Genomic DNA, 115343 nt, shown 5'->3' on the forward strand with positions numbered 1-115343 from the left:
ATGACCCGCTCGGCCGCCACGCGACGGGCCCGGCTCCCCCGCACGCCGCTCGCCTCGACGATGAACCCGGTGCCGTCGCGCTGGACGCGCGTGACCTGGGCAAACTGAATCTCGGCGGTCTCGTATTGCTCGACCGACTCACGCCCCGCGGCCCGCAGCTCATTCGGCGGAATGTTGTCGCGCGATAGGAAGCCGTGCGCCTCGAGGGTCGCGGAGTGCCTCGGCCGGTTGCTGTCGAGCACGAGCACCCGACGCAGCTGGCGGGCGAGGATGAGCGCGGCCTGCAGCCCCGCGGGCCCGCCCCCGATGACCACTACCTCGTAGCGATCCTCGGGCGCGATTGGCTCTGCGGCCGAGGTCGGCCCCTGCTCAGCGGCCGACTCGGCCGAAGCATCCGCGGACAACTAGGCCCCCTCGTTCTCGATCCGATCGCGCAGGCGAGCGACGCGCGCGAGCGTGACGTCCTTGCCGAGCAGCTCCATCGATTCAAACAGCGGCGGCGAGATGCGCTGGCCCGAAAGCGCGACGCGGGCCGGGCCGAACGCGAGGCGCGGCTTGAGCCCGAGCTCGTCGATCAGCTTGGCGCGCAGCCCAGCCTCGATCGACTCGGTCGACCAGTCCTCAACGCCCTCGAGCGCCTCGTGGGTAGCCGTGAGGGTCTCCCCCGCGCCGGCCTTGAGCGTCTTCATCGCGTCCGGAGCGTACTCGAGGTCGTCGGTGTCGGTAAACAGGAAGCCGAGCAGGCCCGATGCCTCGCCGAGCAGCTGCATGCGCTCCTGCACGAGCGGTGCCGCCGCTCGGATCGTCGCCATCTCGTCGTCGGTAACCGGGTCGGCCACGAGCTCGGTCTTCTGGAGGTACGGCACGAGTCGCTTCGGGAACTCCTCGGCGTCGAGTCGGCGCATGTGCTCGCCGTTGATCGCTTCGGCCTTCTTGACGTCGAAGCGCGCGGGGTTGGGGTTCACATCCTCAACGTCGAAGGCCTCGACCATCTCGGCCATCGTGAACACGTCACGGTCGGCCGCGATCGACCAGCCGAGGAGCGCGAGGTAGTTCAGCAGGCCCTCGGGCAGGAAGCCGCGATCGCGGTGGTGGAAAAGATTCGACTCCGGGTCGCGCTTCGAAAGCTTCTTGTTGCCCTCGCCCATGACGTACGGGAGGTGCCCAAAGCGCGGCACGAACTCGGCGACGCCGACGGCGATGAGCGCGTGGTACAGCGCGATCTGGCGCGGCGTTGACGACAGGAGGTCCTCGCCGCGCAGCACGTGGGTAATACCCATCAGCGCGTCGTCGACCGGGTTCACGAGCGTGTAGAGCGGCTTGCCGTTCGGGCGCACGACCACGAAGTCCGGGAACGAGCCGGCCTTGAACGTGATCTCGCCGCGCACGAGATCGTCGAACGAGAGGTCCGCGTCGGGCACGCGTAGGCGCAGGCTCGGCTCGCGCCCCTCGGCGCGGTAGGCCGCGCGCTGTTCGTCGGTCAGGTCGCGCTCGAAGTTGTCGTAGCCCTGGCGCGGGTCGCGGCCGTTCGCGATGTTGCGCGCCTCGATCTCCTCGGGCGTCGCGAACGACTCGTAGAGGTAGCCCGCATCCTTGAGTTTCTGAATGACCTCTTCATAGACGTCCGAGCGCTGCGACTGACGGTACGGGCCGTGCTCGCCCCCGACGTCGATGCCCTCGTCCCAGTCGAGCCCGAGCCAGCGCATCGCGTCGAGAATCATCTCGTAGCTCTCTTCCGAGTCGCGCTCGGCGTCGGTGTCCTCGATGCGGAACACGAGCTTGCCGCCCGTGTGCTTCGCGTACGCCCAGTTAAAGAGTGCGGTGCGGATGAGCCCGACGTGCGGGGTGCCCGTCGGCGAAGGGCAGAAACGAACTCGAATATCGGAACCGGTGGCGCTCGTGACGGGCGCAGCATCTACAGAAGTCATGGTGCCCTCCATCCTACTGAGCCTGCGGGATGCGCGGGGTCACCCTGGATGCGCGGGGTCACCCGCACCCATTGCCGCGAGCCGCAATCACACCCGGTACACCAGCAAGGGCAAGCGCCAACGGCAATGAGGATGCGCGGGGCCACCTGGATGCTCTGCCGTTGGCTGCAATCACACCCGGCACACCGGCACGGGCAAGCGCCAACGGCAATGAGGATGCGCGGGGCCACCCGCAGCCATTGCCGTTAGCTGCAATCACACCCGGCACACCGGCAAGGGCAAGCGCCAACGGCAATGAGGATGCGCGGGGCCACCCGCAGCCATTGCCGTTAGCTGCAATCACACCCGGCACACCGGCAAGGGCAAGCGTTAGCGGCAATGAAGATGCGCGCCAGCGGCCAGGGCAAGCGCTATCGGCAGGGGTCTTCGCAAACGAGCTGCTCGCCACGCTATGTGCGTTCGAGCTCCGCGAGTTCGCGCGCGAGGTTCTCGCGGGCTTGCGGCTCCCACTCCCGGTGCCCCAGGTCCGTGTGAAACAGCGGGTCGTGCCGAAGCAGTGCAGACGCCGAGGCAATCCGCCGCTCGCGCCACTCCCTTTCCGTGAGCTGCGGAGGCTCGACCCGGATGCCGGCGATATTCGCGCGATACCCTTCCCAGTCGTAGCCGAGGCCGACGAGGTCGGCATCGGCGATACGTGCGCCGGATGCATCCCCCGGCTCGGGCGTGTGGTGGATCGTGACGAGGATGAGTCGGCACACCTCCTCGAGTTCGGATGCGGGTAGCAGCTCCCCGAGGACCTCGCGCGTGACCTCGACCGAGGCGAGCTCGTCGTCCGGACTCGTGTTCGTGTGCACTGCATCGTGGCACCAGAACGCAATTCGCTCGAGCCGCGTGCCGCCGAGCCGCTCAAGGGCCTCTAGCCCGGAGGTCAGGTGCGTCTCACCGTGATAGTTGCGATGGGGCTCGCGCCACCGCGTCAGCAGCGCCTCGATCGCGGCTTGCGGGAGTCCAGTGGCCTGCATCCCCGCGGCTACAGTGCTATCGGTGCCGGTGTTGTCACTACCCGTGTTGCCGGTTTCCAGGCTGTCGTCGACCGTGCCGTATTCTACCATGCGCGCACCGCCCAGTATGCGATCCCGGCGAAGACCGCGGCCCAGAGGAGGCTCGCGAACGTTCCGATGATGAAGAGCTCGCCGACGCGAGGGTTCACCTGCGAGCGGAGCTCCGGATACCGGCCGAGGCCTTTAATCGCAATGATGAACGCGAGCCCGGCGGGGAATCCCGCGACGAGGCAAGCGTATGTGCCAGCGCGCTCGAGCAGACCGATCCAGCGGCCACCGGGCAACGTCTTATTCGGATCGAGGACAAGCGTGCCATCCTTCGGCGCGGGCGGCTCGATCTTCCGCAAGAACCGTCGGATCACCGGGTTGGCGAGCAGCGCCGCAACCCCACATGCGACGATGATGAGCCCCTTCAACACGAACTCGAGCAATGGATCCATTGCTTCATTCTGTGCCCACCCAGCGACATTTCCCTGACCGCCGCGCGTCACCACAAAACCCGATTTGGTGAAGCCAGTTCTTTCATTATCGTGGAATGAAGCTATAATCTTCACATGGCTACTATGAAGCAATATTCTTCATGCGCGGCACTTCTTGTCGATCAGGTGGAGTCACGCCTGTCCGATCGCGCGGCGACACATCCGCGCATCCTCGCAGCCATCGCCGCGACGAACGAAGCAATCCCCCCACTCGACGCCCTCCGCGTCACAGTCGGCGACGAACTGCAGGGCATCTACGCGACCCTCGGTGACGCACTCGCCGCAAGCTACCGCATCCGCACCGAGCTGTTTGGCCACGCCGAGCTGCGCTTCGGCATCGGCATCGGCGACGTCGAGGTGATCGACCGCGAGCGCGGAATCCAGGATGGCAGCGCCTGGTGGCGGGCCCGCGAAGCGATCGAAGAGGTAGAGGCACTCGCGAGTGACTCAGGCGCAGCGGGCCTGCGCACAGGCATTCGCGACGAGCGCGAGGATGCAAACCCCCTGACGATCTCGACAGTCCGCCTCATCGACGCCAACATTTTTCGACTTCGTGCGGGCGCGCGTGAGGCGCTCGCATCACTCCTTGCTGGCCTCGACAACCAGACGGCAGCGAAGCGCGCGGGGATTACCCCATCCGCGAATTCGCAGCGGATCATCAACAACGACCTGCGCATCCTCGCCGAGGCGGTCCACGCCCTGGCGTGGCTGCCATAGGGATCAAGAGGCCCTACCCACTACCGTCTTGGAATTACTCGCGGCGTGAATGCCGAAGGGCCGTGACGAAACCCATTTCTCGGTCACGTCACGGCCCTGTCGTTGCGCTCAACCAGCGCCCGGGCGAGAATCCTACTCGGCCTGCTTGCGGCGGACCGCGAGCATCAGCGTGAGGCCGGCAAGCAGCAGCGTCGCGGCTGCAGCGACGATGCCGAAGGGCAGTGCCTCACCGGTCTGCGCGAGATCCGTCGACGAACCCTGTTCGGCCGGCTGCACCGGCGCCTGGGCGTCCGGCTTGGCTGGCTTCTCGTGGTCAGCTGGCGGTACTGGCGCGCTTGTCGACGGCGTCTCCGTCTCCGTCGGACCAGGCGTCTCCGTCTCCGTCGGCTCCGGGGTCTCAGTTTCCGTCGGCTCCGGGGTTTCCGTCTCCGTCGGCTCCGGGGTCTCAGTTTCCGTCGGCTCCGGCGTTTCCGTCTCCGTCGGCTCCGGAGTCTCGGTTTCCGTCGGCTCCGGAGTCTCGGTTTCCGTCGGCTCCGGAGTCTCGGTTTCCGTCGGCTCCGGTGCTACGTACTCACAACCGTTCGCCCAGATCGCCTGGCCTGCAGCGTCCCAATTCATGCCCGGGTAAAACGCAGCGTCCCCGTTCGCGTCCAGGTACCAGAACGACGGGATGATGTCACCCCAGTCTTCGACTACCCCGTCATAGACGGGACCGGTGTGCCCCGAGTGCCCGTCACCGATGTCGTTGATGATCGAGTTAACACTGTCGTTATTGCTCGTGTACGGGTTCTTGAACGCGTTTGTCGCGTGACAAATGTCTACCTTCTCAACGACATCCTCTATGTTCGGCACCTCAGTGGCATCCTCCGAACCCTCCGCCGCACCTGCGTCATCGGTGGTCGCCGAGTCATCCGCGCCTGCCGCGGATTCTTCCTCGCCCGCGCCTTCAGTGCCGGCCGAAACTTCGGCATCCCCTGCGTCACCAGCACCCTCGGCGTCACTGACATCACCGGCATCCGATGAGTCGCCCGAACTCACGATGTCGTCGGAGCTGCTGGCGTCATCCGCGACGGCCGCGTCCTCGGCGTCAGCGACTCCGTCGACAGATTCGTCCGAACTCGTTGCATCCTCTGCGCCGGTCCCGCCGTCGGCACCTGCAGTGCCCTCGGCATCAACAGTGGCATCGGCGCCGACTGCTTCCTCCGCACCTGTTGCGTCTTCTGCGCTCGCGGCACTCGGCAACGCGACAATGAACATCGCCACCAAGAGACCAAACAGTGCAACAACGATTTGTCCGGTTCGATTCGCAAATACGCGCTTAAGCTGCTGAACCATCGACCGCTACACCCCCTCCACTAACCCGCTGACGCGGGCAACCGATTTGTGTCCCCTAAAGGAATCACACTGTCGACCGAGGCGGAGCGCATTCGCAGAAATTCTTAAACAGATCGTGCGCTACAGGCAAACTTAAACAGGCACAACGACCCTACCTTGCCCATGCTTAAACATAAACGCAGTTGAGGCGATTCACCACGAGAGCCCCCGAGGTGCGCCCACGACTCACTAGAACCCTCTTCAAGGGTCGACAATCAACCGATCATCCCCGATCAGGCGTCATAACGCGCACCACCGAACCAGCGTGGAAACAAGACGAAAGCGGCGAGCCGGGAAATCCCAGCTCGCCGCTTTCGAATACTACGAACTACTCGGCAATCACCGGGTTGGTGAGGTTACCGATTCCCTCGATCGCGCAGGTGACCTCGTCACCATCCACGATCGGGCCAACACCAGCGGGCGTTCCCGTGAGCAGCACGTCACCGGGTAGGAGGGTGAAGACACTCGACGCAAACTCCACGAGCTGCTCGACCGTGCGCTCGAGCTGGTTGAGGTCGCCCACCTGGCGCACCTCACCGTTCACCTTTGCCCCAATGCCGCCGCTCGAGGGGTCGAACTCGGTCTCGATGTACGGGCCCAGCGGGCAGAACGAGTCGAAGCCCTTGGCTCGACCCCACTGGCCGTCCTTCTTCTGGAGGTCCCTCGCCGAAACGTCGTTGGCCACGGTGTACCCGAAGATGACCTGATCCGCGTCCTTAGCCGGTACGTTGCGGGCAACCGAGCCGATCACCACGGCAAGCTCAACCTCGTGCTCGACGTGGCTGGACTGCTTCGGCAACCGAATGGGATGCCCCGGGCCGACGATCGAGGTGTTGGGCTTCAGGAACATCATCGGCTCCTCGGGCACCTCGTTGCCCATCTCGCGCGCGTGCTCGAGATAGTTGCGACCGAACGCCACCACCTTTGATCGTGGGATGACCGGCGCGAGTAGGCGCGCATCCTCAAGCTTGATTCGCTCATCGAGCGTCTCGAATCCCGCGTATAGCGGGTCCCCGACGAGGCGAATAAGTTCGTTCTTTTCCTCGTCGAGAATGCCGTAGGCGAGCTGGTCCTGGTAGTCGAAACGTGCGATCTTCACGCGCCCGAGTGTATCGCGGCGACAATGAGACCAGCCGCACCCCGCGCGGGGCACGCGCGACTAGCCGTCACCATTAGCGCCAGCGCCATATATCTACAGAGCCGCCGCAGGCGCCTCGTATGCTTCAGGCCCACGCAGGTCGCTCGGGATCACCACGACCGGCACCGGCAGGGTACGCAGGATGCGGTGAGCTCGCGACCCGAGGAACACGCTCCGTCCACCTCCGAGCCGGCTCGAACCAAGGAGCGCGAACTCGTCCTCCAGCCAGTCGACCTGGGCGAGCGCATCCTCGAAGTCCTTCCCCTCGGCGATTTCGATCACCGCTCGACCCGAATCGAGCATCCCGACCGCCTGGGCCTCGAGATGACGGCCGCCGAACTCCCGCGCCTCGTCCGCGACCTCACGAATCTCACTCGGGCGGATGAGATCGACCTGCACGAGCGAGATCAGGCGAAGCGGAATGTCGCGGTCGATCGCGCGCTGCACCGTGCGCCCGATTACCGCCTCGGAACCGGGGCGCGTGCCGTAGATACCGGTAATGCGCGCCGCTCGGCCATCTGGTGCGCGGAATCCGCGGGGCGCGAGCGCGACCGGTACCGGCGAAGAGTGCAGCAGCGCGTTTGCCGTCGAACCCACCGAAAACTTGCGCATCAACCGCCCTGCGGCAGCTCCAATCACGATCTGGGCCGCATCGTGCTGCTCGGCCGCATCGATCAGCCCGCGCGCCTCACTTGAGGCATATCGGAATTCAACGCTCACTATTCTTTCTTTAGGCAATCGTTTGAGTGCAACATTTTTCCAACGATCGAGTTCCGCCTGGCTTTCTTCATTTCCAGCCCGCGTTTCTGGCAGCACCATTACAACGACAATTTCGGACTCGGTGCCATTAGCCAAAAAGCCCGCTAACTCCAGGGCGTCATTACCTCGAGCATTGGCAACGTAGCCAACAACGATGCTTCCGTCTGGCCGAAACCGAGTAGTCAATGGATATACCTCCGTGGAATGAATAGCGTGGAATTGGTCAAAGTCATAGTGTCTCCGCGACTAATATTAAAAGAATTCAATCTTCGTCCTCGGAACGTCAATAACTGAATTATATTCATTTACTGACGCCCGGTGAAGCATCGTTCGAGGAGCCAGTATGAACGAGTCCCGCCGCGCGGTGGGTCGACCGCGCACACGCCTGCTGAACAGAGAGGGAATCACGCAGGCCGCCCGCCAGATCTTGCTGTCCCGTGGTGACGAAGGTCTCACGATGACGAGCCTCGCGAAAGAACTCGGCGTCACGCCCTCGGCGCTTTATAACCACGCAAGCTCGAAACTCGAAATCCTCGCGTGGGTGCAGGAATCCGTATTCTCGGAAATTGATTATTCCGCCGTCGATTCGAAGCCGTGGGCTGAGGCCCTCGAGGATTGGGCACACAGCTATCTCGATGTCGCGGTCAAGCATCGGAAGTTGCTGCAGGCGCTCCCACCAATTCTCCCCGCCGATCGCCCAGGCACCTGGCCGATGTATGAGCGTATTGTCTCGGCCCTGGTTGAGGGTGGCTGGCCCATCGAATCCTGCGTTTCCGTCATCGAGGCACTTGAGGCATATATTTACGGCTGCTCGGTACGAGAGCCGTTTCATGCGGTGGATATCGACAACCCGGAGCTGAACGACACTGCCCCGACGTACCGCGCGGCGCTTGCGGCGCGCGAAGACGACGGTGTCGCGGCTGAAAAGGATGCGCTCTTCCGCATCGGTTTCTCGTCGATCTTAACGTGGAGTGCGGAGCAGCTCGGCGTCACATTGGACGCCGAAACTGCTCCGCACCTCGCCTAGCTCCTAGCCGCTACGCGTTCTTGCGAATCGCGTCGACGAGCACGTTCAGCCCGTCGGTGAGCAGCTCGTCGGTGATGACGAGCGGCGGTAGGAATCGGATCACGTTGCCGTAGGTGCCGCAGGTGAGGAACACAACGCCCTGGGCCTGCGCTTCAGCGACAACGGTCTTCACGAGCTCCGGGTTCGGCGTCTTGTCTGCGCCGGTCACGAGCTCGATCGCGAGCATGGCGCCGCGGCCGCGGACCTCGCCGACGACGTCGAGTTCGTCAACGAGCGGCTCGAGAACGCCGCGGATGGTCTTCTCGATGCGCAGCGCGGCTTCCTGGAGGCCATCCTCCTCGTACGAGGCGATCGTCGCGAGTGCGGCGGCGTTCGCGACCGGGTTACCTGCGTAGGTGCCGCCGATGCCGCCGGTGTGCGGCGCATCCATGATCTCGGCACGCCCAACGACCGCCGAGAGCGGCATGCCGCCCGCGATGCCCTTGGCGCTCGTCACGAGGTCGGGCTCGATGCCCTCCCACTCCGAGCAGAACCACTTGCCGGTGCGGCTCATGCCGGCCTGCACCTCGTCGGCGACGAAGACGATGCCGTTCTCGTTCGCGTATTCGACGAGCGCGGGCAGGAAGCCCTCGGCGGGAACGATGAAGCCACCCTCCCCGACGATCGGCTCGATGATGATTGCTGCGACGTTCTTCGCGCCGACCTGCTTGTCGATCACGTCGATCGTGCGGGCTGCGGCCTCAGGGCCCGAGAGCTCGTCGCGGAACGGGTAGCTAAGCGGCGCGCGGTACACCTCAGGTGCGAACGGGCCAAAGCCATCCTTGTACGGCATTGACTTCGACGTCATCGCCATCGTGAGGTTGGTGCGGCCGTGGAATGCGTGGTCAAACACGATGACGGCGTCGCGACCGGTGTACTTGCGCGCGATCTTGACCGCGTTCTCGACGGCCTCGGCGCCCGAGTTGAACAGCGCCGCCTTCTTCGGGAAGTCGCCCGGGGTGAGCTCGGTGAGCTTCTGGCAAAGGTCGACGTAGCTGCCGTACGGCGCGGTGTTGATCTGGAGGTGCGTGCTCGCGGCAGCAGCATCCTGAATCGCCTTGACGACCTTCGGGTTCGCGTTACCCACCGTGGTCACGCCAATGCCCGAGCCGAAGTCAATGAACTGGTTCCCGTCAACGTCGCGGAGGATCGCGCCATCCGCCTCGCCGATGTAGACCGGGAGCGAAGACCCGATCGAGGAGCTCACGTACTGCTGACGACGCTTGAGTAGCTCCTCCGACTTCGGACCGGGGATCTCGGTGACAATCTTCCGCTGCTGTTCGAGGCGAAACTCCATTGCACTGCCTTCCTTTGCTTGCAATTTTTCGTGTGGCAGCCCCATAGCTGCTCTGTCGAAAAGGTTACGGCGCACAACCATGCTGCCGGATGTGACCAGGCACGATTCTGCCTTCGATTGTTGTGCACTCGCATTACGTTTAGGCTGAATCGCATGCCCATTTCGATCGCCGAACTCCTGCGCGAGCCCGACCTCGGCCTCCGACTCCGCGTCGGCCACGGTCAGGCCCTCAACGAACGCATCGATTGGGCCGCCGCGACGGAGATGGCCGAGCCGAAGCCTTTCCTCACCGGCGGCGAGCTCGTCCTCACTACCGGGATGCGGTTGCGCTCGGTCCGCGCGTGTCGCAGCTTCGTGCGCTCAGTCGCCGAAGCCGGCTCGCGCGGCATCGGGTTTGGCTCCGGTTTCACCCACGATCACATCCCCGAGGCGCTCCTCGACGAGGCGCGCCGCGCGGAGCTCCCCATCATCGAAGTGCCGGTAGAAATTTCGTTCGCGCTCATCGCGAAGCGGGTCGCGGAGGCCAACGCGAAGGAACGCGTCGAGCAGGTCGAAGCGCAGCACCGCCGGCGCGAGCGCTTCGTCGAGCTCCTCATGGGCGACGGCGGCCTCGAGTCCATGCTCGCGGCGCTCGGTCGCGAGACGGGCGCCCACGTAGCCGTGTCCGTCAACGGCGAACTCATCTCGGGCGCCCTCGAGATCGACGACCCCGACATCACCTCGTGGGATGCGCTCCCAATCGCCCTGGGCCCCGCAGGCCAGGCAACCCTCCACGCATCCCGTCCCCGCACCGACGACGAGCTCATCAACACGAGCCGCACGCTGGTCGGCCTTCACCTCGCCCAGGCCGCGCGCCATCGCCGCGAGGAGCGGGTACAGGCCGGCCAAGTGCTCGACGACCTCATCAACGGGCGCCTCGAGCCCGAGGTGGTCGGCCCGCGCCTGCAATCGATCGGGCTCACGGGCAACAGCACATATCGGATGCTCGTCGTGAGCGGCGAAGGCCCCCGCCGGTCGGATCTCGCGGCAATGCCACTGCCTTCGTCCCTCCGAGGCTCGGTCGCGACCGTGCTCGATGACCGGCTCGCGGTACTCCTCGACATCCACGACGTCCCACCGCAGCGCGCGGCCGAGGCGCTCGTGGCCGCGACCCGCGCCGCGGGCATCCCCGCGAAGGTCGGCATCGGTGGCCCATACCCCGGCACGGCGGCGCTGCGCTGGAGCTGGTTCGAGGCGCTGGATGCGCTGGGTCGCCTCGAGCGCGACCAGGTGATTGGCGAGGCCCCGCGACTCTCGATCGCATCCCTCATCCTCGGCGCCTCGGATGCGCCGATCGCCGAGCTCGCGGAAGAGCTGGTCGGGCCGCTCGAGGCCAACGACCGTGAACACGGCACCCGCCTTGTCGAGACGCTGGATGCATTCCTCGCCAATTCGGGTGCCTCAAACGACGTCGCTACGGCACTTGGCACCCACCGCAATACCGTGCGCTACCGCATCGATCAGATCGCGAAGATCACGGGGCTCGACCCGCGGATCACGGCGGATGCGGTGCAGCTCTCGCTCGCACGCACCGCCCGCCGCCTCACCGAACGCTAGTCTGGCCGTTTCGATACGCCGTTTCGCGGCTACGGGGCGACCGCTAGACCGCTCCTCGAGTAGCGGCGCAGCCGCGTATCGAGAGGCCCGACGCTAGGCGAGCTGCTCGAGCCAGCCGTGGTCGTCGGCGAGGTCGCCGTTCTGGATGCCGGTGAGCTTGGCGCGCATCCGCATCGACAGCGATTCCTCGGTCACGCGCGGGTTCTCGATCTGGAAGTCAGTGTGCTTGAGCGTACCGATCGGCGAAATCACGGCCGCCGTGCCGACGGCGAAGGCCTCCGTGATTGCGCCCGACTCGGCGCCCTCGCGCCACTCGTCGATCGTGATCTTCCGACGCTCGACCGTGTGACCGGTTTCCTTGAAGAGCGTCAAGATCGAGTCGTTCGTGACGCTCTCAAGGATCGAGTCGGACTCGGGTGTCGCGACGGTACCGTCGCGGTAGACCAGCACGATGTTCATCCCGCCGAGCTCTTCGAGGTATTGCTCGGTCGATGAATCAAGGAAGAGCACCTGCTCGCAGCCGTGCTCGTACGCGGTCTGCTGCGGCAGCAGCGAGGCGGCGTAGTTGCCGCCGCACTTCGCTGCGCCAGTACCACCCCGGCCCGCGCGCGAGAGCTCGGTCTCCAGCCAGATGTTGACGGGGCGGGTCGGGTCCTTAAAGTAGGCGCCGGCGGGCGATGCGATCACGAAGTAGGTGACGGTCTCGGCTGCACGAACGCCGAGGAAGTCCTCGTTCGCGATCATGAACGGGCGCAGGTACAGCGACTTACCCTCGCCGTGTGCCGGCACCCAGGCCTCGTCCGCTTGCACGAGCTGTCGGAGCGACTCGACGAACACATCCACCGGAAGTTCGGGAAGCGCAAGGCGATGGGCCGATCGCTGCATCCGCTTCGCGTTCATTTCAGGACGGAAAGTGTGCACCGAGCCATCCGCGTGGCGATAGGCCTTGAGCCCCTCGAAGACTTCCTGCGCGTAGTGGAAGATTGCGTTGCCAGGGTTCATCTGCAGCGGGCCGTATGGCACGACGCGGGCGTTCTGCCAGCCGCCGTCGCGGGTCCAGTCGATCATGACCATGTGGTCCGTAAACCGCTCGCCAAAACCGGGGTTCTCAAGAACCTTCGCGCGGTCTTCGTCGGATGCGGGATTCGGGTTGTGCTCGATCGTGAATTCGAGCGAGGTGCCGTCGGTCATAGTTCGTCCTTATACGGAATCAAGTGGAGTACGTGGTTGAGTGGCGAGCTCCCGGCGCATCGGGAAGCTCGCCACTGAGAAAAATGTTGCCTCTACGCGAGACGCGCGAGAATGGCGTCGCCAATCTCGCTGGTGCTGCGAGGCGCGCCGCCGGCTTCGACGACGTCCGCTTCGCACGCGGCCTCGACTCGCTGTGCGGCCTCTTCGAAGCCGAAGTGGCGCAGCAAGAGGGCGATCGACAGGATGGCGGCGGTCGGGTTGGCTTTGCCAGTACCTGCAATGTCGGGGGCCGAGCCATGCACGGGTTCGAACATGCTCGGGAAGGTGCCATCGGGGTTGATGTTGCCCGATGCCGCGAGGCCAATGCCGCCGGTAACGGCACCTGCCAGGTCGGTGATGATGTCGCCAAACAGGTTATCAGTCACGATCACGTCGAAACGCGAGGGATCGGTGACGAAGAAAATCGTCGCGGCATCGATGTGGAGGTAGTCGACGCTCACCTCGGGGTACTCGCTGGCTACCTCGTTGACGATACGGTTCCACATCACGCCAGCATTCACGAGCACGTTCTTCTTGTGCACGAGCGTGAGCTTCTTGCGCTCACGGCGCTGTGCGAGATCGAAGGCATAACGCACGGTGCGCTCAACGCCGAAGGCGGTGTTGACCGAAAGCTCGTTCGCGATCTCGTGCACGGTGCCGGTGCGCACGCTGCCGCCGTTGCCGGTGTACAGGCCCTCGGTGCCCTCGCGGACGACGACGAAGTCAATCTCGCCGGGGTTTGCGAGCGGGCTCGTCGTGTTCGGCCAAAGGCGAACGGGACGCAGGTTGATGTAGTGATCGAACGCGAAACGGATCTTGAGCAGCAGGCCGCGCTCGATGATGCCTCCCGCGAGTCGCGGGTCCGCAGGGTCGCCACCGACGGCGCCGAGGAGCAGCGCGTCGTGCTGTGCGAGCCGCTCGAGCGACTCGTCGTCGAGGATCTCGTCGGTCTCCTGGTAGTGCTTCGCCCCAAACGGGTACTCGGTTTCGGTCAGCTCCACGCCCTCGGGGAGTGCCGCACGAAGTATTTTTCGAGCCTCGGCCACAACCTCGGGACCGATACCGTCTCCACCAATGACTCCGAGATCAATCTTGTCGCGCACGCTGCAGCATCCTTTCCACGGAATAAACCCTCAATAGCCTAGTCCTCCGCGGTCTCGCGCGCGACGCGCCGCCGCGTCGTTGCGCGCGGATTGCTCGCTATTGCCCCTCGACAAGCGTCGCAAGCCGGTCAATGGATGCGCGGAGGTTCTCTTCCTTCGTCGCACGCGCCCGCGGCAGTCGCTTTTCGTCGTGCAGATCCGTCCAGTCGTACGTGTGGGTGACGAGGGTGCCGTCGCCGTTCGGCTCGAGCTCCCAGCGCCACAGCTGACCGATCGGCGGGTTTCCGGGCTCCGCCGGCTTCCACGCGATGCTTCGGCCTTCCTCGAACTCGACGACGTGGTTCTCGCGCTGGATGCCCGGTTTCGTCATGTTCATCGTGAAGACATCGCCCACGGCAGTGACCCGCTGTCCCGGTTCGGCGCTCGCCAGATTGTCATTGCCGTCCCACTCGGGCTGTCGGGCCGGATCTGCGATCAACTCGAAGATCGTCTCGGGCGATGCATCCACAACCCGACTTGCGCTTACGATGCGGTTCTCTTGTTCTTCAGCCATGGGAGCAGTCAATTGCATCGGCCTGAAGAACAGCAGAGGAGACTACGCGGTGCCAATCATTGCCGATAGCGCTGGCCCGGGCCCGTACACAGGCAATGCAGTGCGCTACCGGCAAGGGTCGCGTACACCAGCGCCCCCCGCCATTGCCGATAGCGCTGACCCGGGCCCGTACACAGGCAATGCAAAGCGCTACCGGCAAGGGTCGCGTACACTAGCGCCCCCAGCCATTGCCGATAACACTGGACCGGGCCCGTACACAGGCAATGCAGAGCGCTACCAGCAGGGGTTGCGCACACCGGCCGCAACTAAACGTCGATGCCGTAGTGCTCGCGCAGTCGCTCGCGGCTCGCGGACGTGCCCTCGAGCTGCAGCGCGAGCAGCTCCGCGTAGATGCCACCGGATGCGGCGAGCTCGGCGGGTGAGCCGATCTCGTCGATCTTGCCGTCGCGCAGCGTGATGATGCGGTCGACGTTCTGGATGGTCGAGAGCCGGTGCGCGATGATGAGGCTCGTGCGCTCCCCCGCCATCAGCGCATCCAGGCCGGCCTGAACCGCACGCTCGCTCTTAGTGTCGAGCGCACTCGTCGCCTCGTCGAGAATCAACACCGGCGCATCCTTCAACATGGCGCGCGCAACGGCGATGCGCTGCTTTTGCCCGCCCGAGAGCTTCAGGCCGCGCTCGCCAATCACGGCGTCGAGGCCCTTCGGGAAGCCCGAAATGAACTCCCACGCGTTCGCACGCTTGGCCGCATCCATGATCTCCGACTCGCTCGCGCCGGGACGCCCGTATGAGATGTTCTCGCGAATCGTGCCGCTGAAGAGCGAAGGCTCCTGGAACACGACGCCGATCTGGTCGCGCAGCGAGGGCATCTTGAGGTGCGCGATGTCTTCGCCAAAGAGCTCGATGCGCCCCGATTGCACGCGATAGAAGCCGAGCAGCAGGCTCACGATCGTGCTCTTGCCACCGCCCGAGCCGCTCACGAACGCGATGCGCTCACCCTTTTGGACGTCAAACGTGATGCCGCGAAGCACTGGCGATTCCTCGTCGTACGCGAAGTGGACGTCGTCGAAACGCACCGGCACCGCGCTCGCCTGTCGCTCGCGGCGCTCGGCTACCGCATCCGGATCGCGCAGTTCGAGGCCCTCGCGCTCATCCTGCGGTAGCTCCATGACCTTGAAGTAGTCGCGCGAGCCCGCGACCGCGTGCTGAGCTGCATCAACCATCCACGACATCATCGAGACCGGGTTGCGAGCCATGCCCACGAGCTGGATCAGCAGCACCATCTCGCCCAGGGTGAACGTGCCCTGCGCGGTCTGGATGAACAGGATCAGGTAGATCCCGAAGAACGCGAGGTTGAGTGCGAAGCGGCGCAGCGCATCCATGCCGTGCCACAGGCGCGACTGCTTGCTCGTGAGCTGCACCGTCGCCGCGAACTCCCGCGCAAATAGCTGCCACTCGCGACGTTCCTGCGCGAACGAGCGCACCACGGGGATCTGGCCTACGACCTCGCTGAAGCGGCCGCGGGCCGTGTCGACGTGCACGTTCTTCTCGTGCTCGATCTTCTGCCACCGCTTCGAGGTGAGCGCGGTCAGCCACATGTATACCGGGAACAGCACGAACAGCAGCAGCGCGATCGGCCACGAATAGAACGCGGTGATCACCAGCACTGCGACGGTCGTGATGAGCATCGAGAACATGTTGTTCGCGAACGATTGCATGAAGCGCGTGACCTCGGTGATCGTTCGGTCGAGCCGCGAGATGATCGTGCCGGTCAGCTCATCGTCGAAGTACCGCTGGGGCAGCTGCAGCAGCTGTCGGTAGTAGCGGGTCGAGAGCATGCTGCGCATGTTCGCGCTCATCACGTCGCCGAAATAGCCGCCCGAGCTGTCCGTGATCGTCACGACGATTTCGACCGCAAGGAAGGCGACCGCGAGCCAAATGACCGTCGAGATCCCCGCCGAGAAGGTGTGCTCGCCGCCGACGATCGCGACGATCTCGTCGGTCGCGGCGCCCAGGATGAACGGGGTTACGAGGGCTCCGCCCGCCGAGACCAGGGTGAGCACCACGATCGCGACGTAATAGGGGGTGAGTTCCTTGGTATAGGCAATCAGTTTCGCGAGACTCTTCACCCCGCAACAATAGGCGACGCGCCACCCGATTCCGGATGGCGCGTCGCCTGAGGGGTGCTAGTTCGCGACTAGCGTGAGAGAGTCAGCTCCCGACTAGCGTGCGGCGGAGCCGTCGACGTAGTCGGTGTCCGCCTGCTGCCACGAGAACAGCTTGCGCAGCTCAACACCGGTCTTCTCGATCGGGTGAGCCTCGCCCTCGGCGCGGAGCTTCTTGAACTCCGGTGCGCCAGCGTCCTGGTCGTCGATGAAGCGCTTCGCGAAGGCACCCGACTGGATGTCAGCGAGAACGCCCTTCATGTTTTCCTTGACCGAGGGGTCGATCACGCGCGGACCCGAGACGTAGTCACCGTACTCGGCGGTGTCCGAAACGCTCCAGCGCTGCTTGGTGATGCCGCCCTCCCAGATGAGGTCAACGATGAGCTTAAGCTCGTGCAGGACCTCGAAGTAGGCGATCTCGGGCTGGTAGCCAGCCTCGGTGAGGGTCTCGAAACCGTACTGGATGAGGCGCGAGGTACCACCGCAGAGCACAGCCTGCTCGCCGAAGAGGTCGGTCTCGGTCTCTTCGGTGAAGGTGGTCTTGATGACACCAGCGCGGGTGCCACCGATTGCTTTCGCGTACGACTTCGCGGTGTCCCAGGCGGCACCCGAAGCGTCCTTCTCGACAGCGATGATGTCGGGGATACCACGGCCGGCGACGAACTCGCGGCGCACGGTGTGGCCCGGTGCCTTCGGTGCGACGAGGATGACGTCGACGCCCTCGGGTGCCTCGATGTAACCGAAGCGGATGTTGAAGCCGTGTGCAAACGCGAGGGTCTTGCCCTCGGTGAGGTGCGGCGCGATGTCGTTCGCGTAGATGCCACGCTGGTGCTGGTCCGGTGCGAGGATCATGATGAGGTCGGCCCACTCGGCGGCGTCGGCGTTGTTCTTGACCTCGAAGCCGTCTTCCTGTGCCTTCTCGATCGACTTCGAGCCGTCGCGAAGCGCGACAACGACCTCGACGCCCGAGTCGCGCAGGTTCTGCGCGTGCGCGTGACCTTGCGAGCCGTAGCCGACGATGGCTACCTTCTTGCCCTGGATGATCGAAAGGTCTGCGTCGTCCTCGTAATAGATTTCAGCCATGTTGGGTGTGTGCTCCTTGTTTTACACGTAGTGAGTACGTAGGTCTGTCACGTTTTGGGCGGATGCCCGGTATCGCTTGGCGGGCTCAGTTCCGCCCGCGCTCCAGCGGTTAGCGGAATACCCGCTCGGTGATGGATTTCGGGCCGCGTCCCACCGCGATGAGACCCGACTGCACCATTTCTCGGATGCCGTACGGCTCGAGCATACGAAGCAGCGCCCCGACTTTCCCTGAGTCACCGGTGACCTCGATGATCAGCGAGTCGTGTGCGACGTCGACGACGCGCGCACGGAACAGGTTTACCGCCTCGATTACCTCGGAGCGAGTCTGCTTATCCACGCGCACCTTAATGAGCACGTGCTCGCGCTCGACCGAAGACTCGGGCGTGAGCTCGACGATCTTGATGACGTTCACGAGCTTGTTCAGCTGCTTCGTGACCTGCTCGAGCGGGAAGTTCTCGACATCAACCACGACGGTCATGCGCGAGAGACCTTCGACCTCCGACTGCCCCACCGCGAGCGAGGTGATGTTGAAGCCACGGCGCGAGAACAGCCCCGCGACGCGGGCGAGCAGACCGGGCTTGTCTTCGACGAGAAGCGACAGGATGTGCTTTGACATGGTTCCTTACTCCCCCTCGAAAGCCGGGCTGTTGTCCCGTGCGTAGTTAATGAAGCTGTTCGAGACGCCCTGCGGCACCATCGGCCACACCATCGCATCCGCCGAAACGACGAAGTCGATGACGACCGGACGGTCATTGGTCTCGAGCGCCTTCTGAATCGCGGCGTCGATCTCCTCCTCGCGCTCGACGCGGATACCGAGGGCACCGTAGGCGTCCGCGAGCTTCACGAAGTCGGGCACGCGAATCGAGTCGTGGCCGGTGTTGAGGTCGGTGTTGGAGTAGCGGCCGTCATAGAACAGCGTCTGCCACTGTCGCACCATACCGAGCGACGAGTTGTTGATCACCGCGATCTTGATCGGGATGTTGTTGACCACGCACGTCGCGATTTCCTGATTCGTCATCTGGAAGCAGCCGTCGCCGTCGATCGCCCACACGGTACGGTCAGGGAACGCGACCTTCGCGCCCATCGCCGCGGGCACCGCGTATCCCATCGTGCCCGCACCACCCGAGTTGAGGAACGAGTTGGGCTTGTTGAGCTCGAGGAACTGCGCCGCCCACATCTGGTGCTGGCCGACACCAGTCGCGAAGATCGCGTCCTTGTCAGTCAGCGCGCTGATGCGCTCGATGATGTGCTGCGGTGCAAGCAGCCCGTCGGTGGTCGGCGTGAAGCCGCGCGGGAACTCCGCCTTCAGCCCGTCTAGGTACTCCCACCACGGCGCGAGGTCCTCGGCAGGCTCCGCCGAGCGCTCGGCAAGCGCGCGGTTTACGTCGTTCAGCACTTCCTTCGCGTCGCCCACGATGGGCACGTCGGCAGTGCGGATCTTCGAGATCTCGGCGGGGTCGATGTCAATGTGCACGACCTTCGCCTTCGGCGCGAAGAGCGGCGCCTTACCAGTCACGCGGTCATCGAAGCGAGCGCCGACCGTGAACAGCAGGTCGGCCTCCTGCAACGAGAGCACCGCGGGAACCGTGCCGTGCATGCCGGGCATGCCGAGCATCTGCGGGTGCGAGTCGGGGAACGCGCCGCGCGCCATGAGCGTGGTCACGACCGGCGCGCCGGAGAGCTCTGCAAGTTGCTTGAGTTCCTCGGAAGCCTCCGCGCGGACAATGCCGCCACCCGCGTAGATCACGGGTTTCTTCGCCGCACGAAGCATGTCGACGGCCGCAAGAATCTGCTTGCCGTGCGCCTTCGTGATCGGGCGGTAGCCGGGCAGGTCGAGCTGCACTGGCCACTCGAAATCAAACTCGTTCTGCTGCGCGTCCTTCGTGATGTCCACGAGCACGGGGCCCGGGCGACCGGTGGATGCGAGGTGGTAGGCGCTCGCGAGTGCCTGCGGGATGTCTTCGGCGCGACGCACGAGGAAGGAGTGCTTCGAAATCGGCATCGTGATGCCGACGATGTCCGCTTCCTGGAACGCATCGGTACCCATCAGCGTCGAGAACACCTGACCTGTGATCGCGAGCATCGGCACCGAGTCCATGTACGCATCCGCGATCGCGGTCACGAGGTTGGTAGCACCCGGGCCCGAGGTTGCGATGCAGACACCGACCTTGCCGCTGGCCGCAGCGTACCCCTCGGCTGCGTGCCCGGCACCCTGTTCGTGACGAACGAGGATGTGGTTCAGGTCCCTGGCATCGAGGATCGCGTCGTAGGCAGGCAGGATCGCGCCACCCGGAAGACCGAACACGTCGGTCACTCCGAGCAGCTCGAGGGTGCGGACCACGGCCGCGGCTCCCGTCATGCGCTCTGGCTTGGTGGATGCGGCCGCCGCCGAAGCAGCAGCCGCCTGAATAGCTTCACGTGACATTAAGTAGTAATTCCTCAAAGACGAAGTCGTATGAGGCTATGCGTCAATGAGGACGCCTAGCCCGTGATGGCTCCCTCAGACGCGGACTTGACGAGCTTCGCGTATTTTGCGAGCACGCCGCGCGTGTATCGAGGAGGAAGCGGTTCCCAGCCTTCACGGCGGGAAGCGAGCTCGGATTCGTCGACGAGTAGGTCGATCGTCCGTGCCGCAATATCGACCCGAATGAGATCTCCGTCGCGAACGAAGGCAATGGGACCTGCGTCCACTGCTTCTGGCGCGACGTGGCCGATGCACAGGCCGGTTGTGCCGCCTGAGAATCGACCATCAGTCAACAATAGTACATCCTTGCCGAGCCCCGCGCCCTTGATGGCACCGGTGATCGCGAGCATCTCGCGCATGCCGGGGCCGCCCTTCGGGCCCTCGTAGCGGATGACCACGACATCGCCGTGCTTGATCTCGCCGCGGGTCAGCGCATCCATTGCCTCGCGCTCGCGCTCGAAGACGCGAGCCGGGCCCTCGAAGGTGTCGAGGTCGAAGCCTGCCGACTTCACTACCGCACCTTCCGGAGCGAGCGAACCGTGGAGGATCGAGATGCCACCGGTTGCGTGGATGGGGTTGTCGAGCGTGTGGATGACCTCGCCGTCGAGCGGCTCCGGGTCAAGCTCAGCAAGGTTCTCGGCCACGGTCTTGCCGGTGCAAGTGAGCGCGTCGCCGTGCAGCATGCCGGCATCGAGCAACGCCTTCATGACAACGGGGATGCCGCCGTTGCGGTCGATGTCGTTCATGACGTACTTGCCGAACGGCTTCATGTCGGCGAGGTGCGGCACCTTGTCCGCGATGCGGTTGAAGTCCGCGAGCGTGAGGTCAACCTCGGCCTCGCGAGCGATCGCGAGGAGGTGGAGGACGGCGTTGGTCGAGCCGCCCATGCACATCACGACGGCGATCGCGTTCTCGAACGCCTTCTTCGTGAGGATGTGCTCGGTCGTGATGCCGAGACGGAGCATGTTGACAACGGCCTCACCCGACTTGTGGGCGAAGTAGTCGCGGCGGCGGTCGGCGGATGCGGGAGCAGCCGAGCCGGGAAGCGACATTCCGAGCGCCTCGGCGACCGATGCCATCGTGTTCGCGGTGTAGAAACCACCGCAGGCACCCTCGCCCGGGCAAATCGCCTCTTCAATGCGCTTGCGGTCCTCTTCCGACATGGTGCCGGCCTTGCACGCACCGACTGCTTCGAAGGCATCGATGATCGTGACGTTGTCGCGGACGGTGCCATCACTGAGCTTCACATAGCCCGGAGCGATCGAACCGGCGTAGAGGAACACGCTCGGCAGCTTGAGTCGTGCCGCGGCCATGAGCATACCGGGGAGCGACTTGTCGCAGCCGGCGAGGAGCACCGAGCCGTCGAGGCGCTCGGCTTCCATGACAACCTCGACCGAGTCGGCAATGACCTCGCGCGAGGCGAGCGAGAAGTGCATCCCCTCGTGGCCCATCGAGATGCCGTCGGAAACCGACACGGTACCGAACTGGAGGGGGTAACCGCCGCCCGCGTGGACGCCTTCCTTGCAGCCCTGGGCGAGGCGATCGAGGCTCAGGTTGCAGGGGGTAATTTCGTTCCACGAGCTGGCAATACCAACGATGGGCTTCGCCCAGTCGTCGTCGCCCATGCCGACGGCGCGGAGCATCCCTCGCGCGGCAGTTGCTTCGATTCCGTCGGTGACGACCCGGGACTTGGGCTTGATGTCGATTTCGTGCTCAGGCATGGATCCATCCTACGCGCGATTTTCTGGACCCAGGACGCCAGCGCGGCACCCCCATCTGGGGCGACGTCGCTATAGCGAAAGCGGGTTCGGTGCGTTGGGGTCGAGCTCGGAGTCCAGCTCCGGGCCACCGCCCCTGACGAGCCGCTCGCGCTTCGCGGCAGCCTCTTCCGCGCGCTGGGCTCGCGCCACCTCCACCTCGAGCTCGTCGGTGTGCAGCGGGACGTTCTCGTAGTGCTTGGAGCGGTAACCGCCACGGGCGAGCACGATACCGGCCGCGGGCGTCGTGATGAACTGGAACAGCAGGATCGGGAAGATGAATAGCACGACGGTCCAGTTCGTCTGCTGCAGAGCGAGCCCAATCAGAATGAACATCAGGCCCGCGGCCTGCGGCTTTGACTGTGCGTGGAGCCGGGCGATCATATCCGGGAATCGCAGCAGGCCGATGCCCGCGGAAAGGGACAGGATGGATCCGAGCACGAGGAAGATTGCGGTGGCGATGTCGAGCCAGTCTGCAACGGTCATCGGGACTCACCTTCCTTCGACGATTCGCCGTTCGCCTCGGGCGCCGGTTTGGTGTTCCCGGCCGGGACGGTGACGTCGAGCTCGGCTTCCGTGTCCGTTGAGTAGTTCTGACGGGGGCGGTCGCGCGACACGAAGCGCGCAACGGCAATGGTGCCCACCGAGGCGGTCATCGCAAGACCGAGCACGAGCGGCAGCGTCGTCGTGTGGCCGCGAATCGCCATGTCGGCACAGAACACGCAGATCAGGATCGTCGCGAAGGTGTCGGACCCGACCATGCGGTCGACGATCGATGGTCCGCGGACGATGCGGATCGTGGCCATGATTGCGGCGGCCGCGAAGCACGCGCCAACGAAGTAATACACGATAGTGAGCAGCAGGTCCATCAGAGTTCCGCCTCCCACTCGCGCTCGAGTTCCTTCCGCACGAGCTCGGCCCGCTCTTCATAATCGCGCTGCTTCTTCGACGACAGCAGCCGCTTGCGCCCGTGCTCGACGCGGTCCTTATTAATGCGCCAGATATCCTCGCGACCCCCCAAAGCGAGGGCGATCGCATCCTCGATCCGATAGGAGCTGCGACGTGCCTTCTCGACTTTCTCGTCGGTGTCGCCGTCGAGGATGTGGAGGTACAGGATTCCGCGGAGCCGGTCGACCTCGACGACCACCGAGCCGGGCACAAGCATGTTGATCTCGGCCGCGACGGTGATGAGCCAGTCGGAGTGGGTGTGGAGTCGCACCGCGATGATGGATGCGGTTGGCACCTTCTGCGGTCGAACCGCCAGCCAGGCCATTTGGAACGAGGCCGAGACGAGCCACCACACAAAACGGAAGAGCAGGATGATCGTGAACCACAGGTTGAAGCGACCCGTGAGTTCGACCGGCGGGAGGTAGAAGAAGCGCACGACCAGCAGCGAGAAGATAATTCCGGTGCTGACGCTGATGACGTCGAACTGACCCCAGAGCACGAGCCACAGCGCGATGAGGAAGAGCAGCAGTGGCAGCTGCGTGATGAGGCTCACCCCAGGGCGCGCAGTTTTTTCCGGCGTCATGGTTTGCTCCCCTCAATCTCATCTACGGTAGCGACATATTGTGTCGGGTCCATCAGGTTCTCGGATGCGGCATCCGCGATCTCGTAGATCGGCCCCGCAAACACCGTCATGAGCACGGTAATGAGCACCATGGTGGCGGTTGCCACATTCATGAGGGTCGAGTTGGTCTTCGTCTCGGTGATGACCTCGCCGTCGGGCACTTCCTCGAGCTGATCAGTCAGCTGCGACTGGAACTCCTCAACCTCGCTCTGGCTTCGCCAGAAGCCGAGGTTCCACACACGGATGAGCGCGTACAGGGTGAGGAGGCTCGTGAGCGCGCCGATCCCAATACCTGTCCACACGAGGTACTGCGGCAATTGCAGGTTGGTGCCTTCGGCGCCGGCAACGAACAGGGCGAGCTTGCCGATGAAGCCGGAGAACGGCGGGATGCCACCGAGGTTGAGCAGCGGGATGAAGAACAGTACGGCCACGAACGGCGCACGCTTGAGCATCCCGCCGAGGTGCGTGAGCGTCGAGGTGCCCGCGACGCGCTCGATCAGACCTGTCACGAGGAACAGCGCGGTCTGCACGAGGATGTGGTGCAGGATGTAGTAGACCGTGGCGGCCCAGCCCGCTTCAGTGCCGAGCGCGATGCCGAAGATCATGTAGCCGATGTGGCTTACGAGGGTGAAAGACAGCATCCTTCGAATACCGGCCTGCGCGACGGCACCGAGGATACCCACGACCATCGTGAACATCGCGACGATAATCAGCAGCGTCGAGATGTCGTTGGATGCGAACATCAGCGATTCGGTGCGCAGGATCGCGTAAACACCCACCTTGGTGAGCAAGCCCGCGAACACCGCGGTGACCGGCGCAGGCGCCGAGGGGTAGGAGTCCGGCAGCCAGAACGACAGCGGGAAGAGCGCCGCCTTGATACCGAACGCGACGAGCAGCATGAGGTGGATCGCGAGCTGCACGTTCTCGGCGACCTCGGGCATCCGCAGCGAAATCTCGGCCATGTTGACGGTGCCGACCGCGGCATAGACCATCGCGATTGAGACGAGGAAGAGGAGGGAAGAGACGAGGGAGACGACAACGTAGGTGATGCCCGCACGGATGCGCGAGGCCGTGCCGCCGAGCGTGATGAGCACGAAGCTCGCGACCAGCAGGATCTCGAAGCCGACGTAGAGGTTGAAGAGGTCGCCCGCGATGAACGCGTTGTACACGCCCGCGGCGAGCACGAGATAGGTCGGATAGAAGATCGAGACCGGCGTCTCTTCATCGCCGTCTGCCGCGCCCTGGCCGATCGAGAAGGCCATAACGGCGATCAGGACGATGCTCGTGACGAGGATGAGCAGGGCCGAGAGGCGGTCGACAACCAGCGAGATGCCGAAGGGAGCCGCCCATCCACCCACCTGCACGACGAGCGCGGTGCCGGTCTGGTGCACGACGGTCAGGAGCACGATCGAGATCGTGAGCGAGATCACCATCGTGACGCTTGCGAGTGCGATCTGCAGGCGCTGCTTGCGCGCCGCAGTCAGGGTGATGGCCGCGCCGAGGAGGGGGACGAGAACCATGAGTGGCACGAGCCAGTTCATTCAGTCTGCCCCTTCCGCTTGTCGAGTGCGTCGTCTTCGTCCTGGCTAAACGCAAATTCGTCGTCGAGCTCGTCTTCCGTAAGCGCCCCCTGGACGGCGGCCTCCGCGAGCTCACCGAATTCGGTGTCCGGTCCCTCGCCTTCCTCGAACACCTCGTCGTCGGCCTCCGGGTCAATATGCCGGAGCGAGACCGAGTCCTCGTCGTCGGCAACGGTGTCCACGCGGACGAGGCGCCACGACCGGTACAGCAGCGCCAACATGAACGCGAGAGTCGCGAAACTGATCACGATCGCGGTGAGGATGAACGCCTGCGGCAGCGGGTCGGAGTAGGTGTCCTTGATTACCCCGTCGTCGCCGACGACCGGCGCTTCCCCGAAATCGCCAGACGTGATGAAGATGAGGAGGTTTGTCGCGTTTCCGGCGAGCAGCACGCCGAGGATCATCCGCGTGAAGCTGCGCTCAAGCAGGAGGTAGATGCCGCACGCGTAAAGCACGATCATCGCGAGAAGGAGGACAATGTTGACTGTCATTTCGGCTCCTTCCCTTCTCGCTTCGGCAGCACCTGCATCTGTTTCGTGACCGGTTTCGCAGTCTCGATGTGGCCGCGGACCTCGGCCTCATCGAGGACTTCCTCGCTTACCCGCAGCCTGCCCGAGCGCTGCTCTTCTGCCTGGATGTCGAGCTCGCTACCGAGCGAGCGCAGGACGTCGACGGCGAGACCGATCACGATCAGGTACACACCGATGTCAAAGATCGTCGAGGTCACGAAGATGACGTGGCCAACCCACTCAACCTCCTGGTCCACCCAGAACGACGTGAGCGGCGCGTGCCCGAAGAACATTGGCACGAGGGCGCTGCCCGCGGCGAGGATCATACCGACGCCCAGCAGCGTACCGGCGTCGACCCGCACCGCCTCGTTGAGCTCGTGACGGCCACCGGCCATGTATCGAGCCGCGAGCGCGAGGGCCGCGACGACGCCGCCAGCAAAGCCTCCACCCGGGTCATTGTGTCCCGAGAACAGCAGGAACAGGGAGACGATGATCATCGCGTGGAAGAGCAGTCGGACGACGACTTCCACCACGATCGAGCGGTGCTCCGGCGCCAGCGAGTGCCCGGCGAGGAGCCAAACATTGTGATCGGAGCGCCCCTGCGCGCCCTTGCTGTCGCGTTCGCGCAGCTCGCGCGGGATCGCGCGATTACGGCGCTTCGCGGATGCGACGATCGATTCGCGGATCGTGGTGCGGTCGGGCCGACGGAAGAATCCGCCGCGAGGCGCGAGGGAAGTCGTCTGCTGGTGCTTCGAGCCACGAGCGTTGAGATACACGAGGCTCGCGACACCGGTCGCGGCCGCGATGAGCACCGACAGCTCCCCCATCGTGTCCCAGCCGCGGATGTCGACGAGCGTGACGTTGACGATGTTTGAGCCGTGACCGCCCTCGAGGGCGAGTTCCGCGAAGGAGGTTCCGTCCGGAGTAGCAACGCGGGCGCCCATCGAGATGAGCACGACCGCGGCGATCGCGAACGCGACGCCGAAGCCGATCGCCCAGCGGACCCAGGGGCGGATGTTGTTCTGGAGCTTCGCGTGCCGGGCGGGCAGGCGTCGCAGTACCAACACGAACACGATGAGCGAAAGCGTCTCGATCAGCGCCTGTGTCGTCGCGAGGTCAGGTGCACCCGAAATCGCGAAGATCGCTGCCTGGGCGTACCCGGTAATGCCGACGAGGATGACGCCCTGGAAGCGCTTTGCGGATCGCGTCGTCGCGAATGCCGCGATCACGATGACGATGAGAATCGCGATCTGCGGCCAGCTCCACGCGATGGTCAGGTCCGGGTCACCCATCCCGCGGAATGCGAAAGCGCCGATCACGACACCGATAAACACGACGAACGTCGTCGCCAGGTACATCGGCAGCGAACCGCGCTGGGTGGATGCGGTGATTCGCGCGGCGACCGCGTCGGTTACGCGCAGCGCGAGCCAGTAGCCGCGGGAGGACTCGATGATGTCGGGAACGCGGGCCTGCAGCTTCGCGATCGGTGCCCGGAAGTAGAACAGTGCGAGGCCGATGAGGATCGTGATGGCCGAGATGCCGAGTGCGGGCTCGAAGCCGTGCCAAATCGCGAGGTGGTAGGGATGCGCGGGGTCAATCGCCGGCATCGTGTCGGCGTAGGCGGCGAGGAGTTGGTCGATCCCCGAGGCGATGAACGGGAAAACAATGGTCGCGACGACGAGGAGCCCCGGCGCGATGAGCTCGTCGGCGTGCTCCTTCGTGTGCTCGACCTCTTCGACGCCGGGCTTCTTCGCGAACGCGCCGTGCACGAAGCGCGCCGTGTAGGCGAAGGTTAGAATCGAGCCCATCGCGGTACCGATGAGCGCAACCAGTCCCCACGCATCCCCGTGCTCGAATGCCGAGATGAACGCCGAGAACACGCCCTCCTTCGCGACGAAGCCCCACAGCGGCGGGATGCCTGCCATGGATGCGGCGGCAATGGTCGCGATCGTCGCGAGCACTGGCGCTTGGCGGCCCAGCCCCGAAAGCTTTCGGATGTCACGTGTTCCCGTTCGGTGGTCAATGATGCCCACGGAGAGGAACAGCGCCGCTTTGAAGAGCGCGTGGCCGATAACCATCGCCAGCGCCGCGAGCCCCGCATCCCGCCCGCCGAACCCTGCGATCGCGGTCATGAAGCCGAGCTGCGAAACCGTGCCGTAGGCGAGGATCAGCTTGAGGTCGAACTGCCGCAGGGATCGCCAGCCGCCGACGAGCATCGTCCAGACGCCGGCCACGATGAGGACTTCGCGGAAGCCGGGGACATCCCCGAACTCGGGCAAGAGGCGTAGGACTAGGTAAATACCGGCCTTCACCATCGACGCGGCGTGAAGGTAGGCCGACACTGGCGTCGGGGCAGCCATGGCACCGGGGAGCCAGAAGTGGAAGGGGACGAGCGCCGACTTCGTCATCGCCCCGAGGAGGATCAGCATCAGCGCGGTAATGAGCAGGCCGCTGGTGGGGATGCCGGCGCCGATTATCTCGGAGAAGTTCGCGGATCCCGAGATGGAATGCACGATCACGAGCCCCACGAGCATCGCGAGCCCGCCGAACGTGGTGACGAGCAGAGCCTGCATGGCCGCGGCGCGCGACGCACGGCGACCGGTGTAGTGGCCGATGAGCAGATACGAGAGGATGCTCGTACCTTCCCAGAACACGAACATCAGGTAGATGTTGTCGGCCGTCACGAGACCGAACATGACGCCCGCGAAGCCGAGCAGGATGCCCGCGAAGCGGCCGAGGCCTGGCTCATCACGATCGAAGTAGCTTGCACAGTAGATGAGCACGAGGGCGCCGATGGCCGTCACGATCATCGCGAGGACCCAACTGAGCGCATCTATGCGGAAGTTGAGGTCGAGCCCCAACATCGGGAGCCAAGGGATTTGTAGTTCCCACGCGCCACCGTGAAGCACTGTCGGCGCCAAAGTCGCGGTCCAGATGGCCGCCGCGGCAGACACGGCCGCGGCCACGTAGAACATTGCGTTGCCCGGTAGGCGCTTGAGCGCTGGCATCGCGCAACTCGCGACTCCGAAGAGTGCGAGTAGAGCCACCATGCGCCCACACCTTCCTTTACGTCCCGAAAAACTGCAACTCCAACATCCTAGTGGGTGACGCCACCCTCGGTGGGCCGTCACCCAAGCGCGTTAGTGTGTGAGTGATGATCCAGATCGGTATGAGCACATCGTGCACCTTCCCTAAGTCCCTCGACGCATCCTTCAAGATTGCAAAGCGGGCAGGTTTCGATGGCATGGAAGTGATGGTGTCCACGGAGGATGCGACGCGTTCCGCGGCCGCGCTTCGCGCGCTGATCAGGAAGCACGATCTGCCGGTGCTCGCGATTCACGCTCCGGTGCTGTTCTTTACGCAGTTCGTGTGGGGTACCAACCCCGCCGTGAAGCTCGAGCGCTCGGTCGAGCTCGCGTATGACTGCGGCGCCGACGTCGTCGTCGTGCACCCGCCATTCCGGTGGCAGGGCAGCTACGCAAAGAATTTCCTCGAGATCGTGCGACGCCTCGAGCACTCGTCCGGGATCAGCGTCGCCGTCGAGAACATGTTCCCGTGGAATATCGGTGGCGGCAACGGCCGGCAGGCGTACATCCCGGGCATCGATCCGACGGAGATGGACTGCGACTCGATTACTCTCGACTTCTCGCACGCCGCCCTGTCCGGTCACGACGCCCTCGAGATGGCGCGCGCCACAGGGAAGCGGCTGCGGCATATCCACCTCTGCGACGGACAGGCACCGGGTCAGAACGGCAAAAAGCTCTGGGATGAGCACCTCGCCCCTGGTCTCGGCGGCCAGCCCGTGGCCGAGACGCTGCAGTACCTCGATGACACTCAGTTCAAGGGTCACGTCGTCGCCGAGGTGAACACCCGCGGCGCGAAGAGCGAGACCGACCGGCTCCGCATGCTGACGCAGACCGTGGAGTTCGCCCGGCGCAACCTGCGGCAGTACTGAGCTTGCTTGGCTGAGCTGCGGGGTGGGTGTGGCGTGGTGCGATGAGTGCCCCCACGCGCCGAACCAGGGTCGACGCGCACCGAGCCAGGGCCCACCCGCACCCAACCAGGGCCCGCGCCCACCGAACCAGGTCAATTATGACTCGCCAGGGTGTTCCTTCACCCTGGCGGATCGGTATTTGTCAAGGTGAATGAGGCCGGTGGGTGTTAGGCAGCTAATTCGATCTCGTCGACAGATGGCGGGTTGATCCACGCCGCCGGTTCCCGCTCAAGAATCTTCGGACGGGCCTGTGCTCGGGTACCGAAGCGTTCCGGATGCGCTCGACGAGCAGCGTCCAGGGTCGCGTCACGGTCTCGATCAACCATGTCAGCAAGCCCGTAATGCACATCCGCAGGCGTATGCATCCCGATCCCGGAATGCCGGTGATGATGGTTATAGGCATGCACGAACTCGTCCAGGAACTGCCGCGCATGGACCAGTGACGAGAACCGGTCAGGGAACTCCGGCAGGTATTTCATCGTCTTGAAGAGCGCTTCCGAATACGGATTATCATTCGACACGTGCGGGCGGGAACGCGACCGCACCACCCCAAGATCGGCCAGCAGCGTCTGCACCGTTTTCGAAGTCATCGATGGGCCACCATCAGAATGCACGACCTGCGGGGTGCCGTGGATCCCGAACGCGTCCAGCATCATCTCTTTGGCGAGGACCCCGTCCTCGCAGGAATGCACGATCGCGCCCACGATATAGCGGGAGAAAATATCGATCATCACGTACGCGTCGTAATACGTGCCCTTCACCGGCCCCGGGAGCTTCGTAATATCCCACGAGAAAACTTCCCCAGGCGCGGTCGCGATCAACTCCGGCACCTTCCGTGGCGGATGCGTCGCAAGCCGGCGACGTTCCCGCACCAAGGAGTTCTCGCCCAGCACGCGATACATCGTGGACACCGACCCGACATACTCGCCCCGCTCCAGCAGGATCGCGTACACCTGTAACGGCGGCTTATCCACGAACTCCTCGCTATTCAACACCGCCAAGATCCGGGCTCGTTCCGCGAGCGAGAGCTTGTTCACCGGGACCGGGCGCGGGCCAGCAGGCGCCGGGTCAGGACGCCTCGCGCGGGCGATCGCCCGCGCCGCGGTCGCCCGCGACACACCAGTCAAGGTCGCAGCCTGCCGGGTCGGGACCCCGGCATCGGTGAGTTCGAGGTAGGTGTTCATGAGCGCTTCTTGTGCTTCGGGTCGGGGTCCGCGCTCTCGGAGAGTTGTTCCAAGAGCGCGTGTGCTTTTCCCATGATGTCTAACGCCGTTTCCGTGGTCGCAAGCTTCCGCTCGGCTTTGGCGAGTTCTCGCCGTAACCGCGCGATCTCGGCTTGCTCCCGCGAGGGTGCCCCGACCGTGTCGCCGGGCTGTTTGCCCTCGAGGAGGCCCGCGTCACGTTGACGTCGCCATTCCGACATCAATGACGAGTAGAGGCCATGCCGACGCAGGAACGCGCCGCCTTGCCCGGTTTCGCAAGCGGTCTCGTACTCGGACAGGTACTGGAGTTTCTGGGCAGGGGTGAACGACCGACGACGGGTCGGGCCAGTTGGATTCGAGGGAGCGGACACTCTTCCATTGTCCACATCGATCGTGGTGATTGGGGCATTGCTACTCATCAGGTTGGTGGATCCTTCAACACGCCCTACGAGGCGGATTTGCTATGAACCGGTGGACTCACTCAACCCTGGCACGTAGGGGATCACCATCACCCTGGCTCCATGAAACTGCGCCATGGCGTGTGAAACGCGGATGCCCACGGTTCACCGTATTCCTGCATTTGTTTCGGAAATAAAAAAAGAGGGGAACACCCAAAACGAGTGTCCCCCTCAAAAAGAAGTCCGGCAGTGACCTACTCTCCCACACAGTCCCCCATGCAGTACCATCGGCGCAAAGACGCTTAGCTTCCGGGTTCGGAATGTAACCGGGCGTTTCCATCTCGCTATAACCACCGAAACACTATCGAATTATCAACCACCACACCCCACCACGAACACCAACCCACACGGATTGACACTCGTAACAGAGCACAGCACTCGACTATATATCGAGAACCACAAAGCGGACGCAAACAACATTACATATCAAATCTTCGGTCTATTAGTGCCGGTCAGCTCCACACCTTACAGCGCTTCCACACCCGGCCTATCAACCCAGTCATCTACTGGGAACCTCACCCCAAAATAGGGAAGGAAGTCTCATCTCGAAGCCGGCTTCCCGCTTAGATGCTTTCAGCGGTTATCCATCCCGAACGTAGCAAATCAGCAATGCCCTTGGCAGAACAACTGACACACCAGAGGTTCGTCCTTCTCGGTCCTCTCGTACTAAAGAAAGATCTCCTCAAACTTCCCACGCGCGCAGCGGATAGAGACCGAACTGTCTCACGACGTTCTGAACCCAGCTCGCGTACCGCTTTAATGGGCGAACAGCCCAACCCTTGGGACCTACTCCAGCCCCAGGATGCGACGAGCCGACATCGAGGTGCCAAACCATGCCGTCGATATGGACTCTTGGGCAAGATCAGCCTGTTATCCCCGAGGTACCTTTTATCCGTTGAGCGACAGCGCTTCCACAAGCCACTGCCGGATCACTAGTCCCGACTTTCGTCCCTGCTCCACCTGTCAGTGTCACAGTCAAGCTCCCTTGTGCACTTACACTCACCACCTGATTACCAACCAGGCTGAGGGAACCTTTGGGCGCCTCCGTTACTCTTTAGGAGGCAACCGCCCCAGTTAAACTACCCACCAGGCACTGTCCCTGAACCGGATCACGGTCCGAAGTTAGATAACTAAAATAACCAGAGTGGTATTTCAACAACGACTCCACACCAACTAGCGTCAATGCTTCACAGTCTCCCACCTATCCTACACAAGCCATTTCAATCACCAATACCAAGCTATAGTAAAGGTCACGGGGTCTTTTCGTCCTGCTGCGCGTAACGAGCATCTTTACTCGTACTGCAATTTCGCCGAGTTCGCGGTGGAGACAGCTGGGAATTCGTTACGCCATTCGTGCAGGTCGGAACTTACCCGACAAGGAATTTCGCTACCTTAGGATGGTTATAGTTACCACCGCCGTTTACTGGGGCTTAAATTCTAGGCTTCGCCAAAGCTAACCCTTCCTCTTAACCTTCCAGCACCGGGCAGGCGTCAGTCCGTATACATCGTCTTGCGACTTCGCACGGACCTGTGTTTTTGATAAACAGTCGAGTCCCACTGGTCTCTGCGGCCACCACACCCTGTCCGGAGTAAATCCGTATAAGTGGATGGCCCCCCTTCTCCCGAAGTTACGGGGGCATTTTGCCGAGTTCCTTCACCACGATTCTCTCGATCTCCTTAGTATTCTCTACCTGACCACCTGTGTCGGTTATGGGTACGGGCAACACTGCAACCTCACGCCGATGCTTTTCTTGGCAGCATAGGATCACCGACTACGTCCCAAAAGAGACTTCCGCATCAGATCTCAGGCTATTCAGTGACGGATTTGCCTATCACTGGCCCTACATCCTTGCCCGGATACAACCATTCACCCGGCTCGGCTACCTTCCTGCGTCACACCTGTTAATACGCTACACTCACGGATTCGGTTCACAACCTCCACCCCCAAGCAACCCGAAGGCCACAAGAAGACTTCACTTGCTTAGCATCACCCGCTCGCATTGGGCGGTCACACCATCGGTACGGGAATATCAACCCGTTCACCATCGACTACGCCTGTCGGCCTCGCCTTAGGACCCGACTAACCCAGGGAAGATTAGCTTGACCCTGGAACCCTTAGTCATTCGGAGGACGGGTTTCTCACCCGTCTTTCGCTACTCATGCCTGCATTCTCACTCGCGTGCCGTCCACGATCAGTTCACACTACCGCTTCACCCAACACGCGACGCTCTCCTACCAATCCAACAAAGATTGAATTCCACAATTTCGGTGGTGTGCTTGAGCCCCGTTACATTGTCGGCGCGGAATCACTTGACCAGTGAGCTATTACGCACTCTTTCAAGGATGGCTGCTTCTAAGCCAACCTCCTGGTTGTCACTGCAACTCCACATCCTTTTCCACTTAGCACACGCTTAGGGACCTTAATTGGTGGTCTGGGTTGTTTCCCTCTCGACGATGAAGCTTATCCCCCACCGTCTCACTGCTACGCTCTCACTTACCGGCATTCGGAGTTTGGCTGACGTCAGTAACCTTGTCGGGCCCATCGGCCATCCAGTAGCTCTACCTCCAGCAAGAAACACGCAACGCTGCACCTAAATGCATTTCGGAGAGAACCAGCTATCACGAAGTTTGATTGGCCTTTCACCCCTAACCACAGCTCATCCCCCCAGTTTTCAACCTAGGTGGGTTCGGTCCTCCACAAGGCTTTACCCTCGCTTCAACCTGGCCATGGATAGATCACTTCGCTTCGGGTCTAGAACATGCGACTCAACGCCCTCTTCAGACTCGCTTTCGCTACGGCTACCCCACACGGGTTAACCTCGCCACACATCACTAACTCGCAGGCTCATTCTTCAAAAGGCACGCCGTCACCCCAAAAGGCTCCGACGGATTGTAAGCAAATGGTTTCAGGTACTATTTCACTCCCCTCCCGGGGTACTTTTCACCTTTCCCTCACGGTACTCGTCCGCTATCGGTCACCTGGAAGTATTTAGGCTTATCGGGTGGTCCCGACAGATTCACACAGAGTTTCACGGGCTCCGCGCTACTTGGGATACACACAAACGCACACACCATGTTTCAGCTACGGGACTCGCACCCCCTACGGTCAGGCATTCAAACCTGTTCACCTACACAATGCGCAAACGCCAGCCGCCAGATAGAACGACCAAGCATGTCCCACAACCCCGATCATGCAACCCCTACCTGGTATCACACACAACCGGTTTAGCCCCATCCGCGTTCGCTCGCCACTACTAACGGAATCACTATTGTTTTCTCTTCCTGTGGGTACTGAGATGTTTCACTTCCCCACGTTCCCCCTCACAGCCCTATATATTCAGACCGGAGTGACCACACACAATGCGGCCGGGTTCCCCCATTCGGAAATCCTCGAATCAACGCCCGTTTATCGACTCCCCGAGGCTTATCGCAGATTACTACGTCCTTCATCGGCTCCAGATGCCAAGGCATCCACCATTTGCCCTTAGAAATTTGATACATGAATAGAAATCGAAAAAGAATCAACAATCAAAGAATCATTGAACTTTTCAGAAACTACTTATGAAGACACCAACCAGCACCCCCTCGAAAGGGAACACCAGCGATGCTTCTAAGATGCTCGCGTCCACTATGTAGTTCTCAACATACAGTCGAACCCAACCCCACCAACTTGGTCACAACCAACCTGGCGGGAACTGGCCCGAAGAAAACCATCACACCAACCCGCCACCCACACTCAAGGGGCAACCAATTGCTGTGTCCGGTCCCCCAGGACCCAACAGCGTGCACACGTCTAACGTTCCACCCACACCCAGTGAAGACATTCGCTCCACCATGAGTGTTCAAAAATACTCCTTAGAAAGGAGGTGATCCAGCCGCACCTTCCGGTACGGCTACCTTGTTACGACTTAGTCCTAATCACCGATCCCACCTTCGACAGCTCCCCCCAAAAGGTTAGGCCACCGGCTTCGGGTGTTACCGACTTTCATGACTTGACGGGCGGTGTGTACAAGGCCCGGGAACGTATTCACCGCAGCGTTGCTGATCTGCGATTACTAGCGACTCCGACTTCATGGGGTCGAGTTGCAGACCCCAATCCGAACTGAGACCGGCTTTTTGGGATTCGCTCCACCTCACGGTATCGCAACCCACTGTACCGGCCATTGTAGCATGCGTGAAGCCCAAGACATAAGGGGCATGATGATTTGACGTCATCCCCACCTTCCTCCGTGTTGACCACGGCAGTATCCCATGAGTCCCCGGCATAACCCGCTGGCAACATAGGACGAGGGTTGCGCTCGTTGCCGGACTTAACCGAACATCTCACGACACGAGCTGACGACAACCATGCACCACCTGTATACCGACTGCAAGCAGGGCGACCATCTCTGGCCGTTACCGGTATATGTCAAGCCTTGGTAAGGTTCTTCGCGTTGCATCGAATTAATCCGCATGCTCCGCCGCTTGTGCGGGCCCCCGTCAATTCCTTTGAGTTTTAGCCTTGCGGCCGTACTCCCCAGGCGGGGCGCTTAATGCGTTAGCTACGACACAGAAACCGTGGAATGGTCCCCACATCTAGCGCCCAACGTTTACGGCATGGACTACCAGGGTATCTAATCCTGTTCGCTCCCCATGCTTTCGCTCCTCAGCGTCAGTAACGGCCCAGAGATCTGCCTTCGCCATCGGTGTTCCTCCTGATATCTGCGCATTCCACCGCTACACCAGGAATTCCAATCTCCCCTACCGCACTCAAGTCTGCCCGTACCCACTGCAGACCCGGAGTTGAGCCCCGGGCTTTCACAGCAGACGCGACAAACCGCCTACGAGCTCTTTACGCCCAATAATTCCGGACAACGCTTGCACCCTACGTATTACCGCGGCTGCTGGCACGTAGTTAGCCGGTGCTTTTTCTGCAGGTACCGTCACCCCAAAAGGCTTCTTCCCTACTAAAAGAGGTTTACAACCCGAAGGCCGTCATCCCTCACGCGGCGTTGCTGCATCAGGCTTGCGCCCATTGTGCAATATTCCCCACTGCTGCCTCCCGTAGGAGTCTGGGCCGTATCTCAGTCCCAGTGTGGCCGGTCACCCTCTCAGGCCGGCTACCCGTCGTCGCCTTGGTAGGCCATTACCCCACCAACAAGCTGATAGGCCGTGAGCCGATCCAGAACCAATAAATCTTTCCAACCACAGACCATGCGGCCATGGCACCTATCCAGTATTAGCGACGGTTTCCCGACGTTATTCCAGAGTCCTGGGCACGTTGCTCACGTGTTACTCACCCGTTCGCCACTAATCCACCAAAGTAAACTCCAGCTTCATCGTTCGACTTGCATGTGTTAAGCACGCCGCCAGCGTTCGTCCTGAGCCAGGATCAAACTCTCCGTAAATGAACAACACTCCCACCAACAAAACGCCGGCGAAAGCAAACATATTCACAAACCAACCCCCGCATCACCAAAGCAACACACAGGACTGAGTTCAATCAACTGACAAAACAAACCAACCAACCATCACAGTCGGACTGGCTTTTCTGTTATCCAAAATAAGGAACCACAAAAGGATCCAAAATGGCATTAGACAATAAAAGTGCACACTGTTGAGTTCTCAAGGATCGGATGCCTACCATGTACCCAACCAACCACACCCTCACTCGGATGTTCTCTCGTGGTGGGCCTCGCGGAGGCAACTTCACTAACCTACACCAGGCAATTCCAGCATGTCAACTCGCGCACTCCCGTGAGATCTAACCGATCTTTCAAAGCCACCAACCCAACAGGGCTATTCGTGACACGCACCGAACCGTTAGGCCCTGGTGTGTTGTTCCCGTTTCCGGCAACTCGATAAGCATATGACAACCCATCTGCCCCACGCAAACCCACACCCCCAAACAAGCCGTCTTCCGCACCACCACGCGGCACAGACCCTGCAACCCGGGCGTGTCAAATTGGCAGAAACCGGATCTCGACTTGACGTGGCGACGGCTGCCCCATCAAGTCGAGATCCGGTAAAGCTGGCATCAGTGCGTCCATGGGATCAGTTGGGCCGCAGCCAGAACAACCCCTTAGTCCTGCGCTTCGTGCGCGGACATAGGCATTGGATTAGGCGTTCTGTGCCTCCACCACCGTCGTGTCGACATCGGAATCGGAGTTCTTCCGTCGAGCCATGATCAACAGTGCGCCGACAAAGACGACAGAGAGAAGCGCCGAGATTGTGAATGTCCAGATCACGCCGAGGCCACCCGCACTGGTCGAGAAGACAAAGCCGCCAAGTGACGGGGCCACGATCGCACCGGCTCGGCCAATACCGTTTGACCATCCGAGTGCGGTTGCTCGAAGTTCGAGCGGATAGAAGTCGGCCACCGAAGCGTTGATGAGGTTGAGGCCTGAGTGCGCGCCCATACCGATTGCGGCAATGAGCACGAGCAGCACCAGCAACTGATCTGTACCGACAGCAAAGAGGACGAGCGCACCCGCCACGACGATTCCGGACACCATTGCGAGCTTCAGCGAACCAAAGCGGTCGGCGAGAACCGCGAACGCGAAGGATCCGATGACTGCTCCCCCGTTCAGCGTCAAGGAAAACTGGAGCGCGCTTTCAAGCGGGTAATTAAAGTCGGCCATGATGGTGGTGAGCCAAGTGTTCAGCCCGTACCAGGTCATCAGGTTCGCGAAGGCCGCCAGCGCAAAGAGGATAGTCGCGGCAATCAATACGCGCGAAAACATGGCGCCAAAGCCTGGCCGTTCCACAATCTTCCCCTGCATGATTTCGATTTGCCGGGTGGTGAATTCGGTGGACTCTTTTAGGAGTGTCGTCGCCAGCACCAAGATCAACGCGGAGAGCACGACACCGATCCAGAACATCGGACGCCATCCGTAAGACTCGATAATGACGAGTCCGAGTAATGATGCAGCGGTACCGCCGAGTGGCACCCCGGCCATGAGGATAGTGACCGCGAGGCTGGTTCGCCCTTCGGGAATCGACTCTTTTACCAGGGCGAGGCAAGAAGGCATCACGCCACCCATGCCGATTCCTGCCATCAGTCGGAATACTCCAAGGCTGACCGGATCAAAGGCTAGCGCGCATGCCGCCGTAAAAATCAAGAAGATGGTGATCGACACAAGAATGAGTTTCTTACGCCCGAATCGGTCGCTCAGCCTGCCACTCAGAAGCGCGCCGATAAGCATTCCTACGTAGACCATACTGCCAATATTTCCGGCGCCGGACTTATCGAGATTCCAGCCGGGTTCTTCGAGGAGGCTAGGGATAAGTGTGCCGTACACAATCAAGTCGTAGCCTTCTGCCACGATAATGAATGCACACACAAACACTGTTGCCCAAGAACTGCGGGCCATAGTTTTTGACATGAGACGTCGTTGTCCTTAAAGAGTCAAACTTCGAAGAGTGAATTTGGTTGGGGGCCGATTATCCGAAAAATCGGCCCCCAAATATTGGTCGCGACTAATCGAATCGCGCCTAAAGGGTGAATTTCAGATCACTGAAATTGGCTAGCGAACAATTTCACGGGCAACCGAGTTGGTGAGCCTGCCGACACCCTCAACTTCGATGGTCACCTCGTCACCATCCTGCAGGAATACCTGTGGGTCCCGCCGGTAACCGACGCCGCCGGGCGTACCAGTGAGGATCACATCGCCCGGCTGCAACTCAGTAAACTCCGCAACCGTCGAAATGAGCCGGGCAATACTGAAAATGAGGTACGACAGATTCGAGTCCTGCATAACCTCACCGTTGAGGACGGTGGTGATTCTTGCCTTCGACAGATCAACTTCGTGCGGACGCACAAGCGACGGCCCGAGCGGTGTGGTGTTGTCCCATGCCTTGCCCTGCAGCCACTGGTGCGTCTTGTACTGGTAATCGCGGACCGTGACGTCGTTGGCCACGGTGTAGCCCATGACGTGTTCCAGTGCACGCGACTCTGGAATGCGGCGACCTGACCTCCCGATAACTACTGCGAGCTCCGCTTCGTAGTCAAACTGAGTGGTCTCCGGTGGAAGCTGAATCGCCTCACCAGCTGCGATAAGCGAAGACGCGTATTTCGGGAACAAGACCGGGTAGGTCGGCTTTTCGCGCTTCGTCTCCGTGATGTGGGTGTCATAGTTCAGTCCCACGCAGAAGATCTTTCCGGGATTAGGCACGACGGGACGCAACTGAACCTCATCGAGCGCCACCGTCAGATGCGGCAGACGAGTCGCTTGGTCAAGCACGTTTTCAGGCGTAAACCGGCCGATCTCGGTAACTCCGTCGAGCGGGACAACGTTCGCGCCGTCAACCTCACCGACGTGGAGTTGGCCTTGGTGAATGTAGCTAATGTACGACATCGATTTCCTCGCTATTTCTTTTCTTCGCTCGTCTTACGCCAGTTAGGCAGCTGACCGCCCCAGAGATTCACGCTGTTGGGAATCGGCTCCCACCTGCGCGGCACGTATTCGACCGTCTCGTCGTAGAACTTCTCCATCTCGGCCGACAGCTCGATGTGGTTTCCGGCCGGGTCATCGAAGAAGACAAACAGGTTGTTACCCGGGCCGTGACGACCGGGACCCCAGGCCACGTCAACATCTAGCTCGGTGAGGCGGTCGCACCAAGCCTTGAAGTCTTCCCATTCCGCGAGGTCGTAAGAGTAGTGGTCGATGTCGCCGCCTCGGCCAACCTCAACGACGGCCAGCGTGTGGTGGTCCTTGTCACTGCGGAACCACGTAAACTTCCCGTCCGCGAGCTGGTCGGTGATGCGAAAGCCAATCGTGTTCACAAAGAAGTCAACGAACGGCTTCACATCGACGGTGCCAACCGTGGTGTGCTGGAACTTGATCGGGCGACGACCGGTGTCGGCCGCATTCTCGCCCTGGCGTTCCACGATGGAGTGGAAGTGGACCGGAGTTCCATCCGGGTCAACGACGACGATCCCCGCAGGCTTGCCAATTGCCGCATCCACATATTCGGGCGCCAGGTCTTCGACGGTGTGACCCGCGGCTTCAAGACGGCTACGGATTCCCTCGAGTCCGCCCTCGTCGCGAACCTCGAAGCCGTAATGGTTGAGGCCCTGCTCACCCTCGACGAGTTCGATGACGTGGTGGCCGGTTCCCCACCCGAGTCGGACGGCACCGTTATCGAGACGCTCGTGCACACTCAGTCCGAGTACCCGGTTGTAGAACGCAGTTGTCGCGTCAACGTCAGGCACCCGAAAGCCGATGTGGGACACAGCGGTCTTGCGAAGCGCGCCGGCATGCTCGGTCTCGACGAGCGTAAGTCGGTTCGGTTTATTCATAGTCGGTAGTTACCTTTCTTGTGGCTATTGCAGAAATGTTCAGTGGGCGTCGGAATCGGCAAAGACGGCAGCATCTCGAGTTGCGGTCCACCAGGTGCGCAGGTGGTCGAGCACGGATGCATGTTCACTTGCGCGCCAGACCGCAGCGACGACATGGTCAGGGCGGACGAGCACGAAGTGCCCAGCGAAGGGCGCAAATTCGGAAATGAGCTGGGTATCGACGTCAATCAAGGTCGAACCGTGCTCGCTGCGCGGGAAGATCTCCGCCAGGGGAACATCAAAGCTCGGAATCCCAGCGGCCGTCGATAGCTCGACGAGGTCGGCTGGCCATGCATCCTGCGCCATGTCGACCCGGAAGAGGGCCCACCCGTCCCCCAGGAACGTGTCGAGCAGCTCGATCGTCCGCGTCGAAGCATTGAAGGCGCGTGGCTGACCGAGTTGCCGGCCAATGCCATCGTGCTCGCCTTGCGCGACCAGCCCATCCGTAAACTTCGCACTGGGTCGATACTTCATGTACTCGAAAAAGTCGCGACCAGATTCGGTCTCGAGCGCCTTGCGCACGGCGCGGTCGCGGAACCGCGCAAGCCGCGGGGACGTTGTCATGACCACCCGGCCGAGCTTCTCAGACAGCTTGATGGTCTGCCAGGAGTGCTGGAACCGCTCCGCCTGGTATGTGTCCAGGATCTCCTTCGGTGACTCGCCTCGCAACACGGCAGCGATTTTCCAGCTCAGGTTCGCTGCGTCGCGGATGCCCGAGTTGAGACCCTGCCCCGCAAACGGTGGCATCATGTGCGCCGCATCGCCGATGAGGAAGCTGCTCCCCTTCGACCATTCAGTCGCGATCAGGCCGTGGAATTTGTAGATTACGGCCCGCTCAACCTGTTCGGGGCTGATATCCCGGTAAGGAGCGACAAGCTCACGAATGAGTTCGAACGAGGGTTCCTCCCCCGCGGCTCCCTCACCGTCATAGATGAGGAACTCATACCGGCAGCGGCCGTCAAGACCGGGGACGATGACGTGCGGGCGAATCGGGTCGCCGTGGTGCATTCCGTAGCGGTTCTGGTGCGGGTCGTCGAGCACGTCGATAACGAGCCAAGGCTCGGGATGCGATCGGCCCACCATGGAGATACCCAGCGCGGAACGAACGGTAGAGCGTCCACCGTCGGCGCCGATGAGGAACCGGGCCTCTACCTCAAACTCCTCGGATGCCACCCGATAGGTCGCGCGAACGCCATCTTCGCGGGAGTCGACGCTGGTGAGCTCGGCGCCGAACTGAATCGTCACGTTTGCCCGAGCTTGCAGCCCTTCCAGCAGAACTCGCTCGAGGTCGGGCTGTGCAAACGGATTCTTGAACGGGTACCCAAGACGGAACGGCACTTCCGCGCGAGCGTGAAACACGGGAGCACCATCGGCACCGTAATACCTTGTACCCGTACCAGGCACGATGATCGGCAGGATCTCGTCGACGAGGCCCGCGGCCGCATACGTGCGGAGCGACTCGTCGTCGACAGAAATCGCCTTCGGCGAGTTGCTCGTGCCCGCATTGCGTTCGATCACGAGAACAGACACATCCTGGGCGCTCAGAAGCGCCGCAACGGTCATGCCGATCGGCCCGGCACCGACGACGATGCAATCGAATGTTTGCTGTTCTTTGGACAATGTGCGATCTCCTTTGATGCGTGTCGAACGCTCGGCTTTGGCCCCGACGGATGAAAGCCTACGAACGTCCAATCCCGCATACAAGACACATTGTCTCGAATGATGAGACTGTTTGAACGAGGTGCTAATGTCACGGAATGAGTAGCAATTCGCGCCACAATCGAAATTCGACGAGCGACCGCACGCTGCAGATCCTCGGTCTGTTCAATGACCAGCGGATTCGTCTGACTCCGGCGCAGATCATGAGGGAACTCGACATCTCGCGATCCACCGCGTATCGCTACATCCAGTCCCTCGTCAACGAGCAGTTCCTCGAATCGGCTCCCGATGGGTCGCTACGGCTCGGGATGCGCGTGCTCGAGTTGGCTCGACTGGCTCGAGCGGGCTACGGATTATCGGAACTCGCCGTCCCCGTAATGCGTCAGCTGGCGGCCGCTCACAAACAGACGGTCCTACTGACCGTGTTGATGGGACGATCTGTGGTCTGCCTCGAGCGCGAGGAGTCGCCCGATCAGTTCGTCCGCCTCTCCTACGAACCGGGCGTCGAACTCCCGCTGAACGCTGGCGCATCCGCACTCGTGCTGCTGGCCTGGAAACCACGAGCGGAACTGCGTGCTCTACTCGGGAACTCGATGCGCAGATTTACCGAGAACACCATCACCGACATCGATGAGCTCCTCGAACGACTCGACACGATACGCGCGGCGGGTGAGGTTGTGACGCTGGCCGAAGTTGACCGCGACGCGCTCGGCATCGCCGTGCCGCTTATGGCTGGCGATGGCGAGGTCGTCGGCGGCCTCAGCATCGTGGCCCTGCAGTCTCGCTTTTCGGAAGAGCAACAGTCGCGCGCCCTCGAGGACTTACACGGTGCCGCCGACCGAATCTCGAGTCGATTGCGGCTGGCGAACCCACGATAAAAGGCGAGATCTCGCATTTGCGAGATCTCGCCTTTTATCGCTGCCTCCGGACCACCAGGCGCAAGGCGCCTGGGTCAGCGGGGCGAGCCCAAATTAGCCAAACACCAGCACGGGCTTGATGGCTTCGCCGGATCGCGTCGCTGCAACGGCAGCATCGATCTCGTCGAACCGATAATTGGACAACAACGCGTCGATCGGAAATCGACCGCGCCGGTAGAGATCGATGAGCTGCGGGATGAATGATTCCGGCTCACTTGCACCTTCGGTGATTCCCACCACAGATCGACCGGGCAGGAAGCGGTTCACGTCAATGTGGGCCAGGCTGCCCGCCTTCGGTGCGCCAATGAGTCCGCCTCTGCCACCGATTGCGAGAGACCCCAGCAGCCCGTCGATGACGCCGATGTTCCCGGTCGTATCTATGGCAATATTTGGCCCCACGCCGTCCGTCAGTGCCGAGACCGCATCCGCGTAGTCAACCTCTGAGGTATCAATCGTCGCCGTGGCGCCGAGTTTCACCGCCAGGTCAAGCCGACTCGGCACTCGATCGACAACAACGATCTGCTGCGCTGGCGACAGTGCCGCCGCCATCACCGCGGCGAGGCCCACGGCACCGGCCCCTGCGACCACCACCGTATCTCCGACCTCGGGCTTCAACACGTTGAGTATTGCCCCCGCTCCGGTCTGTATCCCGCATCCGAGCGGCGCGAATCGAATCAGGTCTTCGTCTGTCGTGTCCTTCGGGAGCCGAACGATGCTCCGCTCGCTGACGAGGGCTCGTTCCGCAAACGAGGACTGCCCGAAGAAGTGCCCCGAAACCGGTCGGCCATCCTGCGAGATTCCCGTGCTCCCGTCCGCCCGTCGCCCCGAGAGCAGATTCCACGGAAGGTGGTAAGTACAGAGCGCGACTCGCCCCTTACGACACTGCGCGCAACGCCCGCACGAGGTGAACGACAGGAGCACCCGATCGCCGATCTCAACGCGGTCGACCGCGTCGCCCACCTTTTCGACGATGCCAGCGCCTTCGTGTCCCAGAACAGCTGGAAAAGAATAGTCCAGATTGCCGCCCTGAACGTTGAGGTCTGTGTGGCAAACGCCAGTAGCGACGAGTCGAACGATGACTTCGTTACTCCGCGGTTCTTCGAGAGTCACTTCGCCGATGCGAAAATCGCCACCGACCTCATCCACAATTGCCGCCCGCGTGGTGATCATGCGTCTGCCTCCACCGTCTTCATTGCGGCCTCTTGCGGACGTGAGACGCCCACGAGTGCCACCATTGCGATCGCCGCGCAAGCGGCAGAGATGCCGTACAGAACGAATACTCCGTTCGCCCCGAACGCTGAATCCAAGACAAGCCCACCCGCTGTCGGCCCAAGAATCGCCCCGACATACGAGCTACCGTTCGACCAACCAAGAGCAGTCGCTCGCAGTTCGGCCGGGAAGAGGTTCGAAGTCGCTGCATTAATCAGGTTCATGGTCGAGTGGCCGCCGGCACCCATCAGCGCGACGCAGACCAATGAGAAGAAGAGGTCCTTCGGCCCGGTTGCGATGCCGATCAGGCCGATCACCGTAAGCGTCGCCATGACTGCGCCAACCTTGGGGATTCCCCAGATGTCAGCCCAGCGCATCGTAAGGAAAGAGCCGAGTACTGCGCCGCCCGTCAGTGTGAAGGAGAAGAGCAGTGCATTCGTGAGCGAGTAGTTGAGCTCGCCCATCACGCTCACGAGCCACGTGTTGAGGCCATACCAGGTGAACATGTTGGGGATTGCCGCAAGCGCCACCACGAGCGCGATCACCCAACCGCGGCCACGGAACAGCTGCGCCAACCCGGGGCGACTGCCGCGGGATTCTGCGGACGCGATCGCGCTGCGGTCCTCCATCCGGAATGACACAACGAACAGGAGAATCACCAAGGTGAGGGCCGCACCCAAGAAGAACATGGGTCGCCAGCCGAACGCCGGAATCATGGGGATACCCGCAAGTGCCGCAATGGTGCCCCCGATCGGGATTCCCGCCATCGTGATGGTGACGATTACCCCAGCGTTTCGCGCGGTGGCCTGCGAACGAGAAATTGCCAACGCCGTGGTGACGGCACCACCGATTCCCAGTCCGGAGAACAGACGCGCTGCCCCGAGACTCCAGGCATCGAACGAGAGGCCCGTGCAAATGGCGCCGATCAGGAAGACAATCATCACGACGATGAGCGTCCGCTGTCGGCCATATCGGTCGCCTAGGACGCCCGAGGTCGTTGCACCGATGAGCATGCCCACATAGACGGCACTGCCGGCAAGCCCAGCCGATTCGTTCGTTACGTTCATGCCTGGGTCCGCGATCAAGGCGGGAACGACGGAGCCGTACACGATGAGGTTGTATCCCTCGACTACCGTCACAGCAATGCAAATCGCCACGATAATCCACTGCGGCGTTTTGCGAGGGGTGGTTCCTGGCGCAGGCGTCGACACCTGCGTAAATGTGGTGTTCATAGGTTTCCTTCTTCTCTTTCGCAACAACGATGTTGCGAATCTCACTTCGAGTTATGGATGTAGTAGGTGCGCTGGGTGGTGAAGAACCGGACCGATTCCTCGCCGCCGAGACGGCCTGCGCCCGACAGCCCGAGTCCGCCGAACGGCACGTGCGGTTCATCGCCCACGGACGGCCCGTTGACGTGGACTGCCCCCGCACGAATTTGTCGGGCAAGCGACACGGCCGCGGCTTCGTCCTTCGATACGACGCTTGCGATAAGCCCGAATTGACCTTCGTTCGCGAGCGCGATGGCTTCTGCGTCGGTTTCGAATTCGGTTACATGCACGAGTGGCAGGAAAGTCTCCTGGAAGCGTACTTTCGCCGCGGTCGGCACATCTGTCAGGACGGTGGGCCGCACGTATCGCCCGTCCCGCAAACCACCGGCGGTCACCTGCGCGCCGTGCTCAACCGCATCCACCATATATCCATCGAATCGCTCTGCAGCAGCGTCGTCGATGACGGGCCCGAGGTCGGTGTCGACCTTCGCGGGGTCCCCAACCGTCATCTCATTCGCGAAATCACTCAGTTTGCGCACAAGCTCGTCTCGAAGCGAATGGTGAACGATGATGCGCTCGGTGCACATGCAGACCTGGCCACTATTCGCGAAGCAAGCCAGCGCAAGCTTCGGGATCCACTCATCGAGATCGGCGTCCTCACGAATCACCGTGGCATTCTTGCCACCCAGTTCGAACACGCCGGGGATCATGCGATTCGCCGCGCGCTCGGCGATCTTTTGACCAACAGGAGTTGAGCCAATGAATACGACGCGATTTACTGCCGAGTTGTCAAGCAGCGCAGAAATCACCGATCGACCATCGCCCGGACGCGTAGAGATGCACGACACGACGTCCGCAGGAACACCGGCTCGGTGAAGCGCATCGACGATGACGGCACCAGCCGTTTGCGGCGCGAGCTCGCTCGGCCGAAGCAGCACGGCATTGCCCAGCGCGAGTGCGATTGCGATGCTCCGGGCCGCGAGGACGAGCGGAGCGTTCCACGGCACGATGGCCAGGACAACGCCAGCCGGTTCACGTTCCGAGAGGATGTTCGTCGAGCCATCCTGCCCGGGGAGACGCTGGCCGGTGGGAGTGCTCGTGAGTCCGGCGGCTTCGCGCAGCGTCTCGGCGGCTTCGTGCACGTTCATCGCTGCCCAGTCACTGGTTGCACCGGTCTCGCGAGCGAAGGCACGCGCCACGTCTTCATGTTCCCGCTCGAGAATGTCGGCGGCATTGAGCAGCATGCGTCGACGTTCTGGAAAGGGCAGGTTCGCCCAATCTGTCTGCGCTTTCGCCGCACGCGCAGCGGTTGCGAGGGCGTCGTCAACAGAGAACGCGAGAAAACTCGCGGCTGGTAAACCGTCGACCGGCGAAAGAACCGTAAACGTTGACTCGCTTGATTCGGATTGCGAACGACCAGCCGCAAGAGCCGACGACGTTGAGTTATTTCTTTGGGACATTACACACACTTTCAGCCTCGCCAACCAACGGAGGATCACCGCGAATCGCTAGTGACTTCGAGGCACAAATCGCTGGAATGGTTTGCGGTCTCCGTTGACGCATCTGAGCGACGGCCCTAGCGTATCCAGCGCGAGTCTCAATATGGAGACCTTATGTCCCGCATATTGAGACTAATTTTCGGCACGAAATTGGGCCCACGACATGACTAATCGTCACGGCATGGGCCCCTCGAGTGTGGCGTCGACCTAAACCACCACCACCGCCCGGCGCCTGCGCACAATCGCAACGAGCGCCAACGCAAGCGCAAACAACCCGATCAGCGCGAGTCCCGCTGCGGCCCCGAACACTGTGCCGGCGGAGCCACCCGCGTAGATCGCTTGCAGGCCCATTACTACCTGACTGATCGGCATGAAGCCGCTCAGCGGCTGAACCCACGGCGCTGCGAACTCGAGCGGGAAGAATCCACGCACAAACATCAGCTGCAGCAGCAACAGCGCGACCGACCACACGGCTGCGGAACGACGCGAGGACACGGTCGCCAGCAACAGGTGCACCGCGCTGAAGCTCAGGGTCGCGAGCAGCGCGAACCCGAGCGTCCCCAAGAAGCCAGACCACGGCGCGCCGAGGAAGAGGTGCGGCACGAGGGAAAGCACAGCGGCGACGATGCCGACGGGCACTACGAGCCGACGCGAGGCCGACAGAAAAATCGTGGCGTTCGACGCGCTCGATGTCAGTGCATCCTCAGACACGATGCGTCGGCGCAGCGCCGTGATCAGCGCCGCGAGCCAGATGCCAACCGCAAGGCCGATCGCACCGAGGACTCCCCCGTACGTGGGGTCGTGCTGGTTCACCGTTTCAGAAACCACGGGCTCCGATACCACTTGAGCGAACGCCTCGGGGTCGCCGATCGCGCTCTTCGCCTGGTCGGCGCCGTCCTGCAGCGCCTTCGCCATCGTCCGCGCGCCATCCTCAAGCTCACCAATGCCGTCGCCGAGCGTTGCGCCACCTTCGTTGAGCTGTGTCTGGCCATCGACGATCTCGGCGAGCCCGTCCGCGAGCGCGCTCGCACCATCGCCGAGTTGGGACGCGCCATCGTCGAGCGACGAACCGCCCGTAACAAGGTCTTCGCCGCCGGAAACGAGCTGCTCGCCGCCGGTCGACAGGTCGTCGCTGGCCCCGGTGAGTTGCTCGCCACCCGAAATAATGTCGTCGGCCGCATCCGAGAGCTGGGATGCGCCGTCGTTCAGCTGAGAGACGCCATCGGTGTACTGGGTGATGCCGTCGGCAAGCTGGCCCAGGCCATCGCCAGCGGAGGAGATGCCGCCGAGCTGGTCGATCGCATCCGAGAGATCGCCTTCGACCGAACCTAGGTCGATACCCGAGGTGTCGATCGCGTCGACGACCTGATCTACCGCATCGCGGCAGGCCTGGGCGGATGCGGGGTCGACCGCCTCGAGGTCATCGCAGTACGTCGTGAGCTCGCTCGGGTCGACGCTCGAGATGCCGCCGAGGAGCGGGGCGAGCTGCTCGAGCTGGCTCACCGCATCCTCGATCTGGGGCGCGTATTCGTCGAACTGATCGGCGACGCCGCGGAGTTCATCCGCGGCATCCTGCAGCCCTTCCGTGCCGTCGCTCAGCTGCGAGACTCCGGATGCCAAGTCTTGCACTCCCCCGGCGAACTGGTCGACGCCGCCGACATACTCGCCAACGCCATCGGTGTACTGCGAGACTCCGTCAACGTAGCTGCCAACGCCATCCACGTAGGTCCCCACGCCGTCGGTGTAAGTGCCTAGACCGTCACGGAAGGTCCCAACGCCGTCCGAGAACTCAATCGCACCGTCGTGCGCCTGCCCGGTTCCGTCAGCGAGCTGTTCGCTGCCGTCGAGGAAGGTCGCGAAACCATCGTCAACCTGGCCGATGCCGTCCGCAAGTTCGGTCGCGCCATCGGCAGCCTGCTGCAGCCCATCCGCCGACTCATTGAGCCCATCCGCGAGCCCCACCGCAACCATGTTCGTCACCGTCTGGCCGAACTGCGCCGTCAACCCGTCGAAGACGTCCTGCGCGACCGCGCCGGTGACCCAATCCTTCGACTGACTCGTCGCGATCTCGACTCGCGCACTGCGCGGGTCACCACCCGAAAGCGACACGATGGATGCAGAAAAGTCACTTGGGAGCGTGAGGACGACATACGCGTCGCCCGACTTGAGCGCCGCATCCGCAGTCTCCTGGCTCGCGAGCTGCCAATCGAACTGGTCGACGTTCTCGGGATTGGTGAACCAGCTCACGAGCAGCCGCCCGGCCACCACCTGCGTCTCGGTGCCGTCATTATTCGCCTGCGTCGCCATCTCGTCGTTATTCACGATGAGCGCTGGGATCGCACCGGCGCGGTCATTTGCGCCGCCCAGCGCGGCGAAGTACACCGCAACGAGCACGAGCGGAACCGCGATGGCAACGAGAAGGTTTCGGATCCGGGAGCCCTTGAAGCTTGCGGCGTGTTGTCCGGGTCGAGTGCTGGCGCTCATGCGCGCTGGTCCTTTCCGAGCACGGGGTGTTCTGCTGCGCTTTCGAGCGCGGGATCCTCGACCGCGCCTACCAGCGCGGGTTCGCGGTGGATGCTGATGGTCACGATCGGGCGATGGAGGTCGGCGAGCCCAGATTCTTGCGGCTCGAGGTCGACCGAGTCATCCACGCCGACGGCGAGTGTGACGTCACGATTAACCAGGCGTGAAACGGCGCGCACGACCGTGGTCACGAGCCGCGCGCCGGGCTCGCCAACGGCAACCGAACCGAAGTCGAGCACGAGCAGCTTCGGAATCTCCACCACGGCGATTCCGGCCAGCGCGACGGACCTCGCGAGCGGGTCAAGCGCATCCAACCGTGTGGTGGCGCGCAGCCCGCCCTCGTGACCCGCTGCGCGAAGCGCCGCGTTGAGCTCGTCGAGAACGACGCGCACCTCGGCGTCGGAGATCTCGGCCCGCGCGGTCACTCGCCCATACGCGCCGTGCCGGCCAATCAACTGCCCGAGCGTGAGTGCCCGGGCGCGGTCGGTCATCCCGTCGAGATTGCACAGCGAGACCTGCGACACGAGCCCACCGCCATCGCCCGGCACCGTGTGCCCGAGGATCTGCGCGCGGCCGTCGAACGGATCGATGCGGCCCGCGAGCGTCGCCTCGAGCAATCGTCGGCCGGTCATCCCGCCCCGAATCGCCAGGATGCCGCCTTCGGGAACGTCGCAGGTCACCGACGTGTACTTGCCGTCGCCGACGCGGAGGTCTTCGAGCGCGATCGCCGCGTGGTGCTCCCGCGCCCACGCCGCCCGCTCGCGGTACTCCCGCAGCGCCTCGCCTTCGATATCGAGGTCGGGCAGGATGCGGTCAAGCCACTTTGGCAGCGTCCACGCCCGTTCCCCGAAGAGTGCCATGAGCGCGGGAACGAGCGTCATGCGCACGAGGAAGGCGTCGAACGCGATACCGGCAGCGAGGCCGAGGGCGATGACCTTAATGACCCCCGCACCCTCGGGCACGAACGCGATGAAGACGAAGAACATGATGAGCGCGGCGGCCGTCACGACGCGCGCCGCGTTCGCGAATCCCTCCTCGATCGCATCCCGCGCGCCTGCCCCGCGAACGTGCGCCTCGCGCATCCCCGAGACGAGAAATACCTCGTAATCCATCGCGAGCCCGAAGACGATCGCGAGCAGGATGATCGGCAGGAACGCGATGATCGGGCCGGGGACGATGCCCATCACCTCGCCGAGGATGCCGTCCTGGAAGATGAGGACGACGACGCCAAAGGCGGCAAACGCCGAGAGTAGGAAGCTCAGCGCCGCTTTGAGCGGCACGAGCACCGAGCGGAACACCATCATGAGCAGCACGAAGCTCAGCCCAACGACGACGCCCGCGAACGGGAGCAACGCGTTATTCAGCCGGTTCGTGATGTCGATCTGTACCGCGGTTGCGCCAGTGACCGAACTCACCGCGCCGTAGTCCGTCTCGATCTGCGGCCCGAGATCGCGCAGCGCATTCACGGTGTCGAGCGTCGCGGGGTCGTCGGGGCCGGTTGTCGGGATCACCTGGATGATCGCGGAGTCGACCGTCCGGTTCGGAATGGCCGAGCCCGCCGATTCAACACCCGGGGTGGATGCGACGAGATCGCTAATCGCTTCGAGGTCGCTCATGAGCGACTCATTATTGACTTGCGTGATGTCGAGCATCACGAGCATCGGACCGTTGGCGCCCTCGCCGAAATGTTCGGCGACGATGTCGTATGCGTCGCGTGCGGTCGAGCCGACCGCCTCGCCCTTCCCCGAGGGCAGTGAGGTCTGCATGTGGAGCGCGGGGATCGCGAGCGCTCCGAGCACGCCGATCACGAGGACCACGAAGACCCACGGCGCCTTCAATACGATGCGCACCCAACGCCGGCCCATCGTCGGCTTTTCGTTCTGTCCCGTCTCGCGCAGCCACGCGCGCGAGCCCTGTTTCGGACGCAGCCGCTCGCCCGCGAATCCGAAGAGGGCTGGCAGCAGCGTCAGCGAGGTACACAGGGCCATGAACACCCCGCCCGCGGCCGCGACGCCCATGACCGAAAGGAAGGGGATCCCGACGATGAGGAGGCCAAGGAGCGCCACCATCACCGTGGCCGCGGCGAACGTTACCGCGGACCCGGAGGTACCGACCGCGGTTGCCGCCGATTCCTCGACGTCCTCGCCCTTGGCTAGCTGGTTGCGGTGCCGCGACAGGATAAAGAGCGCATAGTCGATCCCGACCGCGATGCCGATCATGACCGCGAGCAGGGGGCTCGCGCTCGAGACCGTGATGAATCGCGTCACGAAGAGCAGGACGCCCATGGTCACACCCACGGCGATCAGCGCGGATGCGAGCGGCAGCCCGGCCGCAACGACCGAGCCGAACGTCACGATGAGCACGACCGCGGCGAAGACGACACCGAGGGCCTCGCTCGCGGTGAGGCCGTACTCGAGATCCTGATAGAGCTGGCCGCCATACTCGACGGTGAGCCCCTCGGCCTCGAGCCCGCTCGCGATGTCGACCACCGCCTCCTTGTCGTGGACGAGGTCGCTCATGGAGTTGGTGTCGAACTGCACGCGAATGACTGCGGCCTTGCCGTCATCGCTCAGCGCGCCGGTCGCGTACTGCGAGAACGGGTCGAGTGCCTCGACGACGTGACCGACGTCGCCGAGTTCCTTCGACACATCCGCGATGGCGTCACGACGATCCGCGATCGTGCCATCCTCGGCGAGGATGACCACCTCCGCGCTCGCGCCGGAGACCTCCGGGAACACCTCGCCGAGGCGATCCAGCGCATCCTGCGACTGCGTCCCGGGGATCTCGAAGTCCTCCTTCATCTCCCCGCCGAGCCCGAGCCCCAGCCCCAGTGCCGCGGCAAAGAGCGCGAGCCACGCGATGAGCACCGGCCAGCGATTTCGGAACGAAAACTTGCCAATGCGGTACAGCAAAAGCGCCAAAACTTGCCCCCACCTCAAACCCAGGATGCGCGTGCTGCGGGCCTCGGAACTTCGACTCACGGGCCGCGCTGCAATACGTACAAACGTATCCTGTCCGGCCCGGTTCCCGGGAACTTGGCACCAGAATTGTCTGGTGAGCGTGCAACTCGATTCCGAGCTGACGTGGCCCACGAATTCCGCTCATCCGAAGCGTGCTCGCGCCAGCAAATGCGGAAATCTCGGCGCGCTCAGGCCCACAGAAAATCGGAGCGGGTACGCTGTTGGCGTTGACAACGGCGAATAACAAAGGAGCCCCAATGCGTAAGTACCTCCTCAACGGCGCACTGCTCTCCGCAATTGCGGGAATCATCCCCACGCTTCGCAAGTCGCAGGAGTCACGCTCCACGCTCACGACGGTGCTGCAATGGGTAGTTTGGGGTGCCACCGTCGCACTCGCGATTGTTGCCGTTCGTGAAAACGCCGAGGCAATCCGCGAGGAAGAGCTCGAGGCCTAGCCGGGATACAGCGGGTCACGGCGGACTTTCATGAAAAGTCCGCCATTTTTCCGTGTGGCACCCAGGAAACGCGCCGTCGTATCCCTAAGCTTCGATGAAGCCACGAAAGGGGTCTACGGATGTTTGGCTGGATCCGCAAACTAACTCAGCGGACGGCGGTCGAGGAATTGATCGAGTCGTCGCCCGCTAGCGCGCACGAAAACTCGGACAGCGCCACCGCTCCGCAACTCGCGCCGTCGCGCGGCGCTGTTCCGGCGCGCGGCACTGTTCCGGCGACTGGCAGTGCTCCAACGAACAGCACCGAGGCGTTCGCTCGCCCTGCCGAGCAGCGACCCGCCGAGCCGGAAATGGTCGAGGTATACACGCCCGAACCAATGCCCGAGCCGCCGACGTCGGAGATTCCGGAGCCGCAGACGTTTGACGCGCTCGAAGCTCCTCGCAACCAGGATGCGACTCCCGCGCTCGCAACCGATGGCGCGGCTAACACGGCTCCGGCAGAGCAGTCCGCTTCTCACGCGGCCCCGGTTGTCGAGACTCCGAAGGCTGATGTCGCGGCGACTGCTGTCGAGCAGGGAGCAACCGAGCAGGGAGCAACCGAGCAGACCGACGCGCTCGCCGAGCCGGCCGCAGTAGCAGCAGCAGCCGCAGCAGCACAGCCAGCCGGCGACACGGCACAGGATGCGCCTTCCGCGGCACTCGAGCGCTCACCCCTCGACGAGGAATTCGACGGCCTCCTCGCTCCCCCCTCGCCGCGTCCGGCAATGCCGCTCAGCGCGCATCCCAACTTCGCCGGCCTCGGTCTCGCCGAGTGGGAGCCGATCGCTCCGCGGCTGCTCGAGCCGGAGGCCGCACTCACCCCCGAGGCCCAGGCCGAGCTGCACAAGCTCTTCGATGACCTCTTCGGTCCCTACGGCCGCTACCGCCTCGAGTGGCGCACCGAGCGCCGTGCGGGTGACGACGCGATGTTCGCCGAGATCATGACGGCCGACCTCGTCCGCCGCGTGCAGAACACGATTGCGGACGTCGCCGAGCTCGAGCGCCCCGAACCACCCAAGGCGATTCGCGCCGCGTTCTCCGACATGGAGGACGCCGACGAGGACCAGCCCGAGGTGGAGGACGGCGAAGCCTTTCGACGCGCGAGCTAACTCGCACTGAAGGCTCCGCGCGAGACGCGACCCCAGCATCCAGCCAATAAGAAACCCGGCCAGGAAGGCGGATTCTAGGAGTCGTCGCAACACCGAGGATGGTTTAGTCCGTGAGGACCAGCTTACTTAGACGCTGGGCTGGGGTTTCCCAGCCCAGCGTTTTGCGTGGACGCCCATTGAGTCGCTGCGCGACGAGTTGAAGGTCCTCGGGGCCATACACCGACAAATCGGTGCCCTTGGGGAAATACTGGCGCAAGAGTCCGTTGGTGTTTTCGTTCGACCCTCGCTGCCATGGCGAGGCAGGATCACAGAAATACACGGGCAGCCCGCTCTCTACCGTGAAGAGTTTGTGCTCGGCCATCTCCGCGCCTTGGTCCCAGGTCAGTGAACCACGGAGGTGGTCAGGCAGCGTCGCGATGAGTTCCGTGAGCACGTCGCGTACCTCTGGGGCGGTATGCCCGGCAGGCAGATGCCCCAGCATCACATAGCGGTTTTGCCGTTCCACGAGCGTCACAATCGCGGACTGGTTCTTCTCGCCCACGATCAGGTCGCCTTCCCAGTGGCCAGGAATAGCGCGGTCTTCGATCTCGGCGGGCCGCTCGGAGATCATCACCATCGGGTCTTTGAACCGTTCACGGCGCTGCTCTGGTGAACGCCGCGGTTTCCGGCGTATGCGCCCGGTCCGGAGGGCCTCAGCGACCTCTCGTTTCAAGCCACCTCTGGCTTGCACATAGAGCGCTTGGTAGATCGTCTCGGTACTCACCCGCATGCTCTCGTCGCCCGGATACTCGACCTTCAGCGTATGACTGATCTGCTCTGGGGACCACTGCACCTGCAGCTTCTGCGTGACGTAGTCGCGCAGCCTGCTCGGCCGAGCCAACTTCGGCGGTTTCGGACGAGGGCGTTGGTCCGCTGCCCGGCGGTGCGCCGCGAACGGCTGATACACACCGTCCTCGTTCTGATGGTGATCGATCTCACGTTTGATCGTTGAGGCTGGCCTGCCCAGTTCACGGCCAATCGCGCGAAGCGAATAATCGTCCCTGAGCAGATCAGCGATCTGTTCACGCTCCTCCAGGGTGAGGAACCGGGGATGAAGCGCCTTCTCTAGGAGACTGCTGATTTATCTTGGCGGTTTAAGGCGCGCCTCTGTCGTTCCTGGCGCCGGTGTTTAAGACTGGATTTATGCAGGGTCGTGATGATGGTCAGCGTCAGTTGTTGGATGTCGGTGCGTTCGCCGGTCACATGTTGCCGGTTGGGTCGGTGTTCGCGTTCCTGGCCGAGCACCGGCACGAGTTGTTCCCCGATGACGCGTTCGCGGACTTGTTTCCCTCGGGCCGTGGACGCCCGTCGACGCCGGCGGACGTGATCGCTTCGGTGATGGTGTTGCAGACGTTGCACTCGTTGTCGGACCGGGAGACAGCGGAAGCAGTGACGTTTGATTTGCGTTGGAAAGCGGCGTGTGGTTTCGGATTGACGGAAACGTCGTTCCATCCGACGGTGTTGACCTATTGGCGCCGCCGCCTGGCCGCGAGCACACGCCCGCACCGTATTTTCGAGGCGGTGGCTGAGGTCATTGCGCGGTCTGGGGCGCTCTCTGGTCGTAAGCGTCGGGCGTTGGACTCGACGATTCTGGATGATGCCGTTGCCCGCCAGGACACGGTGACGCAGTTGGTTGCGCAGATCCGGCGGGTCGGTCGGGAGATCCCGGGAGCCGATACGATCGTGGCCGGTCTGCCTGGCCATGACTATGCCCAGCCGGGGAAACCCGACATCGCTTGGGATGACAAAGCGGCCAGGGACGACCTTGTCTCCCGACTCGTAACCGACGCGCTGGCATTGCTCGCGGCGATCGACACGACCATGCTGACGGAGCCGCAGCAGGAGACGGTCGCGCTCCTCGCTCTCGTCGCAGGTCAAGACGTTGAACCGGCCGAGGGATCGGACGGCACGGACGGGCGCTGGCGGATCGCCCGGAAGGTCGCACCCGACAGGGTGATCTCGACCGTTGACCCCGACACTCGCCACGCACACAAGAGCCGGGAGAAGAAACAAGACGGCTTCAAAGCCCACATTGCGATCGAGCCCGACACCGGCCTGGTGACCGCGGCCGCGTTGACGAAAGCATCGGGGGCGCAGAACAGTGACGCGGTCCGCGGCGTCGAGCTCGTGGCCGCGGACACCAGCATTGGATCTGACATGGTGGAGGTCCTCGGCGATTCTGCTTATGGCAGTGGTGACCTCCTCGCGCAGGTCACCGCTGCTGGGCATGTTCCGATCATCAAGCCGATGCCGTTGAGCAGAGCCGTCCCGGGCGGGTTCACCATTGATGACTTCACCATCGACGAGGCCAACCGCGCCGTCATTTGCCCGGCGGGAATCACTCGATCGATCACCTCAAAACGCACGGTCACTTTCGGGGCGGCTTGCGCGGGTTGCCCGCTGAGAGCCCAGTGCACGACCGCCGCCCGCGGCCGCAAAATGGTGTTGCATCCACAGCAAGAAATTCAACGTGAACACCGGGCGCGCGCCCTGCATCCTGACTTTCAATCCGTCTATCGACAACACAGGCCCATGGTTGAACGCTCGATCGCGTGGATGACACGCGGGGCCCGCCGGGTTCCTTACCGGGGTGTTGTGAAGAACAACGCCTGGTGGCTGAACCGGGCGGCTGGTATCAACCTCAAACGGCTCCTCACTCTCGGCTTGAGTAGTCAGAACGGGGTCTGGGTTCTTGGATAACACCGCGAAGGGAGGGCTGCTGCCTCCCACCGGCCACGGCCGGGCACGGGTGGCCTGGGCGGACCATCGGGCCGGAACCGAGATCCGATTCCGGCAGTTCAGCAGTCGACAAGACGCCCCGTCGCAGAGCAAAAAATCGCCCTCAGCGACTCGCGGGGACTCCTGAACCCCCAATAATCAGCAGCGTCCTAGAGCGGCCAGGCCAGAGAACGTTGAGGCTGATGTCATGGTCTCTATCGTGGTCTGTCCCGTGACATAGTTCACACGTCGCCCATCTGCGTAGAACCGTGAGTCACTGGTGCGCCGAGTGCCGTGATCCCAGTCTCGACAGGTACGCACATGCACACCGACCTGCCGAGCGGCCGAGGCCTGGGAATGGCCGGCCTCTCTTAACGCGAAGTACTCTGCCTTGCGGTTGTGCGGGATCCGTCGGGATTTCAGGCCAGCTGTCCTGGCCCAGGAATGCGCGGTCTGAATGTTGATCCCGAGTTCGCGGGCGACCGCGGTCGCTGACCCGATCACCGCCATCCGGTCAAGGAACCTCGGTTTGAGGTTCGCGAGTTCTTGCTTCGTAAACGACATGGTGGTCGCAACTCCCTGGAGTCAGGGTGTTGCGACCACCAGTAGAACCCGCCGAACTTCCTGGCCGGGTTTCTTATTGCAAGCGGTTAGATCATCGAGAGCCGGATGGTCTCCCACATCCCCGCGAGCACGAGGCCGATGACCGCGAGGTACCAGATCACGATGATGACCCAGGCCCAGCCAGTCAGCGCCTGGCCAACCTTCGTGGCGCCCTTCCCGAAGCGACCGGTCGCGAGATTACCGATGGTCGTGATGGACATGAGCGGGATCGTCGCCGTCCAGATGATCATGCACCACAGGCACAGGGCCCGCAGCTGGAAGCCGCTGAACCACTGCAGGTAGGTGATGAGCACCGCGCCACCGAGCAGGCCGATGTTGAAGCACACCATGTACCAGTTCGGGAGCTTCGCGCCGGTGGCGAGGACGACACCGGTCGTCACCGCGATGGTGAAGCAGATGAGGCCCAGGATGATGTTCGGGAAGCCGAGCACGGCCCCCGCGCTCGACATCATGGCGGGCTGGCAGGTCACGAAGATGCTGATGTCGCACAGCAGCTGCGCATCCGGCTCGGTCAGGGCGTGGATGTACTCAAGCGTGAGCGCAAAGCTCGCGATGAGTCCGATCCCGCCGAGCACGATGAGCGCCCACCCGAGCCCCCGGCCCCGGAAGATTGCCGGGATCGAGGGCTGAGTAGCGGTAGTTTCGGACGCCGCCGACTCTGCGTCGGCGTCTCGCACCTCGTCGGGGTCACTCATCGACTACTCGGCCGGGGTTTCTGCGGGGGTCTGCGCGGGCGCGGTCGACTCGGCCGGAGCGTCGGTCGCCCCGGCGGATGCGGCGCCCACGACGGCGCGCAGCTCGTCACCCGTAGTTGGCAGGTTTTCCTGGTACTCGCCGTTGACGTAAAGCGACGGCGTGCCCTGCACGCCATCCTGACGCGCCTTGCTCGTGCTGTCGTTGAGCCACCACGCGTAGTCGCCCTTTTCGACCGCCTGCAGTGCCTCCTGCGAGGTCACGCCCATTGCCTCAAGCTGCACCGCGTAGTCGCCGTAGGACATCGTGGTCTGGGTCTCGGCGGGGATCTCGAAGATGCCGTCCATAACGGTGAAGAACAGTTCGGGCTGGTACTGGACGACCGCTGCGGTGGCTGCGCCGGCGACGGTACCGTACTCGCTGACGAACTTGATCATGTGGAAGTTCACCTTGGCGTCGCCGTCGGCGATGATGTTCTCGATGTCGACGCCGAGCGCCGCGTGGTACTGCTGGCAGTGCGGGCACGAGAAGTCGAAGTAGTAGTCGACGGTGGTCGGCGCATCCTCGTTACCAACGACAATGCCGTCCTCGGAAATGCTGATGGGCACCTCGACCTCGTCGCCGGCAGTGCTGGTAACCGCGACCGTTCCGGAGGCTTCGGGGGTGTTCTGGTTGCCGAACCACTTTGGCCCCATGACGACCAGCATCACGATGGCGGCGATCACGACGACCGCACCAGCGACGATGCCAACCTGCGTGAACATCCGGTTGCGGCGGTTGCGGGCCTCTTCCTTCTGCCGAAGCGCGTTGGCTTCCTCGCGCAGCTTTCGAATGTGTTCGCGGTCTTTACTCGCCATGGTGTTGGGAATCCATTCAGGTTCAGGACGGGATCACAGTTGGCCGAATTACTTCAGGCTACAACTGCCTCAGGGCAGGGTACACGCCACGCACGAACGCCACCCAGTCGCGGGGTGTGGTCCGTTTGCCCGCAACTGCACACTTAGTGCTTGAGCAGTCGGTTCAGCGCCGTGTTGTCGGTACGACCGTGGGGGTCGAGGTCGCTGCGGATGTGGCCGAAGTCACTATAACGAGGCATTACGTACGCTGCCTCGGCGCCGTTTAGGGTGTGCCAGCCGCCCCAGTTGGGGAGGCCGCCGAGGTCGATGAAGAGATTCTCGGTCTCACGCAGCGCGGCCTCGTTGGCCGCGTCGAAATGCCCCGGCAGTTGAAGGCACACCGCGACGACATCCTGGCCGTATGCTGGCGACAGCCAGACGCCGTCGGCCGCGACCAACGAGATGCGCACGTTTGCCGCGGCGAACGCCTTATTCGCAGTGACGAGTCGACCAACCTCCGCGACGACATCGCGGGCGCGGGCGGCCGGGAACTGGTATTCGACCTGCAGACCGTGGTCCGCATCCCCCGAAACCTCGGTGGTGAGGCGAAGCCCCTCGTCACCCGTGCGCTCAAACATGTTCGCGGCACGGTCGATCACGGGCGCGAGGAACGGCAGGAATTTTGCGAGCTTCTCACGGAATCGGGCGCGCTTGCGGGGCTTTGCTGCCGCCGCGGCGACCTTCGTCTCGAGCTCTGGCTTGCGGGTTGCGGCTTCGATCGCGGCCACCTCGTCCTCGAGCCAGCCGACCGTCAGCATGGCCTGATCGGTGTGTGGCCGCCAGTCGATGCGGTAGAAGTCGGTCTTAGCGCGGGCCTCGGGGATGTCGCTGATGAGTCGCTCGATATTGCGACGCTTGCGGCTGATGCGCAGCGCAGTATTGCGGCGGAACTCGACGGTCACTTCGGCGATGACGCCAATCGCGCCGAGGCTGAGTCGTGCGGCCGGGAAGTAGTGGGAGTTGAGTCGCTCGGTGATCTCGAGGAGCTTGCCCTCGCCCGTAACAACGGTGAGGCCGTAGACGAGCGCCGAGAAGCTGGCCTCGCGCGGCGCATAGCCGTGGGCCCCGGTCGAGACCGCACCTCCGAGGGTCGTCTGGCCATCGCCCGGCGCGCCAACCATCGTGGCGCCGTACTTGCGCAACTCGGCGTTTGCCTCGTTCACGGTGGTGCCCGCGAGAAAGGTCGCGGTGCCGTGCTTGTCGTCGACGCGGACCATTCCGCGAAGATCAGTGGTGTCGATCATGACGCCCGGCGCGGCAGCAATGCCGGTCAGCGCGTAGCCAGCGCCCGAGGCGTGAACCTGCTCACCGTTAATCGCGGCGTGACGAACCGCATCCACAACATCCTGGACGGACGTGACGCGAACGACGCGAGTGGGAAGACTGCTCGCCGAGCCCGCCTTGTTCTCCCAACGAATGCCCGTTCGCTCGCGAGCGACGCCGGTGCTCCGTGAATCCTTCGTTGCGAGTCCGCTCGTTGTGGTCACCAGCTCCGCCTTCCTAAACCAGGGCCTGTCGCTATTCTGACCGATTCCATCGGCTGCCGCACAATCAGGCCAAACACGCTGATCAAACTCTACTCTGTGGTGGCTCTACGAACACGACTACCCGGCCGCGTCACTAACGCGCAAGCCTCATTGACGCGCTCACCTCATTGACGCGCGGGGAGGGGCGTCGCGGTGGATGCGCGCACGATCAGATCGACCGGGCTGAGTTCCACGATCACGTCTTCGGGCTTCTCGAGCAGCACGCGGTGCAGCAGACGCACGAGAGATGCGCCGAATTCGCGCGGGTGCAGGTCGAGCGAGGTGATCCTCGGCTCGGTGTATTGCAGGATCGACGCGTCAGATGCGCTGGCGATGAGCAGGTCGCGCCCGGGTTCGCGGCCGGCGCCGAGCGCCGCGGTGAGAACGTCGATCACCGTGCCGTCAGTCATTGAGATGATCGCGTCGATCGAGCGGTCCTCGACGAGCTCAATCGCGAGCGCCTGCACTTCCTCGGCCGTGCCGGGGAAGCTCGTCTCGTACGCGCGCGGCTCGAGGCCCCGGTCGGCACACCACTCGAGATACGCGGCCCGGGCAGAACTCGCCCAGTCGGTCGAGCCGACGGGGGCGATGAGCGCCGGCACCTGCGAACCCTGGAGTTCAAGGTGGTCGAGCAGCTGCGGAAACGTCTCGCGGTGATTGCCATGCACGATGCCGCGCACGGCAGCGGAGTCCTGCAGTGGGCGTTCACCCGTTACGACCGGAATCCCCATCGTCTCCGCCGCGCGGATCATATCGTCGTCCTGCTGCGGATCGAGGACGAGTAGCCCGTCGAAGTCGAGCAGGGTGCTTGCCGGATACTGCTCCGAAATGATCGCGACGAGCAGGCCCTCGTCCCTGGCCACATCCACCGCGCCGAACGCGAGCGCCATGTAGTATTCGCGGATCGTCGAGCCCTTGGGGAGGCACAGTCCGATGATCCCGGTACGCTGCGTGCGGAGGTTGCGCGCGGCCCGGTTGGGTCGATAGCCGAGCTCGGCCGCCGCATCCTTGACGCGTTTCCGAGTGGCCTCGGAGACCCGACCTCGATCCGTCAGCGCAAACGAGGCCGCGGACCGCGAGACGCCAGCGCGGTCGGCGACATCCTGCAACGTCACGGCGGACCGACGCGCCACACCGCCATTGCCTGCATCCGCGTCGATCGTCATGCACCGAACCTATCACCGCGATAAGGGCGCGCGATATCGATTTAGCAGGCGTGCGGGTTAGCAGGTGTGCCCGGCCGCACGCGCGTCGGGATGCGTGAATGGGACGGGAGAACGAAAAAGCTCCGCTTTCTTGGCCTAACCAGAACAGCGGAGCTACTCGTGCGCCCCCCGGGACTCGAACCCGGAACCCATTGATTAAGAGTCAATTGCTCTACCATTGAGCTAGAGGCGCCTGTCGCTGTGACGACTGAGTGAGCTTAGCACGAACTTTTTGCGGGATGCAAATCGGAAACCAGAATCGTCGTTTTGGCTGCATTTCGTCCCACCGTTCGCCCACCCTCGATCGAGCAGAATGGTGGCGTTGGCTAACCCACCCATCCGCACGACGACAGGAGAACCGTTTGACTGACACCACCACCGAACCGAAGCGCCTCGAGGCTGGCGACACGGCACCGGCCTTCACCCTCACCGATCAGAGCGGCAACGAGGTATCGCTTTCCGATTACGCGGGGCAGAAGGTCGTGCTCTACACGTACCCGCAGGCGTTCACTCCGGGATGCACGACCGAGGCTTGCGATTTCCGCGACAGCGAGGCGCGCCTCACCGCTGCGGGCTACGTCGTGCTCGCGGTCTCGTCAGACCCCGTCGAGAAGCTCGCCCGATTCAAGGAGGAAGAACACCTCCCCTTCACACTGCTCAGCGATCCCGATCACGAGGTGCAGACGGCGTACGCGGCATACGGCGAGAAGCAGAACTACGGCCGCACCTACATCGGCTCGATCCGCTCGACGTTCCTCATCGATGAGGAAGGCAAGATCATCGAGGCGCTGTACAACGTGAAGGCCACCGGCCACGTCGACCGCGTCCTCAAGAAGCTCGCGGCTTAGCCCCCGCTCGACCTCGCCTGTGCCGCCGCGCTCGCTCGCAGCATTAGCGGCGGCGCAGGCGCTCGGTCACCGTCGGGTGGAACGTCAACAGCAAGATCGCGAGCGCGAGGAACGCGAGCGCCCAGCCGATGCCGGCGGCCATATCGCCCTGCAGAATCACCACGGCAGTCGCCGTCTGCAGCACCTGCCACACGATGATGGCACCCCGTGTCCAAGTCTGGCACTTCCCGACGCCCACGACGATGGCCGACAAGAACGCGACCCCGATGACGGCGAGCACGATGAGCGCGAGCGACATCGGCACCGATAACGCCGGTTGGGTTAAGAGCTCGAAAATGAGCAGAACGGTGACGGCGACCATCGCGAGGGCCTCGACCGCGAGCAGCGCGCGTAGCACCTTTATGGGCCACTGGGGCGCCGACTTCACGTGTTCGCTCACGGCGCCTCCGAATAATTTTCCTTGATCAGCATGCAACTGCGTGGCAAGATAATACTCCAGATCATGACAACAACCGCTGAGTTCCGCACTTCCCGAATTTCAGCGATGGTAATTGTCTCGCAGCTCCCCTTTCTGGAGCGTTATCATTCGTGCGCGTTCAGCGCGTAGACAAGGAGCCCCATTCCATGGACTGGCGTGACAGTGCAGCCTGCCTCGAGTACGACCCCGAGCTGTTCTTCCCGGTGGGGAACACCGGACCAGCCCTCGAGCAGATTGACTCCGCGAAGGCGGTTTGCGCACGTTGCCGAGTGACGGAGCAGTGCTTGCAGTACGCACTCGACACCAACCAGGATTCTGGCGTCTGGGGTGGCCTCTCGGAAGACGAGCGTCGCGCGCTCCGTCGCCGCGCAGCTCGCGCACGTCGCGCATCCTAACTGACGCCGAGCAAAAGGGAGGACGAGCAATGCTCGTCCTCCCTTTTTCGCGATTCGGCCCGCCTAGTCGACCGCGGTCGTGTCGATCGGTTGCGTGTTCGATGTCACGCCCCAGCGCTTCGGGATGCGAATCTCAACTGAGGTGCCCTCCCCCGGCTTCGAATTCCAGGTGATGGTGCCGGCAAGCTCCCCCTCAACCAGCGTGCGCACGATCTGCGTGCCGAGACCGGTGCCGTCGTGGCCGCCGACCATACCCCGACCGTTATCGCGAACGGCGACGTTCATGAACTCGTCGTCACGCTCCACCTCGACGACGACGTGCCCGTCGGTGACGTCATCGCTGAACCCGTGCTCCACGGCGTTCGTCACGAGCTCGGTGAGTGCGAGCGCCATCGGCGTCGCGTATTCGCTCGGCACGGCGCCGAACGAGCCGCGCAGCTCGGGGCGGATGCGACCGGTACCGGTGCCTCCCGCAACCTCGGTCGCGAGGCGCATCACGCGCAAGAAGACCTCGTCGAACTCGACCGACTGCGAGAAGCCGCCCGAGAGGGTGTCGTGCACGACCGCGATCGAGGAGACGCGGCGCATCGCTTGCAGCAACGAGTCGCGCGCCTCATCCGAACGCGCGCGACGAGCCTGGATGCGCAACAGCGCCGCGACGGTCTGCAGATTGTTCTTCACCCGGTGGTGGATCTCGCGAATCGTCGCGTCCTTAGTGATGAGCTCCTGCTGCTGGTGTCGCACCTCGGTGGTGTCCCGGCATAGCAGCAGCGCCCCCATCCTGGTGCCCTGACGGTGCAGCGGGATCGCGCGCATCGTGACGTTCACGCCACGCGCATCGATGTCGGTCATCCACGGCGCCCGGCCGGTGACCACGAGCGGCAGGGCTTCGTCGACCGTGACGTGTCGCTTGTCGTCGACGAGCGTCGACGCGACATCGGCGAAGACCTCGCCCTCGAGCTCGCCCCCGAACCCGAGCTTATTCATCGCCGAGAGCGCGTTGGCGCTCGCAAACGTGACCACACCATCCGGGTCGAGCCGGATGACGCCGTCGGATGCGCGAGGCGCGCCCTGGCGGTTGAAGTCCGGGGCATCGAGGTCGGGGAACTCCGCCGCTTCGATCATCGTGAAGAGGTCTTCGGAAATCTCGCGGAACGTGATTTCCTGACGCGTGAGGTGTCGAGGCCCGGAGAGGTTCGTGTGTCGGCTGAGAATCGCGATGGGCTTCTCCGACCGCACGGGCTTGCCATCTACGGTGCGCATCGAGTGCACCGGGGTAATCGTGAGCTGCGCTGGAATCTCGTCAAACCAGTCGGGTGCGGAGGACCGCACGGTCTCCCCCGTCTGATACGCCTGCTCGACCTCGGCCGCCCACTGCTCGCGGATCTCTTGGCCGATGAGGTCGCGATAGAACAGCGTAGGCGCGCCCGAGGGGCGAACCTGGCCGACCGCGACGAAGGTGTTTGCCTCGGTGCGGACCCAGAGGACAAGGTCTGCCGTCGCGAGGTCCGCAAGGAGCTGCCAGTCGCTGATGAGCCAGCTGAGCCATTCGCGGTCAGCTTGGTCCAGCGTGCTAAAGCGCTGAATAAGGTTGGTGATGCTCGACACCCGATAAGCCTACGAGACTCCGGCTGGCAGAATTGCCATCGCTCGCGGCCACGCGCTCGGCAAGCGCGCCGATCGCCCTCGCTAATTGCGAGCGTGGGGATGCGTCAACGACCGACAGCGCACCCGCAATCGCCCGGTCACAGGCCTTCGGGTCGTTCGGCAGGAGTGTGACCTGTTCAATACCGCCGAATCGCCGCAGGACCTGCCGGACTTGCCCCGCCGCATCCATTCCGGTGGCGCCGCCGCGCACCTTATTCACGACCGCCTCGATGTGACACTTCGCGCCCACGCACTCGAGCAGGTGGAGCCGCGCGCGCAAATACCGCTGTAGTCCGAGCGGCGTTCCCTCGGCGAGCGCAATAACCGAGTCCGACAGCTCGAGAGCGGTGTGGGTCGCGGCATTGCGGCGAGGGGCGCTCACGTCACTGACGATCTCCTCGTCGCGTTCCAGGTTGAAGCCCGCGTCGATCACGACGACGTCCGCGTGCAGCTTCGTCTGTTCGATGACCCCACGGATGCGCGGTCGGCTGAGCTCAGGCCAGCGATCGGGATTCACAATGCCTGCCAGCACTCGGAATTTTGCGGACGGCGTAGAAACCTCGGAGGAGACGCGATCGAGCTCGGCTTCATTCAGCGCATCGGCACCCGCGAGTCGGCACGCCGCCGCGAGCCCGGGCGCCTCATCGGCGATCCCGAGGAGCTGCGCGACGGCGCCACCATAGGGGTCGGCGTCGATCAGCACGACGCGCAACCCGCGGTTCGCGAGGGATGCGGCGAGACCGATCGCGAGCGTCGTGCGGCCAGGTGACCCGTGCGGGCCCCACACCGTCACGACGTGGCCTGGGCCGTTCCTACGCGCAGGCTGCGCGCGATTCGCGCGCTCTCGACGGCCTCGACTGCGCTGAGCTTTTTGCCGAGCGTCGCCCGAGGCCTCGGCCTCGGCAGGTTCGTTTCGGCCGGGTCCGCGTTCGCTCGAAACATCGTGGGCGGAATCGTGCTGCGTCGGTCCACCGGCCTCGCCACCCGCCGCGGGCTTCGTGCGGGGCTTCGCCGGGCGCTTCGCGCGCTCCGCCTGCTCACGGTGCTTCCGTTCGCGACGAGAGAGTGCCTGTTCGGGTTCGCCCCTCGCCTGCCCGGTGCTGCCTGCATCCTTGCCGGTACCTGCCGCAGCGTGCGGTTCGCTGCCCCGGCTACCGGGCGCCTGTGGCGCGTCGCCGCGTGCAATCGCCTGCTGACGCACGAGCACCTCGAGCTGCTCCCACTCGACCTGCGCATCCAGCCGATCAACGACGCCGAGGGCGAGAGTGTTGCGACGCTCAAGCTCGTCCGCCATGAGCACGATGATGCGCGAGCCCGCGGCGTCGCAGGCCGCGAGGCTCCGCGGGGTGAGCGTCTCCGGGCCGCCCTGCGCGATCACCACGTCTGGACGGTGGCGGCCGACTGCCTCGATCAGCGCGTCCGAGCCGGCGGGCCGATCGACGACCTCGTGTCCGGAGATAAGAATGCCCTCGAGGAGGCGCGCCTCGATGTCGAAATCAATGGCGAGGAGAATGCGCATCCCACTCACTCCCCGACGGGTCGGTAGAGGGGTACGACGTGCAGGCGCGACCCGTTCGTCAGCGCAGTGAGCACCTCGGCGAGATCGGTATCGGGGATGCGCAGCTCCACCTCAACTTGCCCGCTATTGACGAGCTGCTGGGACTCGAGCACGCGCACGACCTGCGCCTGCTGCACGAGAGCAACGGGCGTGTTGTACGTCCCCGGCCGCTCCCCCGGAGCCGCGGCCCAGAGCTCGACCGCGACGCCGGTACCGACGTCCTCCGGCAGCGCACCGCTGATCGTGACGACTACGGGCGCCGAGGTCTCGTCACCAGCCCCAATCGCGCTGAGCGGAAGGTATTCTCCCTGGCCGATTGGTCGGGTCGAAATCACCGCCGAGCCGTCAAAGCGATCGGGTGTGAGGTAGAGCTCGTGACTGTCGGAGATCGGCACGTTCACGATCGAGAGCGACTGCTCCGTGATCGCATCGCCCTGCGCAATCGGCGCCGCCGCGACATACACCGCGACGGTCTGCTTGGCCTGCGAGACCACCCAGATCACGCCCAGCACCGAGGCCACCACCAGGACGCAGCCGATGAGCAACCGCGGGTCGAGGCGGATGCGTTGACGAAGTGAGGCCATCATGACTCCGATGCGTAGGCGAACTGCAACGGATGCAATATTGCTCGATCCCTGGCCATCCGCCGGGAAGTTATCCACAGGGGTAACGCCGAGCGCCGCCGCATAGCATGATGTTTACATGCCCCCGCACTCGGATAGCCCTTTCGAGCGTTTCCTAACGCTCGCTGACGTGGCCGACATCCTTAATGTTGAGCTCGACGTCGCGCGTGAGCTCGTCGAATCTGGCGAGCTCGCGGCGATTCGCATCGGCCAAGTCGGCCAGTGGCGCGTCGAGCAGCGAGCGCTGGAAGATTACGTCCAGGACCAGTACGAGCGCCAGCGCCGCGAGGCCCGCTTCGCCGAATCGGAGTTCGACGACATCCCCGAACTCACCATTCCCCGCGAGGACTGGAGCTAGAGCGTCCAGTCGCTCGCCGGGTCCTAATTAGTCGGTCTGGATGCGGATGAGCGTCACGTCGCTCAGCGGGATGAGTCGGATGCTGCTGATCTGGCTCTGTCGCCGCGGCACGTCAACATCGTGCGTCGCGACGTCGATGTGATCGCGCCCGACTCGATCGATCGTGCCGTAACAGGTTCCGGTCACCGTCGTAATCTCGCAGTGCGCACGACGACGGGCGAGATCGCGAAGCGGGATGCTCAACCCGAGCCTGCCCGCGACGGAACCGGGGCGATCCGGGAGCGGCTCGAGCGAGCGCGAGATCTGATCGCGAGTCAGTAGCACCGCGGCGATCCCGGCGAGTGGCACGATGCACGCACCATAGCTGCGGACCACGCCGACGAGGTCGGCCCCGAACCAATCGGCGCCGAACTCGACGGGGCGAATCTCGACGCGCTCGCCGGTGTGAAGCTGCAGCCCGATTCTCTCGTCCGCCGCCAGGTACGCATCCAGCGCACCGAGTCGATCGCGCAGCGTGAGCCGGGTAACCCGCAACCGTTCCTCGTCGATGGCCGCTCGTCGACGCTCTTCCTCGAGGCCAGCATCGAACTGGCCCGCGAGGTCATCGAAGAGTTCGTCCCAGCGCATTCGGTCATTGTCGGGCATGCAATCGTTGCGCGGCGCGAGTTATCCACAATCGCCGAGATACCCCGACGCGTTCTCCACAGTTCAGGTGGAGTTTCCTTTCCGTCGCGCGATTCGCGGTTCAATGGTCACGAATTGGTATAGACCGGCCAACGTTGGCTCGGCCCGAAAGGCTCCCGTAGTGATGTCAAGAACCGCCCATTCCGACCGTTCCACCGCGACACCACGTTCCACCACCGCTCCAGCGCCTGCCGCCGCGCGCCTGCGCGTCGTCGAGAAGACGCACGATGTTCCGCGCAAAGAGGTGCTCGGCGAGGGCGTCCTGACCGGGAAACAAGTCACCGCCGACCTCCCGGATCCCGAGCCCCTCCTGCGAAACCTCGGGCGGAGCGTTTTCGAGGCGATGGCCGGGGTCCGCGACATTGAACAGATGGCGCGGTGGGTCGCTCCGGATGTGTACTCGGTTCTGCTGCAGCGCGTGCAGCACTCGGCACGCGCCCGCCGTATCCGCGGCAAGACCGTTCGTCGCCCATACATCGTGACCAAGACCTGCCTGTGGCAATCCCCTCGCGCAGGCGTCGTTGAGGCGACGGTGCTCGTTGACCTCGGGGCACGTGTCCGTGCTGTGGCGATCCGTCTCGAGGAGTTTCGCGGTCGCTGGCGCGCCGAGCGATTCAACGTGCTGTAGCTCGCATGTCGCCGCTAGAGAAGGTCCTACGCGTCAAGCAGCCATTCGGATGCGGCCTCGAGTCGCTTCGAACCGATCCCGTAGTGATCAAGAAACGCCCGCGCATCCAGCGAGGCCGCGAAATCGAGCAGTGACGCGCGACGGGACGCCACCATCTCGTCAACAATCTCCCGCGGCTGCCATGACTCGTACGGATGCGTCCGTCCCCGGTGCCGCTCGTTGACCGCGCGCACGGCGAGTTCATCCTGCCTGGCAAGCTCTTCGTCGCTGGCTCCGAGCGCGAGCAGGATGACCGACACGACGATCCCGGTGCGGTCGCGGCCCGCAGAGCAACACATGAGCGCGCCCGGGGAACCCGCGAACACCTCGCCCACCGCGCCCGCCACCCGATCACCAAACATGTCGAGGAAGTCGGCATAGCCGGAGGTGTGGTTCATGTACGGTCGGAATCGAGCTTGGAACCGCGGGCTGCGCGGGTCCTCGATCGGCGAGAACTCGTAGTCGATTCCCGCGACGCCTGCATCGGCGGGTGCGCCACCGGGCTCGGACGGGTCGCGCAGGTCGACGATGCGACGCACCCCGGATGCGGCGGCCTCGCGGAACCCCTCGGGCTCCCAAGCCTCCGGCTTACCCGAGCGAAACAGCACGCCCGGCCGGATCGCGCCTGCCGCGACCTCGATGCCGCCGAGATCGCGGGCGTTGAACGCGCCGGCCCAGTGCTTGTCGGCCCGTCGCTCCTCAACCGTGTGCTCTCCAACCGTGCGCGCGTCACCCACGCTCGTCTCTGACCACCGACGGCTGCTGGCGACCTCTTGAGAAGCCCCTCGCTCCACTACCGGCTCACTACTCCGCGTCGGTGTCGGGCTTCTCGGTGGCGTGCTTTGCGCCCGAAGGCTTCGCGGGCGGACGCTTGGTCGCGCCGCTCGCGCTCGTCTTCTGGCCGAACGCGCCCACCTGGGTCTTCTGCTGGGAGGCACGCGCCTGCTCGCGGGCGAGGTCGGCCGCGGAACGGCCCTGCGTCGCCCCGTGCTTGGCCGGGTTGCCCGACTTCGACTTGGCCTTCTTGGGAGCGGGTCGGCCAGCGGGCGCCTTGGCGCTTCGCGCCACCGAGCCCGCGGGGGCCTCGCCGGCTCCGGCGCGGGCCTCGCTCAGCGCGGATGCGGTGCCCTGCGACATCTCCTTGCGGATCGCCGCGCGCGTCGCGTTGGCATTCACCTGACCCGAGCCATCGGTCACCTGGACGTTGCCCTGGTCGTCCGCGGCCGAGTAGTTGAGTCGCTGCGGCTGCTGCGCGTCGAGGCCCTTCGCCTGGATGCGCACCTGACGCTGCTTCGAACCATCCTCGGCCTCGACTTCGGTCACCTGGACGTCGAGGTTCATGAGGAACCCGACCGATTCTTCGCGGATGCCACCGAGCATCTGCTGGTACATCTCGAAGCCCTCGCGCTGGTACTCCACGAGCGGGTTCCGCTGCGCCATCGCGCGCAGGCCGATGCCGTCCTTCAAGCTGTCCATCTCATAGAGGTGGTCGCGCCACTTGCGGTCGATGACCTGCAGCACCACGCGGCGCTCGAGCTCTCGCATCGCATCCTCGCCGAGGAGCTCCTCGCGCTTGTCGTATGCGAGCTTCGCGTCCGAGCGAACCTCGGCGACAACGTCTTCCGAGCTGACGCGGTCCTCGCCGTGTTCTTCGACGATCTCCTCGACCGTGACGGTGACGGGATAAAGCTGCTTCAGGTCGGTCTCAAGCGCCTCGACGTCCCATTCCGCGGGGTCTGCGCCGCCGGTGTGCTCGGTCACGATGTCGGAGATCGCGCCGTCGATGAAGCCCTGCACCTTGTCGGCGAGGTCGTCGCCCTCGAGGATCGCGCGGCGGTCCGCATAGATGGACTGGCGCTGCTCGTTCAGCACGTCGTCGTATTTCTTGACGTTCTTGCGAATCTCGGCGTTGCGCGACTCGACCTGCGTCTGCGCCTTACGGATCGCGCCCGAGACGATGCGCGATTCGAGCGCCATGTCGTCCGGGGTGTTGTCGTTGTCCATGATGGCGCGCGCGGCGCCCGTGTTGAACAGACGCATGAGGTCATCGGTCATCGACAGGTAGAAGCGGCTCTCGCCGGGGTCACCCTGACGCCCCGAACGACCACGCAGCTGATTGTCGATACGGCGCGATTCGTGGCGCTCGGTGCCAAGCACGTAGAGACCACCGAGCTCGGCAACCTCTTCGGCTTCTTCCTTCACCTCGGATTTCACGCGCTCGAGAATCTCGGGCCACTTCTTCTCGTACTCTTCCGCGTTCTCTTCGGGATCGAGTCCGAGCACCGTCATCTCGGCAACCGCGATGAACTCAGCGTTACCGCCGAGCATGATGTCGGTACCACGACCGGCCATGTTCGTCGCCACGGTGATGGCACCCTTGCGACCCGCCTGCGCGACAATCGCGGCCTCTCGCGCGTGGTTCTTCGCGTTCAGCACCTCATGCTTGACGCCGCGGCGCGCGAGCAGTTTCGAGAGGTATTCGCTCTTTTCGACCGACGTCGTGCCCACAAGTACGGGCTGGCCGGCGTCGAATCGCTCAACGATGTCCTCGACCACCTGGTCGAACTTGACCTTCTCGTTCTTGTAGACGAGGTCCGGCTGGTCGATGCGGGCGAGATCCTTGTTAGTCGGGATAGGAATGACACCGAGGCCATACGTCGACTGGAACTCAGCGGCCTCGGTCTCGGCCGTACCTGTCATGCCCGCGAGCTTGTCGTACATGAGGAAGTAGTTCTGCAGCGTGACGGTCGCGAGCGTCTGGTTCTCTGCCTTGATCTGCACGCCCTCCTTGGCCTCAATGGCCTGGTGCAATCCCTCACTGTAGCGACGCCCGGCGAGGATGCGGCCCGTGTGCTCGTCGACGATATTGACCTCGCCGTTCTGCACCACGTACTGCTTGTCGCGAGCGAAAAGCGACTTCGCCTTGATCGCGTTGTTGAGGAACGAGATCAGTGGCGTGTTGGCCTGCTCGTAGAGGTTGTCGATGCCGAGCGCATCCTCAACCCTGTCGATGCCTGGCTCAAGGATGCCGATCGTGCGCTTCTTCTCGTCGACTTCGTAGTCGCGATCTTCTTTCAGGCGCTTCGCGAGCTTCGCGAATTCGACGTACCAGCGATTCACGTCACCGGATGCGGGACCGGAGATGATGAGCGGGGTACGGGCCTCGTCGATCAGGATGGAGTCGACCTCATCGACAATGGCGAAGTAATGACCGCGCTGCACGCACGCATCCACCGAAGCCGCCATGTTGTCACGCAGGTAGTCGAAGCCAAACTCGTTGTTCGTGCCGTAGGTAATGTCGGCGGCGTACTGCTCGCGGCGCTGCGCCGGGGTGAGCCCCGACACGATGCAACCAGTCGTCATGCCGAGCGCGCGGAAGACGCGACCCATGAGGTCCGACTGATAAGACGCCAGGAAGTCGTTCACGGTAATGACGTGCACGCCCTTGCCCGGAATCGCGTTGAGGTAGGCCGCGAGCGTCGCGACGAGGGTCTTACCCTCACCGGTCTTCATCTCGGCGATGTTGCCGTCGTGCAGTGCGCCACCACCCATGAGCTGAACGTCGTAGTGACGCTGGCCGAGCGTTCGGCGCGCGGCCTCACGGACGGCGGCGAAGGCCTCGGGAAGAAGCCCGTCGAGGATTTCCTTGTCCGACTTCCCCGCTTCGGACTCGGCCTCGTACCGCTCGCGGAAATCCGTGGTCATTTCGCGCAGCTCGTCGTCGCTGAGCTCTTCGAAGCCGCCCTCGAGCTTCCCCACATCCTTCGCCATGCGCTCGAGTCGGCGCACTTGCCGCCCTTCGCCAAAACGAAGCATCTTCTCGAGGATTGAAGCCAAACCGATCTCCTGATAATTCTCTACACGGGGCCAGGCGAGTCTGCGCGAGCGATGCTGCGCGGCAGAGTGCTGCGAGGCGAGCCCCGGCCATCGTCACATCGTACTTCCCCAGAGTGAATGTGCGCAGACAGCGGTGTCGCCGACTAAGGCAGCCCGAGGGCGCGAGCCTGGGCGCGCAGAACCTGTTCAAGATAGGGCCTCCCTGACTCGACGCTGTTGCGATAGTGACCTGCAATCTCGAACGAGATCGTGCCGAGCAGCTCCGTCCAGGAACGGATAGTGAGAAAGATGTCCTCCACCGCCACCCGGGGCGCGGCCGCCGCAAACCCCATCTCGACCAACCACGCACGAATCCGGGCAAAGTCTTCCGCGAGCGCGGCGTCCGAGGTGTCCACGGCATAGGTACCTGCGGGGAGGGCAAAGCCCGCCTCGCGTGCGGCGACCACAATCCCGACGAGTGCGACGATCACCCGGCTGGCCGAGCCGATGGTCCGCTGCGGTGCGTCGTACCCGATTACCGGGGTGCCGTAGAGCAGCAGGAATTCGTGCGGCCGCGCGGTGCCCCAGCGACGCGCAGCCAACCCCGCGGCCACCCAGCCGGAGGTACCACGCGCCTCGCCGTTCGCTTCCCACACCTGCGCGATGCCCGCATCCACCGCCTCGCCGAGCGACTCGTATGCCTCGACAATGAGCTCGGTGAGGAGCTCATCGCGATTCTTGAAATACCGATACAGCGCGCCAACCGTCACGCCGACCTCGCGAGCGACCGCGCGCATCGACAACGCCGCCGGCCCGACGAGCGTCAGCTCGGTGCGCGCGGCCGCGAGAATGCGCTCGCGCATTGGCGTCTCCGACGCAACCATCACGACCTCCGTTCTCAAACCCGCGCCAACCTGCGTGTATGCCGACAAAGCCTTGACCACGTGAACACTGTTCACCATACTGGAAGTATCGAGTGAACAGTGTTCACTACCGCCTAGTCCCAGGAGGCCACCATGTCACACATCATCGTTCTCGGCGCCGGTCCCCTCGGCCGCGCCGCTACCGCAGCCCTGCTCGATCGCGGGGATGCGGTCACCGTCGCCACCCGCTCCGGCACCGTTCTTCCCGGCGCGGCAGCCATCCAGGCCGACGTCACCGACAGCGAATCGATGGCATCCCTCCCGAAGTTTGACGCGATCGTCGCCTGCGTGAATTTCCCGTACGGACAGTGGCAACAAAACTGGCCCCCGGCCATCGACAATCTCATTGCGCTGGCCGAGCGGTTGGATGCACCACTCGTCATCGCCGGCAACCTCTACAGCTACGGGCCAAGCGCCACCGCGTTCAAAGAGACGGACGATATGCGCGCCACCTATCGCAATGGCCAGATCCGCGCCGATGTGTGGCGGAAGGCCCTCGCCGCCCACCACGCGGGGCGCATCCGGGCCACCGAAATCCGCGGCAGCGATTACGTCGGCCCAAATACGGGCATGAGCGCGCACGGCGGCGATCGGCTGCTCGGCCCCGCAACGACAGGCAAGACGGCGTTCATCATCGGCGACCCCGATCAGCCGCACGCCTGGACGGCCACTCGCGACTTTGGCGCCATGCTGGCCCGCGCCACGACCCAAGAACAAATGTGGGGCCGGCCGTGGCACGTCCCCTCGGCACCGCCACTCACGATCCGGGAGCTTTCGACCCTTGCCGCCAAACTAGCGGGGAACGACGCGCCACCGCGCATCCTCTCGATGCCGCGCCCGCTGTTGCGGGTCCTTGCGCCTTTCAACTCGGCGATGTCGGCGATTCTCGACGCGTCGTACCAGTTCGACTACCCGTTCCGCGTCGACGACACGGATGCGCGGACCCTGCTCGGCATGACCCACACGCCGATCGAGACGACCGTCGCGGAGGCGGTGCGAGCGATGCAGGCCCCCGAACCCGCGTCGAGCACTCGCTAGGCAAAACGGCCGGGCGAGCCCCGCATCCCAGGCCCCGAACGAGAGAGCCCCACCCGGTAAACCGGGTGGGGCTCTCTCGTAGCTTGGTCGACCAACTCGGTCGATCAGTGCGTCGCGTTAGGCGACGGATGCCTCTTCCGACTGCGCCTGCTCTTCGTCGCCGAGCGCGATGACACCGTAGTCCCAGCCGCGGCGTCGGTAGACGACCGCTGGACGCTCGGTGTCTGCCTCAATGAACAGGAAGAAGTCGTGGCCGAGGAGCTCCATGTGGTCGACCGCATCGTTCGGGGTCATTTTCTTTGGAGCGAACACCTTTTCGCGGATCACGATCGGGTTGTAGGCCTCGTAGTCTTCGTCTTCCGACGAGACGCCCTCCACGGGAGCTGCCTTGCCCGACACAACATCGATGATGCCGGTGTCTGCAGGCACGATGTCTAGGTCGGCGAAATCCCCCGCCGCTGCCTCGCCCAGGCTCTGCCCGCGGTGAGCCTTCTTCTTATCCTTTACGCGGCGCAGTCGTTCAACCAGCTTGTCGAGCGCGATATCGAATGCGGCGTACTTGTCACCAGCCTCTGCCTCAGCACGAATCGTCGGGAATGGACCGAAGATCGTGATTTCTACCTTGCCTCGGTCGAGGTCGTTACCCGCACGGTCAGTGCGCTTCTTGACCTTGACTTCGACGGACTGGGCGCGACCGGAGAGCTGCTGCACCTTCGCAGTGACCTTTTCATCTGCATATTCGCGGAATCGGTCCGGGATCTCAGTGTTACGGCCGCTGATGGTGACGTCCATCTCACCCTCCTTTGTAGAAACTCGGGAGCAAGAGTTTCCGCCTACATCCCGAGCTGGAATGTGTTGTGTTCCTTCATCATAAGCAATGGTTTCCGAGCCGTCCTTGAGAGTTCTCCTTGGCGACACTTATAGACTTAATGAGTGTGGTATTTGAGCTCGACTCGAGCGATTGCCACAGCCCCGAGAACGTTCGCGTGGGCCGCCTCGAGTGCGCGCGCTGCCTCCGCGAGGGTCGCGCCCGTGGTGACCAGGTCATCCACGATGACACAGCGGTGCCCGCGCACGAGATCGTGCGCGACGAGGGCGCCGTGAAGGTTGCTCGCGCGGGCGTCGCGACCGAGCGTTGACTGATCGGCGACCGCCCGGGCGTGCCGCAGGGCGTCGACCGGCCTCGCGTTCGGCACCGCTCGTTCGAGCAACAGCTGGATGTGATCGTAGCCGCGGCGTGCCCGCGCAGCACGCCGAGAGGGCACCGGCACGAGCAGGATGGGTTCGGTGCGATCGCCGTCGCGCTGCGGGAGGAGCTCCCCCACTCGCCGTAGCGAAAAGCGCAGCAGCTCCGCGAGCTCCTTCGCGAGATCGGCGCGTCCCCGCTCCTTGAAGGCGTCGAGTACGTGCTGGAGGACCGGCTCGTATGGCATTGCGGTGATGACGCGCAGCGGCGCGACTCGTTCATCGTCGCGCAGCGGCGCGTCACGTTCATGGTCGAGTTCCGCACCCGGCAGCCACATCCCTTGGGGATCGACTGCGCACCCGAGCGCATCCAGGCACTCCCGGCACAGCCTCGTGTCATTCTTCCCGCACCCACCGCAACGCACCGGAAAGAGCATCGCGAGCGCATCCAGAACCGGTTTGAGCTTCGATTTCACCCGTCCAGTCTGCGCAGGCGCGCCATGCTCGGCTCCGACGCATCCACAACCCTTGCGATTGTGGATGGCCGGGACTAGAGCCAGCGTTACAGCCGGGGTTAGACCTGGGCGTAGAGGAAGGTCACGACGACGTCCGAGGCCTGCCAGCGCGTCCCACGCGGCGCATACAGGGTGCCTTGACGGTCAATTACTCGCATACCGGCGAGGGTGTTCGACCCCGCCGTCTGCATCGCCGACGGGATGCTGCCGAGGGTCGTGAACGTGCCGCCGATCTCGTAGAGACGAACGTCGGTGGTGCCCTCGCCGCTGCCGATCAGCATCGCCACCGAGTTGGAGTCGACCCACGCGACGTCGTTGGGCTGTTCGCCCGGCAAGGCCAGAACCAATGGATCGCCGAGTCGGATGGGCGTGGCATTCTCATCGCGCACGATCGGTGTGATCGCCAGCCGAACTCCATCGGAGGCCTCGTAGAGGAACGCAATGCGCGTGCCATCACGAGACACCTGATGGGAGACGAAATTCGGCGAGATGCCGGCGGGTAGCGCGAGATCGAAGGTCTGATACGTGCCGATCTCAGTCAGATGCAGCCCCGGCTCAGTGGTCGATTGCGTCCACACCCAGTCCCAGTTGTCGAGCGCTGGCTCGACCTGTCCACCGCGCGAATCGATGAAGGTGGCCTCAGCATCCCCGAAGCTCATGGCGTACGTGCCTTCGTCGGTGAGGAGCGCCACCGTCTGCTGCGAGGCAGAGAGTGCACCACGGATCGGTTCGAGCCGCTTGACCTCGGCAACGACGTTGTCCGCCCCGTCTGGTGGGGTGATGGAGCCGCCGCTGAGATACCCGAGCGAGGTTCCCTGCTGCACGAGCGGTGAAGAATTGACCTGCGGCGAGGTGATAACTTCCTCTGCGGACGGGAGCGACACATCCAACCTCGCGCCGTTGACCTGCATCTCGACGTTCGTGATCTCGGGGAAGGACTTGAGCGTCTGCTCGAGCTGCAAGCGCATGTGCGAAAGCGCGCTCGCCGAGGTGCTCGAGACGGCGTCGGAGAAATTGACGACCGCCGTTGCACCATTGACCCGAACTTGCGAGATGAGCTCGGCCTCGGCGGGGAACGCGGAAGTCACGGCCTGCCCCGGAAGCATCCATTGCGCGGGGCCCGACAGCAGTTCCTCGACCGCGCGCGTGGCCGCTCGATTGTCGTCCGGGAACCAGCGCAGATCGGGCGAGGTGTAGCGTTGCAGACCGTCGAAGAACACGAGCGTGCGCGGCTCGAAGAGGTCGGTGAAGGCCTGCTGAATGAGGACGATGCCGTTCGGCGCCTCGGAGATCCGCCACTCGCCGTCGACCTGCGCGAGCGTGAATTCGAGGGTCGCGCTACTCGACTCGAGCGATTCCGCGTACACACCGTGCGCATCCACCTTGCCGTACGTCGGCACGGAGACCACGATGTTCTCTCCGGTGCCCGCCTTCATCGAGGCCTGACCATCGCTTACGAGGATTTGATGGTCCGGATTCCAATTCTCGGCGGCGTTCCCGGTGAGGTACTCTCGCGCAATCGAGTAGTCGTTCTGCGTGCCGGTTCCCGCATCAATGAATCCCTGGACGATCTCCTCCCGCGTAGCCCCCGCATCAGGTCCCGACGGGAAATACCGAATGTCCTGGGGCGCGTCCTCTTCCTGCTGATTTCCCTGTTGCACTGGGCCCGACAAGGGCATCTGTGCGCAGCCCACGAGGACGGCGACGAGCAGCATGCCTAAAAGCGCAGTGAGGGATGCACGGAATCGGTTCACTTGTCATCTCCCGTCGCGGGCATGGCTTGCGCCCCGCCCGCATCATCGGATTCCTTGTGGGTGGCGTTCGTCGGCAATGCCCCGGTCTCCGGGTCCGCCCCGGCAAGGTACTCCCAGTGGTCGTCCTCGCTCATGCCAAGTCCGGGCAGTTCGATCGGCTGTGTCTCAAGACTCTTCTCGTCGAATTTCTCTGGGCGTCGGTCCGCCGCTTCGACGGTGTAGGTCTCGGCGCCCGCGTCATCGGGCACAAGCGGCAGCGGCGAGGAGACGATCGGCTCGTCGACGTGGCGCGGGAGCGTCAGCCGGAAATTGGAGCCAAGCTCGGGCGCCGACCACAGTTCGAGTCGTCCGTTGTGGAGCTGCGCATCCTCTTGCGAAATGGCCAGGCCGAGGCCCGAGCCGCCCATCGTGCGCTTTCGCGAGGGGTCGGCGCGCCAGAAGCGCGAAAACACCTGCGTCTGCTGCTCGTCGGTCATGCCCACGCCGTAGTCGCGTACCGAGATCGCCACGGCGGTGGCGTTGCCATCCACGGAGACAAGGATGGGCTTTCCCTCGCCGTGCTCGATCGCGTTCGCCACCAGGTTGCGAATCACGCGGTTAACGCGACGCTCGTCAAACTCCGCCTCGATGTGCGTCGACGTCGCGCGCAGGATGAGCGCCTCGCCTTGGTCGGCCGCGACCTGGGTCATGCCCTCGATCACGTCCTCCGCGAGGAGCGTGAGGTCGTTGGGCTTGCGCAGGAGCTGGACCGCGCCGGCGTCGTATCTCGAAATCTCGAGGAGGTCGGCGAGCAGCAGCTCGAAGCGCTCGATCTGGTCTTGGAGCAGCTCCGCCGAGCGCGCAACGGTCGGTTCGAGTTCGTCCTTCCGCGCGTACACAATGCCGGCCGCGAGCCTGATCGTCGTGAGCGGGGTGCGCAGCTCGTGCGAGACGTCGGACACGAACCGCTGCTGCACCTGCGAGAGATCCTCGAGCTGCTCGATCTGTCGCTGCAGGTTGTCGGCCATGTCGTTAAACGAGCGGGCCAACGTCCCGATGTCGTCTTGGCCCTGTTCCGGGATGCGCTCTTCAAGGTGTCCGGCCGCGAGCTTCCGCGAGGTCTGTGCCGCGACTCTGATGGGGCGGATCACCGCGCGCATAATCCCGCCGACAATCGCTCCGACCATGAGCACGAGGATCGCCATCGAGATCGTCAGTGTGCGCTGAACGAAGTCGAGCGTGTCCTGCGAGGACTGCATCGAATACACGAGGTAGAGCTCGTACGTGCCGGCGGTCGGCACGGTCACGGTCGACCCGACCACGAGTGCTGGCTCCGGCCGCCCGTCCTCGGAATCCAGGCTCACCGACTGGTAGACCGTGGTCTGCGGATCCGCCTGCAGCGCCGCGCGGATCTCGTCGCTCACGAGATCCTGCGGCACCGTTCCCGAGGCGATGTCCTGCAGTACCGTGTCGGATTCGGCGGAATTGTCGGCGCGGTAGAACGCAAAGCCGCTCGCGTTCGGCGCCTGCGCTAGCGCCGCATCCAACGCCTGGGTGCGCAGCGCCGTAATCGCGAGCTCATCGGTCTCAAGTCCCTGATCGAACGCCGCTTGCGCCGTGTTGACGGCGTGGTCGGCCTCTTGGAGGACCTGGTCAGCGCGGCTCGTATAGAGGTCGCGCGCGATCGTGTTCCCCATGACGACCGCGACGACAACCACCGTCGCGGTCGTGAGTACGACGGCGATGAGGGTCGTGCGGAAAGGCAGCGAGGTGCCCCAGAGATAGCGAATATTCGCGGTAAAACCGCTCGGCCGCCACCATTTCCCCGGCAGCGATTCGCTCTTATTGAGGTCGGCGTCTTCGCTGCTCATACTCGGGGCGAGCGTGATCGACTCGACCTTACTCGCGGGCTCGCGGCGGGCGTCGCGGAATCGCTGCAGCCAAGGTTGTGGCATGCGTTAGGCGGGGGTGTGACCGGCGCGGTAGCCAACGCCTCGCACGGTCGCCACGATTTTCGGCTGGTCCGGGTCAATTTCGACCTTGGCACGCAGGCGCTGCACGTGCACGTTAACGAGGCGCGTGTCAGCCTTGTACTGGTAGCCCCAGACCTGCTCAAGCAGTTCTTCGCGGCTAAATACCTTGTTCGGGGTGGATGCGAGGGTCAGCAGCAGGTCGAATTCAAGCGGCGTGAGGTTGATCGACTCATTGCCGCGAAGGACCTCGTGGGCCGCGACGTTAATAGTGAGGTCGCCGACGCGAATAATCTCGGTGTTCTCCGCGGGCGTCGAGCGCAGGCGCGTCTTGATGCGCGCGATGAGCTCCTTGGGGTTGAACGGCTTCACGATGTAGTCGTCCGCTCCGGCCTCGAGGCCGCGGACGACGTCGGTCGTGTCCGACTTGGCGGTGAGCATGATGATAGGTACACCGGACTCGGCACGGATGCGACCGCAGATCTCGATACCGTCCATGCCGGGCAGCATGACGTCGAGGAGCACGAGGTCCGGGTCAGTCTCGTGGAAGCGGTCCAGCGCCTTCGCCCCATCCGCGCAGAATTCGGGGACGTATCCCTCGGCACCAAGAACGATGCCGATCATCTCGGCCAGGGCAGTGTCGTCGTCAACCACCAGAATCTTTTCGGACACTACCGCTCCTTTTCGTCGTTCGCTTAGCCAATATTGTCGCAGGTGCTTACGACATTCCTCATGCCAGAGTACCCTGTTGCCACATACCCCCGCGTGAGGTTCGCCACCTGCTCAGTCCCATATGCAACGATGATTTGGTGACCGATCAGTACCCGGGCCAGCCCGGACCTCAGCCGCAATATCAGCAACCAAACCCCGGTGGGGCAGCTTCCTGGGATTACGGCCCTTCGGGTTCGCAATATGGCACCTCGGCACCCGGCGGCTGGACGCCCGCCCCGAAGCGAGGCATCATCCCGCTTCGGCCCCTGACCTTCGGCGAGATCTTCGGGTCGACGTTCAAGCTCCTCCGCGTCAACGTCGGCGTCTCCCTCGGCGCCGCGCTCATCGTTCAGGGCATTACGACGCTCGTCTCGGCGGGCCTTCCCGTCATTGTCGCCCTGTGGATGGCGAACCGCATCAGCATGGCTTCGCCGAGCGACGCTGCCCTGTTGTCTTCCGCCATGGTTGGCTGGCTCATCCTGTCCGTCATCCCGGGAATCTTGCTCTCGCTAGTCGGCTCCGCACTCGTGCAGGTGGTGATCGTCCAGGTCGTCGCGAAGAGCGTGCTGAATCAAAAGGCCCGACTCGGCGAGACCTTCAAGACCAGCTGGAGCAGGTTCTGGCCCGTGCTCGGGTACCTGGGGCTCTACTTTGCGGTGATTCTGGTATTCAGCGCGATCTTCGCCCTATTGATTTTCTGGGCCATCTCGCTCGGCACGAATGAGAATTTCGGTGGCATGGCGGCAGTGATCATCCTCGTGATCCTGCTGTCTGTCGGCGTCACTGTGCTTGCAATTTGGGTATTCACGAAGCTGACCTTCGTGATGCCCGCGATTGTGCTCGAAACGAAGGGCCCGATCGAGGCGATCCGACGCTCGTGGACCCTATCGAACGGCTACTTCTGGCGCACTTTCGGAATCATCGTGCTGATGTATCTGATCGTGCAGGTCATGTCGCAGGTCATCAGCGGTGTCTTTAGCCTGTTCACGACCTTTGCTCCTACCTTCTTCATCCCGACCGGCGATGTCGCCACCGGGCAGGAAGCCGGCTTCATTGCGCTTATGCTCGTGTTCCTGTTCATCACAATCCTGTTGTCCGTCCTCGTCGCGGCAATCGGCCAGGTCCTATTGAACGGCAGCGCCGTGATCATGTACACCGACCTCCGGATGCGCAAAGAGGGCCTCAATATTCACCTCCAGAACGCGGTCGAGGAGTACTCGGCTGGCCGCGAGCCCGAGCAGGACCCGTGGCTCGCCCCAGATCTCGGCCCGACGACGGTGCCCGGCACGTTTTCCGCGGGGGCTGGTGCCGGCGCAGGTGCGTACGGCGCGGCAGGGTACGGTGCCGCCGGTTACGGTGCGGGTGGGTACGGTGCGGGTGGGTACGGTGCCGCCGGGTACCCGCAGCAGGGATACCCGCAGACCGTCTATGGCCAAGCCGGTTACCAACAGGGCTCCCCGCAGCCTGGTTACGCACAGCCCGGCCATCAGCAGCCCGGCTACCAGCAGGCCGACCCGCAGCAGGATGCACCTCAGCCGGGATACGCTCAGCCCGGTTACCAGCAGGGCTACCCGCAGCAGGATGCGAGTCAGCAGGGCTACGCGGCTGCGGATTCCTATCCGCAGCCGCAGTCGGATGAGCGTCCCAGCCATCTCCCCGAGCAGCAGGCACCCTGGGTGAGCCAGCCCTGGCCGGAGGAATCGAGCACGCAGCGCGTTGACCCGATCGGGCCGGTCTCGCCGTACGCATCCACCGGCCGCGACGAGACGGCCGGAAGCGGCGACTCACCCGCGTCCGAGGGACAGCCGCAAGACACCGGGCACGACAACCGCACGCGTGACGATCAGACCGACGACGGCGGGGCGAACGGAGGCACCCGGCAGTGATTCCGCCGCTGTCAGTCATGGCAGGCGCATCCTTCGTTCGGGGCGCCGTGCCGCCGCTTGAACCCGACGAAGACACCGCCCGCGAATGGCTCGTCAGGGAGCTCGCGAAGTCCGAATACCAAAACGCGAAGCCGAACCCCATCGACGAGTTCTTCAATCGCATCTGGGAATGGATCGCCTCGCTGTTCAGCACGGATGGTACGGGCGGACTTGGGATCAATCCCGCCTGGATCTTCGTCATTCTGGCGATCGTCTTGGTCGTGATCGCGGTCGTCATTTTCGGCCGCCCCCGGGCGATTGCCCGGCGCCGTGCGGCCAATCAGTCGGTGTTCCTCGAAGATGATGATCGGTCCGTCGCGGAGCTGCGTGCCGCCGCAGACCAGGCGGCCCGCGCATCCGACTGGGGCCTCGCGACGACCGAGCGATTCCGCGCAATCAGCCGCTCGCTGAGCGACCGCACGCTGATCTCGATGCGCCCGGGCACGACGGCGCAAGGCGTCGCGCGCGCCGCGGCTACGCCCTTCCCGGATGAAGCTGGCCCGCTCCGCGACGCCGCGAATGTCTTCGACGAGGTGCGGTATCTCGGTCACACAACGGATGCCTCGGCCTACGAGGTCGTGCGAGATCTCGATCTTCGTCTCGAGAACAAGCGTCCGGCAACCCTCATCCCCGCCGAAACGGTGGCACGATGATGACAGCCACGTCCCACGCCAATGACACTGCCAATGACACTGCCAATGACACGGCCAATGACACGGCCAGCAATGCCGCCCCCGCGACGGCACAAGCAAGCGGCGCGGCCTCAGCGACAGCCCAAGCAGAATCGCTGACCCCGGATGCACGCCAGTGGTGGCGCCGGAGCCAGCGTTGGTTCTGGATCGCCCTCCTCGTCCTGCTTGTCGCCCTCGTCTCGATCGCGACATTCGGCGGCATGGCCGTCAATTCGAACCGTTTTCTCGACCCCACATCGCCGTCCCCGTCGGGTGCGCAGGCCCTCGTCACCGTCCTAGACGAACAGGGCATCGAGTTCACGCATGCGGAGAACAGTGCCGAGCTCGACGCGGCGCTGGCCGCGGACGGCTCGAAAACACTCGTCGTCGAGGATCCCTTTTATGCGCTCCAGGAAGACGACTGGGCCGCACTCCTTGATGTTGGTGCGGATCGCATCGTGGTGCTGTCGGCTTCGTTTCCCTCGATGACGTTGACCGAGCAGGTCGCGCAGCCCGAGGGCAATTTCGAAGTGAAGCTGGATGCGGATGGCGGGGTGATCAATGAGTCCATGCCCGATCGCTTTGAAGCAGGGAGTTGCTCGGCGCCACTCGCCGTGAATGCGCCCGCGATCACAAATCTCGGCGGCCGGGAATTTATGCCAGTCGGCGACGCGGTGGGCTGCTATCAGGTCCGGGACGGCTTCGCGCTCATCATCGGCGAGGCCACGCCTGGCGGGCCCGAAATTGCGGTGCTCGGCGCGCTCTCGAACCTGACGAACGAGAGCATCACCCTCGACGCGAACGCAGCGATGGCGCTCAACCTGCTGGGCACGAACGACCAGGTGGTTTGGTACACCCCGAGCCCAAGTGATTACACCGACGGCGGCCCGACGTTTGGTGACTACATCCCGCAGTGGCTCATGCCGGTGCTGCTCCTGATTTATCTCGCGGGCTTCGCCACGATTCTCTGGCGCGGCCGACGCTTCGGCCCGCTCGTGACCGAGCGTCTGCCAGTAACGGTGCCGGCAAACGAAACCCTCGAGGGCCGCGCCCGCCTCTACGATGCGAGCAACGCGAGGCTGCGGGCGCTCGATTCGATCCGAGTGGGGACCATCTCACGACTCGCCGATCTCACCGGAGTCGGACCCGGCGCATCCACCGAGGAAGTTATCGCCGCAACCGCCGGGCTCGCCGGCGTGCCACGCGAGCACGCCCACCGCGTCTTGCTCTCGGGCGAGCCGCAGACCGACCGCGACCTGGTCGACCTCGCGAACGCCGCCGCGGAGCTCGAGCGACGCGTGCGCGCGACGACCGGCAGACCGAAGCGAAAGCGCAAAGCGCGCGAGTCCTCGGCAACGCAACCCAGCGCATCCACCGGAGCCAGCGCATCCACCGTGCCCGGCGCATCCACCCCGGCGACGACCAACGCGCAGGATGCTACAACGGAGACCGCGACCACGCACACGAACGACACGCAACCAGACGATTCAGGGAATTCAGGAGAACGCGCATGACGAATGAGATTCGAGCCAAACTCGGCCAGGTTCGCGCCGAGGTCGCAAAATCGGTGGTCGGGCAGGATCAGGCCGTCGAGGGCATCGTGATCGCGCTGCTCTCCGGCGGCCACGTACTGCTCGAGGGCGTGCCGGGAACCGCGAAGACCCTGCTGGTGCGGACCATCAGCCAAGTGCTCGAGCTCGACACCAAGCGCGTCCAGTTCACGCCCGACATGATGCCCGGCGACGTGACCGGCTCGCTCGTTTTCAATACCAAGATCGGTGACTTCGAGTTCCGCGACGGTCCGGTATTCACGAACTTGCTGCTCGCGGACGAGATCAACCGCACGCCGCCGAAGACCCAGTCGGCGCTGCTCGAGGCGATGGAGGAACGCCAGGTCTCAGCGGATGGCGTGACCCGGCCGCTGCCAGATCCGTTCATGGTCGCCGCGACGATGAACCCGATCGAATACGAGGGCACCTACACGCTGCCCGAGGCGCAGCTCGACCGATTCCTGCTCAAGCTCGTGCTCGACCTGCCGCCGCGCGACGCCGAAATCGAGGTGCTGCGCCGCCACGCGGGCGGCTTCAACCCGCGGGACCTCCAGTCCGCTGGCGTGCGCAAGGTATTGAACGCGGATGAGCTGCGACGGGCTCAGCGAGAGGCGCACGCGACGCGGATCAGCGGCGATATCGTCGCCTATATCGTCGATCTCGCGCGGGCGACCCGCCAGTCCCCCTCGGTGCGGATGGGCGTGTCACCTCGAGGTGCGACGGCGCTGCTGAACGCCGCCAAGGCAAGCGCCTACCTGTACGGCTACGACGCCGTGACCCCCGATCACGTGCAGCGCATGGTGCTGCCGACCTGGCGCCACCGCCTCGCGCTCGAGCCCGAGGCCGAGATCGAGGGCGTCTCGAGCGACTCGATTCTGCGCTCGATCATGCAGCAGGTGCAGGTGCCCATCTAACTATGGCCATCAGCGGTATCTACGTCGGAGTGCTGCTGGTGGGGATGCTGCCGATCATGCTGTTCGGCACCTCCCCCACCAGCGCATTTGGCACGCTCGGCCTCGTGGTTGCGATCTGGCTCCTCCTCGGCCTCGTCGACTGGGTGCTCGCGGCCCCTGCGCGCAAGGTGTCGATCGAGCGCGAGCTGCCCGATCGAGTCCGACTCGGCGAGACCTTGACCTCCACCCTGTTCGTGACGAACCTCGGCCCGCGCACGCTGCGGGCGGTCATTCGCGACGGCTGGGAGCCGTCCGCCGGGGCTCCAAGGATGCGCGTCAAGCGATTCATTCCCGTCGGCGAGCGGCGCGCGGTACATACGGCCTTGAAGCCGTGGCGCCGCGGCGACCGGCGCAGCGAGTTCGTCGTGATCCGCTCGTGGGGCCCGTTGCACCTCACCGCCCGCCAGGCCGTGTTGAAGGCGCCAGGCCGGGTGCGCATCCTCCCGCCGTTTAATTCGAGGAAGCACCTGCCGTCGCGCATCGCGAGGCTTCGCGAGCTGGATGGGCAGACCACCCTGCAGGTGCGCGGCCAGGGCACCGAATTCGATTCGCTGCGCGACTACGTGCGCGGCGATGACGTGCGCTCGATCGACTGGCGCGCGACGGCACGACAGCAGGAGCTCGTCGTGCGCACCTGGCGACCGGAACGTGATCGCCGCGTGATCATCGTTATCGATTCGGGTCGCACCGCGGCGGCACGCATCGAGGATGAGACGCGGCTCGATACCGCGATCGAGTCGGCCTTGCTGCTCGCGGCGCTGGCGACTCGTGCCGGTGACCGCGTCGAGCTCGTTGCATTCGACCAGCGCGTTCGAGCGCGCGTGCAGGGGTTCTCGGGCTCGGTACTGCTGTCGAAGATCACGGATGCGATGGCAAACGTCGAGCCCGAGCTGATCGAGATGAATTGGCAGGAGGTGCCGCGGCTCGTTCGCGAGGTCACGACGCACCGCGCGCTTGTCGTGCTGCTGACGACCGCAGACAACGCGGGGACCGCGCGAGGGCTTCTCGAGATGCTTCCTTCAATCACGCATCAGCACCTTGTCATGGTCGCGTCGGTGATCGACCCCGAGACGGAGGAACTCGCCGAAGAGCTGTCGGATCGCGACGCGGTGATGCGCGCCGCTGCCGCCGAGCGCGCGATGCTGGATGCGGGGCAGGTTCGCCGCACCATGACGCGACTCGGGGCGGATGCAGTGGCCGCGACGCCGTACGAGCTGCCGCCTCGCGTCGCCGATCGGTACCTCGAGCTGAAGAAGGCCGGGCGGCTATAAGCGCCAGCCGTCATTGCGCCTGTCGAAAGGTGCCTCCGGTCCTTGAGCCTGTCGAAAGGTGCCTCCGGTCCTTGAGCCTGTCGAAAGGTGTTCATAGGCACCTTCGTTCGCCAACGGTCCCACTCGAGTCGTTCATTGTTCGAGTATTCGTTCGACTTTTTCTCAAACTCCCTCTTGCATATTCGAATCTATGTTCGATACTATGGTGTCACGGAAACGAACACCCCTTCGAATCCACGGCCCGCAGCATCGCGACCAGGAGGCACCACTCCAATGTCCGAGAACGAACCGCCCAACACTCCCGACGATTCCCCGCACGAGCCACACCCCGACACCTACACCCACCACCGCGACCGACTCACCGAAGCCACCACAACCTGCACCAGGTCGGAGGAATCAACCACCGCCCGCTCGCGACTGATCCGCGACACCTACAAAACCGCCCAACTCATGCTCGGCCAAGCCGACGCGATCACCCTCCACACCCTCGCCGCCGCCTACCAACTCGCCGACACCCTCGCCACGGCTGACGCGGCGGGCGACCCGGACGGGCACACGTTCCTCCACGACCGCGACCGTCGCTTCGCGTGGCAGCTGCGGTCCCTGATGGGCGAGCTCAGCCTCGTCATACGCGACACCGACACCGCCCTGCGAAACCGTGCCCACGACGCGCACACCCTCGTGACTTGCTACCCCGAGTGGGTCGACGCGATCGCCGAAGCCCGCATCACCCTCCGCCACGCCCGCGAACTGCTCCGCGGCGTGAGCGCCCTCCACCTCAGCGACGCGGTCGCGCTCGCCGAGCGGGCGCTTCGGTATGCCGCGTCGCACGCGGTCCACGAAACCCGCAAATACGTGGACCGGGAAGCCGCGAAGCTCGCGGCCGAGGACTTCGAAGCCGCCCACGCCCGCGAACGCGCCGCACGCTACGTGTCGGTACGCCCGGAAGCATACGGGATGGCGACGCTGTTCGCGTACCTGCCGCTGGAGCAGGCCACCGCGATCCACGAGATCCTCACCCGCCAGGCCCGCGCCCTGCGCGAGGACCAGCAGCGCGACGCGGACGCGGCTCGCGCCACGGGTGCGGACGGTGTCGGTCTCGACAGCGCCGCCCGTGCCGACACCGCCCGTGCCGACACCGCCCGGGCCGACGCCGCCGGGAGCGCCGACGGTGCCGCTACTGCCGACAGTGCCCCTGCTGCCGACAGTGCCCCTGCTGCAAGCGGCGTCACGGGTGACACCGTCGCGCCGGACACGCGCACCACCGCGCAACTCAAGGCCGACATCTTCGCCGAAACCCTGCTCACCGCGACCCCCGAATCGATCCTCACGAGCCCCACCGCGGGCGCGGCGCGAATCACCGCGACCGTGAACATCACCATCCCCGTCCTCACCCTCCTCGAAGGCCGCGTCGATGGCAGCGACCCCGCCCTGCTCGACGGGATCGCGCCGATCGGGTTCGACACCGCCCGGCAGCTCGCCGCGAGCGCGCCTGGGTGGCAGCGGATCCTGACCCACCCAATCACCGGGCATGCGGTATCGGTCGACACGTACACCCCGAGCGCGAGCCTGCGCCGATTCGTGCAGATCCGCGACACGACCTGCCGCCACCCCGGCTGCGCCCGCCCCGCCACGGCGAGCGATCTCGACCACACCATCCCGTACGTCGACGGCGGGGCCACCTCACAGTCGAATCTTGCCGCGCTGTGCCGACCGCACCACGTGCAGAAACATCACGCCGGGTGGGGCGTGCGGCACGTCGGTCGCGGGGTGTTCGAGTTCACCACCCCGCTCGGCCACACCACGGTGACCGAGCCCGCGACCCACGGGCCGCGGTTCCACCCCACCGGGGAACGCGTCGACGGGCCCGCCACGAATTCGGGAAGTGGGCCCGCCGACGAGGCGCCGGCCGGACAGAACGGGAGCGACGACCAGCCCCCGTTCTAGCCGCGGGACCCGCCGCAACCACGGCGAGACTCAAACAACCCCAATCCATCCTCGTTCCTTATCCGTCGCGATTGCTTAGGCGCAGTGCGAACTGCGCCTATTCGTCGCGCCCGCACTAGACGCTAGCGAAACCAAGCAACCAAGCAACCGAGCAACCAAGCAGCCAAGCAGCCAAGCAGCCAATCCTGCACCGCAGAAACGAAGTCCCGTTATTCGGCGTGGACCCGCTGGTAGCCCGCCTCAGACTCGCGCAGGTCGCCATCGTGGCCTGCCCTGTACGCCCGCCGCCCGAGCACGAGTGAGTACGCCAGGTAACTCCCGAGCGCCAACGCACCGATACCGATCTTGATCGCCCACGGCCAGTCCTGCCGCGTCACGAACCCTTCGATGAGCCCCGACAGAAAGAGGAAGATCGTGGTGCCGACCGCGACGATGATGAGCGTTCGGCCCGCATGACCGAGCGCCTCCATACGCGTGCGATTCCCCGGCACAATCAACGACCAGAAGACCGCGAACCCCGCCCCCGCAGCCACGAACACCATCGTGAGCTCGAGCAGGCCGTGCGGTGAGATCCAGAGGAAGAACGCGTCGAGGTGCCCGAAGTAGGCCAGCAATGCTGCAGAAGTTCCAAGGCTCACGGCGTTTTGAATGATCACCATGATCGGCCAGACGCCCGTGATGCCGAACGCGATGCACTGCAACGCGATGAACGCGTTGTTCGTGAATACCCGCGCCGCGAACGCCGACTCCGAATACTCCGAGTAGTAGTTGATGAAGTCTTCCTCGGCGTACTGCTTCAACCCGGCCTCGGTCCCATAGAACGCGAGCAGCTCCGGGTTCGCGGCATGCCACACATACGACAGCACGCCAATCACGATGGTCAAGACCGCCGCGGCAAGCGTCCACCAGCGAACGCGATAGAGCGAAGCGGGCAGCTGCTCGACGAAAAACTCACGCAACACCAAAAGCGGATTGCGCCGAACGCGGGTAAAGCGCATCCGTGCCTGCGACAGCGTGACCGAGAGCGCGGTAGTCTCCGCGGTCTCGCCGTAGGTCGTTCGCAACGCCGAAAGATCGGTCGCGCCCGACTGATAACCGGCGATGAGCTCGTCCGATTCGGCACCGTCGAGCGACCTTTTCCGGGCGAGGTCACGCAGCCGCTCCCACCTACCGTGGTGCGCTGCCGAGTACGCGTCGATATCCATGTGGTGCAATGATGACATGACGACCTTGGCAACAACGGGCAGCACCACTCACGATGACGAAGACGTTGTCATTGGCGAAGGCGTCGCCCTGGGCGTCCCCGCCGCCGGCTTCCTCAGCCGCGCCGGGTCGGCCACGATCGACGTCATCGTGATCATGCTCGGCTACGTGCTCTCCGTCCTCGCCCTCGCCTGGCTACTCGAGATGTACATCCTCGCGACCGGCATCATGATCGAGGATGCGTGGCTCGCCGTCATCCAGGTCATCTGGCTTGTCCTGTGGACAGTGCTCGTGCCGGTCATCGTCGAGACACTCTCGCATGGTCGATCGCTCGGCAAGCTCATCTTCGGGCTACGAATCGTGCGCGACGACGGCGGCGCCATCGGGTTCCGTCACGCGCTCATCCGCGGACTCGTCGGCCTCCTCGAGCTCTATCTCTCGCTAGGCGCCGTCGCGCTCCTCGCGGGTCTTTTCAACCCCCGCGCGAAGCGCCTCGGCGACATGCTCGCTGGCACTTACGCGCAGCTCGAGCGGGTGAAGCGCCCGGCCCCGCACTTTCTCCAGCTGCCACCCATCCTGCAGGGATGGGCCCAAGTCGCCGACGTCTCGAGGCTCCCCGACCGAACCGCACGACGGATGCACGACTTCTTTCTGCAGGCTCCCAAGCTTGATCCGAGGGCGCGGGTCCAGCTCGCCGGGGTAATCGCGCGTGAGATTCGACCGTACGTGCATCCGGTTCCCGACGTGGATGCGGAGACATTCCTCGTTGGGGTCTCGGTGCTTCGACGCGACCGCGAATTGCAAGGCATCGTGGGGCGCCAGACACGCGTCGAGCGACTCACTTCGGCGGTCGACCAGCTCCCCCACAACTTCCCGTATCGCGGCTAGCCTCGCGCCCGGTTGGCTGCGCCTCCTTGGACTTGCAGCTCGGAATACCCCTACCGTGATTCCTGTCGCTGCACGCGCAGCAGAATTACGGCGACGATGAAGCACCCCAGATAGGTCACCGCGACGGCGACCCAGCCCATGGTGAACGCGCCGGTGGTTTCGACGATCGTGCCGAGAATGGCAGGTCCAAGCGCGAAGCCGAGGTACATGCCCGCCGCGACAAGACCGGATGCCACCCCGATCCTGCCCTTCGGCGCGGCCTCGACGATGCCCGAGTTGATGACGACGTTTGCCGCGAGCGGCAGGATCGCGTGCAGGATCACACCAATCCACATGAAGGCGTCGACCTGGGTGTATTCGGCCGCGATGAGGAACGCGAGCCCAGCGATGCCGCCCAGGCTCATCACCATGATGAGCGGCGCAGGCTTCCCCAGCTTGCCCGTGATGCGTCCCCAACCGATACGGCTGAGAATGCCAAACACCCCAATCACGCCTAGCATCAGCCCAGCAATGGTGATCGAATAGCCCATCGCGTTCACCGCGAACAGCGACGCGAAGCCGTTGACGCCCTGCGTCCCCACCGCGTTCAGGAACGAAGCGACCGCGAATAACCAGACCGCCGCGGGCATCCGCTTCGATTTCCCCGGTAGCTGGATGCTCGCCGTAATCGGCTGCGTCTGGTCCGGTTTCGGGAGCCGGAGTTTCGAAATAACGATCCACGAGAGGATCAGCGCCGGGACGAGGACCGCGGCTCCGGCGAGTGCGGCGCCCCGCCAGCCCGCGGCTGCCGCGATGACCGGGAAGATCAGACCCGAGATCAACATGCCCATCTGGACACCCGACTGTTTCCAGCCCATCCAGGACGAGCGCTGTTGCAGCGGCACGCGCGCGCCGATGATTCGGTTGGTGAGCGGGTTCGAAAACGACTGCGCGGGCCCAGCGATCAGCGCCGCGACCACCAACACCCAATACGAGGTCAAGGATGCGCTCACCAACAGTGCGACGATGACGCCGCCGATAATGAGCACGATTTGGGCGCGGGGGTCGAGCCGGTCCGCGACCCTCCCGACGAACGCCGAGGTGATTCCGGCGCTCACAAAAATGAGCGTCAGGAGCAAGCCGTATTGGCTCTCGGTGATGTTGAATTCGATAAGGACGGTCGAGCTCAGAGCGCTCAGCGCGAAGTTGAAGACCGGACCCGCCGCCATCGCGATCATCAGGACGATGAGCAGGATGACGGGTGCACGACGAGGCGCCTCGGGCGCGGGGACTGACATGCTGCTTAGCATATGCCCGCGCGCACGAGGCGCCTGACGTTTTCGGTGGCCGAGTAGCGCTGAAAGCGCGCCTACTCACCGACCAGAATTACTGGCCCGCGTAGGGGTCCGGAACCGCGGTGTACTTCGTGTAGAGGTACTCTTCGATGCCCTCGAACGAGCCTTCCTTGCCGACACCCGACATCTTCACACCACCGAACGGTGCCGCGGCGTTCGAGAGCACGCCGACGTTGAGGCCCATCATGCCCGACTCGATGCCGTCGATCATGCGCTGGCCGCGAGCGAAGTCGCCCGTGAAGACGTACGACATGAGGCCGTACTCGGATGCGTTGGCGAGCTTGATTGCTTCGGCCTCGTCCTCGAACTGCACGATCGGGAGAACCGGTCCGAAGATCTCCTCGGTGACAACCTGCGAGTCAAGGCTGACGTTGTTGAGGACGGTTGCCTCGAAGAAGAAGCCCTCGCCGGTGCCCTTGTTACCACCGGTAACGACCTCGGCGCCCTTGGACTTCGCATCCTCGACCATCTCGGCGACCTTGTTGACGGCCTTTTCTTCGACGAGTGGACCGATGATGACGCCCTCTTCGGTACCGCGACCCATCTTGAAGCCCGAAACTCGCTCGGAGACGCGCTTGCTGAACTCGTCAGCGATCGACTTCTGCACGTAGATGCGGTTTGCCGCGGTGCAGGCCTGGCCGATGTTGCGGAACTTCGCGGCGATCACGCCTTCGACGGCCTTGTCGAGGTCTGCATCCTCGAACACGACGAACGGTGCGTTGCCACCGAGCTCCATCGAGGTGCGGAGCACCTTGTCAGCCGCCTGCTTCATGAGGTTGATGCCGACCGGGGTCGAGCCGGTGAACGAGACCTTGCGGAGGCGGTCGTCTTCCATGATGACGTTCGAGACACCGGCGGTGTCGCGGGTCGTGATGACGTTGATGACACCCTTGGGTACACCGACCTCTTCGAAGATCTTCACGAGGTACATGGTGGTGAGCGGGGTGAGCGACGCGGGCTTGACGACGACGGTGTTACCCGCGGCGAGGGCCGGACCGATCTTTCGGGTCGCCATTGCAAGCGGGAAGTTCCACGGCGTGATCAGGAAGCAGGGGCCAACCGGGTGCTTCGTGACGATCATGCGGGCGTTGCCCTCGGGGGTCGCACCGTAGCGGCCGATGACGCGCGAAGCCTCTTCCGAGAACCAGCGGAGGAACTCGGCACCGTAGGTAACCTCGCCCTGTGCCTCGGCGAGCGGCTTACCCATCTCGAGAGTCATGAGCAGCGCGAAGTCGTCGCGAAGCTCGATCACGCGGTCGAACGCGCGACGCAGCAGCTCGCCGCGTTCACGAGCGGGCGTACGCGCCCACGAGAGCTTTGCCGCATCGGCTGCATCAAGGGCGGCGGTGCCCTGCGCCGGGGTCGCGTTGGCGACGTGCGTCAGCACCTTGCCCGTCGAGGGGTCAAGCACCGCAAATGGCTCGTTCTCGCCGTCCACCCATTCGCCGTTGATGTACAGCTGCGTGGGGATCTTGGCAATGAGGTCGGCCTCATTCTGGAAGGTCATGGATGTGCTCCTCATCTAATGATTCGTGTATACGCGTGCTTCACGCGCCGCTGCGACGTACTCGCAACTACGCACAAGACAAAACGCTACACCCACGAGGCGGACACGAGTTGCATGCAATGGCACTAGATGGCAGCCCCGCGTTGTGCATGGACACTACAAATGATGCCCCCGGAAAATGGACGTCGCCTCGGGGGAACACGGCATCCCCCGAGGCAACATGGGTATGGTGTCACATCGCGCGGGAGTCGTGAAGCCATAATCCTGGCGAACTACGAAAATCCCCAATTTTCTCCCTTAGCGGGATGACGATAATTGTGCGCCGAAGCCATAGTCTCGATCCATCGACGGTGAGCTCGCTCCCGGTCATTCCCGCAGGTCCCCTCTCGAACAAAGGATTCCCATGACTTCGAAACTGCGCATCCCCGCATCCATTGCAGCCTTCGCCGCGGCAACCCTCATGCTCGCCGGCTGCTCGCTCTTTGGCGGTGGCGGCGGAGAGGATCCCGAGGCCGACCGCGAGCGCGCCGAGAAGGTCGACCCGACGACCGAGGAAAGCACAACGGACAACAGCGAGGACCTCTTCACGCCCGAAGAAACCGAAGAGGCTTTCCAGGAGCCTGACGACGCGGATGTCTTCAACCTCACGGTCGGCGATTGCATCACCGACACCGACATGGCCGGTACCGAGCTACAGACCGTCCCGACGGTTCCCTGCTCGCAGCCGCACACCTTCGAGGTCTTCCACGACTTCGAAATCACGACCTCGACGTTCCCCGGCCCCGACTCGGATGAGCTGATGAACATCGTCTCGGACGGCTGCCTCGGCGACGCGTTCACCCAGTTCGTCGGTGTCGAGTACAACAGCTCAACGCTCGGCGTGATGTACCTCTCGCCGACGCAGGGCAGCTGGGACCAGGGCGACCGCCTCGTCAGCTGCATGGTTTACGAGGGCGAAGGCTCGGGCAACGTCACCACCGGCACCCTCGAGGGCTCCAGCAAATAACGCGGCCCAGTACCAGCGGGCCCAGTACCAGCGAGCCCAGTACCAGCGGACCCAGTAGAACCCGGCGCAAGCCTGGCCCAAGCGGGTCGAGCAGCACGAGAATTACACGGCATTCTCGCGCGGCTCGACCCGCTTCTTGGTTGCAGACCGCACCGTCGCCGCCTCGAGTGTGGTGAACTGGGCCCGTGGCACAATTCACTCTTCGACAGCTCGAGTACCTCTCCGCAGTAGCCGAACACGGCAGCATCGCCGCTGCCGCCTTGGCCCTGCACATCTCCGAGTCCGCCGTCGCAACCGCCCTCACCCAGCTCGAGAAGGCCGTCGACGCGACGCTCCTGTTGCGCCGCCGCGCCCACGGCGTCGCGCTCACGATCGAGGGTGAGCGGGCCGTCCGACTCGCCCGCAACCTGCTCGCCTCAGCCGACGATCTCGTCGCGGAGCTCTCCCCCGGCGCACTCACCGGAACTGTGCGACTCGGGTGCTACCCGACCCTCGCGCCGTCCGAGATGCCGCGCCTGGTCCGCGAACTCGAGCTCACGCATCCCGGCCTGCGCGTCGAAATCAGCACCGCGCTCAGCGAGGGTCTCCAGGATGGGGTTCGCAACGGCCACCTTGACCTCGCGATCGGCTATGGGAACCAGCTCGCGGATGACCTGAGCCACGAGAAGCTCTACGATCTGCCCCCGTACATGGCGATCCATCCCGAGCATCGGCTCGCGAACGAGTCGAGCATCCAGCTGCGTGACCTCGCCGCCGAACCCTTCATTCGATATGACCGCTCCCCGAGCTGGGAAAACACGCAAGCGATTCTGGACGAGGCCGGAGTCACGGTCGAGACCCGGTTCAAGACCGACGACTTCGAACTCGCACGATCCTTCGTTGGCGCGGGTCTCGGTTGGAGCTTGTTCGTGGTCCGTTCGCGGACAAACACAACCCGCGACGGCGCAACGGTAATCACCAAGGAAATCGCGCCAGCCCCTCAATCGGCCGAGGTCGTCGCGTATTGGAACTCGAGCCGGCCCCGCACCCGCGTGGAGCCATTCCTCACGGCGCTGCGGGAGCTGCATCCGGCCGAACCGGACTGAACGACTGAGCGGGCCCCGCGCAGCCAAGCCGAATAGCGGGCGTATTCTCGTCTCCGCCAGGGTTCCGACGGTAGGAAACGAAAGCTGCCCCGCATCCAACCAATTGGTCGGAAGCGGGGCAGTCTTCGTAGTCGTAGCCGGACGCGCTACTTGATGTGGCGGGTCGCCGGGGCGTCCTCGACGCCGTGGTACTCGAGCATGATTGCGCGAGTCTCGGTGGGGCGACGGTCCGGGTCGAATAGCTCGTAGTTGCCGGTCTCTTCGAACTTGATGTCGAGCGGGATACCGCGGCGGTCGCGCAGCACGAGCGTTGCCGACAGCGCGAGCACGACCATGATGAGCAGATACATCGACACGGCGAGGGTCGTGCCGAACTGGCCGACGAGTGCGGTCGCGATGGTCGGGGCGAACGCGCCACCGATGATCGCGCCGATCGCGTACGAGATCGACACACCCGAGGTACGGACAGAGGCCGGGAAGGTCTCCGCGTACCACGCCGCCTGCGGGCCGTAGGTGAGACCGAGGCCGACCGCGAAGAGGCACATGCCGACCGTGAGCCAGAGGATGCTTCCGGTGTTCACGAACCAGAACAGCGGGAAGACAAACAGGATGAGCCACATCCAGCCAATGACGTACGTGTTCTTTCGGCCGATCCAGTCGGCCATGTAGCCCGAGAGGAACGTGAACGCGAGCCAAACCACCGCGGCAATGGTGACCGAGTTGAGCACCGCGGTCCGATCCATCGCTAACAGCCCCGCGGGGTCTGTGGAATAGTTCAGGATGAAGCCACCCGTGATCATGTAGCCCGAGGCGTTGTTACCGGCGAACACGAGCGCGAGGAGGAGCACGAGCTTCCAGTGCTTCTTGAAGAGCTCGACCATCGGCATCTTGGTCTGCTTGCCGCTCGCGGCGATCTCCTGGAAGACCGGCGACTCATCGACCGACTGGCGAACGATGAAGCCGACTGCCACGAGGACGATCGAGAGGAGGAACGGCACACGCCAGCCCCACTCGTTGAAGGCCTCTCCCGGAGAGATGACACCCGACATAAGCGCGAGCACGGCGGTCGCGAGCAGCATGCCGAGGGGCACACCGAGCTGCGGGTACATGCCGTAACGGCCGCGCTGGTTGACGGGGGCGTACTCGACGGCCATCAGGACCGCGCCACCCCACTCGCCACCGGCCGAGACACCCTGCAGGATGCGCAGGACGATCAGCATGATCGGTGCCCAGATACCAACCTGGTCGTAGGTCGGCAGCACACCGATTAGCGTCGTCGCGACACCCATGAGCACCAGGGTGATTACGAGCATGAGCTTGCGGCCGAGCTTGTCGCCGTAGTGGCCCACCAGCGCGGCACCGAGCGGACGGAAGAGGAACGAAATACCGACCGTGAGGAACGTGATGATCTGGCCGAGCGTGCCGCCAACCGGCTCGAAGAACAGCTGGCTAAACACGAGACCAGCCGCGTTTGCGTAAATGAAGAAGTCGTACCACTCAACGGTGGTGCCGACGATTGTTGCTGCTGCCACGCGACGTCGCTGGCCAGCGGTCATTTGTGGTTTAGCTTCCGTAGTCATTGCTCCCATGTCTCTCTCATCAACGAGAAGAGCGCTCGACTTCGAGCGCACTCAGCAACTGTACAACTTAAATACTGAACGTGTATACGGTTTCGTATATCGTCCACCACTGGTTGCAAAGCGGAGTGCGCTCGTAGTCAAGTACCTCGCTCAGGCCACGATGGGGCTCACGCTACGGAGGCGAGGTTGGGACGCGCTGTTATTCGCTCAGGATGAACTCCGCGCCGCGCTCGCCGATCATGACCGAGGGGGCGTTCGTGTTCCCCGACGGCACCGATGGCATTACGGATGCGTCGATCACGCGCACGCCCTCGAGACCGCGGACTTTGAGGTTGGCCGGGTCGACGACGGCTTCCTGGTCAACACCCATCCGCGCCGTGCCCACCTGGTGGTGGTAGGTCACGCAGTTGTCGCGCACATACTGCTCAATTTCCTCGTCGGTTTGCACCTCGGGGCCCGGGTAGAGCTCCTGGCCGCCCCATTCATCCACAATGGCCGATTGCTGCGCGATCTCGCGGCACTCCTTCACCGACGCAACCATGCTCGCCATGTCCTCGGGGGTCGAGAGGATCTGCGGGTCGAACAGCGCGGCCTCGGTCGGGTCCGCGCTCGCGAGGCGGAGGGTGCCGCGCGAGGTCGGCTGCACGAGGCCAGCGTGAATCGTGAACGAGCTCGCCGGCGCCTCCATCCCGTCACTGAGCATCGGCACCATGAAGTAGATGGGCTGCGTGTCCGGCACGTCGTTGCCCTCGCGGAATGTCGTGAAGTGGTGCACCTGGCTGATCGGTTCGCCGGGCTTCGGCCCCCCGATCTCCTTCTTTGTCGTGTGGACGATCACCGGTGCGAGGATGTGGTCGTGCAGGTTCGCGCCGACGCCTGGCGCATCCAGCACTACGTCGATGCCGACCTCGTCGAGGTGCTCCTTCGGGCCGATGCCCGAGAGAATGAGGATGCGCGGGGTGTCGAGCGCCCCCGCCGAGAGGATGACCTCGTCGCCGCGGAACTCCTTCGTCTCGCCATCGACGGTCGCTTCGACACCCACTGCGCGGTTGCCCTCGAGGATGAGCTTGGTTACCCAGACGCCCGTGTGCGCGTGGAGGTTCGGGTTGTCGAGCTCCGGGTAGACGTAGGCGCGGAAGGTCGACAGCCGCTTGCCGTCCCGAATGTTGAGCTGCTCGTAGCCGACGCCTTCGCTGTCCGCGCCGTTGTAGTCGGGGTTGTCCGGTACGCCCGCCTCAACAGCGGCGGCGTGGAGCGATTCGAAGATCGGGTTCTTTTCGTAGTCAGCCACGACGTCGAGCAGGCCGTCACGGCCGCGCAGTGCGTCGTCGCCGTGGGTCGTGCGCTCGATCTTCTGGAAGACGGGTGCGACGTTCTCCCATGCCCACCCCTCGGCACCTTCCTTCTCCCAGCGGTTGTAGTCGCCCTGCGCGCCGCGCACCCAAATCACCGCGTTGAGCGAGTGCGAGCCGCCCTGCACCTTGCCGCGCGGCCAGTGCAGCTGACGGTTCGAGGCGTGCTCCTGCGGGGTCGTGTAGTAGTCCCAGTCATCCTCGCTGTGCCACAACTCACCCATCCGGCTCATGTCGTGAATCGCCGGGTTCTCGTCCTTGCGACCTGCCTCCAGCAAGGTGACCTCGTGACCAGCGTCGAGCAGCCGGCGAGTGACCACCGATCCCGCAGAGCCTGCTCCAACAACGATGTAGTGACGCGACATATCTTTGTTCTCCTTCGAACGTTTGAGGGGTCGACATCTCACCCAATACTGACCGCGATGTCGGTTCTAAAATTTTGGGTCGAAACGGCGGCTGCCGGTTGACGTTGGCTGCACGGGAACAGGAAACCGACGCACAAACGATTTGTGCGTCGGTTTCCGGGGTTGGGTTTCGGCCGGATGCTGGGGGCTGGCTGGATGCGCCGGGCCCGTTCGCTGCGAACCGGCAGCAGGCTAGATGTGCGCTTCCTCGCCCGTTTCGATGGCGTGGCCGATGCCGCGGTACTTCTCTGGGTTCCGCTTGCGTACAACCTCGCCGACGATGATGCCGATGACGCCGCTGAGGATCACGAGGATCGGGAGCAGGTATGTCATGAAGCTATCGGCCGGCATGTCCATGAGGACCGGGAAGTTGACGAGCACGAGGATGAACACGATCCCGAGTGCGATACCCGAGATCACCGGGGCAATGAGTCGGCTGAAGATGCCGACCCCGCGATTGTCCCTCGCGAAGAACACGATCACCGCGACGGCGACGAGCGTCATGAGGAGGATGAGCCCGAACGCGCCGGTGTTCGTAAGCCACGTGAACATCGTGAGTACGGGGAAGAGGGGGTCACCGGTGTCGGCGATCACGAAGCCGATGGTGACGAGTACCGCGAGCACGGTCTGGGTAAGCGAACCGGCGTAGGGCGCGCCCGAATTCGAGCGACGGCCAAACCAGTGGGGAATCATGCCCTCGTTGCCGAGCTCGGCGAGGTAGCGGGCGATCGTGTTGTGGAAGGCCTGCAGTGCTGCGAAGAGGCTCGTGATGAACAGGAGGTTCGCGATGTCGGTGAAGACCATGCCCGCGTGCTGCGAGAGGAACACGAACAGGAGGTCGGGGCCGAATTCCTGGCTCTGGGCGACAACCTGCGATTCACCGATGCCGACGGTCATGGCCCACGCGCTGAACGCATAGAACAGACCAACGACGATCACGGCGAGGAAGGTCGCGCGACCCACAGTGCGCTTCGGGTCTTTTGCTTCGCGGGCGTAGATCGCGGCCGACTCAAAGCCCATGAAGGCGGCAACGCCAAACGCGAGCACGGCACCGATCCCCGGCACGAACAGGTTGACAGGGTTCAGCGGCGCCATCGAGTAGCCCTCGGGTGCCACGACGAGCGCGATCACGTCAAAGACGATCACGACGGCGAACTCGAGTGCCACGAGGATCGCGATGATCTTCGCCGAGAAGTCAATCCGGGCGACGCCGAGGATACCGACCACGACGATCGCAACGATGACCCAGAGCCACCAGGGCGTTTCGATGCCGAAGCGGCCGCCGAGCCAGCTGGAGACGGTGAACCCGAACATCGCGACAATGCCGATTTGCATCATGTTGTAGGCAACGACCGCGGCGTACGCGGTACCGACACCGAGCGTGCGGCCGATGCCCTGGGCCACGTAGGGGTAGAAGGCGCCCGGGCGGTCAATGAATCGCGCCATCGCCGCGTATCCGAACGCGAACAGCGCGAGGATCGCGGCGAGCAGGATGTAGCCGGCCGGGACGGTCGTGAGCTCGGTGACCGCGAAGCTCGTCGGCGACCCACCGGCAATCGCCGTCAGTGGTGCCGAGGCTGCGACGATCATGAACGCGATCGAGAGCACCCCGAGGCGCCGCTCGGGCTGATGCTCAATCCGCTGAGTCGTCGGTTTGGTTGTTGATGACATAGTCCACCTCATCGTGAAGAGTCGAGCAAGACGCGACACTCGTCGCATCCCAGTGGTTCAAGTCTGAGATCTCTGCGGAGAAAATGCAGGGAAAATCAGCGACCATGCGCCGGAAGTCAACGAGCGAGCATTGATCTACAAGTGTAGAACTGATCCGGAATGCACCCCACACTCCATGCGTTGTCATGGGTAAGCTTGACGGATGCTCAGTGGATGCTCGATGAATCCTCGAGCGAAGAATTCGCACACCTTTAAATGGGGCACACGAACAACTCGGCAATTCGAACCTAAGATGGACGACAGACATCGCCATGACAGACCAGCACGACACCTCAGCCCTAGCCTCGATGCCACTCGAAGACGAAGCGGATCGAGACGTTCCCGTGCTGTCGTTTTCGCAGTTTCAGGTCGCCGTATCGAACTCGTTCGTGCCACTGAAGCTCACGACGACGGTGCCGGAGGGCGAATTCGAGGCACGACTGCAACAGGCCAACGTACACGGAGTATCGTTCACCGACGTGCGCGCGATGCCGCACGTCGTCGAGCGCACGCCCGAGCTCATCGAGCAGGCACCGCGCTACTTCTACAAGATCAGCCTGCAGCTTGAAGGTGCGGGGCGCCTGCGGCAGGGCGACCGCGAGGTCCAGTTGCAGCCCGGCGACCTCGCCGTGTACGACACCTCCCAGCCGTACGAGCTGTCATTCGACAAGCGCTTTCGCACGATGGTGATCCAGCTCCCCCACGATCGCCTGCACATCCCCCACGACTTCGCCGCGCAGATGACGGCCGTGCGAATGGACGGATCCGAGGGCCTCGGCCGGGTGGTGTCACCATTCCTCGCAACGATCGGCACGAATCTCGCCGAGCTGCAGGGCCCGGCCGGGGCGAAGCTCGCGCAAAACGCGGTCGACTTGCTCGAGACCCTCTTCGCGACGGAGTTCGACCTCAAGCGCTATGCCGCGGACCCGCGCCGGGCACTCTTGCAGCGCATCCGCGACAACATCGACGAGCACCTCTCCGACCCAGATCTCTCCCCCAACACGATCGCCGCGGCCGCGTTCATTTCTGTCCGACACCTGCACAACCTTTTCCAGGACCAGGGCCAGACCGTCGCATCCTATGTGCGCACGCGACGACTCGAGCGCTGCTACCTCGACCTCACCGACCCGGAGAATTTCGACGTGCCGGTCGCCGCGATCGGCGCGCGCTGGGGATTCAAGGATGCGGCCCACTTCAGCCGGGCCTTCAAGGGTGCCTACGGCGAAACACCGAGCGCCGTCCGCCGCCACGCGAGCGGTCAGTAGACCCGAAAACCCAAACCAACTCCGCCTATCGGAACCCCCGCACCCACTTGACTCTCCGTACCCGCGGATTGTCTCTCCGTGCACGCCTGAGCGCTTGCTTTGCATTTGACAACAGTGTTTCTACACTTGTAGACATATCGGGTTCGTAGAGGAATCCCGCCACCAACCCGCAATGCCGCGGACCGCGAAAGGAAGCATCTTGACGGACAAGAGCACTCGCATCGATTTCATCTACCTCAATGAGCCGGACATGATTGCCGCCGGCGTGAAGGAAATGGCCGCGTGCGTCGACGCCATGGAGGAGACACTTCGCCTTGTCGGCGAGGGCGATTACCGCATGGGCGGACCCCAGGGCAACTCGCATGGCTCGATGATGTCGTTCCCCGAGAACCCCGAGTTCGAGGGCATGCCGCACGACGCCCCGCACCGCCGCTTCATGGCAATGCCCGCCTACCTCGGCGGCTCCTTCCAGACCGCCGGTTGCAAGTGGTACGGCTCGAACCCCGAGAACCGCGAGTCGGGGCTCCCCCGCTCGATCCTGATGTTCACGCTCAGTGACAAAGACACCGGGCAGCCCCTCGCGTTCATGTCGGCAAACCTGCTCAGCGCCTACCGCACCGGCGCGATCCCCGGCGTCGGCGCACGCCACCTTGCACGAAAGGATGCGCGCACCGTCGGCATCGTCGCTCCCGGCGTCATGAATAAGACCTCACTCGAGGCCTTTATGGCCGTGAACCCGGGCCTCGAGCACGTCAAGGTGCAGGGCCGCACGCGATCGCGCGCCGAGGAGTTCGCGGCCTGGGCGAAGGAACAGTTCCCGCAGCTCACGGTCGAGGTCGTCGACACCCTCGAGGAGGCCGTCCGCGATTCCGACATCGTGACGATCGCGCCGACCACCCCCGCGGGATCCGAGAACTACCTCAAGCTCAAGCGTGAATGGGTGAAGCCGGGCGCGTTCATCAGCCTGCCCGCCGACATCATGATCGACGAGGGACTCCTCCACGACGCCCGCCACGTGGCTGACAACCGCGGGCTCTACGAGGCCTGGCACGAGGAAATCCCGTTCCCCGGCCACGAACTCATCGGACTGCACGGCATGTACCTGATGGACCGCATCCAGGAGGGCACCGTCGCGGCCGAGACCCTCGAGGACCTCCCCGCGATCATGGCGGACAAGACGCCCGGGCGCCAGAATGACGACGAGATCATCCTCTTCTCCGTCGGCGGGATGCCCGTCGAGGACGTCGCGTGGGGCACGGTCGTGTACCGCAACGCGCTCGAGCGCGGCATCGGTACCAAGCTGAACCTCTGGGAAACCCCCGAGCTGGCCTAGGTCATCGACGTCCTCCACTCATTCGATTCCACACCGCTACTTCACGGAAATACTTCAAAGAATAGGTACCTCACCATGTCGAATCCACAACTCACGGTGGCAGTAATCGGCCTCGGCTCGGTCGGCTCGATGGCGGCCTGGCAGCTCTCGAAGCGCGAGAACGTTCGCGTGATCGGGCTCGAGCAGTACGGCCGCGTGCACTCCCGCGGGTCCTACGCGGGCGAGTCCCGCGTGTTCCGCACCGCCTACCACGAGGGTGGTCTGTATGTGCCGATGCTCCTCGAATCACGCAACCTCTGGCGCGAGCTCGAGAAGGAGTCGGGCCGCGACGTCTACTACGAGGTGGGCACGCTCTCGATCGCCGAGGAAATGCATCCCGAGTACCAGACCACGCTCGGCACCGTGCGCGACTACGACCTGCCGCACGAGCTCTTCGACGCCGACCAGCTGCGTGCGCGATTCCCGCAGCACCGCATCCACGAGAACGACGCGGGCATCCTCGACCTCCAGGGTGGCGGCCTGCGCCCCGAGGTCAGCGTCATGGCGGCGCTCGAGATTGCCGAGCGCAACGGCGCGGACCTTCGCTTTAACACCCCGGTCCTCGGCATCGAGGAGTACAAGGATGGCGTGGTCATTCGCACCGAGCAGGAGGCCCTCAAGGTCGATCGCATCGTGATCGCGTCCGGCTCGTGGTCGAACCGCATCAGCCCCGAGCTGAACGACCTGCTCCGCCTGCAGATCCTCGGCCTGACCTGGTTCATGCCGCGCACCAGCATCGAGCCGTTCGTGCCGGCAAACTTCCCCGCGTTCCTGCGCGACTCGGGCCCCGTACACGTGTTCGGTGCGCCGAGCTTCGACGGCTACTCGCTCAAGGCCTGCTCGAACCCGACGTGGGATGTGGTTCGCGACGTCGACGACGTGCCGGTGGGCTACACGCGCGAGGAGCTCGTGCGCATCGGACAGCAGATGCAGGAGCTGATCCCGGACATCAACCCGGAGCCAGTGCGCTCGAGCGTGCACCACTGCGCGTACACGCCGAACCGTCTGCCGGTCGTTGACCTCAGCGAGTCGGAGCGCGTAATCACCGTCGCAGGCCTTTCGGGCCACGGCTTCAAGTTCATCCCCGCCCTCGGCAAGTTTGCCGCCGAGCTCGCCGCCGACAGCAACACCGAGTCGGTGCCCGGCGAGTTCTCACTCGAGTCGCACATGGCGGTACTCCGCGACCGCGGCCATTACCAGGGCGGCGGGCACTAGGTATGCACTACGCAGCCAGCGGGGCGCGTCTGCCCAGCCGAATGCGGGCTCGCAGCCGACGCCGAGCATGCGGCCGGTCTCACACCTTGCGTGTGGGGCCGGCCGCAAACATTCTCGGCGATAGACCCGCGTACGCCGCATGACTGATTTGCCCTGGTTTCATCCCCAGAACGGACTTGCCCGCAATCGATTGGCCCTAGCATCCCAAGTGTGAGGCGACGCCGTCGGCACCGCCCGCACCGAAAGGACAGACGATGAAACGCAAATACCTCGCAGCGCTCGGCACTTCATTCGCGCTCGTCGCCGCACTGACGGCGTGCTCCAGTGGCAACTCAGATGAGCCGACCCCCGTCGGGAATTCGTCCAATAATGACGCAAGTGCTCCGGCGCAGGAGGACACGTCGAACGGTGCGGGCGGCGACACGACCGAGGACGCCCCCGCAGACGGCGGCAACGTCTCGAGCGGCGCGGGGAGCGCCGAGGTGATCATCGACGGCGAAACCATCGACATCCCTAACCCGAACGTGCAGTGCGGGGAGTCGGGTGACACGTTCGCGATCGCCGTCACCTCGCCGGATCTCGCGGAAGGCACGACCTTCGGCGCACTCCTAACCGCTGGGGACAGCCCGACGGTCTCAACCGTGGCGCTCGCACAGAGCGATGGTGTCAGTGTCGCATACACCGAAGGCACCGGCGGCGCGGCTGAGGTAACCGTCGACGGCAACACTTACACGATCTCCGGCAGCGGGATGGGCGTGGACGCGACTGACCCGGCGAGCGCGGGTGACGTGGAGTTCTCGTTCACTGTCACTTGCCCGTAGCCAGGGCGATTTCGCGAGGCCCGCTGTGACGCGAGCCGCGCATCCAGACCGAGGGGGCTCCGGAATACCGGGGCCCCCTCAGCATCTGGGGCTACCGTGAGCGGTACGGCGCTGGGCAGCGCGGATGCAGTGGCAAGGAGGCCATCATGGTCGATATTCGAGTCGCTCGGGTCTACGACGAACCCGAACCCGAGAGCCGCTATCGAGTGCTTGTCGACCGCCTGTGGCCGCGCGGCATTAAAAAGGAAGCGCTCGCCTACGACGAATGGGACAAGAACGTCGCCCCGTCGCCGGACTTGCGGAAGTGGTTCGGCCATGAGCCCGAACGCTTCGACGAGTTCACCAACCGCTATCGCCAAGAGCTCGACGAGAGCGACGCCCCACAGCAGCTTCTCGAGGCCGCTGGCACGCGCGATATTTCGCTGCTCATCGCCGCGAAAGACCACCAGCACAACCACGGCATCGTGCTCCGCGACTACCTGCGGGAAGTTGCCGCGGACTAGGCCCGACTCCGTGGCACACTCAGACCATGTCGAGTCGCCTGCCCGCCGTCAACCAACACCGCACGACCAACGAGCGCCTGCATCCTGACCGGGCCTGGGTGCGCATCCTGCGCTTTATTCTGGGCGCGGTCACAGTCGTCGCCGTGATCCGCAACTTCTACCGCTCGGCGAACGGGCTCACCGACAACACGCTCGCGGAGTCGCTCTCGCAGTTCACGAATCAGTCGTGTCTCGTGTTCGGCCTGTGTCTGATCGTGGGCGCGCTCGTGGCCCGCGAGCGGCTGCCGCGCTGGTGGGATCATCTTCGCGGGGCACTTGCGTTTTACATGGTCATGACGGGACTCATCTACGCGCTGCTCGTCGCAGAGCCCGGCGAAATGATGCGCTGGGACCTCGAGTGGACGAACCTGGCGCTGCATCGCCTCGCGCCGGTCACGGGCCTCCTCGACTGGCTACTCATCACGATGACAGTGCGCGGGACTTGGGGCCGGCCGCTCGCATGGCTCATCTACCCGGTGCTCTACCTTGCGTACACCTGGATTCGCGGCGCGCTCGTGACCTGGTATCCGTATCCCTTTCTCGATCCGACACTCGATGGCGGCTGGCCCGAGGTTTTCCGGATGACCGCGATCGTGCTCGTCGCGTTCCTCGCGGTGTCGCTGCTCGTGCACGTGCTCGGGAATCTGCGCGTGCGGCTCGCACATCGGGGTCGGTAGCCGACGGATAGCTGGCAAGCGGCCTGACGCAGGCTACGGCACAGGATGCGCGGGGTTGTTCCGCGAAGGCGCATCGACAAGCAGCCCATCGGTGAGCGTGCTCGGGGTGCCGAATCGATGCCCCGTTATCGAAACCGCCTGCTCGCGCACGAATGGGAGCAGCTCGAGCCAGCCCGACTCGGTGACCGGACCATGCCAGATTGCGAGCACGCATCCGGTCGCCGCACGCGCGATCTCCCGTCGCTCATCCTCCCCGCCGATGAAGCGAAGCCTGCCGCTGAGCCTGGTCACGCTACGACGGAAGTGCGCGTCGGTCTCGATCCGCACGGGGATGCCGAGGTCGGTCAGCAGCTGCTGGGCCCGAGCCGGAAGCTGCTCGCCACTCGAGATCGTGAGCGGCGCATCCGCCCGCAGCCCGGCCGCGACGACGCGCAACAAGCGCGTTGGCACCTCGCCCTCCGCGAGGCGAATCGTGACGGCCGCCGGGAAGTAGCGCACGACGTTGCGCTCGGCGACGAGTCCCTGCGCATCGCGCGCTGCGCCGAACACCTGCTGCCATGCGAGCTCGTCGCTGCGGGTCGCGCGCACGAGGCGCTCCCGATTCGTCATTTGCAGCTCTTCAGCGGCGTGCAGGAGTTGGCGGATGCGCGGCTCAAGCGGCATCGCGCCCGCCTTCGCGTGTCCGAGCCGCCAGTTCGCGAGCGAGGCGACGTAGTGCGCGCCACCCGCCTTGACGGTCGCGCCGACGGTCGATTTCTTCCAGCCGCCGAACGGCTGCCGCGCGACGATCGCGCCGGTCGTGCCCCGATTCACGTACAGGTTCCCGGCCTGCACCCCATCGAGCCACGTCGCGATCTCGCTCCGGTCGAGCGAGTGCAGGCCTGAGGTGAGGCCGTAGTCGACGTCGTTGACAATCTCGATGGCTTCCTCGAGGGTGTCGACGCGCATGACCCCGAGCACCGGGCCGAAGTACTCGACACGGTGGAACTCGCCGCCGCGCTCGACCCCCGCGCGAATCCCCGGGGACCAGACCCGCGCATCCGCGTCGAGCTGCCGCGGGCGGAGCACCCAGTTCTCCCCCGGCCCGAGTTCGGTGAGGCCGCGGCGCAGCTTCTCGCCGACCGGCGCGGTGAGCGGACCCATCGTGGCCGCTGGGTCGGTGGGCAGGCCCACGCGAAGTGACTTGGCCGCATCCACGAGCTGGTTACGCAGGCGACGCGATTTCCCCGACTGCCCCACGAGGATGACGAGCGAGGCGGCCGAGCACTTCTGGCCCGCGTGCCCGAAGGCCGAGTGGATCACGTCGGCAACCGCGAGGTCGTAGTCGGCACTCGGGGTGACGATGATGGCGTTCTTCCCGCTCGTCTCGGCGCGCAGGTCAAGCTCCGGGCGCATCTCGAGGAAGGCCTCGGCCGTCTCGTAACCGCCAGTGAGAATGACCCGGGCGATGGCGTCGTGCTTGACGAGCGCCGATGCGAGCTCGCGGTCGTCAAACTGCACGAACTGCAGCGCATCATTCGGAACTCCCGCTTCCCACAGCGCCTCGGCGACGACCGCACCCGTGCGCGCGGCAACGGCGGCCGGTTTGACGATCACGGGAGATCCTGCCGCGAGCGCGGCGAGCATCCCGCCGGCGGGAATCGCGATCGGGAAATTCCACGGCGGGATGACCGCGATCGGTCCCGCGGTTTCCCATTCGGCGCCGTCTACGTGATCGAGCTCCCGGGCACGCTCGGCGTAGAAGTGCGCGAAGTCGATCGCCTCGCTCACCTCGGGATCCGACTGGTCGAAGGTCTTCCCGCACTCGTGGGCGGCGATTTCCAGGAGCTCGCCGCGGCGTTGCTCGAGTGCCTCGCCCGCGCGGTGCAGCACGGCGGCGCGTTCCTCGCCGGTAAGCTCCGACCACGAAGATTCGACGGCGGTCTGGATGCGTCGCTCGAGTTCCCCGCTTGTGACCACGGTGTGCGACTCGAGCGTCGCGCGGCCGAGCGCCGAGTGGGCGGCGCGCTCACGGATCGCTGCGGCCCAGAGTTGGTTCTGTGGGAGGGCCGGGTCGGAGTCGGGGGTGTTGCGGAAGGTCTCGGTGCGTTTCGATACGCCCTCCGGGCTACTCAACGCTCGTGACTCGCCCGGTGAGTAGTCGCGCAGCGACGTATCGAAGCGCTCGCCCGGGCCCGTCACGAAGCGACGATCCTGCATCCGCTTCGGCGGCGGCACCTCTCCTGAGACGCCATCAATCGAGGCGAGGAACCGGTCCCGTTCGCGCGCGAAGAAGCTGTCGCTCGCGGCAAGGTCGAACACCGCCGACATGAAGTTCTCGCTCGACGCCCCCTCCTCGAGCCGCCGCACAAGGTAAGCGATCGCCACGTCGAACTCCTCCGGGTGCACGATCGGCGTATAGAGTCGCAGCCCGCCCGTGTGCCGCCGCACGACCTCGGCCTGGGCGGGTGCCATTCCGAGGAGCATTTCGACGTCGATGTCGCCCGTTACCCCGCGTGCCTCCGCGATCTTCCAAGCGAGCGCGAGGTCGAACAGGTTGTGCCCGGCCACGCCGATGCGAATGTTTCGCGTGCGCTCGGGATGCAGCGCCCAGTTCAGCATCTCGAGGTAGTTCGTGTCCGTCTCGCGCTTAGTGTCGAAGGTCGCGAGCGGCCAGTTTCGCAGCTCGGCCGTGACGTGCTCCATCGGGAGATTGGCGCCCTTCACGACGCGCACCTTGATCGGCGCGCCCCCTTCGGCAACTCGCGCCGCGGCCCACTCTTGCAGGTCGATCAACGCCGCGAATGAGTCCGGCAGGTACGCCTGCAGCACGATCCCGGCGGAGAGCAGCCGAAACTCTTCGCGTTCGAGCACCCGCTTGAAGACCTCGACCGTGAGTGCGAGGTCGCGGTACTCCTCCATGTCGAGGTTGATGAATTTCGGCTGCTTGGCCGTCGCCGCAATTCGGTATAGCGGCACCAGTCGTTCCACGGCCTCGGCGACGGCTGCCTCGAACCCCCACGGCTGGTGGGGCGCGTTGATCGCCGAGACCTTGAGCGAGACGTAGTCGACATCATCCCGTCGCAACAGCGCGGCCGTGCCGTCGAGCCGCTTCTGGGCCTCGCGCTCGCCGAGCACCGCCTCGCCCAGCAGGTTGAGGTTGAGGTCGACGCCGGTCTCGCGGAGCCTGCGAATGGCCGCGCCGAGTCGCGCATCGCTCGCGTCGATGAGCAGGTGACCGACGAGCTGCCGCAGCGCGCGCCTCGCCGCGGGGACCACGACTTGTGGCACGAGCGGCGCGGTCAGCCCGCCGAGTTGCACGGCCCGAGCGAGCAGCGGCGGAAGGAAGCTCGGGATGCGCTTGGCCAGGCGACGAAGGTTCCGCGCCGCGACGCGCGGATCCTCGGGGCGGATCACCCCGTCGACGAACCCGACGATAAACGCGAGCCCGTCCGGATCGCGCAGCGCGGATGCGAGTTGCAGGCTCGCGGGATCGGGCGGCACCTGCTTCGACTCGCGCAACCACTCGCGCACGAGCTCGACCGCCGCCGGTGCGAGCCGCCGTAGTTCCTCTGGCTGCAGATCCTGCGTCTGCGCAGCGGGTGTGGTCATCCGTTACTCCCGATCTAGCCGAACGATCGCTACCCGAACCATCGCTTCGGTGCGATATCCCCTCTCAAGCTAGCACCGGCTAACTTCCAACCCGCCGCCAAGTCCGGTAGGCAAACCCAAGCAACAGGGCGAGCAGCAGCGTCACGAGGGACGGCAAGAGCGCGGGCTGCGCCGCGAACCAGTCGACGATCGTGGCCACGACGGCGACCGCGAGAAAGAACGTCAGCACGCCCATCAGCATCTCGAGCCTGGCGCGGCGAACGCGTGGCGAAGCCATCCGGATCAGCTCTTCACGCCGCCGGCGGTGAGCCCCGAGACAATGCGCCGTTGGAAAATCAGCACCATGATCACGAGCGGAATCGTCACGAGCGTCCCCGCAGCCATCACCGCGGCATATGGCTGCTCGAACGCATTATCACCAGAGAATCGCGCGATCGCCACGGTCACCGGCTCGGTGGAGCTATTGGATAGCTGGCTCGCGAGCATGTACTCGTTCCATGATGCGATGAACGCAAGGATCGCGGTCGTGAAGAGCGCGGGCGCGGCAAGCGGCAGGATGACCTTGAGAAATGCCTGGCCACGCGATGCCCCGTCGACGCGCGCTGCCTCCTCCAGTTCCCACGGCAGGTCGTTCAGGAACGACGTGAGGGTGTAGATCGTGAGCGGCAGCGCGAATGACACGTTCGGGATGATGAGCGCCTGATAGGTGCCGATCCACCCGATGTCGGTGAAGAGTTGGAACAGTGGAGTCACGAGCGCGACGCCGGGAAACATCGAGGCACCCAGGATGATGCCGGTCACGAAGTTCTTCCCGCGGAAGTTCAGGCGTGCGAGCGCATACGACACGGTAATGCCGAGCGCCAGCGCGATCGCCGTGGTGGTCAGGCCGATGATGAGCGAGTTACCGATCGCGGCGAGGAAATTATTGCCCTTGTCGGTCGCGAGCGCGGCCTCGAAATTGTCGAGCGTCACGTACGTGGGCCAGAACGTCGGGTCGAACGTGTGCGACTTCTCGCGAAAGGCCGTGATGACCATCCAGTAGAAGGGCAGGAGCCCCCAAGCCAGGATGAGCACGACGCCGAGATATGCGCCCCAGCCGTTCTCGGGCCGACGCCGGTGGACGACCGGCTTCTCACGCCTTGCCCCGGCGGGTGTTCCCGTCCCGGCGGGGGTTCCCGTGCCCGCGGTCATGTCGATCCCCCGTTCGATATCGTCGACTCTGGCTTGGTCTTCGACTCTGTCTTTGCCCCGGGCTCTGGCTCTGTCCCCGGCCCTGGCTTGCCTCGCGGCGCGACCGCCGCATCCACATCGCCCTTGCGTGTGGCCTCCTGCGTGCGCACCGCGTTCGCGCCCAGCACCTTTACCATGAGGAATGCGACGGCGAAGATCAGTAGGAACACGATCGTCGAGAGCGCCGAGGCACTATTGAAGTTGCCCTGCCGCATGTCGGCGACCACGAGGATGGATATGGTCGCGACGGGACTCGAGCTGTCCGTCCCCGAGAGGATTGCCGGAAGGTCGTACATTCGCAGCGCATCCAGGACCCGAAAGAGCAGCGCGACCATGAGCGCCGGTTTGACGAGCGGGAGCGTGATCTGCCGAAACCGCTGCCACGCGTTTGCTCCGTCGATTCGGGCGGCCTCGTACACATCCTTCGGGATCATCTGGAGCCCCGCGAGGATGAGCAGTGCCATGAACGGCGTCGTCTTCCATACATCCGCCACGATCACCGCGAAGCGCGATGCCCATGGATCGGTCGTCCACGAGATATCCGTGCCGAACAGGGTATTCACGATGCCCTTCTCGGCGAAGATGAAGTACCAGAGCTTGGCCGTCACCGCAGTCGGGATCGCCCACGGGATGAGGACGCTCGCGCGCAGGAGCGAGCGTCCCACGATGTTGCGCGACATGATCAGCGCCATGAGGAAACCGAGCACGGTTTCGAGGCTCACCGTCACGACCGTGAAGAACAGCGTGACCCAGACTGAGGACCAGAAGTCGGCACCGACCGTGCCCGTAGGGCAGCTGTTGACTCCCGTGCCGCAGTCTTGCAGCAGCCACTTGGCGTAGTGCGCGAGGCCCGCGAAACCGCCCTCTGTGAACATCCCGGTCTCCGGGTCGATCCCCCGGTCCGACTGGAACGAGAGCGTGATCGCGCGGATGACCGGATAGCCGATGATGATCGCGAGTACCGCCATCGACGGCAGCACGAGCCACGCCGCTTTGCGAGAATCCCACTTGGTTTGGCGCTGCACCGGTGGGATGCTGCGGTCGATCTTCGGCCGGCTCGAGGTTCGCGTGGTGCTCATCGATGGCTCCCGTTCTGCCTGCGGGTCAGGTCGTGCGTGGACCTGACCCGCCATTCGCTAGGGCTAGGCCGCCGCGTTCCGAATCGCGGCGGCCATGTCGGCCATCGCGTCGTCGACCGACTTACCTGCCGTGATCGCCGCGTAGGCATTGTCGTGGATCGCCTTCGAGATCGCCGCGTAGTACGGGGTCACCGGTCGCGGCTGGGCCGTGTCGAGCGCATCCTTGAGCGTCGGTAGGTAAGGAAACTGTTCGATGAGCGCGGAATCCTCATACACGGAGGCGAGCACCGGTGGGAAGGACTGCTCGGCGAAACTCTTCTGGTTTTCCTCGCTCTGGACGAACTTGATGAAGTCGAGCGCGGTGGCCTTGTACTCCGAGAACATGTTGATGCCGTTGTTGTAGCCGCCGAGGGTCGAGGCTCCGGGACCGTCCGGGCCGACAATTGGCGCGACCTCAAAGTTACCCTTTACCTGGGATTCCTCCGCGCCTGCATTGTCGTACATGTAGGGCCAGTTATAGGCGTACATCGATTCACCGCCCACGAATGCGAGGTTCGTTTCTTCCTCCGTGAAGCTGTCGGTGCGCTGCGCGATTTCACCCGCGGCATACGCATCCACGAGCGACTGCAGCCCTGCCTTCGCGCCCGCTTCCTCGACGAGCGGCGTCGAACCGTCCTCATCCACGACCGCCCCACCGTTGGCGTTAATCGCCTGGGTGGTCTGCACGGTCAGGCCCTCGTAGTTCTTGAGCTGGAGCACGAGGCAGTCGACTCCCGCTTCCTCAGCGGCCCCGCAGGAATCGATGAGCTCGGTCCACGTTGCGGGTGCCTTGTCAACGAGGTCGGTTCGGTAGTAGAGCAGCTGGGCGTTCGTGTTCTGCGGCCCGGCGTAGAGCGTGCCCATGTAGGTCGCCGAATCGACGGTCGCGGGTAGCAGCCCGGTGGTGTCCAGGGCGAGGTCGCCCTCGAGCGGTTGCAACCAGCCGTTGGCCGCGAACTCCGCGGTCCACGTGACGTCGAGCGCCATGACGTCGTAGTCGCCGCTATTCGCCTGCAGCGACTGCACGAGGGTCTCGCGCTGCTGATCCGCTTCCTGCGGCAGTTCGCTCAGCGTCACCTCTTCGTCGGGATGCTCGGCGTTCCAGGCCTCGATGATCGGCACGAGTTTGCCGGTGTCGTTCGCGCCCATCGCGAAAGTGATCGGGCCGCGTTCCGCCGCCGCCGTCTCACCGCCACCGGCACCCGTTTCACCCGGAGACCCGCTGGCGCATCCCGCGAGCGCGAGGGCCGTGGCGCCGAACAGCGCGATCGCGCTCTTCACTGCAATTCTGGATTTCATCTTCGATCGTTCCTTCTTCTCGATGGGTCCGCGACATTGCGGTACTCGGATTGGGTTCTCGTTCGATTGCGGTGTTCAGGTGGAGGGGCGTTGGTTCAGGGATGCGCCGGTCGCCCCCGTCGGATGGGTCGGCAAGTCAGTTCTGGCGCAACCCGGTCTCGGTGTCGAAGACATGGAGTCGCTCGGGCATGGCCTCGAACCGTACGGTGTCGCCGGCCGCGGGGATGTTGTCGCCGATCAATCGCGCCACGACCGTCTGCTTGCCCTCGCCGAGGTCACCAAGCCCATAGACGTACGCCTCGGAGCCGAGTTCCTCGACCATGTCGACGACGACTTCGAAGCCACCCTCCTCGGAGACGAACAGGTGCTCGGGACGCATGCCGATCGTGACGCGCTTTGCGGTGCCCGGAGGTACTGGGATGCGCCGGTGCCCGAATTGCACGGTGCCGTCATCGGCGACCGAGGTCTCGACCAAGTTCATCGCGGGCGAGCCGATGAAGCTCGCGACGAAGACGTTCTTCGGCCGCGAGTAGAGCTCGCGGGGAGGCGCCACCTGTTGCAGTACCCCCGCATCCATCACTGCGACGCGATCGCCCATCGTCATCGCCTCAACCTGATCGTGGGTCACGTACACGGTGGTGACGCCGAGGTCGCGCTGCAGTCGGGCGATCTGCGAGCGCGTCTGAACGCGAAGCTTGGCGTCGAGGTTCGAGAGCGGTTCATCCATGAGGAAAACCTTGGGCTCGCGGACAATCGCTCGCCCCATCGCGACGCGCTGCCGCTGCCCGCCCGAGAGTGCTTTGGGTTTGCGCTCCAGGAACTCGGTCAGGCCGAGCATCTCGGCGGCCCGCTCCACCCGCTCGCGGATCTCGGTACTCGGTCGACGCTGCATCTTCAGGCCGAAAGACATGTTCTCGCGGACGCTGAGGTGCGGATACAG

89 protein-coding genes, 1 tRNA gene, 3 rRNA genes and 1 pseudogene (2 of these 94 running past the window's edge) are annotated in these 115343 nt (G+C 64.0%); 28 read left to right on the top strand and 66 right to left on the bottom strand.

Annotated elements, in window-relative coordinates; translation table 11 throughout:
• The 4 genes from GMOLON4_RS09180 to GMOLON4_RS09195 all read right to left on the bottom strand — a co-directional run.
• Positions 1 to 404 carry the 5' end (the start) of an NAD(P)/FAD-dependent oxidoreductase gene (locus tag GMOLON4_RS09180; protein WP_051266989.1) on the bottom strand. 586 nt of this gene lie to the left of the window's left edge, so only the first 404 of its 990 coding nucleotides appear in the window; it begins with the start codon at positions 402 to 404; its stop codon lies off the left edge, out of view.
• The gene (gene gltX / locus GMOLON4_RS09185) at positions 405 to 1928 is read right to left on the bottom strand and encodes a glutamate--tRNA ligase (protein WP_026937202.1); all 1524 of its coding nucleotides are present in this window, start codon (positions 1926 to 1928) and stop codon (positions 405 to 407) included.
• A 449-nt stretch (positions 1929 to 2377) separates the two neighbouring features.
• Positions 2378 to 3040: an HD domain-containing protein gene (locus GMOLON4_RS09190; RefSeq protein WP_051266987.1), complete on the bottom strand. Its 663-nt coding sequence runs from the start codon at positions 3038 to 3040 to the stop codon at positions 2378 to 2380.
• The gene (locus GMOLON4_RS09195) at positions 3034 to 3429 is read right to left on the bottom strand and encodes a hypothetical protein (protein ID WP_026937201.1); all 396 of its coding nucleotides are present in this window, start codon (positions 3427 to 3429) and stop codon (positions 3034 to 3036) included. The genes GMOLON4_RS09190 and GMOLON4_RS09195 overlap by 7 nt, the downstream gene beginning before the upstream one ends.
• A gap of 114 nt (positions 3430 to 3543) precedes the next feature.
• Between GMOLON4_RS09195 and GMOLON4_RS09200 the strand changes: the two genes are divergently transcribed.
• Positions 3544 to 4185 carry a SatD family protein gene (locus tag GMOLON4_RS09200; RefSeq protein ID WP_026937200.1) on the top strand — a complete coding sequence of 214 codons (642 nt, stop codon included), beginning with the start codon at positions 3544 to 3546 and terminating at the stop codon, positions 4183 to 4185.
• Positions 4186 to 4317: 132 nt separating this feature from the next.
• Here GMOLON4_RS09200 and GMOLON4_RS09205 read toward each other — a convergent pair whose 3' ends face one another.
• From GMOLON4_RS09205 to GMOLON4_RS09215, 3 genes are all read right to left on the bottom strand, one after another.
• The gene (locus tag GMOLON4_RS09205) at positions 4318 to 5520 is read right to left on the bottom strand and encodes a hypothetical protein (RefSeq protein WP_026937199.1); all 1203 of its coding nucleotides are present in this window, start codon (positions 5518 to 5520) and stop codon (positions 4318 to 4320) included.
• Positions 5521 to 5887: 367 nt separating this feature from the next.
• Entirely contained in the window at positions 5888 to 6658 is a 771-nt protein-coding gene (locus tag GMOLON4_RS09210; protein WP_026937198.1) for a fumarylacetoacetate hydrolase family protein, read from the bottom strand.
• A gap of 93 nt (positions 6659 to 6751) precedes the next feature.
• On the bottom strand, positions 6752 to 7642 hold the full coding sequence (locus GMOLON4_RS09215; RefSeq protein WP_169516522.1) for a universal stress protein: 891 nt from the start codon (positions 7640 to 7642) through the stop codon (positions 6752 to 6754).
• A gap of 157 nt (positions 7643 to 7799) precedes the next feature.
• Between GMOLON4_RS09215 and GMOLON4_RS09220 the strand changes: the two genes are divergently transcribed.
• Complete coding sequence (locus GMOLON4_RS09220) at positions 7800 to 8483, top strand: TetR/AcrR family transcriptional regulator (RefSeq protein ID WP_051266981.1); 684 nt, start codon at positions 7800 to 7802, stop codon at positions 8481 to 8483.
• A 10-nt stretch (positions 8484 to 8493) separates the two neighbouring features.
• Here GMOLON4_RS09220 and gabT read toward each other — a convergent pair whose 3' ends face one another.
• Positions 8494 to 9819 (bottom strand): 4-aminobutyrate--2-oxoglutarate transaminase, encoded by a 1326-nt coding sequence (gene gabT, locus GMOLON4_RS09225; protein ID WP_026937197.1) that lies wholly within the window; start codon positions 9817 to 9819, stop codon positions 8494 to 8496.
• A 153-nt stretch (positions 9820 to 9972) separates the two neighbouring features.
• On the opposite strand from gabT, the gene GMOLON4_RS09230 reads away from it, so the two are divergent.
• Entirely contained in the window at positions 9973 to 11415 is a 1443-nt protein-coding gene (locus tag GMOLON4_RS09230) for a PucR family transcriptional regulator (protein WP_026937196.1), read from the top strand.
• Positions 11416 to 11508: 93 nt separating this feature from the next.
• Here the strand turns inward: GMOLON4_RS09230 and GMOLON4_RS09235 are convergent, their stop codons facing one another.
• The 14 genes from GMOLON4_RS09235 to GMOLON4_RS09300 all read right to left on the bottom strand — a co-directional run bounded on the left by GMOLON4_RS09235 (position 11509) and on the right by GMOLON4_RS09300 (position 28479).
• Entirely contained in the window at positions 11509 to 12606 is a 1098-nt protein-coding gene (locus GMOLON4_RS09235) for a branched-chain amino acid aminotransferase (protein ID WP_026937195.1), read from the bottom strand.
• Positions 12607 to 12698: 92 nt separating this feature from the next.
• Entirely contained in the window at positions 12699 to 13748 is a 1050-nt protein-coding gene (locus GMOLON4_RS09240) for a 3-isopropylmalate dehydrogenase (RefSeq protein WP_026937194.1), read from the bottom strand.
• A gap of 97 nt (positions 13749 to 13845) precedes the next feature.
• Entirely contained in the window at positions 13846 to 14301 is a 456-nt protein-coding gene (locus tag GMOLON4_RS09245) for an SRPBCC family protein (protein WP_026937193.1), read from the bottom strand.
• Between the two features lie 305 nt (positions 14302 to 14606).
• Complete coding sequence (locus tag GMOLON4_RS09250) at positions 14607 to 16430, bottom strand: ABC transporter ATP-binding protein (RefSeq protein ID WP_026937192.1); 1824 nt, start codon at positions 16428 to 16430, stop codon at positions 14607 to 14609.
• Positions 16431 to 16523: 93 nt separating this feature from the next.
• Complete coding sequence (gene ilvC / locus GMOLON4_RS09255) at positions 16524 to 17549, bottom strand: ketol-acid reductoisomerase (RefSeq protein WP_026937191.1); 1026 nt, start codon at positions 17547 to 17549, stop codon at positions 16524 to 16526.
• Between the two features lie 109 nt (positions 17550 to 17658).
• Positions 17659 to 18165, bottom strand: coding sequence for an acetolactate synthase small subunit (ilvN, locus tag GMOLON4_RS09260; protein WP_026937190.1), 507 nt, complete (start codon positions 18163 to 18165; stop codon positions 17659 to 17661).
• 6 nt (positions 18166 to 18171) lie between these two features.
• Positions 18172 to 19908, bottom strand: a complete 1737-nt coding sequence (locus GMOLON4_RS09265; RefSeq protein ID WP_245575481.1) for an acetolactate synthase large subunit — start codon at positions 19906 to 19908, stop codon at positions 18172 to 18174.
• A 122-nt stretch (positions 19909 to 20030) separates the two neighbouring features.
• Entirely contained in the window at positions 20031 to 21734 is a 1704-nt protein-coding gene (ilvD, locus tag GMOLON4_RS09270; protein ID WP_026937188.1) for a dihydroxy-acid dehydratase, read from the bottom strand.
• 69 nt (positions 21735 to 21803) lie between these two features.
• Positions 21804 to 22256: a monovalent cation/H(+) antiporter subunit G gene (gene mnhG, locus GMOLON4_RS09275; RefSeq protein WP_051266979.1), complete on the bottom strand. Its 453-nt coding sequence runs from the start codon at positions 22254 to 22256 to the stop codon at positions 21804 to 21806.
• Positions 22253 to 22657, bottom strand: a complete 405-nt coding sequence (locus tag GMOLON4_RS09280) for a monovalent cation/H+ antiporter complex subunit F (RefSeq protein ID WP_245575474.1) — start codon at positions 22655 to 22657, stop codon at positions 22253 to 22255. The genes mnhG and GMOLON4_RS09280 overlap by 4 nt, the downstream gene beginning before the upstream one ends.
• Positions 22639 to 23301: a Na+/H+ antiporter subunit E gene (locus GMOLON4_RS09285; RefSeq protein ID WP_026937187.1), complete on the bottom strand. Its 663-nt coding sequence runs from the start codon at positions 23299 to 23301 to the stop codon at positions 22639 to 22641. Before GMOLON4_RS09285 ends, GMOLON4_RS09280 begins: the two co-directional genes overlap by 19 nt.
• Complete coding sequence (locus GMOLON4_RS09290; protein WP_026937186.1) at positions 23298 to 24881, bottom strand: Na+/H+ antiporter subunit D; 1584 nt, start codon at positions 24879 to 24881, stop codon at positions 23298 to 23300. Before GMOLON4_RS09290 ends, GMOLON4_RS09285 begins: the two co-directional genes overlap by 4 nt.
• The gene (locus GMOLON4_RS09295; protein ID WP_035733022.1) at positions 24878 to 25411 is read right to left on the bottom strand and encodes a Na(+)/H(+) antiporter subunit C; all 534 of its coding nucleotides are present in this window, start codon (positions 25409 to 25411) and stop codon (positions 24878 to 24880) included. Before GMOLON4_RS09295 ends, GMOLON4_RS09290 begins: the two co-directional genes overlap by 4 nt.
• Positions 25408 to 28479 (bottom strand): Na+/H+ antiporter subunit A, encoded by a 3072-nt coding sequence (locus GMOLON4_RS09300; RefSeq protein ID WP_026937185.1) that lies wholly within the window; start codon positions 28477 to 28479, stop codon positions 25408 to 25410. The genes GMOLON4_RS09295 and GMOLON4_RS09300 overlap by 4 nt, the downstream gene beginning before the upstream one ends.
• A gap of 119 nt (positions 28480 to 28598) precedes the next feature.
• Between GMOLON4_RS09300 and GMOLON4_RS09305 the strand changes: the two genes are divergently transcribed.
• On the top strand, positions 28599 to 29384 hold the full coding sequence (locus GMOLON4_RS09305) for a sugar phosphate isomerase/epimerase family protein (RefSeq protein WP_245575472.1): 786 nt from the start codon (positions 28599 to 28601) through the stop codon (positions 29382 to 29384).
• 206 nt (positions 29385 to 29590) lie between these two features.
• Here GMOLON4_RS09305 and GMOLON4_RS09310 read toward each other — a convergent pair.
• From GMOLON4_RS09310 to GMOLON4_RS09345, 8 genes are all read right to left on the bottom strand, one after another.
• Positions 29591 to 30996 (bottom strand): IS3 family transposase gene (locus GMOLON4_RS09310; protein WP_156892050.1). Its coding sequence is split into 2 segments (ribosomal slippage): positions 29591 to 30639 and positions 30639 to 30996, totalling 1407 coding nucleotides; the frame shifts between segments, so codons are not numbered across the junction.
• A gap of 268 nt (positions 30997 to 31264) precedes the next feature.
• A 5S ribosomal RNA gene (rrf, locus tag GMOLON4_RS09315) occupies positions 31265 to 31381 on the bottom strand.
• 124 nt (positions 31382 to 31505) lie between these two features.
• A 23S ribosomal RNA gene (locus GMOLON4_RS09320) occupies positions 31506 to 34581 on the bottom strand.
• A gap of 361 nt (positions 34582 to 34942) precedes the next feature.
• Positions 34943 to 36470, bottom strand: a 16S ribosomal RNA gene (locus GMOLON4_RS09325).
• Together the 16S, 23S and 5S rRNA genes form the textbook arrangement of a ribosomal RNA operon.
• A 711-nt stretch (positions 36471 to 37181) precedes the next feature.
• Positions 37182 to 38447: an MFS transporter gene (locus GMOLON4_RS09330; RefSeq protein WP_084147680.1), complete on the bottom strand. Its 1266-nt coding sequence runs from the start codon at positions 38445 to 38447 to the stop codon at positions 37182 to 37184.
• 141 nt (positions 38448 to 38588) lie between these two features.
• Positions 38589 to 39419, bottom strand: a complete 831-nt coding sequence (locus GMOLON4_RS09335) for a fumarylacetoacetate hydrolase family protein (RefSeq protein ID WP_035733720.1) — start codon at positions 39417 to 39419, stop codon at positions 38589 to 38591.
• An 11-nt stretch (positions 39420 to 39430) separates the two neighbouring features.
• Positions 39431 to 40363 carry a VOC family protein gene (locus tag GMOLON4_RS09340; protein ID WP_026937746.1) on the bottom strand — a complete coding sequence of 311 codons (933 nt, stop codon included), beginning with the start codon at positions 40361 to 40363 and terminating at the stop codon, positions 39431 to 39433.
• A gap of 39 nt (positions 40364 to 40402) precedes the next feature.
• The gene (locus GMOLON4_RS09345; protein WP_407648556.1) at positions 40403 to 41947 is read right to left on the bottom strand and encodes an FAD-dependent monooxygenase; all 1545 of its coding nucleotides are present in this window, start codon (positions 41945 to 41947) and stop codon (positions 40403 to 40405) included.
• Positions 41948 to 42159: 212 nt separating this feature from the next.
• On the opposite strand from GMOLON4_RS09345, the gene GMOLON4_RS09350 reads away from it, so the two are divergent.
• A complete protein-coding gene (locus tag GMOLON4_RS09350; RefSeq protein WP_026937747.1) occupies positions 42160 to 42939 on the top strand; it encodes an IclR family transcriptional regulator in 780 nt (259 codons plus the stop codon).
• Between the two features lie 93 nt (positions 42940 to 43032).
• On the opposite strand, the gene GMOLON4_RS09355 is transcribed toward GMOLON4_RS09350, so the two are convergent.
• The 5 genes from GMOLON4_RS09355 to GMOLON4_RS09375 all read right to left on the bottom strand — a co-directional run bounded on the left by GMOLON4_RS09355 (position 43033) and on the right by GMOLON4_RS09375 (position 52398).
• On the bottom strand, positions 43033 to 44148 hold the full coding sequence (locus GMOLON4_RS09355; protein ID WP_026937748.1) for an NAD(P)-dependent alcohol dehydrogenase: 1116 nt from the start codon (positions 44146 to 44148) through the stop codon (positions 43033 to 43035).
• Positions 44145 to 45419 carry an MFS transporter gene (locus tag GMOLON4_RS09360; protein ID WP_051267353.1) on the bottom strand — a complete coding sequence of 425 codons (1275 nt, stop codon included), beginning with the start codon at positions 45417 to 45419 and terminating at the stop codon, positions 44145 to 44147. The genes GMOLON4_RS09355 and GMOLON4_RS09360 overlap by 4 nt, the downstream gene beginning before the upstream one ends.
• 41 nt (positions 45420 to 45460) lie before the next feature.
• Entirely contained in the window at positions 45461 to 46915 is a 1455-nt protein-coding gene (locus GMOLON4_RS09365; RefSeq protein ID WP_084147682.1) for an aldehyde dehydrogenase family protein, read from the bottom strand.
• A 246-nt stretch (positions 46916 to 47161) separates the two neighbouring features.
• Entirely contained in the window at positions 47162 to 49438 is a 2277-nt protein-coding gene (locus tag GMOLON4_RS09370) for a YhgE/Pip domain-containing protein (protein ID WP_026937749.1), read from the bottom strand.
• Entirely contained in the window at positions 49435 to 52398 is a 2964-nt protein-coding gene (locus tag GMOLON4_RS09375) for an MMPL family transporter (protein WP_051267356.1), read from the bottom strand. The genes GMOLON4_RS09370 and GMOLON4_RS09375 overlap by 4 nt, the downstream gene beginning before the upstream one ends.
• Positions 52399 to 52694: 296 nt before the next feature.
• Here GMOLON4_RS09375 and GMOLON4_RS09380 point away from each other — a divergent pair, with 296 nt between their 5' ends.
• Together GMOLON4_RS09380 and GMOLON4_RS09385 are read left to right on the top strand one after the other, a co-directional pair.
• Entirely contained in the window at positions 52695 to 52892 is a 198-nt protein-coding gene (locus GMOLON4_RS09380; RefSeq protein WP_026937750.1) for a hypothetical protein, read from the top strand.
• Positions 52893 to 53011: 119 nt separating this feature from the next.
• The gene (locus GMOLON4_RS09385) at positions 53012 to 54037 is read left to right on the top strand and encodes a hypothetical protein (protein WP_026937751.1); all 1026 of its coding nucleotides are present in this window, start codon (positions 53012 to 53014) and stop codon (positions 54035 to 54037) included.
• A 103-nt stretch (positions 54038 to 54140) separates the two neighbouring features.
• Here the strand turns inward: GMOLON4_RS09385 and GMOLON4_RS09390 are convergent.
• Positions 54141 to 55145 (bottom strand): annotated as a pseudogene (locus GMOLON4_RS09390) (IS30 family transposase); the annotation flags it as partial.
• 74 nt (positions 55146 to 55219) lie between these two features.
• Here GMOLON4_RS09390 and GMOLON4_RS09395 point away from each other — a divergent pair.
• Positions 55220 to 56776, top strand: a complete 1557-nt coding sequence (locus GMOLON4_RS09395) for an IS1182 family transposase (protein WP_106486782.1) — start codon at positions 55220 to 55222, stop codon at positions 56774 to 56776.
• Positions 56777 to 57444: 668 nt separating this feature from the next.
• On the opposite strand, the gene GMOLON4_RS09400 is transcribed toward GMOLON4_RS09395, so the two are convergent.
• From GMOLON4_RS09400 to GMOLON4_RS09420, 5 genes are all read right to left on the bottom strand, one after another.
• The gene (locus GMOLON4_RS09400) at positions 57445 to 58113 is read right to left on the bottom strand and encodes a vitamin K epoxide reductase family protein (protein ID WP_051266520.1); all 669 of its coding nucleotides are present in this window, start codon (positions 58111 to 58113) and stop codon (positions 57445 to 57447) included.
• Positions 58114 to 58116: 3 nt separating this feature from the next.
• Positions 58117 to 58968 (bottom strand): DsbA family protein, encoded by an 852-nt coding sequence (locus GMOLON4_RS09405; RefSeq protein ID WP_026936429.1) that lies wholly within the window; start codon positions 58966 to 58968, stop codon positions 58117 to 58119.
• A gap of 143 nt (positions 58969 to 59111) precedes the next feature.
• Positions 59112 to 60494, bottom strand: coding sequence for an FAD-binding protein (locus tag GMOLON4_RS09410; protein ID WP_026936430.1), 1383 nt, complete (start codon positions 60492 to 60494; stop codon positions 59112 to 59114).
• 164 nt (positions 60495 to 60658) lie between these two features.
• Positions 60659 to 61699, bottom strand: a complete 1041-nt coding sequence (locus GMOLON4_RS09415; RefSeq protein WP_051266523.1) for a LacI family DNA-binding transcriptional regulator — start codon at positions 61697 to 61699, stop codon at positions 60659 to 60661.
• Between the two features lie 160 nt (positions 61700 to 61859).
• Positions 61860 to 61931: transfer RNA gene (locus GMOLON4_RS09420), tRNA-Lys, on the bottom strand.
• Positions 61932 to 62100: 169 nt separating this feature from the next.
• On the opposite strand from GMOLON4_RS09420, the gene bcp reads away from it, so the two are divergent.
• Positions 62101 to 62586: a thioredoxin-dependent thiol peroxidase gene (gene bcp, locus GMOLON4_RS09425; protein ID WP_026936432.1), complete on the top strand. Its 486-nt coding sequence runs from the start codon at positions 62101 to 62103 to the stop codon at positions 62584 to 62586.
• A gap of 43 nt (positions 62587 to 62629) precedes the next feature.
• On the opposite strand, the gene GMOLON4_RS09430 is transcribed toward bcp, so the two are convergent.
• Positions 62630 to 63025 carry a hypothetical protein gene (locus GMOLON4_RS09430; RefSeq protein WP_051266525.1) on the bottom strand — a complete coding sequence of 132 codons (396 nt, stop codon included), beginning with the start codon at positions 63023 to 63025 and terminating at the stop codon, positions 62630 to 62632.
• A gap of 185 nt (positions 63026 to 63210) precedes the next feature.
• Here GMOLON4_RS09430 and GMOLON4_RS09435 point away from each other — a divergent pair, with 185 nt between their 5' ends.
• Positions 63211 to 63459, top strand: coding sequence for a WhiB family transcriptional regulator (locus GMOLON4_RS09435; protein ID WP_026936433.1), 249 nt, complete (start codon positions 63211 to 63213; stop codon positions 63457 to 63459).
• 63 nt (positions 63460 to 63522) lie between these two features.
• Here GMOLON4_RS09435 and GMOLON4_RS09440 read toward each other — a convergent pair whose 3' ends face one another.
• From GMOLON4_RS09440 to GMOLON4_RS09450, 3 genes are read right to left on the bottom strand one after another with little or no spacing between them, the layout of a single operon-like run.
• Positions 63523 to 65067, bottom strand: a complete 1545-nt coding sequence (locus GMOLON4_RS09440) for a sensor histidine kinase (RefSeq protein ID WP_026936434.1) — start codon at positions 65065 to 65067, stop codon at positions 63523 to 63525.
• Positions 65033 to 66625 (bottom strand): nucleotide-binding protein, encoded by a 1593-nt coding sequence (locus GMOLON4_RS09445; protein WP_051266527.1) that lies wholly within the window; start codon positions 66623 to 66625, stop codon positions 65033 to 65035. Before GMOLON4_RS09445 ends, GMOLON4_RS09440 begins: the two co-directional genes overlap by 35 nt.
• A 5-nt stretch (positions 66626 to 66630) precedes the next feature.
• The gene (locus tag GMOLON4_RS09450) at positions 66631 to 67251 is read right to left on the bottom strand and encodes an SAF domain-containing protein (protein ID WP_035732355.1); all 621 of its coding nucleotides are present in this window, start codon (positions 67249 to 67251) and stop codon (positions 66631 to 66633) included.
• 166 nt (positions 67252 to 67417) lie between these two features.
• Here GMOLON4_RS09450 and GMOLON4_RS09455 point away from each other — a divergent pair, with 166 nt between their 5' ends.
• Positions 67418 to 67645, top strand: a complete 228-nt coding sequence (locus GMOLON4_RS09455; protein ID WP_322745114.1) for a helix-turn-helix domain-containing protein — start codon at positions 67418 to 67420, stop codon at positions 67643 to 67645.
• Between the two features lie 27 nt (positions 67646 to 67672).
• On the opposite strand, the gene GMOLON4_RS09460 is transcribed toward GMOLON4_RS09455, so the two are convergent.
• The gene (locus GMOLON4_RS09460; protein WP_026936436.1) at positions 67673 to 68272 is read right to left on the bottom strand and encodes a hypothetical protein; all 600 of its coding nucleotides are present in this window, start codon (positions 68270 to 68272) and stop codon (positions 67673 to 67675) included.
• Between the two features lie 181 nt (positions 68273 to 68453).
• Between GMOLON4_RS09460 and GMOLON4_RS09465 the strand changes: the two genes are divergently transcribed.
• Positions 68454 to 68957: an Rv3235 family protein gene (locus GMOLON4_RS09465; RefSeq protein WP_051266535.1), complete on the top strand. Its 504-nt coding sequence runs from the start codon at positions 68454 to 68456 to the stop codon at positions 68955 to 68957.
• A 26-nt stretch (positions 68958 to 68983) separates the two neighbouring features.
• On the opposite strand, the gene GMOLON4_RS09470 is transcribed toward GMOLON4_RS09465, so the two are convergent.
• The 3 genes from GMOLON4_RS09470 to GMOLON4_RS09480 form a co-directional block, all read right to left on the bottom strand.
• Positions 68984 to 69733: a tyrosine-protein phosphatase gene (locus GMOLON4_RS09470; RefSeq protein WP_026936438.1), complete on the bottom strand. Its 750-nt coding sequence runs from the start codon at positions 69731 to 69733 to the stop codon at positions 68984 to 68986.
• Between the two features lie 67 nt (positions 69734 to 69800).
• The gene (gene secA, locus GMOLON4_RS09475; RefSeq protein ID WP_084147403.1) at positions 69801 to 72833 is read right to left on the bottom strand and encodes a preprotein translocase subunit SecA; all 3033 of its coding nucleotides are present in this window, start codon (positions 72831 to 72833) and stop codon (positions 69801 to 69803) included.
• A 143-nt stretch (positions 72834 to 72976) separates the two neighbouring features.
• Positions 72977 to 73675, bottom strand: coding sequence for a TetR/AcrR family transcriptional regulator (locus tag GMOLON4_RS09480; protein WP_026936439.1), 699 nt, complete (start codon positions 73673 to 73675; stop codon positions 72977 to 72979).
• Between the two features lie 153 nt (positions 73676 to 73828).
• Between GMOLON4_RS09480 and GMOLON4_RS09485 the strand changes: the two genes are divergently transcribed.
• Positions 73829 to 74773, top strand: coding sequence for an NAD-dependent epimerase/dehydratase family protein (locus GMOLON4_RS09485; RefSeq protein WP_026936440.1), 945 nt, complete (start codon positions 73829 to 73831; stop codon positions 74771 to 74773).
• Positions 74774 to 74890: 117 nt separating this feature from the next.
• On the opposite strand, the gene hpf is transcribed toward GMOLON4_RS09485, so the two are convergent.
• From hpf to mtrA, 5 genes are all read right to left on the bottom strand, one after another.
• Complete coding sequence (hpf, locus tag GMOLON4_RS09490) at positions 74891 to 75565, bottom strand: ribosome hibernation-promoting factor, HPF/YfiA family (RefSeq protein ID WP_026936441.1); 675 nt, start codon at positions 75563 to 75565, stop codon at positions 74891 to 74893.
• A gap of 134 nt (positions 75566 to 75699) precedes the next feature.
• Complete coding sequence (locus tag GMOLON4_RS09495) at positions 75700 to 76434, bottom strand: ComF family protein (protein WP_084147404.1); 735 nt, start codon at positions 76432 to 76434, stop codon at positions 75700 to 75702.
• Positions 76435 to 76532: 98 nt separating this feature from the next.
• Positions 76533 to 78227, bottom strand: coding sequence for an LpqB family beta-propeller domain-containing protein (locus tag GMOLON4_RS09500; RefSeq protein ID WP_146137547.1), 1695 nt, complete (start codon positions 78225 to 78227; stop codon positions 76533 to 76535).
• The gene (gene mtrB / locus GMOLON4_RS09505) at positions 78224 to 80161 is read right to left on the bottom strand and encodes an MtrAB system histidine kinase MtrB (protein WP_245575392.1); all 1938 of its coding nucleotides are present in this window, start codon (positions 80159 to 80161) and stop codon (positions 78224 to 78226) included. Before mtrB ends, GMOLON4_RS09500 begins: the two co-directional genes overlap by 4 nt.
• Positions 80162 to 80164: 3 nt before the next feature.
• Positions 80165 to 80848 (bottom strand): MtrAB system response regulator MtrA, encoded by a 684-nt coding sequence (gene mtrA / locus GMOLON4_RS09510; RefSeq protein WP_026936443.1) that lies wholly within the window; start codon positions 80846 to 80848, stop codon positions 80165 to 80167.
• Positions 80849 to 80985: 137 nt separating this feature from the next.
• On the opposite strand from mtrA, the gene GMOLON4_RS09515 reads away from it, so the two are divergent.
• The 6 genes from GMOLON4_RS09515 (at position 80986) to GMOLON4_RS09540 (ending at position 89204) form a co-directional block, all read left to right on the top strand.
• Positions 80986 to 82773, top strand: a complete 1788-nt coding sequence (locus GMOLON4_RS09515; RefSeq protein WP_156892035.1) for a glycerophosphoryl diester phosphodiesterase membrane domain-containing protein — start codon at positions 80986 to 80988, stop codon at positions 82771 to 82773.
• Entirely contained in the window at positions 82770 to 83465 is a 696-nt protein-coding gene (locus GMOLON4_RS09520; protein ID WP_146137546.1) for a DUF4129 domain-containing protein, read from the top strand. Before GMOLON4_RS09515 ends, GMOLON4_RS09520 begins: the two co-directional genes overlap by 4 nt.
• Entirely contained in the window at positions 83462 to 84997 is a 1536-nt protein-coding gene (locus GMOLON4_RS09525) for a DUF4350 domain-containing protein (protein WP_051266544.1), read from the top strand. Before GMOLON4_RS09520 ends, GMOLON4_RS09525 begins: the two co-directional genes overlap by 4 nt.
• A complete protein-coding gene (locus GMOLON4_RS09530) occupies positions 84994 to 85947 on the top strand; it encodes an AAA family ATPase (RefSeq protein ID WP_026936445.1) in 954 nt (317 codons plus the stop codon). Before GMOLON4_RS09525 ends, GMOLON4_RS09530 begins: the two co-directional genes overlap by 4 nt.
• Before the next feature lie 2 nt (positions 85948 to 85949).
• Complete coding sequence (locus tag GMOLON4_RS09535; RefSeq protein WP_026936446.1) at positions 85950 to 87257, top strand: DUF58 domain-containing protein; 1308 nt, start codon at positions 85950 to 85952, stop codon at positions 87255 to 87257.
• A 273-nt stretch (positions 87258 to 87530) separates the two neighbouring features.
• On the top strand, positions 87531 to 89204 hold the full coding sequence (locus tag GMOLON4_RS09540) for an HNH endonuclease signature motif containing protein (protein WP_026936454.1): 1674 nt from the start codon (positions 87531 to 87533) through the stop codon (positions 89202 to 89204).
• Positions 89205 to 89413: 209 nt separating this feature from the next.
• Here GMOLON4_RS09540 and GMOLON4_RS09545 read toward each other — a convergent pair whose 3' ends face one another.
• Positions 89414 to 90427: a stage II sporulation protein M gene (locus GMOLON4_RS09545; protein ID WP_322745115.1), complete on the bottom strand. Its 1014-nt coding sequence runs from the start codon at positions 90425 to 90427 to the stop codon at positions 89414 to 89416.
• Here GMOLON4_RS09545 and GMOLON4_RS09550 point away from each other — a divergent pair.
• On the top strand, positions 90426 to 91295 hold the full coding sequence (locus GMOLON4_RS09550) for an RDD family protein (RefSeq protein ID WP_035732428.1): 870 nt from the start codon (positions 90426 to 90428) through the stop codon (positions 91293 to 91295). The genes GMOLON4_RS09545 and GMOLON4_RS09550 overlap by 2 nt on opposite strands.
• 50 nt (positions 91296 to 91345) lie before the next feature.
• Here GMOLON4_RS09550 and GMOLON4_RS09555 read toward each other — a convergent pair whose 3' ends face one another.
• A complete protein-coding gene (locus tag GMOLON4_RS09555) occupies positions 91346 to 92572 on the bottom strand; it encodes an MFS transporter (RefSeq protein ID WP_026936457.1) in 1227 nt (408 codons plus the stop codon).
• Between the two features lie 88 nt (positions 92573 to 92660).
• Complete coding sequence (locus GMOLON4_RS09560) at positions 92661 to 94136, bottom strand: NAD-dependent succinate-semialdehyde dehydrogenase (protein WP_026936458.1); 1476 nt, start codon at positions 94134 to 94136, stop codon at positions 92661 to 92663.
• Positions 94137 to 94539: 403 nt separating this feature from the next.
• Between GMOLON4_RS09560 and GMOLON4_RS09565 the strand changes: the two genes are divergently transcribed.
• Positions 94540 to 95142: a septum formation family protein gene (locus GMOLON4_RS09565; protein ID WP_051266549.1), complete on the top strand. Its 603-nt coding sequence runs from the start codon at positions 94540 to 94542 to the stop codon at positions 95140 to 95142.
• 185 nt (positions 95143 to 95327) lie between these two features.
• The gene (locus GMOLON4_RS09570; protein WP_051266551.1) at positions 95328 to 96227 is read left to right on the top strand and encodes a LysR family transcriptional regulator; all 900 of its coding nucleotides are present in this window, start codon (positions 95328 to 95330) and stop codon (positions 96225 to 96227) included.
• 146 nt (positions 96228 to 96373) lie between these two features.
• On the opposite strand, the gene GMOLON4_RS09575 is transcribed toward GMOLON4_RS09570, so the two are convergent.
• The 3 genes from GMOLON4_RS09575 to GMOLON4_RS09585 all read right to left on the bottom strand — a co-directional run bounded on the left by GMOLON4_RS09575 (position 96374) and on the right by GMOLON4_RS09585 (position 101234).
• Complete coding sequence (locus GMOLON4_RS09575; RefSeq protein WP_035732371.1) at positions 96374 to 97807, bottom strand: MFS transporter; 1434 nt, start codon at positions 97805 to 97807, stop codon at positions 96374 to 96376.
• Positions 97808 to 98006: 199 nt separating this feature from the next.
• The gene (locus GMOLON4_RS09580) at positions 98007 to 99524 is read right to left on the bottom strand and encodes a GMC family oxidoreductase (RefSeq protein ID WP_026936460.1); all 1518 of its coding nucleotides are present in this window, start codon (positions 99522 to 99524) and stop codon (positions 98007 to 98009) included.
• Between the two features lie 231 nt (positions 99525 to 99755).
• Entirely contained in the window at positions 99756 to 101234 is a 1479-nt protein-coding gene (locus GMOLON4_RS09585) for an APC family permease (RefSeq protein ID WP_026936461.1), read from the bottom strand.
• A 311-nt stretch (positions 101235 to 101545) separates the two neighbouring features.
• Between GMOLON4_RS09585 and GMOLON4_RS09590 the strand changes: the two genes are divergently transcribed.
• The 6 genes from GMOLON4_RS09590 to GMOLON4_RS09615 all read left to right on the top strand — a co-directional run bounded on the left by GMOLON4_RS09590 (position 101546) and on the right by GMOLON4_RS09615 (position 107165).
• Positions 101546 to 102538 (top strand): AraC-like ligand-binding domain-containing protein, encoded by a 993-nt coding sequence (locus tag GMOLON4_RS09590; protein WP_245575393.1) that lies wholly within the window; start codon positions 101546 to 101548, stop codon positions 102536 to 102538.
• A gap of 199 nt (positions 102539 to 102737) precedes the next feature.
• Complete coding sequence (locus GMOLON4_RS09595) at positions 102738 to 103871, top strand: tyramine oxidase subunit B (protein WP_026936462.1); 1134 nt, start codon at positions 102738 to 102740, stop codon at positions 103869 to 103871.
• Between the two features lie 75 nt (positions 103872 to 103946).
• Complete coding sequence (solA, locus tag GMOLON4_RS09600; RefSeq protein WP_035732373.1) at positions 103947 to 105125, top strand: N-methyl-L-tryptophan oxidase; 1179 nt, start codon at positions 103947 to 103949, stop codon at positions 105123 to 105125.
• A gap of 254 nt (positions 105126 to 105379) precedes the next feature.
• Positions 105380 to 105946 carry a lipoprotein LpqH gene (locus GMOLON4_RS09605; protein WP_026936463.1) on the top strand — a complete coding sequence of 189 codons (567 nt, stop codon included), beginning with the start codon at positions 105380 to 105382 and terminating at the stop codon, positions 105944 to 105946.
• A gap of 146 nt (positions 105947 to 106092) precedes the next feature.
• Positions 106093 to 106449, top strand: a complete 357-nt coding sequence (locus GMOLON4_RS09610) for a DUF488 domain-containing protein (RefSeq protein WP_026936464.1) — start codon at positions 106093 to 106095, stop codon at positions 106447 to 106449.
• Positions 106450 to 106475: 26 nt separating this feature from the next.
• Positions 106476 to 107165 carry a Pr6Pr family membrane protein gene (locus tag GMOLON4_RS09615; RefSeq protein WP_026936465.1) on the top strand — a complete coding sequence of 230 codons (690 nt, stop codon included), beginning with the start codon at positions 106476 to 106478 and terminating at the stop codon, positions 107163 to 107165.
• 33 nt (positions 107166 to 107198) lie between these two features.
• On the opposite strand, the gene GMOLON4_RS09620 is transcribed toward GMOLON4_RS09615, so the two are convergent.
• The 6 genes from GMOLON4_RS09620 to GMOLON4_RS09645 all read right to left on the bottom strand — a co-directional run.
• Positions 107199 to 110756 (bottom strand): proline dehydrogenase family protein, encoded by a 3558-nt coding sequence (locus GMOLON4_RS09620; RefSeq protein WP_051266555.1) that lies wholly within the window; start codon positions 110754 to 110756, stop codon positions 107199 to 107201.
• Positions 110757 to 110835: 79 nt separating this feature from the next.
• Entirely contained in the window at positions 110836 to 111033 is a 198-nt protein-coding gene (locus GMOLON4_RS09625; protein ID WP_026936466.1) for a hypothetical protein, read from the bottom strand.
• Between the two features lie 5 nt (positions 111034 to 111038).
• Entirely contained in the window at positions 111039 to 111947 is a 909-nt protein-coding gene (locus GMOLON4_RS09630) for a carbohydrate ABC transporter permease (RefSeq protein ID WP_084147408.1), read from the bottom strand.
• Complete coding sequence (locus GMOLON4_RS09635; RefSeq protein WP_084147417.1) at positions 111944 to 113065, bottom strand: carbohydrate ABC transporter permease; 1122 nt, start codon at positions 113063 to 113065, stop codon at positions 111944 to 111946. The genes GMOLON4_RS09630 and GMOLON4_RS09635 overlap by 4 nt, the downstream gene beginning before the upstream one ends.
• Before the next feature lie 63 nt (positions 113066 to 113128).
• Complete coding sequence (locus GMOLON4_RS09640; protein WP_026936468.1) at positions 113129 to 114403, bottom strand: ABC transporter substrate-binding protein; 1275 nt, start codon at positions 114401 to 114403, stop codon at positions 113129 to 113131.
• Positions 114404 to 114539: 136 nt separating this feature from the next.
• Positions 114540 to 115343, bottom strand: partial view of an ABC transporter ATP-binding protein gene (locus tag GMOLON4_RS09645; RefSeq protein WP_026936469.1) — the 3' portion only. The gene runs 261 nt beyond the window's last position; 804 of the gene's 1065 nt are visible here — the last part of the coding sequence; the start codon falls outside the window, past its right edge — the gene reads right to left on this strand; its stop codon occupies positions 114540 to 114542.

Origin of the sequence: Gulosibacter molinativorax (assembly GCF_003010915.2) — a bacterium.
In the GTDB taxonomy this organism is placed as follows: Bacteria; Actinomycetota; Actinomycetes; order Actinomycetales; family Microbacteriaceae; genus Gulosibacter; species Gulosibacter molinativorax.

Bases quoted from the DNA above. Each gene is read 5' to 3' on its own strand.
- GMOLON4_RS09385 (WP_026937751.1), top strand. From the start codon at position 53,012: ATGTTTGGCTGGATCCGCAAACTAACTCAGCGGACGGCGGTCGAGGAA.
- GMOLON4_RS09635 (WP_084147417.1), bottom strand. From the start codon at position 113,065: ATGAGCACCACGCGAACCTCGAGCCGGCCGAAGATCGACCGCAGCATC.
- GMOLON4_RS09465 (WP_051266535.1), top strand. From the start codon at position 68,454: ATGTCAAGAACCGCCCATTCCGACCGTTCCACCGCGACACCACGTTCC.
- GMOLON4_RS09620 (WP_051266555.1), bottom strand. From the start codon at position 110,756: ATGACCACACCCGCTGCGCAGACGCAGGATCTGCAGCCAGAGGAACTA.
- GMOLON4_RS09605 (WP_026936463.1), top strand. From the start codon at position 105,380: ATGAAACGCAAATACCTCGCAGCGCTCGGCACTTCATTCGCGCTCGTC.
- GMOLON4_RS09230 (WP_026937196.1), top strand. From the start codon at position 9,973: ATGCCCATTTCGATCGCCGAACTCCTGCGCGAGCCCGACCTCGGCCTC.
- GMOLON4_RS09580 (WP_026936460.1), bottom strand. From the start codon at position 99,524: ATGTCGCGTCACTACATCGTTGTTGGAGCAGGCTCTGCGGGATCGGTG.
- GMOLON4_RS09265 (WP_245575481.1), bottom strand. From the start codon at position 19,908: ATGACGGGAGCCGCGGCCGTGGTCCGCACCCTCGAGCTGCTCGGAGTG.
- GMOLON4_RS09245 (WP_026937193.1), bottom strand. From the start codon at position 14,301: ATGGCTGAAGAACAAGAGAACCGCATCGTAAGCGCAAGTCGGGTTGTG.
- GMOLON4_RS09550 (WP_035732428.1), top strand. From the start codon at position 90,426: ATGACGACCTTGGCAACAACGGGCAGCACCACTCACGATGACGAAGAC.
- GMOLON4_RS09295 (WP_035733022.1), bottom strand. From the start codon at position 25,411: ATGACAGTCAACATTGTCCTCCTTCTCGCGATGATCGTGCTTTACGCG.
- GMOLON4_RS09590 (WP_245575393.1), top strand. From the start codon at position 101,546: ATGACAGACCAGCACGACACCTCAGCCCTAGCCTCGATGCCACTCGAA.
- GMOLON4_RS09350 (WP_026937747.1), top strand. From the start codon at position 42,160: ATGAGTAGCAATTCGCGCCACAATCGAAATTCGACGAGCGACCGCACG.
- GMOLON4_RS09415 (WP_051266523.1), bottom strand. From the start codon at position 61,699: ATGACGATCGACGCGGATGCAGGCAATGGCGGTGTGGCGCGTCGGTCC.
- GMOLON4_RS09525 (WP_051266544.1), top strand. From the start codon at position 83,462: ATGATGACAGCCACGTCCCACGCCAATGACACTGCCAATGACACTGCC.
- GMOLON4_RS09195 (WP_026937201.1), bottom strand. From the start codon at position 3,429: ATGGATCCATTGCTCGAGTTCGTGTTGAAGGGGCTCATCATCGTCGCA.
- GMOLON4_RS09445 (WP_051266527.1), bottom strand. From the start codon at position 66,625: ATGCGCATTCTCCTCGCCATTGATTTCGACATCGAGGCGCGCCTCCTC.
- GMOLON4_RS09560 (WP_026936458.1), bottom strand. From the start codon at position 94,136: ATGACCTTCCAGAATGAGGCCGACCTCATTGCCAAGATCCCCACGCAG.
- GMOLON4_RS09460 (WP_026936436.1), bottom strand. From the start codon at position 68,272: ATGCGCTGGGACGAACTCTTCGATGACCTCGCGGGCCAGTTCGATGCT.
- GMOLON4_RS09630 (WP_084147408.1), bottom strand. From the start codon at position 111,947: ATGACCGCGGGCACGGGAACCCCCGCCGGGACGGGAACACCCGCCGGG.
- GMOLON4_RS09330 (WP_084147680.1), bottom strand. From the start codon at position 38,447: ATGTCAAAAACTATGGCCCGCAGTTCTTGGGCAACAGTGTTTGTGTGT.
- mnhG (WP_051266979.1), bottom strand. From the start codon at position 22,256: ATGACCGTTGCAGACTGGCTCGACATCGCCACCGCAATCTTCCTCGTG.
- ilvN (WP_026937190.1), bottom strand. From the start codon at position 18,165: ATGTCAAAGCACATCCTGTCGCTTCTCGTCGAAGACAAGCCCGGTCTG.
- GMOLON4_RS09545 (WP_322745115.1), bottom strand. From the start codon at position 90,427: ATGTCATCATTGCACCACATGGATATCGACGCGTACTCGGCAGCGCAC.
- GMOLON4_RS09610 (WP_026936464.1), top strand. From the start codon at position 106,093: ATGGTCGATATTCGAGTCGCTCGGGTCTACGACGAACCCGAACCCGAG.
- GMOLON4_RS09585 (WP_026936461.1), bottom strand. From the start codon at position 101,234: ATGTCATCAACAACCAAACCGACGACTCAGCGGATTGAGCATCAGCCC.
- GMOLON4_RS09540 (WP_026936454.1), top strand. From the start codon at position 87,531: ATGTCCGAGAACGAACCGCCCAACACTCCCGACGATTCCCCGCACGAG.
- GMOLON4_RS09435 (WP_026936433.1), top strand. From the start codon at position 63,211: ATGGACTGGCGTGACAGTGCAGCCTGCCTCGAGTACGACCCCGAGCTG.
- mtrB (WP_245575392.1), bottom strand. From the start codon at position 80,161: ATGCCACAACCTTGGCTGCAGCGATTCCGCGACGCCCGCCGCGAGCCC.
- ilvD (WP_026937188.1), bottom strand. From the start codon at position 21,734: ATGCCTGAGCACGAAATCGACATCAAGCCCAAGTCCCGGGTCGTCACC.
- GMOLON4_RS09380 (WP_026937750.1), top strand. From the start codon at position 52,695: ATGCGTAAGTACCTCCTCAACGGCGCACTGCTCTCCGCAATTGCGGGA.
- GMOLON4_RS09340 (WP_026937746.1), bottom strand. From the start codon at position 40,363: ATGAATAAACCGAACCGACTTACGCTCGTCGAGACCGAGCATGCCGGC.
- GMOLON4_RS09305 (WP_245575472.1), top strand. From the start codon at position 28,599: ATGAGCACATCGTGCACCTTCCCTAAGTCCCTCGACGCATCCTTCAAG.
- GMOLON4_RS09300 (WP_026937185.1), bottom strand. From the start codon at position 28,479: ATGGTGGCTCTACTCGCACTCTTCGGAGTCGCGAGTTGCGCGATGCCA.
- GMOLON4_RS09575 (WP_035732371.1), bottom strand. From the start codon at position 97,807: ATGACTACGGAAGCTAAACCACAAATGACCGCTGGCCAGCGACGTCGC.
- GMOLON4_RS09535 (WP_026936446.1), top strand. From the start codon at position 85,950: ATGGCCATCAGCGGTATCTACGTCGGAGTGCTGCTGGTGGGGATGCTG.
- GMOLON4_RS09565 (WP_051266549.1), top strand. From the start codon at position 94,540: ATGACTTCGAAACTGCGCATCCCCGCATCCATTGCAGCCTTCGCCGCG.
- GMOLON4_RS09365 (WP_084147682.1), bottom strand. From the start codon at position 46,915: ATGTCCCAAAGAAATAACTCAACGTCGTCGGCTCTTGCGGCTGGTCGT.
- GMOLON4_RS09205 (WP_026937199.1), bottom strand. From the start codon at position 5,520: ATGGTTCAGCAGCTTAAGCGCGTATTTGCGAATCGAACCGGACAAATC.
- GMOLON4_RS09285 (WP_026937187.1), bottom strand. From the start codon at position 23,301: ATGACGCCGGAAAAAACTGCGCGCCCTGGGGTGAGCCTCATCACGCAG.
- GMOLON4_RS09360 (WP_051267353.1), bottom strand. From the start codon at position 45,419: ATGAACACCACATTTACGCAGGTGTCGACGCCTGCGCCAGGAACCACC.
- GMOLON4_RS09200 (WP_026937200.1), top strand. From the start codon at position 3,544: ATGGCTACTATGAAGCAATATTCTTCATGCGCGGCACTTCTTGTCGAT.
- GMOLON4_RS09480 (WP_026936439.1), bottom strand. From the start codon at position 73,675: ATGCGCGAGCGCATTCTCGCGGCCGCGCGCACCGAGCTGACGCTCGTC.
- hpf (WP_026936441.1), bottom strand. From the start codon at position 75,565: ATGGACGTCACCATCAGCGGCCGTAACACTGAGATCCCGGACCGATTC.
- GMOLON4_RS09335 (WP_035733720.1), bottom strand. From the start codon at position 39,419: ATGTCGTACATTAGCTACATTCACCAAGGCCAACTCCACGTCGGTGAG.
- GMOLON4_RS09355 (WP_026937748.1), bottom strand. From the start codon at position 44,148: ATGATCACCACGCGGGCGGCAATTGTGGATGAGGTCGGTGGCGATTTT.
- GMOLON4_RS09450 (WP_035732355.1), bottom strand. From the start codon at position 67,251: ATGATGGCCTCACTTCGTCAACGCATCCGCCTCGACCCGCGGTTGCTC.
- GMOLON4_RS09370 (WP_026937749.1), bottom strand. From the start codon at position 49,438: ATGAGCGCCAGCACTCGACCCGGACAACACGCCGCAAGCTTCAAGGGC.
- GMOLON4_RS09190 (WP_051266987.1), bottom strand. From the start codon at position 3,040: ATGGTAGAATACGGCACGGTCGACGACAGCCTGGAAACCGGCAACACG.
- GMOLON4_RS09485 (WP_026936440.1), top strand. From the start codon at position 73,829: ATGTCACACATCATCGTTCTCGGCGCCGGTCCCCTCGGCCGCGCCGCT.
- gabT (WP_026937197.1), bottom strand. From the start codon at position 9,819: ATGGAGTTTCGCCTCGAACAGCAGCGGAAGATTGTCACCGAGATCCCC.
- GMOLON4_RS09625 (WP_026936466.1), bottom strand. From the start codon at position 111,033: ATGGCTTCGCCACGCGTTCGCCGCGCCAGGCTCGAGATGCTGATGGGC.
- GMOLON4_RS09530 (WP_026936445.1), top strand. From the start codon at position 84,994: ATGACGAATGAGATTCGAGCCAAACTCGGCCAGGTTCGCGCCGAGGTC.
- solA (WP_035732373.1), top strand. From the start codon at position 103,947: ATGTCGAATCCACAACTCACGGTGGCAGTAATCGGCCTCGGCTCGGTC.
- GMOLON4_RS09615 (WP_026936465.1), top strand. From the start codon at position 106,476: ATGTCGAGTCGCCTGCCCGCCGTCAACCAACACCGCACGACCAACGAG.
- gltX (WP_026937202.1), bottom strand. From the start codon at position 1,928: ATGACTTCTGTAGATGCTGCGCCCGTCACGAGCGCCACCGGTTCCGAT.
- GMOLON4_RS09555 (WP_026936457.1), bottom strand. From the start codon at position 92,572: ATGTCAGTCCCCGCGCCCGAGGCGCCTCGTCGTGCACCCGTCATCCTG.
- GMOLON4_RS09235 (WP_026937195.1), bottom strand. From the start codon at position 12,606: ATGACCGACGGCACCTCGCTCGAATTCACGATCGAGCACAACCCGAAT.
- GMOLON4_RS09640 (WP_026936468.1), bottom strand. From the start codon at position 114,403: ATGAAATCCAGAATTGCAGTGAAGAGCGCGATCGCGCTGTTCGGCGCC.
- GMOLON4_RS09220 (WP_051266981.1), top strand. From the start codon at position 7,800: ATGAACGAGTCCCGCCGCGCGGTGGGTCGACCGCGCACACGCCTGCTG.
- GMOLON4_RS09400 (WP_051266520.1), bottom strand. From the start codon at position 58,113: ATGAGTGACCCCGACGAGGTGCGAGACGCCGACGCAGAGTCGGCGGCG.
- GMOLON4_RS09405 (WP_026936429.1), bottom strand. From the start codon at position 58,968: ATGGCGAGTAAAGACCGCGAACACATTCGAAAGCTGCGCGAGGAAGCC.
- GMOLON4_RS09290 (WP_026937186.1), bottom strand. From the start codon at position 24,881: ATGAACTGGCTCGTGCCACTCATGGTTCTCGTCCCCCTCCTCGGCGCG.
- GMOLON4_RS09395 (WP_106486782.1), top strand. From the start codon at position 55,220: ATGCAGGGTCGTGATGATGGTCAGCGTCAGTTGTTGGATGTCGGTGCG.
- ilvC (WP_026937191.1), bottom strand. From the start codon at position 17,549: ATGGCTGAAATCTATTACGAGGACGACGCAGACCTTTCGATCATCCAG.